The following is a 113906-nucleotide window of genomic DNA, read 5'->3' as shown; positions in this document are numbered from 1 at the left end:
CAGCACCCTGCGCGTAACCCTGGCCGGCAGCCAGGCCGAAGCCTGGCGTGAGGCGCTGATCGAGCAGCGCGTGCGCGAAGCGCGCCTGGAGTTGGGTGAGGGTGCCGAGGAGGCACTGAGCGTGCGTCTGTTGCGTTAAGCTAGCATCCGCAATTGCCCGTAGCAGAGCGCCCGCAAGGGCGCTCTGTCGTTTCGTCGAAGGGAGTTTCGCTCGATGGCCACCAATGATCGTCTGCTGGTACAGATTCTCCTGCTCGGCTTGCTGGCAGCCAGCCTCTGGGTGCTGGCGCCATTCTGGTCGGCGCTGTTCTGGGCTGCCGTGCTGGCCTTCGCCAGCTGGCCGCTGATGCGCCTGCTGACGCATTTACTCAATGGTCGCCTGTCGCTGGCGGCGGGCATCCTGACCGGCGTCTGGGTGGTCATGGTGGCGGTGCCGCTGGTGTGGCTGGGTTTCAACCTGGCCGATCACATCAAGGACGCCAATGCCCTGATCAGAGACCTGCAGGTGGAAGGCCTGCCGCCACCGCCCAGCTGGTTGGCCAGCATTCCGCTGATTGGCGATCGCCTGGTGGAGCTGTGGCGCACCATCGACCAGCAGGGCGCGGCCTTCTTCGATACCCTGCGTCCCTATCTGGGGCAGGTTGGCAACTGGCTGGTGGCGCGCAGCGCGAAGATCGGTGCGGGCATGGTCGAGCTGGCCCTGAGCCTGGTGCTGGTGTTCTTCTTCTACCGTGACGGACCGCGCCTGGCGGTGTTCGTGCACAGCCTGCTGGAACGGCTGATCGGCGAGCGTGCCGATCATTATCTGGAACTGGTCGCCGGCACCGTGCAGCGTGTGGTCAACGGTGTGATCGGAACCGCCGCAGCGCAAGCCGTGCTGGCTTACATCGGCTTCGTCATCGCCGGCGTGCCGGGCGCGCTGGTGCTCGGCCTGCTGACCTTCGCCTTCAGCTTCATCATGATTCCGCCGCTGATCTGGGGCCCGGCGGTCGCCTGGCTGGTGTGGCAGGGGGAGATCGGCATGGCGATCTTCCTGGGCATCTGGGGCTTCTTCATCATCAGTGGCGTGGACAACATCCTCAAACCCTACCTGATCAGCCGTGGCGGCAACCTGCCGCTGGTGGTGGTGCTGCTGGGCGTGTTCGGCGGCATCCTGGCCTTCGGCTTCATGGGCCTGTTTCTCGGCCCGACCTTGCTGGCGGTGGCCTACAGCCTGCTCAGCGACTGGGTCGCGAACAAGACGCCACCGTCCGAGGCCGTGGTGGACAAACCCCTGCCAGGCGAGGAACCACGCGGCTGATCAGCCGCGTTCATTTTCGTACTTGTCGAGGGTATCGCGGGCGATCTGCCTACCCAGCATGATCAACTCCGGCGCCTTGTAGAACTCGAAGAAGCGGCAGGCGCGCTTGGGCACGTTGATCAGTATGTCCGGTGGGTAGCCGGCGATCTTGTATTGCGCCAGCGAGGTCTGCATCACCTCGAAGCTCTGGTTGACCAGCTCCAGCAATGACGCCGGCCCACTGAACTCGGCGACCCGCGAGCCGCTGGCAGACTTCGGCGTGGCTTCCTGATCGTCCTTGCGACTTGGCGCTGCGGCCGGGCTGACGTCATCGGCGAGTCGTTGCTCCTCGGCAAGCAGCAGGGCCTCGTCCTCGCTCTTGCGGCGAAAGCTCGGCAGGCGAGAGCCGAGCGAGGTCATCAACTGGTCGATGCGGCCCTTGAGCGCGGCTGGACGCTCGATCACCGGCAACTGGTAGTGGTTCTGGTTGGTGGCGTTGAGATTGACCGCGATGATCAGGTCGCAGTGGCTGGAAACCACCGGCACGATCGGCAGCGGATTGAGCAAGCCGCCGTCGACCAGCATGCGCTTGCCCTGAATGACTGGCGTGAACAGGCTGGGAATCGCCGCCGAAGCGCGCATCGCCTGATGCAGACAACCTTCCTGGAACCAGATTTCCTGCTGGTTGGTCAGGTCGGTGGCGACGGCGGTGAAGGGAATGTTCAGGTTTTCGATATCCACCTCGCCGACGATTTCCTGAATCCGCCCGAACACCCGCTCGCCACGGATGGCGCCGAGGCGGAAACTGACGTCGAGCAGGCGCAGCACATCGAGATAATCCAGGCTCTCCGTCCATTCACGGTATTCGCGCAACTTGCCGGCAGCGAAGATACCGCCGACCACCGCGCCCATCGAGCAGCCGGCGATGCAACCGATTTCGTAACCGCGTGCCTGCAACTCCTCGATCACGCCAATGTGCGCATAACCGCGCGCGCCGCCCGACCCCAGCACCAGTGCCACTTTCTTGCTCATTCGCGGTTCTCCCCCTGTCGAGCTTCGACCTTACTCGGGCAGCGAAGCGGAGCCAAGGCAGTCTTTGCTAGAATCCGCCGCCAGTCATCGCGGTGAGAGTGAAACCATGAGCGAACCCATTCGTTTGACCCAATACAGCCACGGCGCCGGTTGCGGCTGCAAGATTTCGCCGAAGGTGCTCGAAGTGATCCTCGCCGGCAGCGGCGCACAGAATCTCGATCCCAAACTCTGGGTCGGCAATGCCTCGCGCGATGACGCCGCGGTCTACGCCATCGATGAAGAGCGCGGCGTGGTTTCCACCACCGACTTCTTCATGCCGATCGTCGATGACCCCTACGATTTCGGCCGTATCGCCGCGACCAATGCCATCAGCGACATCTACGCCATGGGCGGCGATCCGCTGATGGCCATCGCCATCCTCGGCTGGCCGGTCAACGTACTGGCGCCGGAAGTGGCCCGCGAAGTGATCCGCGGCGGCCGCGCCGTGTGCGACGAAGCCGGCATCCCGCTGGCTGGGGGGCACTCGATCGATGCGCCGGAACCGATTTTCGGCCTGGCCGTGACCGGCCTGGTGAGCAAGGCCAATATGAAACGCAACGACACCGCCACGGCCGGCTGCAGGCTTTACCTGACCAAACCGCTGGGCATCGGCATCCTCACCACGGCGGAAAAGAAGGCCAAGCTGCGCAGTGCGGATATCGGCCTGGCGCGTGACTGGATGTGCACCCTGAACAAGCCCGGCAGCCGCTTCGGCAAGCTCGCCGGCGTGCGCGCGATGACCGACGTGACCGGCTTCGGCCTGCTCGGCCACCTGGTGGAAATGGCCGATGGCAGCGGCCTGAGCGCGCGTGTCGAGTTCGCTCGCGTGCCGCGTCTGGACAGCGTCGAGCATTACCTTGAGCAGGGCTGCGTGCCCGGCGGCACCTTGCGCAACTTCGACAGTTACGGTGACAGGATCGCGCCAGTGCCGGAGCTGGCCAAGCTGCTGCTATGCGACCCGCAGACCAGCGGTGGCCTGCTGATTGCCGTGGCGCCGGAAGGCGAGACCGAGTTTCTATCCGTGGCCGCCGAGCTGGGGCTGCAGCTGGCGCCTATCGGCGAGATGGTCGAGCGACAGCGTTACGCGGTCGAGGTGCTCTGATGCGGGACAACTGCACCGACTACCGCGATCTGTTTCTGCACGACCGGCCGATGATGGATGCCCGGGCGCCCGTCGAGTTCATCAAGGGCGCCTTCCCGGGGGTGGTCAATCTGCCTCTGATGAACGATATCGAGCGGCAGAAGGTGGGGACGTGCTACAAGCAGCACGGCCAACAGGCGGCCATCGAACTCGGACATCAGTTGGTCAGCGGCCGTACCAAGGCCGAGCGCATCGAGGCCTGGGCGGCCTTTGCCAGGGCCAATCCCGACGGTTATCTGTACTGCTTCCGCGGCGGTCTGCGTTCGCAGATCGTCCAGCAGTGGCTGAAAAGCGAGGCGGGTATCGACTATCCGCGCGTGGTCGGCGGTTACAAGGCGATGCGCAACTTCCTTCTGCATACCGCCGAACAGGCGGTGCAGGAGTGCGATTTCGTGCTGGTAGGTGGCATGACCGGCACCGGCAAGACCGAGGTCCTGGGGCAGCTCGACAATGCCGTGGATCTGGAAGCTCATGCCAATCATCGCGGCTCCAGTTTCGGCAAACGCGCCAGCGCCCAGCCGGCGCAGATCGATTTCGAGAACGTTCTGTCCATCGACCTGCTCAAACGCCGCGCCAAGGGGCAGCAGCAGTTCGTACTGGAGGACGAGGCGCGCCTGATCGGCCGTTGTTCCTTGCCGTTGCCGCTGTTCCAGGCCATGCAGCACTACCCGCTGGTGTGGCTGGAAGACAGCGTGGCCAATCGCGTGGAGCGTATTCTCCAGGCCTATGTGGTAGAGCTGTGCGCCGAGTTCGTCGCGGTTCAGGGTGAGGCGCAGGGGTTCAGCGCCTTCGCCGCGCGCCTTCGCGAGAGTCTGGCCAACATCACCCGTCGTCTGGGCGGCGAGCGTTACCAGCGCCTGGCCGCGATCATGGATCAGGCGCTTGAGGAGCAAGCGCGCGATGGTCAGGTGGATACCCACCGAGGCTGGATCGAAGCCTTGCTGGTGGAGTACTACGATCCCATGTACGTATTCCAGCGCGAGAGCAAATCCGGGCGTATCGAATTCGCTGGCGAGCAGCAGGCTGTGGTGGAATATTTGCGTAAGCGAAACGGCGGTTGAGTCAGGCACTTTCGCTCTGTCGAAGCGTCATAGTCTGGGCCAACCCGTAGTCCTATCCCTCCGAGGAGTGTGGTCGATGAAACACTGGATCTGTTTGCCGCTGCTTGCGGTGGCGCTCACCGGCTGTGCCGGCAAGACCGTTTACCGCGAGACCTGCGCCAATCAGCTGGACGCTGCCTGGAAAGAGCTGAGCATCGCCGAAGCCGAAGGCTTCGCCGGTACCGTCAGCTATTCCAAGGCATTCTCGCTGCTGACCGCCGCCAAGACCCAGCAGCAGTTCGAAGCCTATGAAGGCTGCGTGAGCAAAGCCGAACGTGCGCGTTTTTATATCCGCGAATCGCGAGCGGGGCGTTGATGCAGCTGGATTTCACCGATCTGAGTCCGCTCGAGGCTTATCGCTGGCTGGCAGCCAGCGTCACCCCGCGTCCCATCGCCTGGGTTTCGACCCGTTCAGCCGACGGGGTGGCCAACCTGGCGCCGTTCAGTTTCTTTCAGGTGATCAGTGACAACCCGCCGACCCTGCTGATCAACGTCAGCACTCGCGACGATGGCAGCCTCAAGGACAGCCTGCGCAATGCCCAGGCCAGCGGCGAACTGGCGATTCAGCTGGTCAGCTTCGCCCAGGCCGAAGCGATGAACGCCAGCGCCGCGATCCTGCCTCATGAGGTCAGCGAGTTCGCCCACTGCGCCATCGCCAGTCAGCCGTGCGAGCGCATCGACGTGCCGCGTGTCGTCGGTGCCCCGGTGATGTTCGAATGCCGGGTGGCGCAGATTCAGCCTTATCCTGCCCAGCAGCCCAACTGCCACCTGATCTTTGCCGAGGTACTGCTGGCACATATCGACGATGCCGTGCTCAACGAGCAGGGGCGTCTCGACCCGTTCAAGCTCGATCTGATCGGACGTCTGGGCGGCAGCGCCTATTGCCGTACGCGGGACCTGTTTCAGATGCAACGTCCCTGAATCCGTTCTGAAAGCGACACCTATTTAGCTGTTCCGGCCATCTTGCTGCTTGCTGGCTTGTCGCCAGTAGCATTGCGCTCCTATGTTCCAGAACTGGGGCTGGCTGCGGTAGGCAGGGGGATGTCATGGGTGGCTCATTGGGCAAGCGCTTGGCCAGTCTGGGTACGGCCAGCAAGCTGATGCTGGGGTTTGCTCTGGTGTTGATTCTGACCGCTCTGGTGGCCGCAACCGGTCTGCTGGCGTTGCGCGAGGTCAGCGCCGGCGCCGAATTGCAGCAGCGCATGAGCGCCCTTGGCGAGCAGGTACTGCGCATGCGCCAGAGCGAACAGGCGTTTGCCCTGAGTGGCGACAAGCAGCATGCCGAGCGCCTGGCGCAGCAGGCCGAGGCGATTCTGCAGGCCGGCCAGGCCCTGCAGGCCGAGCTGGATAGCGACACGGCCGCGGTCATGGCGCAGGTCGAACCTGCTCTGGCCGACTATCGCAGCGCCTTCGCCCGCTACGTCGAACTCACCGACAACATGCAGCTGTCGCTGCAGGCCGCCGACTGGCTGGTGGTCAGCGCCGCCAATAGCCTGGATCTGCTGCAGGAAGGACTGTCCGAAGACGGCGTCGACCTGCTCAAGAGTTCCCAGGGCGAGCAGGGCGGCGATTCGGTATTGCAGGCCGGCAAGGTCGGCAAGATTCACCAGTTGCTGCTGCAGGCGCTGGATCAGGCCCGCCAGCGTCTGGAGGCCAGCCGACGCGGCGATGGCGAAGAACAGAGCGAAATTGCCCAGGCTGGCGAGGCACAGGCCCTGGCTGCCGAGTTACGCGATGAGTTGAATGATCCCGGTTATGCCGCCGTGCTCGGCGAGGTGGTGGTCAACGTCGACTCCTTCAACGAGCGACTCAAGGAATACGCCGGCCAGTTGCAGCAGCAAAAGCAGGTCTATGGGCAACTGGTCGCTCAGATCGAACAGCTGTTGCAGCGTGTCGATCTGGCTCTGGACACCCAGCGCCAGGCCATGCATGCCGAGCGCCAGGCCAGCAGCGGCCTGATCATCGCGGCCGCGGCCCTGGCGCTGCTGTTCGGCCTTGGCGCGGCGATCCTGATCAGCCTGGCCATCGTGCGCCCGCTCAAGCGGGTGATCGGCCTGGCCGAATCCGTCGCTGCCGGCGACCTCAGTGTGCACATCGAACAGGATCGGCGCGACGAGATCGGCCAGCTGCTCTCGGCCATGCAGCGCATGGCCGGCAACCTGCGGGAGATGGTCGGCCGCCTGCAGGGCGGTGTGGCGCAGATATCCAGTTCTGCCCAGACGCTTTCGGCAACGGCCGAGCAGACGCGCCAGGGAGTAAACGGTCAGAAGCTGGAGACCGATCAGGTCGCCACCGCCATGAGCCAGATGACTGCCACCGTGCATGAGGTCGCGCGTAATGCCGAAGCAGCAGCTGCTTCCACCGAGCAGGCCGACCAGCGTGTCGACGCCGGCAGTCAGGTGGTGCGTCAGACCCTGCAACGCATCGAGCAGTTGGCCAGTGCGATGGAGGCCACCACGCAGAGCATCCAGCGCCTGAGCCAGGATACCCAGCGCATCGATGCGGTGCTCGATGTGATCAAGAGCGTCGCCGAACAGACCAACCTGCTCGCGCTCAACGCGGCCATCGAGGCCGCGCGCGCCGGTGAACAGGGGCGCGGTTTCGCGGTGGTCGCCGATGAGGTGCGTGCGCTGGCCAAACGTACCCAGCAATCCACCGCGGAAATCGAGTCGCTGATCGCGGCCCTGCGAGAAGGCAGCCGCCGCGCCGTGACCGATATGGAGCAGAGCGCCAGCCTGGTGAGCCTGACCGTTGGCGATGCCAATCAGACCGAGGGTGCCTTGGCGGCCATTGCGGAGGCGGTGAACCTGATCTCGGAGATGAACCAGCAGATCGCTGCTGCGGCCGAGCAGCAGACCGCCGTAGCCGAGGAAATCAACCGCAGCGTTACCTCGATCCGCGATATCGCCGATCAGTCGGCCACGGCGATGGACGAAACCGCCGCGTCGAGTATCCAGCTGGCCGAACTGGGGCGCGAGCTGCAGGGCATGGCGGGGCAATTCCGACTGGCATAGCGGTCAGTCTCACAGTTTCGTGAGCAAAGATTACTTGGCGCTATGCCGCATGCCGGCGCCCCAGTAGCATCGACGTTCTGCATAAGGAGCGAACGATGCGAAGCAAACTCGATGCCTGTCTCGACTCGGTCAATCAGGTGCTGCTGGGTAAAGAGACACAGGTGCGTCTGGCGCTGACTTGCCTGCTGGCGCGGGGTCACCTGCTGATCGAAGACCTGCCCGGCATGGGCAAGACCACTCTCAGCCATGCCCTGGCGCGCGTGCTGGGACTGAGCTTCCAGCGTATCCAATTCACCTCCGACCTGTTGCCTGGCGATGTCCTCGGCACCTCGGTGTTCGACAAGGACAGCGGCCAGTTCGTCTTTCATCCCGGGCCGATCTTCGCCGAGCTGGTGCTGGCGGACGAGATCAATCGCGCCACACCGAAGAGCCAGAGCGCGTTGCTCGAAGCCATGGAGGAAGGGCAGGTGACCATCGAGGGCGCAACCCGCCCGCTGCCCGAGCCGTTCTTCGTCATCGCCACGCAGAACCCGGTCAGCAGCGGTGGCACCTTCGCCTTGCCCGAGTCTCAGCTCGACCGCTTTCTCATGCGTCTGTCGCTCGGGTATCCGGCCCAGGCCGCCGAGCGCGCCTTGCTGCTCGGCGACGCCCGGCGCGACCTGCTGCCGCGCATCGAGCCGATTCTCGACCATGCCGAACTGGCGCGCCTGCAGGCGGCGGTGCCCCAGGTGCGCGCCAGCGATGCGCTGGTTGATTACGTACTGCGTCTGGTCGAGGCGACGCGCAGCCAGCCGCAGTTCGCCTGGGGTCTGTCGCCACGTGCCAGCCTGGCGCTGCTGGCCGCGGCCCGGGCCTGGGCGCTGCTGGCAGAGCGCGATTACGTGATTCCCGAGGACGTACAGGCAGTGCTGCCCTCGGTAGTCGGCCACCGCTTGCGCGAGCGCGCCGATCCCACCGGCCATGGCGGGGGCAGTCTGGTGCAATGGCTGCTGCGCGAAGTGCCGGCACTCTGATGCGCGCAGCGCTGAAACCGCTCTGGCGCCGTTGGCTGGCCAGGCGCATTCCGCCGGCAGCCAGCGTGCGCCTGAATCAGCGGCGCATCTTCATTCTGCCCAGCCGGGTGGGCGCGGCCTTCGCCGTGGCGCTGCTGCTGATGTTGCTGGTGGGCATCAATTACCAGAACAGTCTGGCCTATGGTCTGACCTTTCTGCTGATGTCGGTATTCGTCGTGACCATCCTGCATACCTACCGCAACCTGGCCGGGCTGGTGCTCAAGGCGGGTGGCGGCGGGGCGGTATTCGTCGGTGAGCAGGCGCGTTTTCGCGTACGTCTGGAAAGCCGCGAGCGCGAGCATCAGGCCATCGCGCTTGGCTGGCCGCCGGCAGAGCTGGTGATGCGCGATGTACCGCGTGAAGGCCAGACCGAAGTGGATCTGAATCTTCCCGCCGCCCGGCGGGGCTGGCTACGGCCCGAGCGTATGCGGGTGGAAAGTCGCTTTCCCCTGGGTTTGCTGGTGGCCTGGAGCTGGGTCGACCTGGACCAGGCAGTGCTGGTTTATCCGCGGCCGCTGGAAGGCGATCTGCCGTTGTCGGCGGGCCTGGGTGACGAGGAGGAGGAAGAGGGCATGCGGGCCCGTGGTCAGGGCGCCGACGATTTTCAGGGGCTGCGCGAATATCAGCCGGGTGACTCGAAGCGGCGCCTGGACTGGAAGGCCTACTCGCGTGGTCAGGGCCTGTTGGTCAAGGATTTCGCCATGCTAAGCGGGCGTGATCTGTGGCTGGACTTCGACAGCCTGGGTGGCGACAGCGAAATGCGCCTGTCGCTGCTCTGCCACTGGGTGCTGCAGTTTTCCGAGCGGCAGCAGGCATTCGGTCTGCAACTGCCGGGACAGGTGATCGCCCCGGATTACGGCGACGGCCATCGTGAGGCCTGTCTGCGTGCCCTGGCGCTGTTCGGAGGGCACTCATGAGCAGTCTGCCGGGGATTCCGCGCGTCGCCCTGATCTGGCTACTGGTCGCGCAGGTGCTGGTGATCCTGCCGCACCTGGTTCATCTGCCGCTGTGGATGATCGCGCTGTGGCTCGGCGCTGCAGGTTGGCGCGTGCAGATCTTCCGCATGCGTGCGCGCTATCCCAATGGCTGGGCCAAGGGTGGCCTGGTGCTGTTGGTGTTGGCCGGTATCCTGCTGTCGCGCGGCACCTTGGTGGGGCTGGATGCGGCGACGGTGCTGCTGATCGCCACCTTCACCCTCAAATTGCTGGAGATGCGCACACGGCGTGACGCGCTGGTGGTGATCTTCCTCGGCTTCTTCTGCGTGGTGACCGCCTACCTGTTCGAGGATGGCATCCTGGCCGCGCTCTACAGCCTGTTACCGGTGACTGCGCTACTGGCTGCGCTGGTCGGTCTGCAGCACAGCGGCTTCGCCGAGCGCCCCTGGCCGACCCTGCGCCTGGCCGCAAGCCTGATGCTCCAGGCCATACCGCTGATGGTGCTGCTGTTCGTGTTCTTCCCGCGCATGGGGCCGCTGTGGTCGCTGCCGCTACCGAGCGACAAGGGCGTCACCGGTCTGTCGGACAGCATGGAGCCAGGCGATATCGCCGAACTTAGCCGCTCTTCGGCGTTGGCCTTTCGTGCCAGCTTCGAGGGCGAAGTACCGCCGCGCGTGCAGCTGTACTGGCGGGCACTGACGCTGGAGCGCTTCGATGGCCGGCGCTGGTCGCAGTCCACTTACGCTGATGTGCCAGTAGCGCCGCAGTGGAGCAAGGCCGGCGAACCGCTGGATTACAGCATCATCATGCAGCCCAGTGGCAAGCGCTGGCTGTTCGCCCTGGATGTGGGCGAGATGGCTCAGGAAAACGGGCGCATGATGAGTGACTTCCGTTGGCAGCGGCTGCGCCCGGTGGATCGGCCTCTGCTTTACCAGGTGCGCTCCTGGCCAAATGCCGCGCGTGAGGCTCAGGCCGAGCCGCCTGGCCTGCGCCAGGCGCTGCAGCTGCCCGAGCGGGGTGACCCGCGTAGCCGTGCCTGGGCGGCCGAGTTGAAGGCGCAGTACCCGCAGAGCGATGCATTGGTGGCGGCAGTGCTGCGGCATTTCAATCGCGAGCCCTATGTTTATACGTTGCGTCCGCAGCCGCTGGGGCGTGACAGCATCGATGAGTTTCTGTTCGACACACGGCGCGGTTTCTGCGCCCACTACGCCGGCGCGATGACCTTCGTCTTGCGTGCGGCGGGCATCCCTGCGCGGGTCGTCGCCGGGTACCAGGGCGGTGAGCTCAATCCCAACGGCAATTACATCCAAGTGCGCCAGTTCGACGCCCATGCCTGGGTCGAGTACTGGCAACCCGGGAAGGGCTGGCGCAGCGTCGATCCCACCTTCCAGGTCGCTCCCGAGCGCATCGAGCAGGGTTTGGAAGAGGCCCTGACCGAGGAAGATGGCTTTCTCGACGACCAGCCGTTCTCGCCTTTGCGTTACCGCGAACTGGCCTGGCTCAACCAGTTGCGCATGAGCTGGGAGAATCTCAATTACGGTTGGCAGCGCTGGGTGCTGGGTTATCAGGGCGAGCAACAGTTGAAACTGCTGCAGAACTGGTTCGGCAGCCTTGACTGGCAGCGGCTGGCCTTGGCCCTGGTGGGCACGGGTGGATTGTTGCTGGGGCTGCTGGCCCTGTGGTTGCTCAAGCCCTGGCAGCAGCGCGCCGACCCGCAGCGTCAGGCCTTTCGCAAGTTCGAGCGCCTGCTGGCGCGCCATGACATACGACGGGAAGCGGGCGAGGGCGTGCGCTCCTTCGCCTCGCGTGCGTCGCGGCGGTTGCCGGAGCAGGCGGCGCAGATCGAGGCATTCGCGCGCTGCTTCGAGCAACAGCGTTATGCCGGCAAGCCTGCGTCGCGTGCCGCCTTGCTGCGAGCATTGAGCGATTTGCGCAAGGCGTTGCCCTGGCGCTTGTCGCGTTAGTGACCATTGGTCACTTGTATGAAGGGATGGTCTGGCTGTTAGTTTGGCGTATCGACTTCGAGGGGAGCGAGCATGAGCGATTTCATCGAGCATTGCCTGGAGCGCGTCCTGGCCCTGCAGGTACGTCTTTACGCCTGCCAGGCGCGGCTGACTGACTGCACCGACGCCGAGGCGCTGCACGATCTGCGCATCGCCCTGCGCCAGCTGCGCAGTCTTTTGCGGCCGTTGCGCGGCCTGGCGACCGTCGATGCTCTGGAGCAGGGCGCGGCGGTATTGGGACGACTCAGCGGGCCACTGCGTGATCGTGAAGTACTGGCAGCCGAACTGCCGCGTCTCGGCTTGGCGCATCTGGCGCCGAGCGATGAGACCCAGCGCGCCCTGGGATATGTGGCGATTGCACGCAGCGGTGAGTTTGCAGATCTGATGCTGTTGCTCGACGCCTGGCCAATGAGTTGGCGTGAAGCTGCCAGGCAAGGCCAGCTGCGCGATCTGGACAGGCGTATTCGTCGCCGTCTGAGGCGCCAACAACGCAAGCTGGCCCACGCATTGCGCGATCCTGCGCATGACCGCCATCGCCTGCGGTTGTTGATCAAGCGCGTGCGCTATGGCGCTGAGACCTATCCGGCGCAGAGTCGTCTGAGCAAGGCGGCGCAACAGCGGCTCAAGCGTGCGCAAAGCGCCCTGGGTGATTGGCACGACCACCTGCAATGGCTGGCGCAGGCCGAAGCGCTGATGTCGCTGAGTCCCTGTCGGGACGCCTGGCTGCAGGCGCAGCACGCTGCCGAAAAGCGTGCCGACGATGCCTTGCTGGCGCTGTATGGCGATTTTCCCTGCAAGGACAGTACGCGATTCTAGCCGGCCATATGGCCGAATCGGCGTGCCCGCGGGCTATCGTACAGTCGCCGCCATCCCCTAAGATCGTTGCCATCGTTGAGTCCTGAGGTGCGTATGATCTTTTCCGAAATGCTCGAAGCGGTGCGCCGCGATCCCGATACCGTGGTGATTCCGGCCGAGTGGGGGCAGGGGCGCGCCAGCTTCGGTGGTCTGGTGGCCGCGCTGGCGTTCGAGGCGATGCGTGCCAAGGTGCCCGACGGGCGCCCGGTGCGCTCGCTGGCGATCACCTTCGTCGGTCCGGTGGCGTCGGATGTGCCGGTCAGCTTCCAGGCTGAAGTGCTGCGTGAAGGTAAAGCGGTCAGCCAGATGCTGCTACGCGCGGTGCAGGATGGTCAGGTGGTGACTGTGGTGCAGGGCAGCTTCGGTGCGTCGCGCTCTTCGTCAATTACCGTGGAGGCACTGGCTGCGCCGCAGATCGCGCCGGTCGAACAGTGCCAGGAACTGCCCTACGTGCGTAACGTGACACCTGAGTTCACTCGCTTTCTGGCCATGCGCTGGGCAATTGGCGGCATGCCATTTACCAACAATCGGTCACGGCAGATGGGCGGGTGGGTGCGCCTGCGCGGGGAGAGCGAGGCGCAGACGCTCAGTGAGGCGCATTTACTGGCTCTGGTCGACGCCTGGCCACCGGCGGTGCTCCCGCATCTGAAGAGCCCGGCGCCGGGCAGTTCGCTGACCTGGACCATCGAGTTCGTTCAGCCCCTGCAAAGCCTCAGCAGCGAGGACTGGTGCCTGTATCGCGCGGATATCGAGCATGCTCGCGATGGCTACGGCCACGTAGCGGCGGCAATGTGGAGCCCGGCAGGCAAGTTGATCGCGCTGAGCCGGCAGACCGTGACGGTGTTTGGCTGACTCGGAGCCCTGACGGCCCGCAGGGCTGCTATTCGACAGCCATCGCCGGTTACTTGCGCTTGCGCCAGGCCTGCCACCAGCCACCGCTGAACAGAAACCTCGGGAAGGTCACGCACTGCTCCAGCAGCAGGCGTTTCACTGCGTCGCGTTTGCCGCTGAAGGGCTCGGGTGACTGCTGCTCCAGGCGGTGGCCATGCGCCTGCAGCGCCAGGGCGGCTATCAGGCCGATGATGCCCAGTACCAGAGGCACGAACCTCAGTTGCCACAGCCCGATCAGCAGCAGCCCCAGCGACAGCAGAAACAGCGGTACGGCTATCAGGTGCAGCAGCAGATTGGCGGGATGCTTGTGCTGGTCGGCGTAGTGGCGCCATTGCCAGGCCAGCAGGTTGGGATGACGTTTGCTCATGATGCGGTCCTCGACTCGATGGATCGAGTCTAGGACCCTCATCGCCGCGCGGCGAATTGCCCCTGACTATGGGGCAGATAGCTTCATCCGGGGCCGTGCCGATTACAGGCGCAGTTGACCGATCGCCTTGTTCAGTTCGCCTGCCAGCTGCGCCAGTTGCTGGCTGGTAGCGGCCGATTCCAGGGTCTGACCGACCGTTTGCTCGGTCACGTCGCGGATGCCGACCACCGAGCGGCTCATCTCCTCGGCGACCTGGCTCTGCTGAGTGGCGGCCACGGCGATCTGCGTATTGCTGTCGCGCATCAGCGCCACGGCGGCGGTGATCGCCGCCAGCGACTCGCCGGCTTCCTGTGCCAGTTGCACGCAGTGGTTGGCACTCTCCGAGCTTTCGCGCATGAATTCAACGGCGTCACGGGTACCGCCCTGCAGGTTGCCGATCATTTGGGTGATTTCGTCGGTGGAGTCCTGCACGCGCTTGGCCAGATTGCGCACTTCGTCGGCGACCACGGCGAAACCGCGGCCCATTTCACCCGCGCGGGCGGCCTCGATGGCGGCATTGAGGGCGAGCAGATTGGTCTGTTCGGCGATGCCGTGGATCACACCGACCACGCGGCTGATGTGCTGGCTGTCTTCAGCCAGACGCTCGATGCTGCCGGCACTTTGTTGCACGCCGCGTGACAGCGCTGCGATGGACTGTTCGACACGTTCGACCACCTGCTGACCCGCGCGCGCCAGCTGATCGGCGTTGCGTGACTGGTCGCGGGTGGTGCCGGCGTGATCGGCGATATGCTGAACCGTTGCCGACATCTCGTTGATCGCGGTGGCAGCCTGATCGGTTTCGCTCTGCTGGCTGAGCATGCCCTGGCGCACGGCACCCATGCGCTCGGCCATGTCGCGGGTACCGCTGTTCAGTTCACTGGCGACCTGGCCGACAGTACCGACCACGCGCTGATAGCCGGCCTGCATGGCGTTGAACGCGGCAGCCATCTGGCCGACCTCGTCGCGGCTGTCCAGCGGCACGCGCAGAGACAGGTCGCCGCTGCGTTCGGCCTGCAGCATGACGTCCTTGAGCGTGTTGAGATGGCTGAGCAGAAAGCGGATCAACAGCTGCGAGGCGGCCAGCAGCAAGAGCATGAGTACGGCGACTGCGACGGCGTAGGTGAGCGCGTGTTGGGTGAACAGATCGAACAGGCTGGGCGCGCGGGCGATGACTGCCAGGCGGCGGCCATCACTGAGGGTGGTGAGCTGTGCACCGATCACCGGCGAGTCGCCGAACCAGGCGTCGTGCTGCATGGCTTGCCAGCCGCTGGCATCTGGCGCGCCCTGGGCGCCGGGCAAGCTGCTGCCCTGCAGCACCTGGACATTGGCTGCGCTGGGTAGCGCCGCCCGCTGCGGCCACTGTTGCAGCACGCGCGACTGCTCGGCCGCGGCCCTTATGGCATCAGCGCTGCGAGCTTGCTGCTCGGTGTTAAGAGCGAACAGCACCAGCATCAGACTGATGACGAAGGCAACGGCATTGACCGCCCAGAATTTGTACTTGAGAGAAAGATCGCTGATCCAGGCGCCCATGCTGTTGTATCCGTCTCGCTGCGTTCACTATTGGCTATTTGCCAGCAGTATGCCGTGGAAAACAGCCGGAGTCTTGACGTCAATCAAGACTCCGGTGCTGCTTCCTCTAGTATGGCCGGCATCTTGAAGAACGCCCGGGCGCAGGCCGTGGTTTGCGCTGCCAGTGCCTGTTCGCTCTGGGCACGATGTAGCGCCACCTCGCGCAGTACCTCACCGAGATAAGCCGGCTCGTTACGCCCGTTCCTGGGCTTTGGCCGCAAGCTGCGCGGTAGCAGGAAGGGCGCATCGGTCTCCAGCATCAGACGCTCGCCCGGGATGTCCTTGAGCAGCGGGTGCAGGTGCGTGCCGCGGCGTTCGTCACAAACCCAGCCGGTGATGCCGATATGCAGGTCGAGATCGAGATAGGCGTAGAGCGCACGGCGCTCGCCAGTGAAGCAGTGCACCACCGCCGCAGGCAGCTGGTCGCGATAGTTACGCAGAATCTCCAGCATGCGCTGGCTGGCTTCGCGCTCGTGGAGAAACACCGGCATCTGCAGCTCGACGGCCAGCGCCAGCTGCTCTTCCAACGCTTTTTCCTGTGCGGGGCGTGGAGAAAAGTCACGATCGAAATCCAGCCCGCACTCTCCGACGGCGCGCACTTGCGGCTGCGCCAGCAGCGACTTGAGGGATGCGCTGCTTGCGTTGTTCCAGGTGCTGGCGTCGTGAGGATGGACGCCAGCGGTGCAGAACAGGCGCTCGCCGCTGGCGTCCAGCTGTCGGCAAAGTGCCAGGCTGGCCTCGCTTTCGTTCAGACTGGTGCCGGTCAGCACCATCTGGCACACGCCGGCTGCGTAGGCGCGCTCGAGTAGAGCCTCGGCTTGCACGGCGAGACTGGGGTGAGTGAGATTGACGGCAATATCGATGAGCTGCATGGTGCCACCTGTTGAACGCGAAGCAGCAGGATAGCAGATGCCGTCCGTTCGTCAGGAAGTCGATCTAAAACAATAAGTTGGTGGCTGTTTTTAAGGTTGATGCAAGTTTGTGGGGTGGCGCTCTGGCGCTCCGCTGTGCCAATCTCCGCGCCCCTGCCAGCCTTGGGCCGTGTCCGCGGTCAAGCCGTCTGTCGCGCATCGGCGAGCAGTAGGTCATCAAGGGTTCGGCGGCCAACCGCCTTTTCTGGAGAATCGATGTCGCGATTGCTGCTGATCCTGTGTCTGCTGGCCATGCTGCCGCTGCCGGTCAGTGCGCGCCTGGCCGGTCCGCCCGAGGTCGGTGCCCAGACTCGCAGCACTCGTGACCTGCCGGCGATCCGCAGCAGTGGTGAATTACGCGTACTGGTCAATCAGAGTCGCAACAGCTCCGGCTCGGTCAAGGGGCAAAGCATCGGCGTCGAGTACCACCGCCTGCGTGCTTTCGAGCAGTACCTCAATCGCAACGCCCGGGATGGCCGCAACCTCACGCTGAAGATCATTCCCAAGGCCAAGGATCAATTGCTCGGCGCATTGCAGCGCGGTGAAGGCGATCTGGTCGCTCCCGGTGAGCTGCTCAACGTGCGCACCGGGCACGATGTCAGTGCCAGCACGGCGATTCGCCGGGAGGTGCCACTGGTGCTGGTTTCCAAGCAGGGCAACCGGCAATACCGCAGTCTCGAGCAGCTGGCCGGGCGCAGTCTGTCGCTGCCGGCAGGCAGCGCCGTAGGCGAAGCGCTACGGCGCATCAACCAGCAACTCGCCGACCGCAAGCTGCCACCGATAGTGGTCGAGTGGGTCGACCCCACGCTGGCGGTCGAAGATGTGCTGGAAATGGTTCAGGCCGGTATCTTCGAACGCACCGCGGTGGAGCTGCCGATAGCCGAGCGCTGGGCCAAGGTGATGCCCAAATTGCGCGTCGACAAGCATCTGGTCCTGGCGCGTGAGGGCGATATGAAATGGTTCGTGCGCCCAGACGCGCCGATGCTGCGCGCCAGCATCGACCGTTTTTTCAGCGGCTATCAGTCTCCTGCCGATCAGGATGCGGCATTCCAACGCGTCTATCGCCGTCTGTACAAAGTGCATTCGCCGTTGGGGCGCGCCGAGCGACAGCGCCTGGAGAAGGTACGCCCGGTTCTGCAGCAACATGCCGAGCAACAGGGCTTCGACTGGCTGATGCTGGCAGCACTGGCATTCAAGGAATCGACCTTGAACCCATCGGCGCGAGGCGCGAGCGGAGCGACCGGGCTGATGCAGATCACCCCGGCGGCGGCGCGCACTGTCGGAGTGAGCAACATTCAGAACATCGATGGCAATGTGCAGGCGAGCAGCAAGTACCTGGCGATGATCCGACGCAACTATTTCAACAGCCCGCAGCTCAACGAGCGAGAGCGCATGGCCTTCGTCCTGGCCGGTTACAACCTGGGCCCGCAACGGGTGCAGAGTTTGCGGGCCGAAGCGCGCAGGCGGGGCTTAAATCCCAATCAGTGGTTCTTCCAGGTCGAGCGTGTGGCCATGGAGCAGATGGGCATGGGTGTGGTGAGCTATGTGAATGCGGTGAATAAGTACTACCTTGCTTATGACCGTGAGCGTTATTTGCTCGAGCCGCAGGGGCGGCGGCTGACGGCCAATTAGGTATCTATTTTTTCGATTTGTATAAGCGGTATTTTCCTGTTCTTTAATCGAATAAATTGGATATTCTGTGCGCCATCCAACCCACACACCAAAGGAAGCCTTGCAATGTCTAATCTGATCAAAAACATCACTGCCAGCCAGGCAGGTTTCGGCATCACCATTTTGCGCATCGTCGCCGGTATCACCTTCGCTGCCCACGGCGCGCAGAAGCTGTTCGGCTGGTTTGGCGGTTATGGTCTGGAAGGTGTCGCGCAGTGGATGGAAAGCATCGGCCTGGCCCCGGGGTACCTGATGGCGTTGATGGCCGGGAGTGCCGAGTTCTTCGGTGGTGTGGCGCTGATCATCGGTCTGCTGGTACGCCCGGCGGCTGCGGTGCTGGCGGTGACCATGTTGGTGGCGATCTTCACCGTGCACCTGGCTAACGGCTTCTTCATGAGCAACAACGGCTACGAGTTCGCCCTGGCGCTGCTGGCCATCAGCGTAGCGCTGGTGTTCGAAGGTGCCGGCAAGCTGTCGGTCGATGGCAAGCTCGCTCGCTGAGTGATCAAGCCATGACAAGAAGGCCCGCAGATGCGGGCCTTCTTGCGTTAAGCAGCGAACGATCAGGCGGTAGCTGCTTGCTCGGCTTTCTTCTCCTGCAGGGTGACCTGCTGCGCCAGTTCGATCATCTGCTCGCGCATCCAGCGGTTGGCTGGGTCCTGGTCGGTGCTTTCGTGCCAGTACAGGTGGGTTTCCAGCGCCGGTACATCGCCGACCGGTAGCGCCACGTGGTGCAGATTGTGGCGCCGGGCGAAGCGCGCCGGCACGGTCATCACCATGTCGGTCTGCTGCATCACGCTGCTGGCCATCAGGTAATGCTGCGAGCGCAGGGCAATCTTGCGCTGGATGCCCATCTTGCCCAACGCCAGGTCGACGTAACCGAGACCGCTGCGGCGGCTGGAAATATGGATATGAGAGAACGACAGGTACTCGTCGAGGCTGATCTTTTCCTTGGCCAGCGGATGGCCGGGGCGCATGGCGCAGACGTAGTGATCATCCAACAGCTTGACGTGCCGGACCTGAGGATCGGTGTTGAGCGGCGCATCGACGGCAAAATCGAGGCGGCCGGCGGCCAGCTCCTTGGTCGTTTCGCGGCGCTTGGCCAGGAAACTTTCGATGCACACGTTCGGCGCCAGTCGACGCAGGCGTTGGAACAAGGGCGGCAGGAGAATCTGCTCGGAAAGGTCGGTCATGCTGATGCGATAGGTCTTGCCGGCCTGCTGCGGATTGAAGGTGCGGCTTTCCTGTACGGAAACGCGCAATAGCTGCAGGGCGTTGCGCACCGGGCCGATGATGTTCTGCGCCATGGGCGTCGGCACCATGCCCTGGGCGGTACGCACGAACAGCGGGTCGTTGAAGGTTTCGCGCAGGCGGGCGAGGGCGTTGGATACCGCCGGCTGGGTAATGCCGACGATCTGTCCGGCGCGGGTCAGGTTGGCCTCGGTGTAGATGGCGTCGAAGACGATGAAGAGGTTCAGGTCCACCTTGGTCAGGTTCATGCCGGCAGTGCTCCAGGGGCGTCGATATCAATCGATCATATATCGGTTATGAATGTTCATACATACTGAAAATAGGTTCGATAAATCTTAAGCGCTGTTCTAGCATCATTTCCACAACGTCACACCCTTTGTCACAAACCGACCCGTCAGAAGGTATCTCCATGGATTTCGCCTATTCCTCGAAGGTTCAAGAGCTGCGTGAGCGCGTCACCGCGTTCATGGAAGCGCACGTCTATCCGGCCGAAGCGGTGTTCGAGCAGCAGGTGGCCGAGGGCGACCGCTGGCAGCCGACCGCGATCATGGAAGAACTGAAGCGCAAGGCCAAAGCCGAGGGACTGTGGAACCTGTTCCTGCCCGAATCGGACTACGGTGCGGGCCTGACCAACACCGAGTACGCACCGCTGGCCGAGATCATGGGCCGCTCGCTGATCGGGCCGGAACCTTTCAACTGCGCCGCGCCGGACACTGGCAACATGGAAGTGCTGGTGCGCTACGGCAACGAGGCGCAGAAGCAGCAGTGGCTGGAGCCGCTGCTCTGCGGCGAGATTCGCTCCGCCTTCGCCATGACCGAGCCAGGCGTAGCATCGTCGGATGCCACCAACATGCAGGCCAATGCCCGTCGCGAAGGCGATGAGTGGGTCATCAACGGTCGCAAGTGGTGGACTTCCGGGGCCTGCGACCCGCGTTGCAAGGTGATGATCTTCATGGGCCTGACCAATCCCGACGCGCCGCGCCACCAGCAACACTCGATGATTCTGGTGCCGATGGATGCGCCAGGAGTCACCGTGCTGCGCCCGCTGCCGGTGTTCGGCTACGACGATGCCCCGCATGGCCATGCCGAAGTGCTGTTCGAGAACGTGCGCGTGCCCTACGAGAATGTGCTGCTCGGCGAAGGGCGCGGCTTCGAGATTGCCCAGGGGCGCCTTGGCCCGGGTCGTATCCACCATTGCATGCGCTCGATCGGCATGGCCGAACGCGCCCTGGAACTGATGTGCAAACGCGCCGTTTCGCGCACTGCCTTCGGCAAGCCGCTGGCGCGCCTGGGCGGCAACATCGACCACATCGCCGATTCGCGTATGGAGATCAACCAGGCTCGCCTGCTGACCCTGAACGCGGCTTACATGATGGACACCGTCGGCAACAAGATCGCTGCCAGCGAGATCGCCCAGATCAAGGTGGTCGCGCCCAACGTCGCACTGAAGGTGATCGACCGGGCGATCCAGATGCACGGCGGGGCCGGTGTTTCCAATGACTTCCCGCTGGCCTACTGGTACGCCATGCAGCGCACATTGCGCCTGGCCGATGGCCCGGACGAGGTGCACCGCGCCGCCATCGGCAAGTATGAAATCGGCAAGTACGTGCCGCGGGACGTGATGAAAGCCAGTCGCTGATGCGGTGGCTCCATATAAAGAAGAGGCCCGCTTGTGCGGGCCTCTTCTTTTCGGTTCTTCGCACAGTTCGGAGGAAAGTGCAGGTTGAGACCGGACTGGCAATTAAGTGTTAGCTGCCGGTGCTGGCACCATCCGTTAGCGCGTCGTCTGATCTGAAGGGTTTCGCCCCTTACGGGCGAGTCACTTTCTCTTGCTTGCCCAAGAGAAAGTAACCAAAGAGAAGGGCACCCCGCCATCCGGCCCCGGCTGCGCCGGGGTTCCCTCGTTCCATCAACGCTCCAGGGGCACGCCACGAAGGGCCATCCCTGGCCCATCGTGGCTCTCGCGACATCCATGTCGCTCAACCCCTTCCACGGTGATTCCACTCGGCCTCCTGAAGGGGACTTGGGCGTCGCCTGCGTGATCGCTACCTAAAAACAGACGCCGCCGAGCTTAAGCCTGTGGAAATATTGCAAGCTCGCGTCCCGGTCCCCTTCAGAAGGCCGAGCAGAGGTGTTGCGTAGGGGAGTGAGCCGCATGGATGCGGCGAAAGGCTTAATGGGCCATGGATGGCCCATTAAGCCGCCCCCCGGAGCAGCGCCGGAGCGAGGGAAGTTTCGCGCAGCGAAACCCGAATGTCGGGGTGCCCTTCTTTGGCACACCTTTCTTGGGCAAGCAAGAAAGGTGTGGCGCCCGTAAGGGGCGCAACCCAAGCGCTCAGCGCACGCGGTAACGAATAGTGCTAAGCCAGTAAGCGACACGCACACAAACTTGCCAGTCCGGTGTCAAGCGCATCCTCCCCGCGAGAATACGAAGAGTCTTCTTTTATGCCTGCAAGATCAGGGCAGTCTGTCGTCCGAGCGCTGCTCCTGGCCCAGCCAGCCGAGGCGCATATGCAGTTGCGCAGCGAAGGTGCGTGCCGCCAGTTCTTCCTGAAAGGTCAGTGCGCGTCGCCCGAATCGTACCTGCCAGAGCCGCTGGCCCTGGCGTTCGATGAGTTCTATGCAGACTTCGCGCATTGCCTCTCCTCAGATGGAGCTGGCCCTGTCTCGCGTTTTCAACAGCGACAGCAGCACGCCACCGGCCAGCAGACCCAAGGTTACGCCAAGCGAGAGCAGGGCGGGGACCTTGATCAGATCATGCAGGAAAATCTTGCCGCCGATGTACATCAGCACCAGGGCCAGGGCGTATTTCAGGTAGATGAAACGGTGCATCAGCGCAGCCAGGGCGAAGTACAGCGCACGCAGGCCGAGAATGGCGAAGATGTTCGAGGTGTAGACGATGAACGGATCCTGCGAAATGGCCAGCACGGCCGGCACGCTGTCCACGGCGAAGACCAGGTCGGCCAGCTCGATCAGCACCAGCGCCAGCAGCAGCGGGGTAGCGTACAGCAGTGGCTTGCCGCTGACCTTGTCCTGCAGGCGTACCAGGAACTTGCCTTCGTGCAGGTCGTCGGTCACGCGAATGTGCTTGCGCACGAAACGGATCACCGGATTCTGCGCCAGGTCCGGGTGAGCTTCTTCGTCGTTGCTGCGCAGCATCTTGATGCCGCTGAACAAAAGGAAGGCACCGAAAAGGTAGAGGATCCAGTCGAACTGCTGCACCAGTGCCGTGCCCAGACCGATCATGATGGCGCGCAGCACGATCACCCCGAGGATGCCCCAGAACAGCACGCGGTGCTGGTACTTACGCGGGATGTTGAAGTAGCCGAGGATCATCGCCATGACGAAGACGTTGTCCATCGACAGCGATTGCTCCACCAGAAAGCCGGTGTAGTACTCCATCGCCTTGGTGCCGCCGAGCTGCCACCAGATCCAGCCGCCGAAGGCGACGCCGACGCTGAAATAACCGGAATACAGCAGCAGGCTTTCGCGCATCTCGATCTCATGTTGATCGCGATGCAGCACGCCGAGATCGAGTACCAGCAGGAAGATGATCAGTACCAGAAAGGCCAGCCAGAACCAGCCGGGCGTACCGAATATGGGGGATGAAAAATAGGCAAGTAGAGCGTCCATGAGCCCTCCTGATGTCTGCCTGAGTTGAAAGAAATCGACTCAGTGACTCCGACATCACGGTGAGGAACTCACCGCCAGAGGGGCCCGGCGTCACGCGAAGCAAAGGCTAACGCCGCGCCGAGAAACTGCCAAGCCCCCTGGCAAGGAATATTTTTGTCGTCAGTAGACCCAGACTTCGACGCGTCGGTTACGAATACGGCCGCTGTCCTGATCATTGGCGGCCACTGGCAGCTCGCTCCCGAGACCGGTGATCTCACGGAACATCACACCCTGCTTGGCCAGTTCCCGGCGCACCGCCATCGCCCGCAGCTTGGACAGTAGCTCGGCGCGCTCCGGGTCGCTCTTGGCATCGCCGAAGCCGACCAGCACGACTTTGTCTTTCAGCTTGTCATGTTGCTTGAGGTAGTCCAGCACGCGCTGCAGGTCGCGGTAGGCCTTGTTGTCCAGAGTGGCGCTGCCTTCCTGAAAGCGGAAGTTCACCGACAGGCGTTGCGCCTGTTCGGCAAGCTGGCGGTAATTCGCAGGCATCTGAGCTTCCGGGGTGACCTTCACGGCCTGAACGGTTTGCGCGATGAAACCGCTGCCGTCCACGATCGCCTGGCCTCGGGGGCTTTGCGCGAAGTCGATGAGAGCACGCGCCCAGGGGTTTACCAGCTGTGGGTCGTTGTAGATGAACAGTCGGCGCGCCAACGGGTAATCCTCGGTGGCGATCAGGGTGGTGCTCGGCGCCATCGGCTGAGAGTTGCCCGCTGCAACCGCGACCGCCTTGGCCTGGCGAATGTAGGGCAGACCAATGAAGCCGATACCGTTGGGGTCGCTGCTGACCAGATCGGAAAGTTCGGAGCTGGACTCGAAGCGCCGTGCGTTTGCAGCCAATGTCCGCCCACCCGCAGCCAGCACCAGTTCCTTGAAGGTGTCGTAGGTGCCGGAATTGTCGTCGCGTGCATACGGCTGCACCTTGCCGGGCTTACCGCCCAGGGCGGCCCAGTCGCTGATTTCGCCGGAGAACAGTTGAGCGATCTGATCCACGCTGAGGGCGCTGATCGGGTTGCCGGGGTGGACGATGATCGCCAGACCGTCGATGGCGATGATCTGCTCGCTTTGCGGGCTGCGCAGATCGCCGAGGTTGGCCAGACTGCTGGCTTCGCCGTCCTTGATCGGGCGCGAGGAGGCAGCCAGGTCGGTGCTGCCATTTTGCAGTGAGGCGAAGCCGGTGCCGGAACCATGGGCGGCCACTTCGACGATCACATTACGGCCATCGGCCTGACGACCGATGATGCGCTGCTCGTTTTCCCGGGCGCCAGCCTCGCTACGGATATCGCGCAGGCCCTGGGCTTCGAACAGGCCCTTGATCAGCTCCGGGCCAAGTTTCGCGCCAATGGTGTTGGAGCCCTGGATGCGCAACACGGGCTGATTGCCTTGAAAGGCCGGTAGTGCGGCGAAAACCGACAGCGGAAGGGCGTAGCAGATGAAACCGATGACCAGCAAAGACAGCGTGCGACCCCAGAGGTCGCAATCGAGTTGGGGCAGGGCGCGCGGCATGCGGCAGGCACCTTCTAGTGGGTGGGACAGGGTGCCGCGCAGATTAAGTCGGTCAGGTTGCGGTTATATGACAGACAGGTTGTGCCTGGGCGCAAGTGAGGACCGGGCCGGCTCTGCCTTGCGCGACGCCGCGCTTGAGGCGTCGCACAGGGTGATGCCGATCAGGTCAGGGTCGGTCCCTGAGCCGTCTTTCCTGGAAGAGCGCCCGGGGGCGTAGCTTTTCGAATCGGCAGCGCCCGGGGGTCGCAGCGGGGCGCCGCTGCTACAGGTTCGGCGTATCGACGGGTTTTTCAACGGACTGTCAGCCCAGCTCCAGCCAGACCGGCGCGTGATCCGAGGGCTTGTCCATGCTGCGCAGGTCATAGTCGATGCCGGCGTCCTTGAAGCGTTTCTGCAGTGGCTGGCTGGCAAGGATCACGTCGATGCGCAGGCCGCGCTTGGGCTCGTCCTCGAAGCCACGGCTGCGGTAGTCGAACCAGCTGAAGCGATCATTCACCTCGGGGTTAAGGTGGCGGAAGCTGTCCACCAGGCCCCAGTTCTTCAGGGTCGTCAACCATTCACGCTCTTCCGGCAGGAAGCTGCACTTGCCGGTTTTCAGCCAGCGCAGACGGTTGGGCTCGCCGATGCCGATATCGCAATCTTCGGGACTGATATTGATATCGCCCATCACCACAAGCGCCTGCTGCGGGTCGAAGCGCTCCACCAGCAATTGTTGCAGATCGGCATAGAAGCGTTGCTTGGCCGGGAACTTCACCGGATGGTCGCGGCTCTCCCCCTGCGGAAAGTAGCCGTTCATCACGGTGATGGGGTTGCCATCGGCGTCGGCGAAGGTGCCGTAGATGAAGCGCCGCTGGGAGTCCTCGCCATCACCGGGGAAACCCTTGTGCAGGCTCAATGGCGCCTGGCGCGAAAGCAGGGCGACACCATAGTGGCCTTTCTGGCCGTGGTAATGCACGTGGTAACCGAGCTGGCGGATCTCCGCCTCAGGGAACTGGTCATCGGCCACCTTGGTTTCCTGCAGGCCGATCACATCCGGCTGGTGCTTTTCGATCAACGCCTGCAATTGATGAGGGCGCGCACGCAGGCCATTGATATTGAAGGAGACGATTTTCATGGGCAGCGGGTCCTGGGCTGGCGGGCATGCCACGCAAGGCACCCCGGATGATAAGAGCCTACGCGGCACGCTTTCCCTCGTCCGGCGTTTCGCGCCGCGTTCTCCGGAAGGAGAAGGGTACAAGGAAGGCGTCGCGGTGCGACTCTTGGATTAGGTGGCGATGCTAGCCGATCCTCGGCGCCGGCGGCCAGCGCCTGGCAGGTGCCTGGCAGGTGCCTGGCGGTGGTGCTAAGTTGGCTATACCGCATCTGACCCACACACAACCTATAACAACAGAGGTCCGCCATGCCCCATAACACCCCAGCAGAAGTGCGCATGCTCGATGGTGGTTACGCGCGTGAGGTTCGTTCGCTGCTCTACCATGCCTACCGCCACGAGCCGACCTTTGCCTATCTGTTCGAGGCCGAGCGCCCCGGCTTCGACCAGCGTGTGCGCGCAACGATTCGCGAGCTGGTGCAGCAGCATTTCGCCGAGGAGCTGCCAGCTATCGGTCTGCTGATCGACGACCGTCTGATCGGCGCGGCGCTGATCGCACCGCCGCAGCGGCGCCTGGACATCACCGAGAGCTGGGGCTGGCGCTTGCGCATGCTGCTGAGCACCGGCTTCGGCTGCACCAAACGCTATCTGGAGTACCACGATGCGGTGCTCGCCTGCCTGCCACCGGGTCCCTATCACGTGTTGCCGCTACTGGGCATTCATCCGGAGTTTCAGGGCCAGCACCGTGGCGAACAACTGCTCGAGGCGCTGCATGAATGGTGCGCGCAAGACAGCGGGTCGCAAGGTGTGGTGCTGGACACAGGCAATGCCCGCTACCTGGACTTCTACCGGCGTCAGGGCTATGAGGAAGTCGGTGAGCTGGCCATCGGCCCGGTGGTCGAGCACGTGTTCTTTCATCCGAACCCGCAACCCGTGGTGCGAGCCAGCGCCTGAACTCCGGCTGTCTGGCATGAACGCAGCGGCTCTGGCGTAGGCTCCGCTCCGTGGTAGCATCCTTCGCCATGAGCGTATATGGATATTTTCAGCGCAGCCTGGCGCTGCTGCTGATCAGTACGGGCGCCTTGGCCGCCAGCGAGCTGGACGTACGGATCACCCCAAACAATTCGGCTCTCAAGGCCAATATCGAAGGTTACGTCGGCAGCCTCGATGGCCGTGATGCGCAGTCGTTACGGCGTTTGCGGCGTATCGCCGAAAACGAGGCGGACAAGGCGGCTCAGGCCCTGGGGTATTACCAGGCGCGCATTCGCAGCCGTATCGAAGAGGGCGAAACACCGCGTCTGGTACTCGAAGTCGAGCCGGGCGAGCGTGTTCGCCTGCGCAACGTGGACATTCGCATCGAAGGGCCGGCCAGTGAGCTATCGGCCTTTCGTGTCCCCCAGGCCAGTCGCCTGCAGCCAGGCTCGGTGCTCAACCACGGGCGCTACGAGGATGCCAAGCGGCTGATTCAGAACCAGGCCTCGCGCTATGGCTTCTTCGATGGCCGCTTCACCCGCCAGCGTCTGCAGATCGATCCGGCAGCCGGGGTGGCTGACATCGAGCTGGTGTTCAGCAGTGGCCCGCGCTACAGCCTGGGGGATATCGCCTTCAGCGGTGATTTCCCGTTCGATGAAGAACTGCTGCTGCGCATGGTGCCGTTCGATCCCGACACACCTTACGACTCCGAGCTGATCGCCGAGCTGTACCAGGCGCTACAGTCCAGCGGCTATTTCGAATCCGTAAGGGTCGATGCCATTCCCACCCAGGCCGATCAGCTGCGCATTCCGATTGCGGTGGCGCTGCAGGTGCGCGAGCCGCGCACCATGGGGCTGGGGCTGGGCTTTTCCACCGACGTCGGGCCGCGCCTGCGCGCCAACTGGACACGTCACTGGCGCAACCCGCAGGGGCACAGCTATGGGGTGGAAACCGAGCTGTCCGCGCCGCGGCAAAACGTCGGACTGTGGTACGACATTCCCGGTGATCCACCTTTGACCGACAAGCTGCGTCTGGCCGGTGGCTATCAATATGAAGAGCTGGCCAGCAAGGACAGCCTGAGTCGTCTGCTCACCCTTGGCCCGGAATGGCACAGCCAGCGTCCCGGTGGCTGGCAGCGCGTGCTGTCGGTCAAGTGGCAGCGCGAGGAATACCGGCTGGGCGACGATTCCGGACTGAGCACCTTGCTGATGCCGGGCGTCAGCTATTCGCTGCTGCGCAGTGACAATCGTCTCGATCCGAACCAGGGCTACCGCGTGCAGTTCGATCTGCGTGGCGCCGTCGACGGCGTGCTTTCCGATGCCAATGTGTTGCACGGCAACGTCATGCTCAAGGGGCTGACTACGGTGTTCGACAATCACCGTCTGCTCGGCCGCGTGCAGTTCGGCGGCACCGAAACCAACGGTTTTTCGGCGGTGCCGCCATCGCTGCGTTTCTTCGCCGGCGGCGATCAGAGCGTGCGCGGCTACGACTACCAGAGCCTGTCGCCGGAAAACAATCGCGGCGACAAGATCGGCGGCCGCTACCTGTTCGCCGCCAGTGCCGAGTATCAGTACAGCCTTACCGACAAGTGGCGCCTGGCGACCTTCATCGACCAGGGCAATTCCTTCAACTCGCTGGAGTTCCCCACCCTCAAGACCGGGGTCGGCTTCGGCGTACGCTGGGTTTCGCCGGTCGGTCCGCTGCGCCTGGATCTGGCCCATGCGCTGGATGATGACGGCGGCGTGCGTCTGCATTTCTCGATGGGGCCTGAATTATGATCCGGCGCCTGCTGAAATGGTTGGCTGCCGGTGTGCTCGGCCTGATGCTGATGATTGGCGCCGCGCTATGGGCGATTCTCGGTACCCAGACGGGTAGCCGCTGGTTGCTGGCCCATGTGCCTGGCCTGCAGGTCGACAACTTCACGGGACGCCTGGGCGGTGCCTGGCAGGCCGATGCGCTGACCTGGCAGCAGGACGAGACGCATGTGGAGCTGCAGCAACTGGACATGGCCTGGTCGCCGTCCTGCCTGTTACGCCTGACGTTGTGCATTGACCGCCTGCATCTGCAACAGGCAGCGCTCGGTCTGCCGCCAAGCACTGAGGCCAGTGGTGAGCCGCTCAGCCTGCCGAGCCTGAACCTGCCGCTGCGCCTGCAACTGGGTGACATTCAGCTGGGTGAGTTGCGCGTGGATGGCCAGGCGCAGTTGAGCGATCTGCAGCTGATAGCAAGCTGGAACGAGCAGGGCGTCGGGCTGCAGCGCCTGGCCCTGCAACGTGATGACCTGCGCCTGGATGTCAGCGGCAGCCTGACTCCGCAAGGCGACTGGCCGCTGGCATTGAGTGGGCGCCTGCAATTACCGGAAGTCGACGGCAAACCCTGGCAGGTGGCGCTGCAGATCGGCGGCGAGCTGCAGCGCAGCCTGGAAATCGAAGCGGATAGCAGTGGTTATCTCGACGCACGCCTGCAAGGCAAGGTGCAGGCCCTGGCCGAGAATCTGCCGGCCGAGCTGCGCCTGACCAGCCGCGACTTCCAGGCCAGCAGCGCCTTGCCAGCGACCCTGCGCCTGCAGGATGTACAACTGCAGGCCAAAGGCGACCTGGCGGCCGGCTATCGCGTCGACGGCACAGCGAGCCTGCCCGCCGAGCAGGCGCCGATGCCGTTGCAACTCAAAGGGCGGGTCGATGCTGCCGGCGCGGATGTAGAACTGCTGCGTATCCAGGCCGAAACGCAGCATGTGCAGGTCGAGGGCAAGCTCGCCTGGAGCGAAGCGCTCACCATCGATGCGCAGCTGGACTGGCTGGATTTTCCCTGGCAGCGCCTCTACCCGATGGACGAGCCGCCACCGGTGGCGCTGCATACCTTGCAGGCCGAAATCAGCTACAGCGAAGGCGACTACCTGGGTAACTTCGCCGCGCAACTGCAGGGGCCTGCGGGTGACTTCAGCCTGAGCAGCCCGATCAGTGGCGATCTTGGCCAGGTCAGCCTGCCGCAACTGCAGCTGATAGCCGGCCAGGGCCGGGCCGAAGGGGTGCTCAAGCTGGGGTTTGCCGAGGGCATCGAGTGGCAGGCCATGTTGCAGCTCAGCGCTCTGGACCCCGGTTACTGGCTGGCGGAAATGCCGGGCAATCTGGCCGGCCCGCTGAACACATCGGGTAGCTTCGACGCCGGTGCGCTGCAGGCGCAAGCCGATATCGACCTCAATGGCCGCCTGCGTGGCCAGCCGGCGCAGTTGCAGGTGCAGGGCGCAGGCAACGGAGAGCGGTGGCAGCTGGAGCGGTTGCTGGTACGCCTTGGCGACAATCGGGTCAGCGGCCAGGGTGCGCTGGATCAGCGCCTGCGCGGCCAGCTTGAGCTGGCCCTGCCGCGCCTGGGACAGCTCTGGCCCGGTTTGCAGGGCCAGGTGCAGGGGCAGCTTTCCCTGGCCGGGACCTTGCAGGCGCCGCAAGGCCAACTGGCGCTGACGGGCGAGCGCCTCGCGTTCGGCGACCCCAGCCTGCGTCGCCTGAAGCTGGACGCGATACTGGATGCTCGGCAGCAGGCGCGTATCGACCTGAATCTGCGCGGTATCCGTATCGGCGATACCTATCTCGGACGCCTGCAGGCCGAGGGGCGTGGCGACCAGCGGCGCCAGGCGCTGGATATCGACCTGCAAGGTCCGCTGCTGCAACTGGCGCTGGCCCTGGACGGTAACTTGAGCGAGCAGGGCGACTGGCGCGGGCGCATCGCCAGCGGCCGGGTGCAGAGTGGCGGGCAGGATTGGCAGCTGCAGCAGGCCGCGAGCCTGGAGCGCCTGGCCAGTGGCCGGCTCAACCTGGGTGCACATTGCTGGCAGTCCGGCGATGCCAGCCTGTGCGGCGGCCAGCAGCGGCTGATGCCGCAGCCCAGCCTGGACTGGCGCCTGGAGAACTTCCCGCTGGCCAGCCTGCAGCCCTGGCTGCCCGAGGATTTCGCCTGGCAGGGGCGCCTGAGTGGTCAGCTCAAGGTCGAGCTGCCCGACAGCGGCCCCAACGGCCAGGTCACGCTCGACGCCAGCGGCGGCAACCTGCGTATTCGCCAGCCGGATGACGAGCAGTGGCTGGATTTCCCCTACGACAGCCTGCGTCTGGACAGTACGCTGCGCCCGCAGCGTGTGGACAGTGAATTGCGCTTCGTCAGTGGGCGTCTGGGGGAGCTGGTGTTGCAGGCGCAGATCGACCCGCGTCCGGCGAACAAGCCGGTTAACGGCCAGTTTCGCCTGAGCGGCTTCGATCTTGCTGTGCTGCGACCCTTCGTGCCAATGGCGGAGAAGCTCGAGGGCACGCTGTTGGGCAGCGGCAGCATAAGCGGCCATCTCCTGGCACCGCAGATCAACGGTCAGCTGCGTTTGGAAGGCGGCGAGCTGTCCGGCAGCGAACTGCCGGTGAGCGTGGAGGGCTTGCAGCTGCAGGCGCTGATCGCGGGGGAGCAGGTGCAGCTTTCCGGGGACTGGCGCAGCGGCGAGCAGGGGCGAGGCAACCTGCGTGGCGAATTCAACTGGGCCGAAGGCCTTACCGGCGACCTGTCGGTGCAGGGGCAGCGCCTGCCGGTGAAGGTCGAGCCTTATGCCGAGCTGGAAGTCGAGCCTGATCTGCAGTTGCAACTGCGTGCCCGGAGTCTGGCGGTCAGTGGCAAGGTGGGCGTGCCGCGCGGACTGATCAGCGTACGTGAGCTGCCGCCATCGACAGTGAAGGTCTCGGGCGACGCGCGAGTGGTCGGTCGCGAAGTGCCCGAAGCCGAGCAGGGCCTGGGCATCGCCATGGATGTCGATGTCGAGGTGGGGCAGGACAAGCTGGCCTTCAGCGGCTTCGGTCTGACTGCGGATCTGCGCGGGCGTGTGCATATCGGCGATAACCTCGATACGCGCGGCGAACTGGAACTGGCCAACGGTCGCTATCGCGCCTACGGCCAGCGCCTGACCATTCGCCGCGCGCGCCTGTTGTTCACCGGGCCCATCGATCAGCCGTTCCTTGATGTGGAGGCTATTCGCCGGGTCGACACGGTCGTCGCCGGGATTCGTCTGTCCGGCAATGCCGAGCAACCCACGACCACGGTGTTCGCCGAACCGGCCATGAGCCAGGAGCAGGCATTGTCCTATCTGGTACTGGGTCGACCCTTGGGGCAAAGCTCGGGCGATAACAACATGCTCGGCCAGGCTGCGCTGGCGCTCGGTCTGGCGGGCAGCAGTTCGCTCACCACCGGTTTGGCCAACAGCCTGGGCATTCAGGATTTCCAGCTCGACACCGAAGGCAGCGGCGTGACCACCAGCGTAGTGGCCAGCGGTAACATCACCGAGCGTCTTAGCCTGCGTTATGGCGTTGGGGTATTCGAGCCGGCCAATACCATTGCCCTGCGTTACGAACTGAGCCGGCGCCTGTATCTGGAAGCGGCCAGCGGGCTGGCCAGTTCGCTCGACCTGTTCTACCGGCGGGATTTCTGATGGCCGCCCGATCGTTCGCTAAATCCCTACTTGGCCCCGGGTGTATCGGCGCCGCTTCTGCGCTAGGCTGCACCCGTGGTCGGGCCGTGACCTGCCATTCTACGGGCCGTTGGCCCCTTCAACTCCCTGAACGATAAGGAAACTCCCATGGCGCAAGTCACTCTCAAAGGCAATCCGGTGCAGGTCGACGGTCAACTGCCGCAGGCCGGTCAACAGGCGCCTGCTTTCAGCCTGGTCGCCGGCGACCTGAGCGACGTCACCCTGGCCAGCCTGGCCGGCAAGCGCAAGGTGCTTAACATCTTCCCGAGCGTCGATACCCCGACCTGCGCCAGTTCCGTGCGCAAGTTCAATGCCGAAGCCAGCCAGTTGGACAACACCGTGGTGCTGTGCATTTCCGCCGATCTGCCGTTCGCCCAGGCACGTTTCTGTGGAGCCGAAGGTCTGGACAGCGTGGTCAACCTGTCCACCCTGCGTGGTGCCGACTTCCTCAAGAACTACGGCGTTGCCATCGCCAGCGGCCCGCTGACCGGCCTGGCTGCACGCGCCGTGGTGGTGTTGGACGAGCAGGACAAGGTACTGCACAGCGAGCTGGTTGGTGAAATCGCCCACGAACCGGACTACGCTGCGGCCCTGGCAGTACTCAAGTAAGTCGCCTGTCACACTCGAAACGGCCTGCCTTGCGCAGGCCGTTTTCGTTTGTGCGGGTCATTTGTTCAGCGCTGCGGTGACCAGCCGGCGCAAGCGATTGGCCACTGGCGACAGTTCACGCCCTTTGACCAGCAACAGGTAGTAGGGCGACATCTCGATGACCACGTTCAGCGGCAGCACCTTGAGCTTGGCGCCGACCTGATCGCCGAGCAGCAGGTCCGACACTTCGCTGGCGAGCGGCGCGATGGCCGACGACGACACCAGGATGGCGATCATCGCCAGCAGTGAAGTGGTGTTGGTGATGTTGGTCGGCAATGGTGCGCCAACGCTGAGAAAGGCGGTTTCCATCGCCTCGCGAATCGGCGTCCGGTGGCTCTGCATTACCCATTCGTAGGGTGATAGATCGTGCAGCGTCACCTGGTCGACGTTGGCCAACGGGTGATCCTGACGCACGATCAGTTTCAGGGTTTCGGTGCGCGCCGGGTAGATCTCGAAATCTGCCGGGTTGACGCCGCGGGGCAGGCGGGCCAGCACGAAGTCGTTCTTGCCAGCCGCCAGGTCGTGCACCAGTTCGTCGCTAGCGGCCACGTTGACATGCACGTCGGCGCGCGGCGACATCGCCTTGAGCTGGCGGATGGCGGGAATCACGAAGCCCACCGCCGCACCGGTCACGGCACCGACCGTGGTCATGCCGCCTTCGCCGCGCTTGAGCTCCTCGACGTCCTGGGCCAGGTCGCGCAGTTCCACCAGCATGTTGTGCGCGCGGCGGGCCAGGGCGCGGCCGATCAGCGTCGGTACCATACCCTTGGCATGACGTTCGAACAGACGCGCGCCGAGGGTGTGTTCGATCTCAGCCAGCATGCGCGAGGCGGCAGGCTGGCTGACGGTCAGCTCGTCTGCGGCCAGGCCGAGCTGGCCGTGTTCGGCGATGGCAGCGATCAAGCGTAGTTGGGGAATCTTCAGGTGGCGGGCGATGCCGATGTCCATGGTGGCGCTCGTTATCGGGGTGCAGGCGGCGTGGAAGCGCCTGTTTGACTAACAACAACATACCAGTATTGGTATGAAGCTGCGCAAAATACGAATTTGCTTGATATGGGGTGCGCTTCTATCGTCAGGGCTGCTTTGAGCTCTTCGTTGAACCAACAACAATAATCGCGAAGTCGCGCGCTCCTGAGTGCGCCAGGCGTCGCCAGGAGAAGCTGAATGAACGCAATCCGTAAACTTGTGGCCGCCATGGCCATGGGCGCCACCCTGATCAGTGCCGCTTCCGTCGGCGCGGCCGAAAAGGGCTTCGTCGGAATCGCCATGCCGACCAAGTCATCCTCTCGCTGGATCAATGATGGCGACAACATGGTCAAGCAGCTGGAAAAAGCCGGCTACAAGGCCGACCTGCAGTACGCCGAAGACGACATTCCCACACAGGTCTCGCAGATCGAGAACATGATGGTCAAGGGTGTCAACGTTCTGGTCATCGCCGCCATCGACGGCACCACCCTGACCAATGCCCTGGAAAACGCCAACGCCGCGGACATCAAGGTGATCGCCTATGACCGCCTGATCCGCGACAGCGAGTATGTCGACTACTACGCCACCTTCGACAACACCAAGGTCGGCGTGCTGCAGGCCGAATCCCTGCTCAAGGGCATGCAGGCGCGCGGCCCTGGCCCCTACAACGTCGAGCTGTTCGGCGGCTCGCCGGACGACAACAACGCCTACTTCTTCTATGACGGCGCCATGTCGGTGCTGCAGCCTTTGATCGACAAGGGCGAGATCAAGATCCTCTCCGGGCAGACCGGCATGGGCAAGGTCGGCACCCTGCGCTGGGACGGCGCCACCGCCCAGGCACGCATGGATAACCTGCTGTCCGCCAACTACACCAAGGAGCGCCTCGACGGCGTGCTGTCGCCCTACGACGGCATCTCCATAGGTGTGCTGTCGTCCCTGAAGGGCGTCGGTTACGGCTCCGGCGACATGCCGATGCCGATCGTCACTGGCCAGGATTCGGAAGTGCCGTCGGTGAAATCGATCCTCGCTGGCGAGCAGTATTCGACGATATTCAAGGACACCCGCCAGCTTGCCGAGGTGACCGTCGGCATGGTCAGGGCGCTGCTTGAGGGCAGCGAGCCGCAGATCAACGACACCAAGACCTACGACAACGGCAAGAAAGTGGTGCCGGCCTACCTGCTGCAGCCGGTCACGGTCGACAAGAGCAACTGGGAAAAGGTGCTGATCGACAGCGGTTATTACACCAAGGACCAGATCCAGTAAACGTCCCTGCCGGCAGCGCGGCCCGCTGCCGGTCCCTTACCCCTTGTTTACCTGAGCATGGCGCGCGCGCTGCGGTTGGCGCGTGCCTAGCGGACGGATAAAACCATGCAGCAAGACATCATTCTGGAAATGCGCGGTATCACCAAGACGTTTCCGGGCGTGAAGGCGCTCGACAACGTCAACCTCAAGGTGCGTCGTGGCGAGATTCACGCGCTGTGCGGCGAGAATGGCGCCGGCAAGTCGACTCTTATGAAGGTGCTCAGCGGCGTCTATCCGCACGGCAGCTACGACGGCGAGATCATTTACGAAGGTAAGCCGCTGGCGTTCACCGGCATTCGTGACAGCGAGCGTGAAGGCATCATCATCATCCACCAGGAGCTGGCGCTCGTGCCGCTGCTGTCCATCGCCGAAAACCTGTTTCTCGGTAACGAAATTACCAGTGGCGGCGTGATCGACTGGCCCGAGGTATACCGGCGCACCGAGGTGCTGCTGGGCAAGGTCGGCCTCGACGAGATCGCCACCACGCCGGTGGAGAAGCTCGGCGTGGGCAAGCAGCAACTGGTGGAAATCGCCAAGGCGCTGGCCAAGGACGTCAAGCTCCTGATCCTCGATGAGCCCACCGCGGCGCTGCAGGAAAACGACAGCCAGAAGCTCCTCGACCTGCTGCTGGAGTTCCGCGCCCAGGGCATTTCCTCGATCCTGATTTCCCACAAGCTCAATGAAGTCAGCCGCGTTGCTGACAGCATCACTGTGCTGCGCGACGGCGCCTCGGTGAGCAGCATGGACTGCCACACCGAAGCGGTCAGTGAAGAAACCATCATCCGCGGCATGGTCGGTCGCGATATGGAGAACCGCTACCCGGAGCGCACGCCGCAGATCGGCGAGACGCTGCTGGAAATCCGCGACTGGAACGTCTGGCACCCGGAGTCGGCTTCGCGGCAGATGATCCGCAACGTCAACCTGCGCGTTGCCGCCGGTGAAGTGGTCGGCATCGCCGGGCTGATGGGGGCAGGGCGCACCGAGCTGGCCATGAGCGTGTTCGGCAGGAGCTACGGGCGCAATATTTCCGGTTCCGTGCACCTGCGCGGCAAAGAGATCGACGTGTCGACCGTGCGCCGCGCGGTGGACAACGGCATCGCCTACGTCACCGAAGACCGCAAGTCCCTGGGACTGGTGCTCGACGAAAGCATCCAGTGCAACACCACCCTGGCCAACCTGCCGGGTGTCTCCAGCCACGGCGTGATCGACGAGCACGAAGAGCGCCGGGTTGCCGAGCAGTACCGCGAGGCCATGCACATCCGCACGCCGGGGGTATTCCAGAAGGTGCTCAACCTCTCGGGCGGTAATCAGCAGAAGGTGGTGCTCAGCAAATGGCTGTTCGCCAAGCCCGAAGTGCTGATTCTCGACGAGCCCACCCGCGGCATCGACGTGGGCGCCAAGTTCGAGATCTACAGCCTGATCAACCAGCTCGCCGCTGACGGCAAGGGCGTGATCATCATCTCGTCGGAGATGCCCGAGCTTTTGGGCATGTGCGACCGCATCTACGTAATGAACGAAGGCGCCTTCCTGGGCGAACTGGCACGTGAAGAGGCGAGCCAGGAAAAGATCATGTCGATGATCGTCAAGGCGTGAGCGAGGACAACGCAATGGAAACCAACACTCAAACCGCTCAAACCCAACACCTGGCGCGACCCTCGCTGTTGGGCCACATGAAGAGCCATATCCGCGACTACGGCATGCTGTTGACCCTGGTGGTCATCATGGGGCTGTTCGAGGTGCTCACCGATGGCACGCTGATGCGCCCGATCAACCTTACCAACCTGCTGCTGCAGAACAGCTACATCATCATCATGGCTCTGGGCATGTTGCTGGTGATCGTCTCCGGGCACATCGACCTGTCGGTGGGCTCGGTGGTCGGCTTCGTCGGCGCTGCGGCGGCAGTGATGATGGTGCAGTGGGGCTGGTCGACCTCGGTGGTGGTGCCGGTTTGCCTGTTGATGGGCTGCCTGATCGGCGCAGCCCAGGGCTACTGGATCGCCTACTGGCAGATCCCCTCGTTCATCGTCACCCTGGCCGGCATGCTGGTGTTTCGCGGCCTGACCCTGGCGGTACTGGACGGTCAGTCCATCGGCCCTTTCTCCAGCAGTTTCCAGCTGATGAGCAACGGCTTCATCCCGGACATCTTCGGCGTCAAGCGGCCCAACGTGACCGCCATAGTGCTCGGTGTGTTCGCCGCTGCGATGATCATCTACCTGGCGCTGCGCGGACGTAGGCGCGCCAAACGCTACGGCATCGTCGACGAGCCAGGTGTGTTCTTCGCGGTCAAGAACCTGCTGATCGCCGGCGCCATCGTCTACATTGCCTACCTGCTGGCCACCTACCGCGGTCTGCCGAACGTGCTGATCATCATGGCCCTGCTGATCAGCGCCTACACCTTCCTGACCAACCGCACCACGCTGGGCCGGCGCATCTACGCCATCGGCGGCAACGTCAAGGCGGCCAAGCTGTCGGGTATCAACACCGAGCGCCTGACCTTCTTCGCCTTCGTCAACATGGGCATGCTCGCGGCCCTGGCCGGCATGATCTTCGCCGCGCGGCTCAACACCGCGACGCCCAAGGCCGGCGTGTCGTTCGAGCTGGACGTGATCGCAGCGGTGTTCATCGGCGGCGCGTCGATGTCCGGCGGCGTCGGCAAGATCATCGGCGCGGTGATCGGTGCCCTGATCATGGGGGTAATGAATAACGGCATGTCGATTCTCGGCATCGGCATCGAATGGCAGCAGGTAATCAAGGGCCTGGTGCTGCTGGCCGCGGTGATCTTCGACGTTGTCAACAAGAGCAAGTCCCGTTAGCGGACGCTGAGTCGCCATAGCCAACCATTTCCGCAGTACCGCTGGCGCCGGGCACAGCCGGGCGCCGCAGGATGAACATGAGGTAGCAGGCCATGAACAGCCACAATCAACCTTCGGGCAAGGCGGTTTACGCCGACCTGGCCGGGCGCACCGTGCTGATTTCCGGTGGCGCCACCGGCATCGGCCGCGCGCTGGTCACGGCGTTCGCGCGGCAGGGCGCGCGTACCGCCTTCGTCGACATCGACGACAAGCATGGCATGGCCCTGGCCAGTGAGCTGACAGAAGCTGGGCATCAGGTACTTTTCCTGCGCTGCGACATCACCGACGTCAAGGCCTACCAGGCTGCCATTCACAAGGTCGCCGAGCAGTTCGGGCCAATTACCGTGCTGCTCAACAACGCCGCCAATGATGTACGCCACGCGCTGGATTCGATCAGCATGGAACGCTTCGACAATCTGATTGCCGTGAACCTGCGCCACGCCACCTTCGCCGCCCAGGCCGTGGTGCCGATGATGCGCCAGGCCGGCGGGGGCTCGATCATCAACTTCGGCTCGGTGGGCTGGATGATGGCCTCGGCCGGCTACCCGGTGTACGCGGCGAGCAAGGCCGCCACCCACGGGCTGACCCGTGGCCTGGCGCGGGATCTGGGTAAGGATCGCATCCGCGTCAACACCCTGGTGCCGGGCTGGGTGATGACCGAGAAGCAGTTGGCCATGTGGGTCGACGAAACGGCCAAGGAGCAGATTCGCCAGAACCAGTGCATGCCCGGCCAGCTCCTGCCCGAGCATATCGCCGACATGGCGCTGTTTTTGGCATCCGACGCGGCGGCCATGTGCACCGCGCAGAATTTCATCGTCGACGGAGGTTGGGTATGAGCACCTTCAAACCGGCAGCCTGGCCCCGCAAGCTGCGCTCCACCGAATGGTACGGTGGCGACTCGCGTGATCACATTTACCATCGCAGCTGGATGAAGAACCAGGGCCTGCCGGCCGACCTGTTCGACGGCCGCCCGGTGATCGGCATCTGCAACACCTGGTCGCAGCTCACGCCCTGCAATGCGCACCTGCGTGACCTGGCCGAGCGGGTCAAGCATGGCATCTACGAGGCCGGCGGCCTGCCGCTGGAATTTCCGGTGTTCTCGGCCGGCGAAAGTTCGCTGCGCCCGACCGCGATGATGTACCGCAATATGGCGGCGATGGACGTGGAGGAAGCGCTGCGCGCCAACCCGCTGGATGGTGTGGTGCTGCTGGCCGGTTGCGACAAGACCACCCCGGCGCTGCTGATGGGCGCCGCCAGCGTCGACATTCCGGCCATCGTGGTGTCCGGCGGGCCGATGCTCAACGGCTGGTTTCGTGGCGAGCGTGTCGGTTCCGGCACCGCGTTGTGGCAGATGTCCGAAGACATCAAGGCCGGCAAGATGAGCCGCGAAGACTTCCTCGAGGCCGAGCAGTCGATGTCGCGTTCGCCGGGCTCGTGCAACACCATGGGCACCGCCAGCACCATGGCCAGCATGGCCGAAGCGCTGGGCATGGCGCTGTCCGGCAACGCGGCGATCCCCGCGGTGGACAGTCGCCGCCGGGTGATGGCTCACCTGACCGGGAGACGCATCGTACAGATGGTCAAGGACGACCTGAAACCCTCCGACATCATGACCCGCCAGGCTTTCGAAAACGCCATCCGCGTCAACGGCAGCATCGGCGGCTCGACCAACGCGGTGATCCACCTCTTGGCCATTGCCGGTCGCGTCGGCGTCGACCTGACCCTGGACGACTGGGACCGCCTCGGCCGGGACATCCCGACCATCGTCAACCTGATGCCCTCGGGCAAATATCTGATGGAAGAGTTCTTCTACGCCGGTGGCCTTCCGGTGGTGATCCGCATGCTCGGCGAAGGTGACAAGCTGCACAAGGATGCGCTGACCGTGTCCGGAGAGACCATCTGGGAGGAGGTAAAGGGCGTGCGCAACTGGAACGAAGACGTCATCCGCCCGGTCGATAAGGCACTGACCGCAAAGGGCGGGATCGCCGTGCTGCGCGGCAACCTGGCGCCGCGCGGTGCGGTGCTCAAGCCGTCGGCCGCATCAAAGCACCTGATGCAGCACCGGGGCCGCGCCGTGGTGTTCGAGGACATCGACGACTACAAGGCGAGGATCAACGACGAGAGCCTGGATATCGACGAAAACTGTGTGATGGTGCTGAAGAATTGCGGCCCGCGTGGTTACCCGGGCATGGCTGAAGTGGGCAACATGGGCCTGCCGCCCAAGGTACTGCGCAAGGGCATCACCGACATGGTGCGTATTTCCGATGCGCGCATGTCCGGCACCGCCTATGGCACCGTGGTGCTGCACACCACGCCGGAAGCGGCGGCTGGCGGGCCGCTGGCGGTGGTGCGCAATGGCGACATGATAGAACTCGACGTGGAGGCGCGGCGCATTCACCTGGATATTCCCGAGGCCGAGCTGCGCCAGCGCCTGGCTGAGTGGCAGCCGAGCGTCAAACCGCCGGCCAGCGGTTACATCAAGCTGTTCCATGACCACGTGCAGGGCGCCGACAGCGGGGCGGACTTCGATTTTCTCAAGGGTTGCCGTGGCGCCGGTGTTCCCAAGGACAGCCATTAAGCAGGAGTTGGCCTGCCTGGCGGCTGCGCACCAGCACATTTGAGGAGGCACCTGGACATGACCGCTAATCCCCACGGCAGTAGCGCCGCGCGCATCGCCGATTCACGGGCCTGCACCCTGGGCGAGGGCGTGTTCTGGCACCCGCTGCGGGAGCAGTTGTTCTGGTTCGATATCCTTGGCAGGCGTCTGTTGAGCCGGCGCGATGGCCAGTCGCTGGAGTGGTCGCTGGATGAGCGTGCCTCCGCGGCTGGCTGGATCGACAACGACCGCCTGCTGATGGCCAGCGAAACGGCACTATCGATCTTCGATTTGCGCAGCGGCGCGCGCGCGCCGATCTGCGCCCTGGAGGCGGACAACCCGCTGACCCGCTCCAACGATGGACGCGCCGATCCCTGGGGCGGTTTCTGGATCGGCACCATGGGCCTCGAAGCCCAGCCCCAGGCTGGTGCCATCTATCGCTATTATCGGGGTGAGCTGCGTCGGCTGTTCGCCGATATCACCATCAGCAACGCCATCTGTTTCTCGCCGGATCGCCGCTTCGCCTACTTCGCCGATACCCATCGCCAGCAGATCTGGCGTCAGGCGCTGGACGAGCAGGATGGCTGGCCGAGCGGCGAGCAGCAGCCGTTCGTCGATTGTCGCGCGGCCGGTTTGAATCCCGATGGCGCCGTGGTCGACGCACAGGGACGGCTGTGGAACGCGCAGTGGGGCGCTTCGCGGGTGGCCTGTTACGACAGCAATGGTCAGTTCCTGCAGGCCCTGGCGTTTCCCGCCTCACAGATATCCTGCCCGGCATTGGCAGGGCCCAACCTGTCGACGCTGTTCGTCACCTCCGCACGCGAAGGCCTGGATAACGACCAGCTCGCCGCTGAACCCCACGCCGGCAAACTGTTTGCTGTGGAAGTATCAATCCGGGGGCAGGCCGAGCATCAGGTGATTCTCTAGGCCTTGGAAATACAAGGTAATACCTACATAGTCGTCCCGAAACACTCGAGGTAGAGACGTTGTCAGCGTTCGCTTGGGTTTTTTTTCGTCTTGAATCACCTGTGGAGGTAAATAGCCGGTAAAGAGGCTTTGCTTCGTGCTGAGCAGTGCTTATCGTTCACGCTCCTTACACGAAGCGATTGGCTCATGTCCGAAGTAAAAACAACGCCCAGCACCCCATCTTCCAAACGTCAGTGGTTTATCGGTCTCCTTCTGCTGGCGTTGATCATCGTCCTGATCTGGTGGTTCTGGCCGAGCGAACCGCAGTCCCAACAGATGGGCCGTGGCCGCTTCGGTGACATGGGACCGGTGCCGGTTCGTGTGGCTGAAGTCGAGCAGGGCGAGTTCGCCATCGAGCTCAAGGCGCTCGGCACCGTGACCGCCTACAACACGGTCAATGTCCGCTCGCGGGTCGACGGCGAGCTGGTCAAGGTGCTGTTCGAGGAGGGGCAGCAGGTCAAGGCTGGCGATTTGCTCGCGGTGATCGACCCGCGCTCCTATCAGGTCGCGTTGCAGCAGGCGCAGGGCGCGCTGCAGGAGAATCAGGCGCAACTGAAGAACGCCGAGCTGGATCTGCAGCGCTACAAGGGGCTTTACGCTGAAGACAGCATCGCCAAGCAGACCCTCGACACCCAGCAGGCACTGGTCAATCAGTACCGCGGCAGCCTGCAGAGCAATCAGGCGGACGTCGCCACGGCCAAGCTGAACCTCGACTTCACCCAGATTCGCGCGCCCATCGCCGGTCGCCTCGGCCTGCGCCAGCTGGATATCGGTAACCTGGTCAGCAGCGGCGACACCACGCCGCTGGTGGTGATTACCCAGACCGATCCGATTTCGGTGGTGTTCACCATTCCCGAGGGCGATCTGCCTGCCGTGCTGCAGCGCCGCCGCGACGGCGCTACGCTGGCAGTCGAGGCCTGGGATCGTGGCGAACGCCTGAAACTGGCCGAGGGCGTGCTGGAAAGCCTGGATAACCAGATCGACACCACCACCGGCACGGTCAAGCTCAAGGCGCGCTTCGATAATGCCGAGCAGATGCTCTTCCCCAATCAGTTCGTCAACGTGCGCCTGCGTGTGAAAACCCATGAGGCGGCCACCATCATCCCCTCCGCTGCGGTGCAGTTCGGTACCCGCGGCACCTTCGTCTATGTGGTCGACGGTGATAACAAGGTGAACATCCGCCCGGTCACCGTCGTGGCCAGTGATGCCGAGCGCAGCATGGTTGACGAGGGCGTGCAACCTGGCCAGCGGCTGGTCACGGAAGGCACCGACCGTCTGCGCGACGGCAGCGAGGTGCAGGTAGTCGACCCGCAGGCCGCACAGAAGACCGGTGAGCAGGGCGACCAGACCGCACCGCGGAACGACGCATGAATATCTCCCGCCCCTTTATCCTGCGGCCGGTCGCCACCACGCTGTTGATGGTGGCGATCTTCCTCAGCGGTCTGATCGCCTACCGGCTGCTACCGGTATCGGCGCTGCCGGAGGTGGATTATCCGACTATCCGCGTGCTGACTCTCTATCCAGGCGCCAGCCCGGATGTGATGACCAGTGCGGTGACGGCGCCGCTGGAGCGCCAGTTCGGGCAGATGGCCGGGCTCAAGCAGATGTCCTCGACCAGCTCCGGTGGCGCCTCGGTGATCACCCTGCGCTTCAATCTGGATGTTTCCCTGGCAGTGGCCGAGCAGGAAGTGCAGGCGGCGATCAACGCGGCGAGCAACCTGCTACCGGGCGACCTGCCGGCACCGCCGGTGTACAACAAGGTCAATCCGGCCGATACGCCGGTGCTGACCCTGGCGGTGAGCTCGAAGACGCTGCCGCTGCCGCAGGTCAACGATCTGGTCGATACCCGCCTGGCGCAGAAGCTCGCGCAAACCAGCGGTGTCGGCCTGGTGACCCTGGCAGGTGGGCAACGTCCTGCCGTGCGTATCCGCGTCAACCCCGAGGCGCTGGCGTCCTATGGTCTGAGCCTGGCCGACGTGCGCAACCTGATCACCGCCAGCAACGTCAATCAGCCCAAGGGCAATTTCGATGGCCCCACGCGGGTTGCCCAGCTCGATGCCAACGACCAGCTGAAATCGGTCGATGAATACCGTGAGCTGATCTTGAGCTATCAGAACGGCGCGGCACTGCGCCTGAAGGATGTCGCCGAGATCATCGACGGCGCCGAGAACGAGCGGCTGGCGGCCTGGGCCAACCGCAACCAGGCGGTGCTGGTCAACGTGCAGCGCCAGCCGGGTGCCAACGTCATCGATGTGGTCGACCGTATCCAGACTCTGCTGCCGCACCTGACCGAAGGCCTGCCGGCCAGCGTCGAGGTCAAGGTGCTCACCGACCGTACGCAGACCATTCGTGCTGCCGTGCGCGATGTACAGCACGAGCTGCTGCTGGCCATCGCTCTGGTGGTGATGGTGACCTTCCTGTTCCTGCGCAAACTGTCGGCGACCATCATCCCGTCGATCGTCGTGCCGCTGTCGCTGATCGGCACCTTTGGCGTGATGTACCTGGCCGGCTTCACCATCAACAACCTGACGCTGATGGCGCTGACCATTGCCACCGGCTTCGTGGTCGACGACGCGATCGTCATGCTGGAGAACATTGCCCGTCATCTGGAAGAGGGCGAGACGCCGCTCAACGCCGCACTCAAGGGGGCGCGGCAGATTGGCTTCACCCTGGTCTCGCTGACCCTGTCGCTGATCGCGGTACTGATTCCGCTGCTGTTCATGGCCGATGTAGTCGGCCGCTTGTTCCGCGAGTTCGCCATCACCCTGGCGGTGGCCATCCTGATTTCCCTGGTGGTGTCGCTGACCCTGACGCCGATGATGTGCGCGCGCCTGCTCAAGGCGGAAAAACCCGAGAGCGAAGGGCGGTTCTACAAAGCTGCCGGCGGCTTCATCGATGCCATGATCGAGCGCTACGGTGTCGCTCTGCAATGGGTGCTCAGGCATCAGCCGCTGACGCTGCTGGTCGCCGTAGCCACGCTGGGCCTGACCGTGTTGTTGTACCTGGCGGTGCCCAAGGGTTTCTTTCCGGTGCAGGACACCGGCGTGATCCAGGGTATTTCCGAGGCGCCACAGTCGATTTCCTTCGCCGCCATGAGCGAACGTCAGCAGCGCCTGGCCGATGTGATCCTGCGTGATCCGGCGGTGGCCAGCCTGTCCTCGTCGATTGGCGTGGATGGCGACAACCCGACGCTCAACAGCGGCCGCCTGCTGATCAATCTGAAGACTCACGCCGAGCGCGACGTGACCGCCAGCGAGGTGATCGATCGCCTGCGCCCGGAGCTGGCGAAGATTCCCGGTATCGAACTGTACATGCAGCCGGTGCAGGACCTGACCATCGAGGATCGCATCAGCCGCACCCAGTTCCAGTTCACTCTGGAGTCGCCTGACAGTCAGTTGCTGGAAACCTGGACGCCGCGCCTGGTCGAAGCGCTGCGTGAGCAACCGGAGCTGACCGATGTGGCCAGCGACCTGCAGAACCGTGGCCTGCAGGTGTACCTGGATATCGACCGCGACGCTGCAGCGCGCCTTGGCATCAATGTCGGCAACATCGACGATGCGCTATATGACGCCTTTGGCCAGCGCCAGATCAGCACCATCTACACCCAGGCCAGCCAGTACCGCGTGGTGCTGGAAAGCCGCGATGGCGGGCGCATCGGGCTGGCCGCGCTGCGCCAGATCCATGTGGCCACCGGGGACGGCCAGCAGGTGCCGCTGTCATCCCTGGCGCACATCGAGGAGCGTCCGGCCAGCCTGCTGGTCAACCATATCGGCCAGTTCCCGGCAGTGACCCTGTCGTTCAACCTGGCACCGGGCGTGTCGTTGGGCGAGGCGGTCGAGGTCATTGAGCGGGTCGAGCAGGAAATCGGCTTGCCGTTGTCCATCAACACCCAGTTCCAGGGCGCTGCCGAGGCGTTCCGCGCCTCGCTGAGCTCCACGTTGCTGCTGATCCTGGCCGCCATCGTCACCATGTATATCGTGCTCGGCGTGCTCTACGAGAGTTACATCCACCCGATCACCATCCTCTCCACGCTGCCTTCGGCGGGCGTCGGTGCCTTGCTCGCGTTGCTGCTGACGGGGAATGATCTGGGGTTGATCGCCATCATCGGCATCATCCTGCTGATCGGTATCGTCAAGAAGAACGCGATCATGATGATCGACTTCGCCCTGGAGGCCGAGCGCAACCAGGGCATGGCACCGGAGGCGGCGATCTACCAGGCGGCGCTGCTGCGCTTCCGGCCAATCCTGATGACCACCCTGGCGGCATTGTTCGGCGCCATCCCGTTGATGCTCGCCTCGGGCTCGGGTGCCGAGCTGCGTCAGCCGCTGGGGCTGGTGATGGTCGGCGGCCTGCTGGTCAGCCAGGTGCTGACGCTGTTCACCACACCGGTGATCTACCTGTACTTCGATCGCCTGTCGCGGCGCTTTAGTGGTCGCAGTGCCGCGGGGGTGGCGGTATGACTCCGGCCCGTAGGAGCGGCCTTGGCCGCGAACGGGCCGGTGCAGAGGATTCGCGGCTGAATCCGCCCGTACAAGATTGGCGGAGCCTTGGCGGGACCAATCGTTCATGAACCTCTCCGCGCCCTTTATCCGCCGCCCGGTGGCCACGCTGCTGCTGAGCCTGGCGATCATGTTGCTCGGCGGCGTCAGCTTCGGCCTGCTGCCGGTATCGCCATTGCCGAACATGGACTTTCCGGTGATCACCGTGCAGGCCAACCTGCCTGGCGCCAGCCCGCAGATCATGGCCTCTACGGTGGCCACGCCGCTGGAGCGCTCGCTGGGCAGCATCGCCGGTGTCAACCAGATGAACAGCAGCAGCAGCCAGGGCAGCACGCGGATCATGGTCGAGTTCGATCTCGACAAGGACATCAACACCGCGGCCCGTGAAGTGCAGGCGGCGATCAATGCGGCGCGCGAGCTGCTGCCCAGCGGTATGCGCACCATGCCCAGCTACCGCAAGATCAACCCTTCGCAAGCCCCGATCATGGTCATCTCCTTGACCAGCGATACCCTGAACAAGGGCCAGCTGTACGACGTTGCCTCGACCATCCTGGCGCAGAAACTGTCGCAGGTCACCGGCGTTGGCGAGGTGCAGGTGGGCGGCAGCTCGCTGCCTGCTGTGCGGGTGGCGCTGGAGCCGCGCTTGCTCGACCAGTACGGCATCGCCCTGGACGAAGTGCGCCAGGCCATCGCTGCCAGTAATGCCTTGAAACCCAAAGGCGCGGTGGAAGACCCGCAGCGCCGCTGGCAGGTGCAGGCCAGCGATCAGTTGGCCAGGGCCGCCGATTACATGCCGATGATCATTCGCTACCAGAATGGCGCGGCGGTGCGTCTGGGCGATGTGGCGACCGTCACCGATGGCGTCGAAGATCGCTACAACAGCGGCTTCTACAACGACCAGGAAGCGGTGCTGCTGGTGATCAACCGGCAGAGCGGGGCGAACATTCTGCAGACCATCAGCGATATTCGCGCCGAGCTGCCGGCCTTGCGCGAGGTGATGCCGGCCAGCGTCAAGCTGGAAGTGGCCATGGATCGTTCGCCGGTGATCCGCGCCACCCTGCACGAGGCCGAGCAGACCCTGCTGATCGCCGTGGGCCTGGTCATCCTGGTGGTGCTGGCCTTCCTCGGCCGCTGGCGGGCGGCGCTGATTCCGGCGCTGGCGGTGCCGGTGTCGCTGATCGGTAGTTTCGCCGCCATGTACCTGCTGGGTTTCTCGCTGAACAACCTGTCGCTGATGGCGCTGATCATCGCCACCGGGCTGGTGGTGGACGACGCCATCGTGGTGCTGGAGAACATCGCCCGGCACATCCGCAATGGCGAGAATCCGCTGGAGGCGGCGCTCAAAGGCACGCGTGAAGTGGGTTTCACCCTGCTGTCGATGAACCTGTCGCTGGTCGCGGTGTTCATCTCCATCCTGTTCATGGGGGGCATCGTCGAGCGTCTGTTCCGGGAGTTCTCGCTGACCCTGGCGGTGGCAGTGGTGATTTCCCTGCTGGTGTCGCTGACCCTGACGCCGATGCTCTGCGCGCGCTGGCTCAAGGCCGAGGAAGAACAGTCGCGCAGCCGCCTGCAGCAGTGGGGCGACCGCGTGCAGGTGCGGGTGCTGGCCTTCTACGCGCGCAGCCTGGATTGGGCGCTGCGTCATTCGTTGCTGATGCTGTTGAGCTTCCTCGCCACCATCGCGCTGAACGTCTACCTGTTCGTCAGCGTGCCGAAAACCTTCATGCCGCAGCAGGATACCGGCCAGTTGATCGGCTTCATCCGCGGTGACGATGGTCTGTCGTTCCAGGTCATGCAGCCGAAGATGGAGATCTTCCGCAACGCGGTGCTGGCCGATCCGGCGGTGGAGAGTGTGGCCGGTTTCATCGGTGGCAGCGGAGGCATCAACAACGCCTTCATGATCGTACGTCTGAAGCCCATCGCCCAGCGTAGCGACTCGGCGCAGGACGTGATCAACCGTTTGCGCAACACGGTGCCCAAGGTGCCCGGTGGACGCATGTTCCTCATGCCGGATCAGGACCTGCAGATGGGCGGGCGCCAGGGCCGTAGTTCGGAAAACGAATACATGCTGCTGTCCGATGACCTCGACGCGCTGCGTACCTGGTTGCCGAGGGTACGCGAGGCGTTGCGCGCGCTGCCCGAGCTGACCGGTATCGATGCGCGGGAAACCGAGGGCGCGCAGCAGATTCGCCTGGTGGTGGATCGCGAGACGGCGCGCCGCCTGGGCGTGGACATGGACATGATCACGGCGGTGCTGAACAACGCCTTCAGCCAGCGTCAGGTGTCGACCATCTATCAGGCCCTGAATCAGTACAGGGTGGTGATGGAAATCAATCCCAAGTACGCCCAGCACCCTGAGGCGCTGGATCAGATCCAGCTGATCACCGACGATGGCGCGCGTGTACCGCTGTCGGCCTTTGCCCGCTGGGAGCGCAGCCTGGAGAACGATCGGATCAGCCACCAGGGCCAGTTCGCGGTGGAGAACATCGGTTTCTCCCTGGCCGAGGGCGTCAGCCTGGATCAGGCGACCCGCGCCATCGACGTGGCCATCGCCCAGCTCAACCTGCCGACCGAGGTGCAGGGTACGCTGGGTGGCACCGGCGCAGCCTTCCGCACCGCTCAGGACAACCAGCCGCTGATGATCCTGCTGGCGCTGGTGGTGGTGTACCTGGTATTGGGTGTGCTCTACGAAAGCTACGTGCACCCGCTGACCATTCTTTCGACCTTGCCGTCTGCCGGGGTTGGTGCCTTGCTCGCTTTGCAGCTGGTGGGCATGGAGTTCAGTCTGATCTCGCTGCTTGGCCTGTTCCTGCTGATCGGCATCGTCAAGAAGAACGCCATTCTTATGGTCGATCTCGCCCTGCAACTGGAGCGCGGCGAGCGCCTGAGCCCGCAGGAATCCATCCGTCAGGCCTGCCTGCTGCGTTTCCGCCCCATCATGATGACCACCCTGGCCGCGATTCTTGGCGCCTTGCCGCTGGTGCTGGGCAGCGCCGAGGGGTCGGAGATGCGCCAGCCGCTGGGTATCACCATCGTCGGCGGCCTGGTACTGAGCCAGATGCTGACGCTCTACACCACGCCTGTGGTCTATCTCTACTTCGACCGCCTGCGCCATCGCGTCAACCGCTGGCGCGGCGTACGTACCGATGCTTCATTGGAAAATCCGTTATGACCCGAGCTCCCTTCGCCCGAACACTCGTCTCCCTGCTGCTGGTTGGCGCACTGGGCGGCTGCGCCCTGGGGCCTGACTATCAGCGCCCCCAGCTGGTTGCGCCTGCGCAGTTCAAGCAGGTCGAGGGCTGGAAGAGTGCCGCACCGGCAGATGCCCTCGAGCGCGGCAACTGGTGGTCGCTGTATGGCGATGCCGAGCTCGATGCGCTGGTCGAGCGTCTGCAGGTTTCCAATCAGAACCTGGCCGCTGCCGAGGCCCAGTACCGCCAGGCACGCGCGCTGGTGCGCAGTGCACGGGCCAGCTTCTACCCGACGCTGTCCGGCAGCGCCGGGGTGACCCGGTCCGGGCAGGGCGGCGGTGACAGTACCATCCGTACCGCCGATGGCGTTACCGTCAGCGGTTCGGGGGCCTCGCGAATATCCAAGAGCTACGATCTGAGCCTGAATGCGGCCTGGGAGCTGGATATCTGGGGCAAGCTGCGCCGCGGCCTGGAGGCCAGTCGCGCCGAGTTCCAGGCCAGCGCCGCCGACCTGGCTGCGGTGCGCCTGAGCCTGCAGAGCGAACTGGTGCAGAACTACCTGCAACTGCGCATTCTCGATGAGCAGAGGCGGCTGCTGGATGCTACGGTCGACGCTTATGCACGCTCGCTGCGCCTGACCGAGAACCAGTACCGCGCCGGCATCGTGCCCAGGTCCGATGTGTCCCAGGCCACCACGCAGCTCAAGAGCACCCAGGCCCAGGCCATCGACCTGCAGTGGCAGCGCGCGCAGCTCGAACATGCCATTGCCGTGCTGGTGGGCGTGAGCCCGGCCGAACTGTCCATCGCGCCGCGCGAGAGCCTGCCGGCGCTGCCCGAGGTGCCGGTGGCGCTGCCTTCGCAGTTGCTCGAACGCCGCCCTGACGTTGCTGCCGCCGAGCGCCGGGTGATGGCGGCCAACGCGCAGATCGGTGTCGCCGAGGCAGCCTGGTTCCCCGATCTGACGATCTCGGCCAGCGGTGGTTACCGCGGCAGCAGCTTCGCCGACTGGATCGAAGTACCGAATCGTTTCTGGTCGCTGGGCCCGCAACTGGCCTTGACCCTGTTCGATGGTGGCGCACGGCGTGCGGAGCTGGAACGCAGCGAAGCCGCCTACGACCAGACGGTGGCGCAATACCGCCAGGCGGTGCTGGACAGCTTCCGTGAAGTGGAGGACTACCTGGTGCAGTTGCGCGTGCTGGAGCAGGAAAGTGACGTGCAGCAGGAAGCGCTGGACGCGGCGCGCGAATCGTTACGCCTGATCGAGAACCAGTACCGCGCCGGTACCGTCGATTTCAACAGTGTGGTCAACGTACAAGCGACCGCACTGAATAATGAGCGCAGCAATCTTACCTTGCTGGGCAGCCGTCTGACTGCCAGCGTCCAGTTGATCGCTGCGCTAGGCGGGGGCTGGCAGGTGGAGCAATTGCTCCAGCCAGAGCCGCAGCAGGCGACAGAGTGAAACAGTCGGCGTGGCGGTTTTCCGCCATGCCGGCTTCCGGTCAATTGCGCTGCTTGCGATTGACGGTTTGTGCTGCCTTGACCACGTCGCTGCCGATCACCGATTCGAATTGTTGCCACACCGGGCGCATGGCGTCACGCCAGGCTTCGCGCTCTTCGCTGCTGAGGGTGATCAACTGGCTGCGGCCCGAATCGATGATGCGCTGGCGGTCGGCCTGGTTGGCGGCTTCGGCCTGCTTGTTCACTGCGTAGGTGACTTCATCGATGATGGCTTCCAGCTCCACGCGCATCTGATGCGGAATGCCGTACCAGAAGCGTGAGTTGCTCACCAGCATGTAGTCCAGCACGCCATGGTTGGTTTCGCTGATGAAGGGCTGCACTTCATGCAGTTTCTGGCTGTAGATGTTCGACCAGGGGTTTTCCGCGCCCTGCACCTGGCCACTCTGCAGCGCCTTGAAAACCTCCGCGAACGGCAGTTTCTGAGTGCTGGCGCCAACCTGGGCGAATTGCGCCTCCAGCACCGCCGACGGCTGGATGCGGAAACTCAGGCCGTTGGCATCGCCGGGGGTATGCAGGGCACGGGTAGCCGACAGCTGCTTCATGCCGTTGTGCCAATAGGCCAGGCCGACGATATTGTGATCCTCCATCGAGCGCAGCAGCTGGCGGCCCTTGGAGCGCTTCTGAAAGCGGTTGACCGCCTCGATGTCATCGAACAGGAAGGGCAGGTCGAACACCTGCAATTGCTTGGTGTATTGCTCGAACTTGGCCAGCGAAGGCGCCAGCAGCTGTACCTCGTTGTTGCGCAGCGCTTCCAGCTCGTTGGCGTCGCCGTAGAGGCTGGAGTTCGGATACACCTCGACCTTCACCTTGCCGCCCAGACGCTCCTCCACCAGTTGCTTGAACATCAGCGCCCCCTGACCCTTGGGGGTACCATCGGCGACTACGTGGGAGAACTTGATCAGGATAGGTTCATCGGCCAGTGCCGTGGCGGCACCGAAAGAGGCTAACGCCAGGGCGCAGGCGGCCAGGGCGCGGACTGGATTGAACATACTGCTTCCTTTTCTTCTTGTCGGTTGCGGTGCCTTGGCAGGCGCCTCGTGTTGGTCGCTCCGCTGTTCTGTTGGGGATAGGCAGCACCCCGGACAGCTCCGAGCTGGGTCTTGCATGGCAAGGGTTATGCCATTGTGGCGATTTTCCGCCAGCCTGCTTGGGTCGTTAAAAAGCATGTGATCTGGCGCACAGTGGGTGGCGGATAACCGCCATGTGCCAATTCTTGGACGGCGGAAAATTGCCGGCGTGCTGGCTGCTCGTAGTCGCCTGTTATTCTGTGCCGATCATCTGAACCCAGGAGTGCCCAATGAGTTGGTCTGCGCAGCAGTATTCCCGCTTCGAACGCCAGCGTACCCGTCCGGTGCATGACTTGCTGGCGGCGGTGCCTCGCGACGGTATCGAGCTGGCCGTCGATCTGGGTTGCGGCCCCGGAAATTCGACTGCCGTATTGCAGGCGCATGCGCCACAGGCGCAAGTGACCGGTATCGACAGCAGCGAAGACATGTTGCTTGCTGCGCGTGAGCGCCTGCCACAGGTCAGCTTCCGGTTGGCGGATATCCGGCACTGGCAGGCCGAACGCGCGCCGCAGCTGATCCTGGCCAACGCCTCGCTGCAATGGTTGCCCGATCACGCGCAGCTCTATCCGCGCTTGCTCGCGCAGTTGTCGCCCGGTGGCTGGTTGGCGATCCAGACGCCGGATAACCTGCAGGAGCCGGCGCATCGTCTGGCCCGTGAAGTGGCGGCCGATGGGCCCTGGGCTGCACGTATCGGTCAGGTGCGTCATGCCGAGCGGCACAGTGCGCAGACCTATTACGACATCCTCGGCGCGCATGCCAGCGCGCTGGACATCTGGCGCACCACCTATTTCCATGTGCTGGACGATGCGGCAGCGGTGGTGGAGTGGTTCAAGTCGACTGCGCTGCTGCCGTTCCTGCAGCCGCTGGAGGCTGAGCAGCAGCTGGCATTCCTGGCGCGTTACCAAGCGGCGGTAGCCGAGGCCTATCCGGCGCAAGCTGATGGTCGGGTACTGTTGCCGTTTCCACGGCTGTTCCTGGTTGCTCGGCGCTAGCGCAGCAAGCTGTCGCGGCTAAAGCCCCTCCCACAGGTTTGTGGCAACCGGTGGGAGGGGCTTTAGCCGCGATCCTTAAACGAAAAACCCCGCATCTGCGGGGCTTTTCGTTCAGTACGCCAGGGCAACCAGTCCGGCGTGTTGCACCAGCTCCAGCAACGGCTGTGGGTACACGCCGATGATGAAGGCGAGCAGGGCGACCACCAGCAGCATGATGCCGCCGGCGCGCTGACCCCAGTCGAAGGGGGCGTCGTGGCGATGCATGTTGGGTTCGCGCATGAACAGGGTGACCATCACCCGCAGGTAATAGAACACGCCGATGGCGCTACCCAGCACCATGGCTCCGAGCAGCCACCAGAGTTGCGCCTCGACACCGGCGGCGATCACGTAGAACTTGCCGATGAAGCCTGCGGTGAGGGGAATGCCGGCCAGCGACAGCATCATCACCGTGAGCACCGCGGTCAGGTACGGACGGCGCCAGAACAGGCCACGGTACTCGTACAGCGCATCGGCATCGCGGCCGCTGTAGGGCGTGGACATCAGGGTGATCACGCCGAAGGCGCCGAGGCTGGTCAGCACGTAGGTGGCCAGGTACACGCCCACTGCTTCGACCGCCAGGCCCTTGCTGGCGATCAGCGCCACCAGCAGGTAGCCGAAGTGGGCGATGGAGGAGTAACCCAGCAGGCGCTTGAGGTTGTTCTGCAGCAGGGCCAGCAGGTTGCCGAACAGGATCGACGCGATGGCGATCAGGGTCAGCAGGTCGCTCAGCCAGCCGCCGGTCATGGCCGGAGATATCTGGTACAGGCGCAGCAGCACGGCGAATACCGCCACCTTGCTGGCGGTAGCCAGGAAGGCCGCCACCGGCGCCGGAGCGCCTTCGTAGACGTCCGGTGTCCACAGGTGGAAGGGCACCAGCGACAGCTTGAAGGCCAGGCCGATCAGCATCATGCCGATGCCGATCTGCACCAGTTGGCTGCTTTCGCGCATCAGGCTGGCGCCGATATCGGCGAAGGCCAGGTTGCCCGACTCGGCGTACAGCAGCGCCATGCCGAACAGCAGGAAGGCGCTGCCAGCGGCCGACAGCACCATGTACTTGATGCCGGCTTCCAGCGAGCGCTTGTTGAAGAAGGCGTAGGCGATCATCCCGTAAGTGGGCACCGACAGCAGTTCCAGGCCGATGAACAGGCCGGCCAGATGCTGCGCGCTGACCAAGACCAGACCGCCGGCAGCCGACAGCAGCACCAGCAGGTAGAGCTCCTCGCGGTTGCGTGGGTAACCCTTGCCCGACTCACCTCCCAGGTAGGCATGGATGAGCGTGATGCAGGCCAGGCTGGCGGCCAGCACCAGCGCCATGTAGTAGCAGGCGAAGTTGTCGATCAGCAGCAGCGGGGTGACTTCCAGTGGTGCCACGTCCAGCGTTGGAATGAGCGACAGCAGCGCGAGGTTCAGGCCCGCGACCGAGAGGATGAAGGTCACCGTGTGATTACGCTTGGCGGCGATCGCCAGCATCACCACGACAGCGGTGAGGCTGGTCACCAGCAGCGGCAGCAGGGCGATCAGGTGTTGCAGGGTGAATTCGACAGCGTGATGTTCCATGAGTCTCTAATCCTTACCCTTACCGGCCCGAGGCGAGTTGATCGAGGGCGCCAGCCATCCACTGTTGCACGCCATGCATGCTGGCAGCGGAAGTGTCGAGCACCGGTTGCGGGTAAACGCCAAGCAGAATCAGCAGCACGCCAAGCCCGAGCACCATGGCCAATTCGCGGGCTTTCAGCCCGGGCAACGGCGCTTCCTGCTGCACCGGGCCGAAGTAGGCGCGGTGGATCATCGCCAAGGCGTACACCGAGCCGAGCACCAGGCCGCTGGCCGCGATCACCACGACCCAGGGCGCGCCGGGGAAGCTGCCGATCAGGATGAGGAATTCACCGACGAAGTTGCCGGTGCCCGGCAGGCCCAGCGCGGCAGCGGCGAAGAACAGGCTGATGGCCGGCAACCAGGGCATGCGCGCCCAGATCCCGCCCATTTGACGCAGGTCACGGGTGTGCAGGCGCTCGTAGAGCTGGCCGCAGAGGATGAACAGCGCGGCGGCGGACAGGCCGTGGGCGACCATCTGCACCACCGCGCCCTGCAGGGCGATCTGGCTGCCCGAATAGATGGCGATCAGCACGAAGCCCATGTGCGACACGCTGGAATAGGCCACCAGGCGCTTGATATCGGTCTGCGCGAAGGACAACAGCGCGCCGTAGACGATGGCGAACACGCCGAGCCACTGGGCGATGGGCGCGAACTCCGCCGAGGCATTGGGGAACAGCGGCAGGGCGAAGCGCAGCAGGCCGTAGGCGGCGGTCTTCAGCAGGATACCGGCCAGGTCCACCGAGCCGGCGGTGGGCGCCTGGGCGTGGGCGTCCGGCAGCCAGGAGTGCACCGGCACCACCGGGAACTTCACCGCGAAGGCGACGAAGAAACCGAGCATCAGCAGGTATTCGGTGCCCGGCGCCAGCTCGGTCTTCAGCAGGTCCGCGTAGTTGAAGCTGAGCACGCCGGTCTGGTTGAAGTGCACGAACACCAGGGCCAGGATCGCCAGCAGCATGATCAGACCGCTGGCCTGGGTGAAGATGAAGAACTTGGTGGCGGCGGTGATGCGCGTGCGTCCGTCGCTGCCGCTGTGCCCCCAGAGCGCGATGAGGAAATACATCGGCACCAGCATCATTTCCCAGAAGAAGAAGAACAGGAACAGATCGACGGCGAGGAACACGCCGACCACGCCACCGAGAATCCACATCAGGTTGAGGTGAAAGAAGCCGACGCGGTTCTGGATCTCGTTCCACGAGCACAGCACCGAGAGCACACCGAGCAGGCCGGTAAGCACCACCATCAGCACGGACAGGCCGTCCATCGCCAGGTGGATGGTGATCCCCATGCGCGGGATCCAGTCGATGACGAACTCGTGGGCCCAGCGCGGGCCGCCGTCCGGGGCCGGCGCCAGGGTGAAATCACCGCTGACCCACAGCCACAGGCTCAGGCCGAACAGCAGGCCCATGGTGAGCAGGGCGATCCAGCGCGGCAGGACGTGGCCAAAGCGCTCGCCTTGCCAGCACAGCAGGCCGCCGATGAAGGGAATCAGGATTAGCCAGGGCAGAATCATGACAGGCTGTTTTCCTTGGGGTCTATTGACGTTTCGACACGAGCCGCGTTGCTGCGCGAAATAGCGCCAGGCAAGGCGTAGGACGCCGGTAATGGTGTTCCCTTGCCAAGTCCTGCAACGCAGCGTGGCGCTATTTGGCGCGCAACCCGAAGGGCCGGGCCCGTTTTTGCGCGCTGCTGCGTTACTCGTCGTTCATTTGGAGCGACCAAACTTCTCTCCTCGTGCCTTGCCCCGCGCAAAAACGGGCTCCGGCGCGGCCGTGTGCGAAACATCAATAGACCCCACCAAGAAAGAGGATGGCGGCGAGCACCAGCACGGCGCCCCCGGCGATCGAAGCGGCGTACCAGCGCACCTGGCCGGTTTCGCTGCGCACCAGTGCGGCGTTGCCACCGCGCGCAAGCAGCGGAATCAGGCCGATGCTGCGGTCGATGGGGTCGCGGCGCAGCAGGTGGCAGAGCGCAAGGTAGGGGCGCACGAACAGCTTGTCGTAGAGCCAGTCGAAACCCCAGGCGGCGAACCACAGCGCGCTCAGCAAACGACCCGGCGCGCTCTGCGCCACGGTGCTGGCAACGCGTCGCTGGCCGAGGAAGAGCAGGGCGGCGATGACGATGCCGCTCACCGCGATCAGCCCCGACAGCAGTTCCAGGCTGTGCTTGGCCTCGCCACCGGCATGGCCGGCGCTCTCCGGTAGTACGCCGGCCAGTGGCGGGGTGATCCAGGCGCCGATGAAGGTCGACAGCACGATCAGCACCAGTAGCGGCAGGTTGTGGGCAATGCCATGGCCGGCGTGTGCCTCGGTCTTCTGCTCGCCGTGGAAGGCGATGAAGATCAGGCGGAAGGTGTAGATCGAGGTCAGGAAGGCGCCAACCAGACCCGCGTAGAGCAGCTCGCTGTGACCGCTGGCGAAGGCTTCCCAGAGGATCTCGTCCTTGGAGTAGAAGCCGGCGGTCAGCAGCGGCAGGGCGGCCAAGGCAGCGCCGCCGACGACGAAGCTGGCGTAGGCCAGTGGCAGCTTCTTCCACAGCCCGCCCATTCTGAAGATGTTCTGCTCGTGGTGGCAGGCGTGGATCACCGCACCGGAGGCGAGGAACAGCAGGGCCTTGAAGAAGGCGTGGGTCATCAGGTGGAAGATCGCCGCATCCCAGGCGCCGACACCCAGGGCCAGGAACATGTAGCCGATCTGGCTCATGGTCGAATAGGCGAGGATGCGCTTGATGTCGGTCTGCACCAGCGCCGCGAAGCCGGCCAGCACCAGGGTCACGCCGCCGACGATGCCGACCAGTTCGAGAATCTCCGGGGTCAGCAGGAACAGGCCGTGGGTACGGGCGATCAGGTAGACGCCGGCGGTGACCATGGTCGCCGCGTGGATTAGCGCCGACACCGGGGTCGGGCCGGCCATGGCGTCGGCCAGCCAGGTCTGCAGCGGCAACTGGGCGGACTTGCCCACCGCACCGCCCAGTAGCATCAGGGTGGCCAGCCACAGCCAGGCGTCGCCGGCCGCGTACTGCTGCGGCGCCAGCACCATCAGCTTCTGGATGTTCAGTGTGCCGAGGTTGATGAACAGCAGGAACATGCCGATCATCAGGAACACGTCGCCGACGCGGGTGACGATGAAGGCCTTGAGCGCCGCGTTACCGTTGGGCACGTGCTTGTAGTAGAAGCCGATCAGGAGGTACGAGCACAGGCCCACGCCTTCCCAGCCGAAGAACAGCACCAGCAGGTTGTCGCCGAGCACCAGCAGCAACATGCTGAAGATGAACAGGTTGGTGTAGGCGAAGAAGCGCGAATAGCCTTCCTCGCCGCGCATGTACCAGCTGGCGAACAGGTGGATCAGAAAACCCACGCCGGTGACCACGCCGAGCATGGTCACCGACAGGCCGTCCAGATGCAGGGTGAAGCTCGGCGCCAGGCCTTCGACGCTCATCCATTGCCACAGGGTCAGGCTGTAGGCGCCGCCGGGCGGCGGATTGCCGAGAAAGGCGGCGATGACCCAGGCTGCGCTGGCCGCCGCCAGGCCAATGGAGCCGACACCGATCACTGCGCTGGTGTTTTCCGAGAAGCGCCCGCGCGAGAAGGCCAGCAGCAGCCAGCCGAGCAGCGGGAAGAATAGAGTCAGGGCTAGAAGGTTCATCCGCGCATCTCGCTGGCAGCGTCGATATCCAGAGTGTTGAAGCGGCGATACAGCTGCAACAGGATCGCCAGGCCGATGCTGGCCTCGGCGGCTGCCAGGGTGATCACCAGAATGAACATCACCTGGCCGTCAGCCGCGCCCCAACGGGCGCCGGCGACGACGAAGGCCAGCGCAGCGGCGTTCATCATCACTTCCAGGCTCATCAGGATGAACAGGATGTTGCGCCGCACCATCAGGCCGACCAGGCCGATGCAGAACAGCACGCCGGCCAGGGCCAGGCCGTGTTCGAGTGGGATGCCGGTCATAGGGTGGGCTCCTTGGCGTCATGGCGGCCCAGGTGGTAGGCAGCGACCAGTGCGGCGAGCAGCAGCATGGAAGCCAGCTCCACCGCCAGCAGGTAGGGGCCGAACAGGCTGATGCCGACAGCCTTGGCCTCGACCGTGGTGTGGCCGATATGGGCGTCGCTGACGTGGTTCAGCAGCACATAAAGCAACTGGCCCAGCAGCAAAGCGCTGAGAATCGCCGGGCCGACCCAGATGCCGGGCGTCAGCCACTTGCGCTCCTGCTCGGCGGCAGCCGGGCCGAGGTTGAGCATCATCACCACGAAGACGAACAGCACCATGATGGCGCCGGCGTAGACGATGATTTCCAGCGCGCCGGCAAAGGGCGCGCCGAGGGCGAAGAACACCATCGACACCGCCAAGAGCGAGACGATGAGATAGAGCAGGGCATGCACCGGGTTGGTGTTGGTGACCACCCCAACCGTCGATGCCACCGCCACACCGGCGGCGAAGTAGAACGCGAATTCCATCAGAAGCTCCTCATTGCTCCCCTCTCCCGCTTGCGGGAGAGGGGCTGGGGGAGAGGGTAAGAACGGGTCATGGCAGCAGGCTCTTGACGTTGATCGGCTCGGCCTCGTTCTGCGCGGCGCCCTTGGGCTTGCCGGCGATGGCCATACCGGCAACGCGGTAGAAGTTGTAGTCCGGGTTCTTGCCGGGGCCGCTGATCAGCAGGTCTTCCTTCTCGTACACCAGATCCTGACGCTTGAACTCGCCCATCTCGAAATCGGGAGTGAGCTGGATCGCGGTGGTCGGGCAGGCTTCCTCGCACAGGCCGCAGAAGATGCAGCGCGAGAAGTTGATGCGGAAGAACTCCGGGTACCAGCGCCCGTCGTCGGTCTCGGCCTTCTGCAGCGAGATGCAGCCCACCGGGCAGGCCACGGCGCACAGGTTGCAGGCTACGCAACGCTCCTCGCCGTCGGGGTCGCGGGTCAGGACGATGCGGCCACGGTAGCGCGGCGGCAGGTAGACCGGTTCTTCCGGGTATTGCAGGGTGTCGCGCTTGCGAAAGCCATGGCTGAAGACCATGGCCAGGCTGCGCAGTTGGGTGCCGGTACCGACCAGCACGTCCCAGATGTACTTGAACATTGCTTTTCTCCTTACTGGGCCGTGGCCAGCACGACGGCGCCGGTCACCAGCAGGTTGATCAGGGTCAGCGGCAGGCAGAACTTCCAGCTGAAGGCCATGACCTGGTCATAGCGCGGGCGTGGGATCGACGCGCGCAGCAGGATGAAGATCATGATGAAGAAGGCCGTTTTCAGCGCGAACCAGAAGAACGGAATCTGCGGCAGGATGCCGAACGGGCCGTGCCAGCCACCGAAGAACAGGGTTACCAGCAGCGCCGACACGGTGACGATGGCCACGTATTCGCCAACGAAGAACATGCCCCATTTCATCCCGGCGTATTCGATGTGGTAACCGTCGGCCAGCTCCTGCTCGGCTTCCGGCTGGTCGAACGGGTGACGGTGGGTCACGGCGACGGCGGCGATGAAGAAGGTACAGAAGCCGAAGAACTGCGGAATGATGAACCACAGGTTCTGCGCCTGGTAGTCGACGATGTCGCGCATGTTGAACGAGCCGACCTGCGCCACCACGCCCATCAGCGCCAGGGCCAGGAACACCTCGTAGGAGATGGTCTGGGCCGAGGCACGCAGGCTACCGAGCAGGGCGAACTTGTTGTTGCTCGACCAGCCGGCGAACAGCACGGCATAGACCGACAAGCCCGCCATGGCGAAGAAGAACAGGATGCCGATGTTCAGATCCGCCACGCCCCAGGTCGGGGTGATGGGGATGATGGCGAAGGCCATCAGCATCGCCGAGAAGGCGATCATCGGCGCCAGGATGAAGATGAACCTGTCGGCGAACGGCGGCGTCCAGTCTTCCTTGAAGAACATCTTGATCATGTCGGCGGCGATCTGGAACATGCCGAACGGCCCCACGCGGTTGGGCCCGTAGCGATCCTGCCACCAGCCGAGCAGACGGCGCTCAATGAAGCTCAGCAGCGCGCCGCAAACCACCACCACCAGCAGGATGACGATGGCCTTGAGTACCGCGATGACGATCTCGATCAGTTCGGGCGTCAGCCAGCTCATTGCGCGACCTCCTGCAGCAGGGTCACGCTGGCACCGGCGATGACCGCCGGAATCCCAGGCAGGCCAAGCGGCAAGCCGACCAGGCCGATGGCCAGGTCATCGCGCACCTTGAGCGGCAGGCGCAGGGCCTGGCCATTGACGCGCAGGGCCAGCAGCGCACCGTCGTTCACCCCCAGGCGTGCCGCTTCATCGCGGGCCAGGGCCACGTAAGGTTCGGGCATACGCTCCTGAATCGGTTTGGCGCGCGCGGAGTTTTCCTCGCTGCCGAACAGGTGGTGCAGCGGCGCCACCTGCCAGGTGCCGGCTGCCGGGTTGAACGCGGAGTTCACGTCGAACCAGGGCAGGGCGTTGCCGGCAGCTTCGAGCAGGCGTACGCCGGGGTCGCCGGCGCGCAGGTGCCCGCCGACCTCGTCCTGGAACTTGTTCCAGGCCTGTGGCGAGTTCCAGCCCGGCGACCAGGCGAACGGAATCTGCTGACGGTCTTCCTTGCTGCCGCCGTAGCCTTCCATGGAGAAGGCGAAGGCAGTGTCCTGATCCTGCGGCTGACGTGGCTCGTGCACGCTGATATTGGCGCGCATGGCGGTGCGGCCGCTGTAGCGGTGCGGCTCGCGGGCGAGCTTGAGGCCCTTGATGCGGAACGAGGCGCTCGGCGCGGCATCCTTGATGCCGGACAAATGCGGGGTGCTGGCGGCGCAGGCTGCGGTGACCTGATCCAGTTGCGTCCAGTCCACGGCCTTGCCTTGCAGGGTGCTGTGCAGCGCGTGCAGCCAGCGCCAGCCTTCGCGGATCAGAATATTGCTGTCGTAGTAGCTCGGCTCATAGACCTGGAAGAAGCGCTGGGCGCGGCCTTCGAGGCTGACCAGGGTGCCGTCGCCTTCGGCGAAGCTGGCCGCCGGCAGCAGCAGATGGGCGCGTTCGCTGGTGGCGGTGCGCTGGTGATCGGCGACGATCACCGTCTGTGCGGCGCTGAGTGCGGCATCGACCTTGGCGGTATCCGCGCGGCGGTACAGGTCGTTTTCCAGTACCACCACGGCATCGGCCTGGCCGTTGCTCAGAGCATCGAGTGCGGCATCGACGGAGTCGCCACCGAGCAGTGCCAGGCCCAGGCTGTTGGCTTCTGGTACCACCAGGCTCAGCGAGCCGTTCTTCTCACGATTCTTCAGCGCGTTGGCGATATTGGCGGCGGCTTCGATCAGGGCCTTGTCGCCCAGGGAGGCGCCGGAGACGATCAGCGGGCGCTTGGCATTGATCAGGGCATCGGCGATGCGCTGCACCAGTTCGCCGGCTTCGGCGTCCAGGCCGTCGACGGCCGGGGCGTTCGGGTCGATGGCGTGGGCCACGGCGAAACCGATACGGGCCAGGTCGGCCGGCGCGGCGTGCACGCACTGCTCGGCGATATCGTCGAGGCGGGTTTCAGCGACGCTGGCGATGAACAGCGGGTGCAGGGCGTGCTGGGCAACGTTCTGCACCGCCGCCATGTGCCAGTCCTGAATGCGCGCACCGGCAGCGATTTCGGTGGCCTTGCCCTTGACTGCCTGGCGCAGGGCCAGGGCCAGGCGCGCGGCGGTCTGGGTCAGGTCTTCGCCGAGGACGAAAATCGCGTCGTGCAACTCCACGTCGCGCAGGGTCGGGGTCGGCAGCGGGCCGTTTTGCAGGATGTCGCGGATCAGGCGGATGTTGGCCAGTTCGCTGGCGGCGATGCCGCTGTAGAAGTTGCTGGCGCCGACTAGCTCGCGCAGGGCGAAGTTGGATTCCAGGCTGGCGCGCGGCGAGCCAATGCCGATCACGCGCTTGCCCTTGAGCAGCTCGGCGGCCTTGTCCAGCGCGGCATCGATGCCGATGGCCTGGCCGGCCAGCAGTGGCTGACGCGGGCGGTCTTCGCGGTTGACGTAGCCATAGCCGAAGCGGCCACGGTCGCAGAGGAAGTACTGGTTCACCGAGCCGTTGAAGCGGTTCTCGATACGGCGCAGCTCACCGTAGCGCTCACCCGGGCTGATGTTGCAGCCGCTGGAGCAGCCGTGGCAGATGCTCGGGGCGAACTGCATGTCCCACTTGCGGTTGTAGCGCTCGGAGTGGGTCTTGTCGGTGAACACGCCGGTCGGGCAGACCTCCACCAGGTTGCCGGAGAACTCGCTTTCCAGCGTGCCGTCCTCGACGCGGCCGAAGTACACGTTGTCATGCGCGCCATAGACGCCCAGGTCGGTGCCGCCAGCGTAATCCTTGTAGTAGCGCACGCAGCGGTAGCAGGCGATGCAGCGGTTCATCTCGTGGGCGATGAAGGGGCCGAGCTCCTGGTTCTGGTGGGTACGCTTGGTGAAACGGTAGCGACGGGCGTTGTGCCCGGTCATCACCGTCATGTCCTGCAGGTGGCAGTGGCCGCCTTCCTCGCACACCGGGCAGTCGTGCGGGTGGTTGGTCATCAGCCATTCGACGACGCTGGCGCGGAACGCCTTGGATTCCTCGTCGTCGATGCTGATCCAGGTGTTGTCGGTGGCAGGCGTCATGCAGGACATGACGATGCGACCACGGGTGTCGTTCTCGTCGTTGTACTGCTTGACCGCGCACTGGCGGCAGGCGCCGACGCTGCCTAGCGCCGGGTGCCAGCAGAAGTAGGGGATATCGAGTCCGAGGGACAGGCAGGCCTGCAGGAGGTTGTCTGCACCATCGACTTCGAAATCTTTGCCGTCTACGTGGATAGTGGCCATTTCTTTGAGTCTTCGTTTACCCGCTTCATAAAAGCGGCTGGCTAAGGGAATTCGTCTGTTCAGCTCGCACTTGCCGGCATGCGGGGCGTGGTCGCCACCTTGGCCACACCGGCCTGGGCCATTCCGGCCTCGAACTCTTCACGGAAATATTTGATCGCGCTGCCCAACGGCTCCACGGCACCCGGTGCGTGAGCACAGAAGGTCTTGCCCGGGCCGAGGAAGTTGACCAGGCCGAGCAGGGTGGCGATGTCCTCGCGGGTGCCTTCGCCACGCTCCAGGGCGCGGAGGATCTTCACGCTCCACGGCAGGCCGTCGCGGCATGGCGTACACCAGCCGCAGGACTCGCGGGCGAAGAACTCTTCCATGTTGCGCAGCAGAGAGACCATGTTTATCGAGTCGTCCACCGCCAGCGCCAGGCCGGTGCCCATGCGTGTGCCTACCTTGGCGATGCCGCCGGCGTACATCTGCGCCTCGAGGTGCTCGGGCAAGAGGAAGCCGGTGCCGGCGCCGCCGGGCTGCCAGCACTTGAGCTGGTAACCATCGCGCATGCCGCCGGCGTAGTCCTCGAACAGCTCGCGGGCGGTGATGCCGAACGGCAGCTCCCACAGGCCGGGGTTCTTCACCTTGCCGGAGAACCCCATCAGCTTGGTGCCGTGGTCGTCGCTACCCGGGCGGGCGAGGCCCTTGTACCACTCCACGCCCTGGCCGACGATGGCCGGCACGTTGCACAGGGTCTCGACGTTGTTGACGCAGGTCGGTTTGCCCCACACGCCGACGGCAGCGGGGAAGGGCGGCTTGGCGCGCGGGTTGGCGCGGCGGCCTTCCAGCGAGTTGATCAGCGCGGTTTCCTCGCCGCAGATGTAGCGGCCGGCGCCGGTGTGCACGAACAGTTCGAAATCGAAGCCTGAGCCGAAGATGTTCTTGCCCAAGAGGCCTGCGGCCTTGGCTTCGTCGATGGCGCGGTTGAGGTTGGCGGCGGCGTCGACGTATTCGCCGCGCAGGAAGATGTAGCCGCGGTAGGCCTTGAGCGCGCGCGCGGAGATCAGCATGCCTTCCACCAACAGGTGCGGCAGCTGCTCCATCAGCATGCGGTCTTTCCAGGTGTTGGGCTCCATTTCGTCCGCATTGCACAGCAGGTAGCGGATGTTCATGGATTCGTCGGCCGGCATCAGGCCCCACTTCACGCCCGTGGGGAAGCCTGCACCGCCACGGCCTTTTAGGCCGGATTCCTTGACGGTCTGCACGATGTCGGCCTGGGCCATCTCGGTCAGCGCCTTGCGTGCGGCCGTGTAGCCGTTCTTCTGCTGGTATTCCTCCAGCCACACCGGCTGGGCGTCGTCACGCAGGCGCCAGGTCAGCGGGTGGGTTTCTTCGCTGCGGGCGATGCGGTTGGCCGGGCCGATGGAGGTCAGGGTTTTCATAGCGGTGCGCCGACTCATGGATAATCCTCCAGCAGCTTGGCGACGCCGCCTGGTTGAACATCGCCGAAGGTGTCGTCGTCGATCATCACCGCCGGCGCCTTGTCGCAGTTGCCCAGGCAGCACACCGGCAGCAGGGTGAAACGCTGGTCGGCGGTGGTCTGGCCGAGACCGATACCAAGTTGCTTCTGCATCTCACTGACCACCGACTCATGGCCGCCGATGTAGCAGGTCATGCTGTCGCACACGCGAATCACATGGCGGCCCACCGGCTGGCGGAAAATCTGGCTGTAGAAGGTGGCCACGCCCTCGACGTCGCTGGCCGGGATGCCGAGGACTTCGCCGATGGCGTCGGCCGCGCCGTCCGGCACCCAGCCGCGTTCTTTCTGCACGATCTTCAGCGCCTCGATGCTGGCGGCACGCGGGTCTTCGTAGTGATGCATCTCGTGCTCGATGGCCGAGCGCTCGCTTTCGCTGAGGGTGAAACGGTCGGTCTGAATTAGCGTGCTCATGATCAGCGGTCCACGTCGGCCATGACGAAGTCGATACTGCCCAGGTAGGCGATCAGATCCGCCACCATGCTGCCGCGGATCACCGAGGGGATCTGTTGCAGGTGGGCGAAGCTGGGGGTGCGAATCCGGGTGCGGTAGCTCATGGTGCTGCCGTCGCTCGTCAGGTAATAACTGTTGATGCCCTTGGTCGCCTCGATCATCTGGAAGGCTTCGTTGGCCGGCATGACCGGGCCCCAGGAAACCTGCAGGAAGTGGGTGATCAGGGTTTCGATGTGCTGCAGCGTGCGCTCTTTCGGCGGCGGCGTGGTCAGCGGGTGATCCGCCTTGTACGGGCCTTCCGGCATGTTCCTCAGGCACTGATCGATGATGCGGATGCTCTGGCGCATCTCTTCCACGCGCACCATGCAGCGGTCGTAGGCGTCGCCATTGGCCGCCAGCGGCACCTCGAAATCGAAGTGCTCGTAGCCGGAGTAGGGGCGCGCCTTGCGCAGGTCGAAGTCGCAACCGGTGGCGCGCAGGCCGGCGCCGGTGGTGCCCCACTCGAGCGCTTCCTTGGTGTTGTACTGCGCCACGCCTATGGTACGGGCCTTGAGAATGCTGTTCTTCAGCGCGGCCTTCTCGTATTCGTCGAGGCGCTTGGGCAGCCAGTCGACGAACTCCTTGACCAGCTTGTCCCAACCGCGCGGCAGGTCATGGGCGACGCCGCCGATGCGGTACCAGGCCGGGTGCAGGCGGAAGCCGGTAATGGCTTCGATCACCTTGTAGGCACGCTGGCGGTCGGTGAAGGTGAAGAACACCGGGGTCATGGCGCCGACGTCCTGGATGTAGGTGCCGAGGAACAGCAGGTGGCTGGTGATGCGGAAGAATTCGGCGAGCATCACGCGGATGAAGTCGACACGGGCCGGCACCTTGATGCCGGCGAGTTTCTCCACCGAAAGCACGTAGGGCAGGTTGTTCATCACCCCGCCGAGGTAGTCGATGCGGTCGGTGTAGGGGATGAAGCTGTGCCAGCTCTGGCGTTCGGCCATCTTCTCGGCGCCACGGTGGTGGTAGCCGATCTCCGGTACGCAATCGACGATCTCTTCGCCGTCGAGCTGCAGGATGATGCGGAAGGCACCGTGGGCAGACGGGTGGTTCGGGCCGAGGTTGAGGAACATGTAGTCCTCGTGCTCGCCGCCGCGTTTCATGCCCCAGTCTTCGGGGCGAAAGCGCGCGGCTTCTTCTTCCAGCTGCTGTTTGGCCAGGGTCAGGCTGAACGGGTCGAATTCGGTGGCGCGCGCCGGGTAGTCCTTGCGCAGCGGGTGACCTTCCCAGGTCGGCGGCATCATGATGCGGCTCAGGTGCGGGTGACCGGTGAAGGTGATGCCGTACAGGTCCCAGACTTCGCGCTCGTACCAGTTGGCGTTGGGCCAGATACCGGTGGCAGTGGGCAGGTTGAGGTCGCTCTCGGACAAGGCGACCTTGACCATTACGTCACTATTACGCTCCAGCGACATCAGGTGATAGAACACCGTGAAGTCGGCGTCCGGCAGGCCGCGACGCTGGGTACGCAGGCGCTCGTCAACGCCGTGAAGGTCGTAAAGCATCACGTAGGGGCGCGGCAGGTTGCGCAGGCAGGTGAGCACTTCGATGAGGCGCTCACGGGCGACCCAGAGAACCGGCATGCCGGTGCGGGTCGCCTGCAGGGTGAAACTGTCTTCGCCAAAGCGGGCTTGAAGTTCGGCGACGACGTCCTGGTCGTCAGCCTTGTAAGGCGGTATGGACACAACGGTGTCTGGAGTCATGGTCTCGGTCGCTGTCGATCAACGTAGAAAGTGGGCGTGACGCTTGCGCAGGCAAGCATCGGCTCAGACTTCGTCGGGGCTACGCAGGTTGGTAACGGCGATTCGCTGCTCGCGCCGCTGTTCCTTCTGCGAAGGCATTTCGGCACGGTAGATGCCTTGATCGCCAACGACCCAGGAAAGCGGGCGGCGCTCCTGGCCGATGGATTCCTGCAGCAGCATCAGGCCCTGCAGGAACGCCTCCGGACGGGGCGGGCAGCCAGGAATGTAGACGTCCACGGGGAGGAACTTGTCCACGCCCTGAACGACCGAGTAGATGTCGTACATGCCGCCGGAATTGGCGCATGAACCCATGGAGATGACCCACTTGGGCTCCAGCATCTGCTCATAGAGGCGCTGGATGACCGGCGCCATCTTGATGAAGCAGGTGCCGGCGATGACCATGAAGTCTGCCTGGCGGGGTGATGCGCGAATGACTTCCGCACCGAAACGCGCCACGTCGTGCGGGGCGGTGAAGGCGGTGGTCATTTCCACATAGCAGCAGGACAGGCCGAAGTTGTACGGCCACAAGGAATTCTTGCGCCCCCAGTTGACCGCGCCGTTGAGCACGTCCGAGAGCTTGCCCATGTAGATGTTCTTGTGAACCTGATCCTCTAGCAGCGGGTCGGAGACGACCTCCCGCTGGCCGATCGGATACGCCTCGTTGGGCGCATTCGGGTCGACCCGAGTAAGTTTGTATTGCATCGCCAAAGCCTCATTGTTTCAGCTTCGCCTGCCGTTCGCGACGTCCCTGCGGTGCCCAGTCGAGCGCGCCGATACGCCAAAGATAGACAAGACCTGCCAACAGAATTGCTATGAAAACTGTAGCTTCGATCAGGCCCGCCCAGCCGCTTTCGCGCACCGAGACTGCCCAAGCGAAGAGATAGAGGGCTTCAACGTCGAAGATCACGAAGAGCATCGCGACCAGATAGAACTTGGCTGACAGGCGCAGACGCGCGCTACCGGTGGGAAGCATGCCCGACTCGAAAGGCTCGTTCTTGCTGCGTCCCCAGGCCTTGCTGCCGAGCAGGCTGGAAAGGCCGAGCATGAAGGCGATCAGCCCGCAGACACCCAGCAGGAAAACAGCGAAAGCCCAGTTCTGGGACATGGTCGTTACCGCATCAGGCATGCCGGTACTCCTTGAACTAAGGAACGGCTTTTTAATTTGTTAGTGGCCAGGCGCCGGAAAGGGCGCTGACGCAAAGTGTGTACACAATACTATGTGCAAGGTAACTGTAAGTAAATTTTTCAGAGAAAAATTATTCCTGCCGCTTGATCGTTTCTGTCGGACTTCTGATTGACTTGTCGCTTCGCTGCAATTTCTCAGCGAGGCGTTTGGCACGGTGCTTCAGGACTATAGCTGAGGGTTTTGATCTGGCAATTACCTAGACATTCATCCGACTAATTTGCCTCATTTCACGGCGTGATTGGCCTCGGCTAAGTGAGCAATTCATTGCCACTTTGGTGTTAGGGCCAAAGCAGCAAGGCACCTCACCAAATTCCTTCATTGCATATCGCGCGCTGGTTATATAACCAATTGTTATCCGAACTATGGTGCCATTCAGCTGATCTTGTACTAGCGTGCATGAATCGCCGTAGAGCGATGCCTCGCTGATCGAGCAGTACCCACCATTCGCTGGGTCTGCGAAGTTGCCCTGCCTGGGTATGCCGACCCTTCAAACGCATAACACATGAGGGGGGTTGCCATGCCCGTCGTCCGTTCCTTGCCGCGCGCCGTTTCCGCTGTTCTCCTGCTGGCTCTGAGTGCGCCCGCTAGCGCCGAGCCGGGCGATTACAACTTCTGGCAAAGTCTGAGCAACCTGGTCTCGCCGCCAAAGGCCGACAACCCGGTCACACCCGCGCAGCGTGTCGGGCCATACCCGCTGCTGGCCAACCCGGCAGGTTTCAACAGTGGCTTCAATCCCGGCAACTACTACGGCTGGCAAACGATCCAGATGGCGCCGCAAACCGGTGCGGTGTGCGGCAATGGCTCGCCTTACAAGTTCTTCATCAACCGCGTGCCGAACACACGCAACACCATCGTTTATCTGGAGGGAGGCGGTGCCTGCTGGGACTACGCCAGCTGCAGTGGGCAAAGCGGCATCCGCGGCGCGCGCAATCCCGACGGCATAGCCGATGACTACATGTCGTTGCTGAACCCTGGGGCCAGTCTGGTGAGCCCCTTCGTCGTACGCCTGCACCCATGGACGCGGGTAAAGACGCAGAACTGGAACATGGTCTACGTGCCGTACTGCACGGGGGATATCTACTCCGGCGACAAGGTGGCGATCTACGAGGATCCACAAGGGGAAAATCCTCCGCTGGTGTGGCACCACAACGGCTTGCGCAACATGCGCGCAGTGGCCGGGTGGTTGAAGGACAATCTGCCGCGACCGACCCAGATGCTCACTACGGGCTGCAGTGCGGGCGGTGCCGGGAGCCTGACCAATTACGCCAATCTGCGTCAGGACATCGCCCCGGATCGCGGTTTCCTGATCAATGACTCCGGGCCGGTGTACACCGCCCTGGCCGGCGACAATCAGGCGTATCCGTCTTATCCATTGCAGGTCTTCATTCGCCAGGCCTGGGGGCTGGATGCCGCTCAAGGTCCGCTGCAGTATCTGCAGGCACGCCTGCCAGGCTTCAACCGCAACGACCTGGGCAGTCTGTACCCGGCGCTGTCGAGCAACCTGCCGGGCGACCGCATGGGGCACACGCACTTCTGGCAGGACCTGAACTATTCGTCCTATTCCTATGAGCGCTTCTATCCGGAGATCGTCAATGCGCCGAATCAGGCAGCCAAGGAGGCGCTGATCAGGCAGCGTTGGGCCACTGATACCACGCGTCTGCGCAGCCAGTTGGCCAGCCTGGGCAATGTCGGTGGCTATTTCCCGCAGTTCCGCAACGTCAACGAAAGCCACTGCACCAGCATCATCGAGTTCGCCAACTCCGATATCCAGGAGCAGAATCTGCAGCTGGATCACTTCGTCAGCAGCGTGCTCGATGGTAGCGGGCAGGTCCTGGATGCTTCGGAAAGCAGCGATGTGGCCGACCGCAACAAACCATTCAATCTGCTGTACTACCTGCTCGATCAACTGCTCTGAGCAGAGCCGGCGCTGCAGCGAGCGGTTTCGCTGCAGCGTTCAGCTGTCCGGATCTTGCCGATAATTGCGCTCGCGTGCCTCCTGCAGGCGTTGCCTGAGGTATTGGTCGCGAGTAAGCCCGTCGGGAATGTTCTGCAGGGCGAGTACTTGCTCGACGATGCGTTTTTCCTCGGCCTTGTAGCGTTCGAAGTTTGGGTCGGGCCGTTGCGCCAGTCTGGCTTCGCGCTCGGCGCTGATGGCCTGATAACGGCTGATCAACGCTTGGGCGCGTCTCTTCTGTTCATTTTCGTCAGTGCTGACGGCCTTGATCAGGGCGATCTGCAGCAGCAGTGCTTCGCTCAGTGCCAATTCGCCTCGGCTTTCCATGGTGTCGATGCCCTGACTCAATTCCTGCGCCTGGGCTTCGCGGTCGCTGCGGGCGAGCGTCCTGGCGTGCTCGATAAAGCCTCGGTAGCGCTGATGGAAATCCAGGCGGCGCGCTTGTTGTTCGACCTCCGGACTTGCCAGCAGTTGTCGTTGTTCGCGGCTGAGGTCGGTCGAGGCGGGCGGGGCGCGGCCTGGCTCTACGGAAGGCGTGGGCTGTTGTTCCGGTTGAGAACTGACGGGCTCATCTGCAACGGGGCGTTGCCAGTACCAGGTGAGTGCTGCACAGCCAGCCAGAACGCAGCAGCCGAACAGCAGGGCGGAGCGGGGCATGGGCGATCCTTGCGCGGGATGATGCCTTGCAGCATAGAAGTCGCCGCGGAGCCTTGCCTGTCCGCGCATCGAATGGGGCCCTCTCTCGCGCGCGAGAGAGGGCTGGCAGGTCAGAACAGCGGCTTGCCGTCTTCGCGGGTGACGATCACCGTGGCCGAGCGCGGGCGGCGGCCAGGGCCGTCCGGCCAGGTGCTGCGAAAATCGGTCGGGGTCGAGCCTTCACCCGGGTGCTGGATGTTGACGAACAGCGTGCGGAAGTCCGGCGTGGCGGTGATGCCGGTGACTTCGCAGCCCACGGGGCCGACCAGAAAACGTTTCATCTCGCCGGTGGTCGGTTCGGCTACCAGCATCTGGTTGTTGCCGAACGGCCCGCTGGCGAGCTGGCTGCCACTCATGTCGGTCTGGATCCACAGCCGGCCTTCATCGTCAAACCACAGGCCATCGGGGCTGGCCAGGCGATTGTCGGCGGTCAGGGGTTTGCCGTTGGGGTCGATGCTGTCGCTTTCCGGACCGGCCAGCAGGAACAGACTCCAGACGAACTCACGACCAGCATAGTCGCGGCTCTGCTCGCGCCAGCGGATGATGTGACCGTAGGCATTGGCCGGGCGCGGGTTGGCCGCGTCGACGACGGTGCGCGAGCTGTTGTTGGTGAGGGTGAAGTAGACATCACCGTTGTTCGGGTTCACCGCGCCCCATTCAGGGCGATCCATCTTGGTAGCGCCGACGATATCGGCAGCCAGGCGGGTGTTGATCAGCACCTCGCCCTGGTCGGCGAAGCTTACCCCGGCAGCCTTGCATGCCGTCTGGAAGGCCTTGTCTCTGATATCCAGGGCCAGCCATTCGCCCTTGCCGTTGGCCTTGAAGCGCGCCACATAGAGGGTGCCTTCGTCGAGCAGGCTGCCGTTGCTGCGACCCGGTACATACCTGCGGCGGCTGACGAACTTGTAGATGTACTCGTTCTGCGAATCGTCGCCGGAATAGCAAACCACCGGGCGGCCGGGCTTGACCGGGGCGAAGACCAGGCCCTCATGGGCGAAACGGCCCAGCGCGGTGCGCTTGATCGGGGTGGATTCCGGCGCGAAGGGATCGATCTCGACGATCCAGCCGAAGTGGTTGGGTTCGTTACGGTAATCGCCGCTGGCATTCGCAGCCAGGCGGGTGGCGTTGAAGCGCTGAAATTCGTCGCCGGCCAGGTGATCCCAGCCATAGCGGCTGGCGCTGCCGACACCGTAACGGGTCATTTCACGCGGGCGTTCGGCATCGCCGCTGGCGAAGTAGCCGGCCCAGTTCTCCTCGCAGGTCAGGTAGGTGCCCCAGGGCGTGAAGCCGTTGGCGCAGTTGTTCAGCGTGCCGCGGGTGGCGGTGCCGTCCGGGCTGTAACGGGTGCTGAGCAGGGTGTGACCACGTGCCGGGCCGCTGATCTGCATCGGTGTGGCGCCGGTGACACGGCGATTGCGCGCGCTGGGCAACACCTCCCATTGGCCGCGCACACGGCGCACTTCCACCACGGAAACACCGTGGGCGTTGATTTCCTTGCGAACCTCATCGGCGCTGCTGCGCTTGCCGTTCACCAGGGTCGGGCCGTTGGGGTGCAGCAGCGGCGCGTCGATGTACTCGTGGTTGAGTACCAGCAGGCCGTGGTCGCTCTTGCGGCCGCCGCCGCGCTGCCCGTCGATGGGGAAGAAGTGCATGCCGTCATGGTGCATGCCGATCTGGTCGGCCTGGTCGGCGGCACTGTTGCCGGCAGTCTCGAGAAAAGCCGGGAAGCTGCCGCGAATCGGCGTGCCCCAGGGGATGAAGGTGGTGGCCTTGTAGCCGGCCGGCACGGTGATGGTATCGGCACGGGTTACCGCCACCGGGTTGAATGGCAGACGCTTGCCGCGCTTTTTCAGGCGTTCGAGCAGGTCCTTGAGCGGGTTGCCGGCGGCTTCGGCCGTGCTGGGCATGGCCACGCCGAGGAAACCCATGACGCCCAGCGCAGCACCACCGGCAACGACCTGACGACGGCTCAGGCCGGCTTCGATAAGGTCATTGATATGGGGGTTGGCCGAGGTGTTGCTGAGCGGTTCATCGCCATTGCCGAATAGCACGTCTTGCTCTTGTTGGTTGCGCACGGGAGGCTCCTGATTAGGCGTAATCGACGGAGCTATGACGCTAACCAAGGGAAGCGACGGAATAGTGACAACGCCTGTGCGCTATTGCACAAAACAGCGTGGAGGATCGGCCAAAAAAAAGCCCCGGCAGAGCCGGGGCGGATTAGGCAAACAAACTGCTGCAGATGCGTGGTCCGCAGCAGGGAACCGTCCTTAGTGGAACTGGTTCATGGTGTTGTCTTTACCGCTTGCCTTCAGAGCAGCTTCACCAGCGAAGTACTCCTTGTGGTTGTCGCCGATGTCGGAGCCAGCCATGTTCTGGTGCTTGACGCAGGCGATGCCCTGACGGATTTCCTGACGCTGCACGCCCTTCACGTAGGCCAGCATGCCCTGGTCGGCGAAGTAGCCCTTGGCCAGGTTGTCGGTGGACAGGGCCGCGGTGTGGTAGGTCGGCAGGGTGATCAGGTGGTGGAAGATGCCGGCGTGGGCCGAACCGTCGCGCTGGAAGGTGCGAATCTTCTCGTCAGCCAGCTTGGCCAGTTCGGTCTCGTCGTACTCCACGCTCATCAGCTTGGCGCGGTCGTAGGCGGACACATCCTTGCCTTCGGCAGCCATGGCGTCGAACACCTGCTGACGGAAGTTCAGGGTCCAGTTGAAGGACGGGCTGTTGTTGTACACCAGCTTGGCATTCGGGATGACTTCGCGGATGCGGTCAACCATGCCCTTGATCTGGCCAACGTGCGGCTTCTCGGTCTCGATCCACAGCAGGTCGGCGCCGTTCTGCAGGCTGGTGATGCAGTCCAGTACGCAGCGGTCTTCGCCAGTGCCCTTGCGGAACTGGAACAGGTTGGACGGCAGGCGCTTCGGACGCAGCAGTTTGCCTTCGCGCTTGATCACGACGTCGCCGTTGCCCAGTTCGGCTTCGGAGATTTCTTCGCAATCGAGGAAGCTGTTGTACAGGTCGCCCAGGTCGCCCGGCTTGTTGGTGACGGCGATCTGCTTGGTCAGGCCGGCGCCCAGGGAGTCGGTACGGGCGACGATCACGCCGTTGTCGATGCCCAGCTCGAGGAAGGCGTAGCGAACGGCAGCGATCTTGGCGAGGAAGTCGGCGTGCGGAACGGTCACTTTACCATCCTGGTGGCCGCACTGCTTCTCGTCGGAAACCTGGTTCTCGATCTGGATGCAGCAGGCACCGGCTTCGATCATGCGCTTGGCCAGCAGGTAGGTGGCTTCCGGGTTACCGAAGCCAGCATCGATGTCGGCAATGATCGGGACGATGTGGGTCTCGAAGTTGTCGATCTGGTTCTGGATCTCGGCAGCCTTGGCCTGGTCGCCGGCTTCACGAGCAGCGTCCAGCGCGGTGAACAGCAGGTCCAGCTCGCGGCTGTCGGCTTGACGCAGGAAGGTGTACAGCTCTTCGATCAGGTCGGAAACGGCGGTCTTCTCGTGCATCGACTGGTCCGGCAGCGGGCCGAAGTCGGAGCGCAGGGCGGCAACCATCCAGCCGGACAGGTACAGGTACTTCTTGTTGGTGGTCTTCAGGTGCTTCTTGATCGAGATCAGCTTCTGCTGACCGATGAAGCCGTGCCAGCAGCCCAGGGACTGGGTGTAGAGGGAGGAGTCGGCGTCGTACTCTTCCATGTCCTTGCGCATGATGTCAGCAGTGTACTGAGCGATTTCCAGACCGGTTTTGAAGCGGTTCTGAGCGCGCATACGGGCGACGGACTCGGGGTTGATAGCGCTCCAGCTGCTGCCGAACTTCTCTTTCAGAGCGGCTACAGCCTTGATGTCGTTTTGATATGCGGACATGGTCAATCCTTCAAAAAATGTGTTGGTTGAGCACCGACTACCCTCGCAATGCGTGCACGGATGCAGTGGCTGCGGGAGGCTTCCGCATGACGGCGAGAAAACGGCTGGGGCGAGGATTGACCGCGAGGAGGAGGGATGTGGCGAACAGCTCGATAACGTCGCCTGGGCCGGTCGGCTCGTGGAAACCTTGGGCACCTGCTGCATCTTTCGATCTGTCTGACGCTAAACGCTTCCCCGTCCCTCAGGACAACTTCGTTCCAGTCGCAACCTCGTCGTACGGCCTTGTGGGCTGTTGGGACACGGACCGTTACGAAGTACTTCGTGAACGATCTGGAGATCCTTTTCAGGACCCCTGGCTAGCGGGAGCGAGGCCATCATGCCTCTGGGAAAATGCTTCGTCAAACGTTTTGTAGTGGTTTTTTAAAACTACTACATATTCATTTGTAGACCGCCTGGTCACGACTGGAAGCCCATGAGGCGGGCTTCTCAGGGCTTTCAGGGGTGGCGCGAGTTGTCCATGCTACTTGGGGCTTTTGAGTATTCGACTTTGGTCGTGGACCTTAGTCGAGGGCCTCGACCTTCAGGCGCAGCGACATGTCTTCACGCCCCTGGGTGGTGTGCCGACGCAGCACATCGCGCCCGCTGGAGCTGGTTTGCTCGCTGACACCGCCGAGTGTGATCCATTCACCCAGGCGTCCACTGACGCGCGTGTCGGTGCTCTGCACATCAACCACCCCGGGGCGATGGTCATTCATGCGGTCACGCTGGCTGCTGATGGAAACGTGCACCAACTCGCCAGTGAGGCTGGCCGTCACGTAAAAGCCGCGGGTCACGTCGCGGTACTGGGTGTCCTGATAAACCTGGCCGTAAGGGCCGGTACTGGTGGTGGTCAGCGGTACACTCTGGCCGACCTGGATCAGCGCCGGGTAGCCCTCGGTAGCCTGTACCTGCTGGGTGCCGCCGCCGCGACTGTCAGTGCTGCGACGAATGATGCGCACCTGGTCGCGGCCGTTCACTTCGCCACGGCCGACCTGTACCTCGCCATTGCCGGCGCTGAGGGTGCCATCGACGCGATAGCCGCGGTCGTTCTGATAATTGCTGTCGGCACTTTCCACTGTGATGAGCAGGCGACGCGGACGGGTGTCGAGTTGCTGCAAGAGCACGCGAACTTCGCCGATCTTGGCGGGTGAGGCATTGACGATCAGCTGGTTGCCGTAGGCGCTGACCTTACCCTCGCTACCGAGCATCGACTGCACAACACCCATCACTTCATCAGCGGTGCGGTAGTTCAGCGGAATTACCTCGGTAGCGGCCTGCAGCGGCAGGCAAAGGCCGAGGAGCAGGGCGGCGAACAGGGTGCGCAGGGTCATAGCAGAAAGCTCCGCAGATCGGGGTCGGTGATGCTGGTGTCCCAGGCCTGGTCGAACTGGGCCTGGCGCTGACGAACGCGCGCCGGGTCGTTGTAAAGGGTGTAGCCGGACTGCTGGTCGAGTTCCGGCCGCAGGAACAGCCCTCTGTCGTCCGCGATCAGGAAGGCCAGCTCATCACTGGCGTAATCCGGGTTGAGTTTGCGGATATGCAGATTCGACGACAAGCGGCGAGACAGGCTGAGTAGCCGGTGACCTTCCTTCACGGCGCGGGTCGGGTCGCGCACCAGGATGCGCAGGCGCGCCCGCGGGCTGCTCAACAGGAAGCGGGTGCAGGCCTGCTGCACGCTGCTGTGGTGATAGAGCCAGGGCTCCAGATCGTCGCTGTACAGACACAGGCTGCGTTGGGCCTGCTGGATCAATGCCAGAACGTGAGCGCGCGCCTCCTGCGGCTGGCTGAAACGCTCCAGGTCCTGATGCTGACCAAGGATGAAGGGCGCCGGCTCCCACTGCGCCGCATCCGGCGTGACGGACTGCGGGTTGTGCACGGCAAAACGCCCCGGCGACTCGAATTCGATGGCTGCCAGCTCGATGGATTCCGGCGTATCGATCGGTTCGACCGGGGCGTCTTTTTCGTTCATCTGGGTCTCTACTGGCTGGTGCGCACCATATCCACGTGCGGTATGCCGGCGTCGAGGTATTCTTCGCTGACAATCCTGAAGCCTAGCCTTTCATAGAACGGCGTGGCGTGCACCTGAGCGGTGAGCATTTGCTGATGCAGACCGCGTTTTTCCGCTTCTGCGATCACCGCCTGCATCAGTTTTTCGCCCACTTTTAGGCCGCGCCAGTCCTTGAGCACCGAAACGCGGCCGATATGGCCGTCCGGCAGCAGGCGCGCGGTGCCAACCGGGTAATCACCTTCCTCGGCGAGAAAGTGCACGGCCTCGGTATCTTCGGCGTCCCATTCCAGTTCCGGCGGCACCGATTGCTCGGCGACGAACACGCTGTCGCGGATACGACGAAGCTCGGCAATGTCCCTATGCCAGTCCGCGACACGGACGGTGATCTCACTCATCGGCAAATCCCAGGCTGCCCTGTTTGACCAGTTCCCATAGCAGGGTACGCCCCTCATCGTCGGCCAGCCAGGCGCCGAGGTTTTCCACATGTAACGCGTCAGCACTGCAGATCAGCTTCAGCAGCTCGCGCAGGCGCGCCGAAACCAGGCGGCTCTGACCGCTGGCGAACAGAACCAGGTCTTCACCGACTTCCGACCAGGCCATGCGCGCGCTGGGGTTGCGGATGAGGATCGCGCCATCTTCCAGGGCGCCGAGGAAATCTTCCTCCTCGATCTCGATGCCGGCGACCAGCTCCGGGTACTTGGGCTCGGTCATGAACTGGCCGAACCAGGTCATCAGCAGGCGCTCGTCGCTCATATGCTCGTTGAGCAGGGCCTTGAGGCGCTCCAGGGCGTCGCGCTGGATCTGATTGGGATCCTCGCTCGGCTGGATGTCGGCGTCGCTGTAACGCTCTTCATCGGGCAGGAACTGGCCGAGGAAGTCGGTGAAATGGGTCAGCACTTCGGCAGCGCTCGGCGCGCGGAAGCCCACGGAATAAGTCATGCAATCATCCTCGGCAATGCCGTTGTGGGCCAGGCGCGGCGGCAGATAGAGCATGTCGCCGGGCTCCAGTACCCACTCATCAGTTGGTTCGAATTCGGCCAGGATCTTCAGATCGGCGTGGGGGAGCAGCGGGCTGTCGGAATCGCACATCTGGCCGATCTGCCAGCGGCGATGACCGTGAGCCTGCAGCAGGAATACGTCGTAGTTGTCGAAATGCGGGCCGACGCCGCCGCCGGGCGCGGCGAAGCTGATCATCAGATCGTCGATGCGCCACTTGGGCAGGAACTTGAAGTCTTCCAGCAGTTCGGCCACTTCCGGGACGAACTGATCGACGGCCTGGACCAGCAGGGTCCAGTCGCGCTCGGGCAGGTCCTGGAAGGTGTCTTCATTGAACGGGCCACGCTGCAGTTCCCAGGGGCGCTCGCCATGCTCGATCACCAGGCGCGACTCGACTTCCTCTTCCAACGCCAGGCCAGCCAGTTCGTCCGGGCTGATCGGGCTCTCGAAGTCGGGAACGGCCTGACGCACCAGCAGCGGTTTCTTCTGCCAGTAGTCGCGCAGGAATTCACGGGCTGTGAGGCCACCCAGCAACTGCAGCGGAGTATCAGGATTCATCAGTAAGCCCTTGAAATGAATAAAAACCTTAAAACAAAAACGCCCGGCTCAGCCGGGCGTCCTCGAGGCTGGTGTTGCTCAGATGCGCTTCGCCTGGGCCACGGCGTTACCGATGTAGCGCGCCGGGGTCAGTTGCTTGAGCTCTTCCTTGGCGGCGGCCGGCATGTCCAGGCCGTCGATAAAGGCCAGCAGGGCCTCGGGGCTGATGCCCTTGCCGCGGGTCAGCTCCTTGAGCTTCTCGTACGGGTTCTCGATGGCGTAGCGGCGCATCACGGTCTGGATCGGCTCGGCGAGCACTTCCCAGCAGGCGTCCAGATCTTCAGCAATACGCTGAGCATTGAGCTCCAACTTGCTGATTCCCTTGAGGCTCGCCTCGTAAGCGATAACGCTGTGCGCGAAGCCGACACCCAGGTTGCGCAGCACGGTGGAGTCGGTCAGGTCGCGCTGCCAGCGGGAGATCGGCAGCTTGCTGGCCAGGTGCTGGAAGATCGCGTTGGCGATGCCCAGATTGCCTTCGGAGTTCTCGAAGTCGATCGGGTTGACCTTGTGCGGCATGGTCGAGGAGCCGATCTCGCCGGCCACGGTCTTCTGCTTGAAGTAGCCGAGGGAGATGTAGCCCCAGACGTCGCGGTCGAAGTCGATCAGGATGGTGTTGAAGCGGGCGATGGCGTCGAACAGCTCGGCGATGTAGTCGTGCGGCTCGATTTGGGTGGTGTAGGGGTTCCAGGTCAGGCCCAGGTCACCTTCGATGAACTGACGGGCGTTGGCTTCCCAGTCGATGCTCGGGTAGGCCGACAGGTGCGCGTTGTAGTTGCCCACGGCGCCGTTGATCTTGCCCAGCAGCGGCACGGCAGCGACCTGAGCGATCTGGCGCTCCAGGCGGTAGACGACGTTGGCCAGTTCCTTGCCCAGGGTGGTCGGTGAGGCCGGCTGGCCGTGGGTGCGCGACAGCATCGGCACGTCGGCGAACTTCACCGCCAGTTCGCGGATGGCGTCGGCCAGTTGCTTCATCAGCGGCAGCAGCACTTGGTCACGGCCTTCGCGCAGCATCAGGGCGTGGGACAGGTTGTTGATGTCCTCGCTGGTGCAGGCGAAGTGGATGAACTCGCTGACCTTGTCCAGCTCCGGCAGCTTGGCAGCCTGCTCCTTGAGCAGGTACTCCACGGCCTTGACGTCGTGGTTGGTGGTGCGCTCGATTTCCTTGACGCGCTCGGCGTGCTCGACGGCGAAGTTCTCGGCCAGCTCGTTGAGCAGGGCGTTGGCTTCGGCGGAGAAGGACGCGACTTCCGGAATGCCTTCGTGGGCCGCCAGGCGCTGCAGCCAGCGCACTTCGACCAGTACGCGGCTACGGATCAGGCCGTATTCACTGAAGATGGGGCGCAGGGCGCTGGTTTTGCCGGCGTAGCGGCCGTCGACGGGGGAAACCGCGGTGAGCGAGGAAAGCTGCATGTAGGCGTTCTCGGGCTGTCGGGCTGAAAAGCCATCCTGGATCGCTGCGCATCGCGCCGGCTTCGATGAAGCAGGCTCTAGCTCAGGCGCCGGGACGGCCTCTGACGAAAAGGGCGCATATCATACATGAAAACCGGCGCATGACCGCCTATGCCCTGCGTCTTGCCACCGATAACAGACTGGCGGCAAAGATCAGCGCCGCGCCAAGCAGCGAGAGCCTGTCCGGTGTCTCGCCCCAGAGCAACCAGGCGATGATGCCGGCGAAGACGATGGCCAGGTAGGCGACCGGGCCGATCAGCCCGGGCGGTGCCAGGCCGTAGGCGCGCGACATGATCACCTGGCTGGCGGTGGCCAGCAGGCCGATGCCCAGCAGCCAGCTCAGTTGCGTGGCATCGAGCGGTTGCCAGCTCCAGGTCAGCGGGATGGCGGAAAACAGCGCGCTGAATAGCGAGAAATAGAACACGATGCGTGTGGCCGGCTCGCTGTCGCTCATCTCGCGGATGGAGACGAAGGCGAAGGCCGCCAGCAGGCTGGCCGCCAGACCGATCAGGGCAGGGCCTTCGAATAACGCAGCACTGGGTTTGGCCACCAGCAGTACGCCACACAGGCCGATCAGGCTGCTGATCAGCATGCGTCGGGTCAGCGGTTCCTTGAGCCAGATATGTGCGATCAGCGGAGTGAAGACCGGCGCCGAATAGGTGAACAGCATGGCGTCGGCCAGGGGTAGATGGGCGATGGCATAGAAGAAGCAGTACATCGCCGCCAGGCCGTATGTGGTGCGCCACAGGTGGGATTTCAGGCGGGTCGTGCGCAGCGGACGGACGCCGCGCACCAGCAGCAGCGGCATAAAGAACAGCACGCCGACCAGGTTGCGGAAGAACACCACCGACTCGTTGTTGACGCTGACGGATATCTCGCGAATGCCGACCCCGGTGAAGGCGAACAGCAGCGCCGAGAGTGCCAGCAGCAGGGCACCCTGAAGGGGTTTGACGCTGCGGCTGGCGGGCTCCATGGTCAGTTTCGCGTCATGTCGTAGAGTGCGTTGAGCAGCTTGCCGCGGCTGAACACCAGCTGCCAGCGGTGGCCGCCGAGCTGACGCCACAGGCGCGCCGAGCGAATGCCGGCGAGCAGTAGCGCACGAATCTTCGCCGCGTTGTTCGGTTGCTGCAGGAAGCGCATGTCACCGTGTACCTGGATGCGCTGGCGGAAGGTGCTGATGGTGTCCTGGTACAGGCCGCCGCAGGCGGCGATGACGTTGTCATGAACCAGGCCGAAATGCTCGACCTGTTGCTGGATCTGGTCCAGGCGACTGCCCATCACCTGGAGCATGTCGCTGCGCTTGTCCAGCTGGCGCTCCAGGCCGATCATCGCCAGGGAGTAGCGCAGCGGCTCGCGCTGCAGGGCGGACGGGTTGCGCTCCAGCGAACTGATCAGGGCGCGATAGCCATCACGCAGATTGAGATCGTCGCCGCCGTAGACGTCCAGCGTGGTTTGCGGATCGCGCACCAGCAGGCTGCCGAGCATGCAGCTCATAGAGGCTTCGCTGACCTGGCCGGTGCGGGCGATCTTGTCGGCCAGCACGGCGGCTTCGAATACCGCGCCGAGCGCGACCAGCTGTTCCTGCATCGGAGTCATCGGGCGTCCTCGTACCAGGCTTGCGCAGTTTCGATGACGCCGCCGCCGAGGCACACCTCACCGTCGTAGAACACCACGGACTGACCTGGGGTAACGGCGCGCTGCGGCTCGTCGAACACGGCGCGATAGCCGTTCTCGGTCTTCTCCAGGGTGCAGGCCTGGTCGCTCTGACGGTAGCGCACCTTGGCCGTGAGGCGGCGCGGCGTGCTAAGGTCCACGGGGTTGACCCAGTAGATGTCCGAGGCGAGCAGGGCGCGGGAGAACAGCCAGGGGTGTTCATTGCCCTGGCCGACGATCAGCACGTTGCGCGTCAGGTCCTTGCGCAGCACATACCAGGGATCGTCGCTGGCATCCTTCAGGCCGCCGATGCCGAGGCCCTGACGCTGGCCGATGGTGTGGTACATCAGGCCGTGATGGCGGCCGATGATTTGCCCTTCGGTGGTTTCGATGTCACCCGGCTGCGCCGGCAGGTACTGCTTGAGGAAGTCGCTGAAGCGGCGTTCGCCAATGAAGCAGATGCCGGTGGAGTCCTTCTTCTTCGCCGTGGCCAGCTCGTACTTTTCGGCAATGGCGCGTACCTGCGGCTTTTCCAGCTCGCCGACCGGGAACAGGGTCTTGGCGATCTGCTCGCCGCCGACGGCATGCAGGAAGTAGCTCTGATCCTTGTTCGGGTCCAGGCCCTTGAGCAGTTCGGTGCGGCCGTCAATGTCGCGACGGCGCACGTAGTGGCCGGTGGCGATCAGGTCGGCGCCGAGGCTCAGGGCGTAGTCGAGGAAGGCTTTGAACTTGATCTCGCGGTTGCACAGGATGTCCGGGTTCGGCGTGCGTCCGGCCTTGTATTCGGCCAGGAAGTGCTCGAACACGTTGTCCCAGTACTCGGCGGCAAAGTTGGCGGTGTGCAGTTTGATGCCGATGCGGTCGCATACGGCCTGGGCGTCGGCCAGGTCATCCATGGCGGTGCAGTATTCGGTGCCGTCGTCTTCGTCCCAGTTCTTCATGAACAGGCCTTCGACCTCATAACCCTGCTCCATCAGCAGCAGGGCGGAAACGGACGAATCGACGCCGCCGGACATGCCGACGATCACGCGTTGGGTGCTAGGTGCTTGCATGGGAATCTGCGAGTGAAGCCTGAAAAGTTGTCGAGTCTACCAGAAAGCCTGTACCCGTAGCCCGGATGAAATCCGGGAAGAGCACGACAGGCCCGGATTTCATCCGGGCTGCACTCGGCCGTTCGATCAATCACGCACCAATTCCAGCGGTCCGCTGATGCCGGCCAGATAGTCATCTACGCACTGCAGGACCAGCTCGCTGCGCCAGCGCTTCGGCTGGGCGGCCAGCTCGTCGCGGGTCAGCCAGGTGATGCCGCTGATGTCGCTGTCCAGTTCGCGCTCGGGGTCGTGACGCACCGGGCGGGCGCTGAAGCACACGCGCTGGTAGGTGACGCCGTTGCTCGGCGCAGTATAGAGATAAATGCCGAGCAGGGCGGTCAGCTCCACGTCCCAGCCGGTTTCCTCGAGCGTTTCGCGCAGTGCGGCTTCACGCAGCGACTCGTTGGCTTCCAGGTGTCCGGCCGGCTGGTTGAGCACCATGCGACCAGCCTTGAACTCTTCGACGAAGAGGAAACGGCCATCATCTTCGATCACCGTGGCCACGGTGATATGGGGTTGCCACTCCATTTTCGGTGCTCCAAGTGCAGGATTCTGTAGGAGCGAGCTCTGCTCGCGAAAAATGGCTTCGCGAGCAGAGCTCGCTCCTACGGAGATTGTTCGCGTCTATAAATAAAGAACCCCGGCACAAGACCGGGGTTCTTTTGACACTCAAGCCCTATCAGGCATTCAGTGCAGCCAGAGCGGCGTTGAAGGTAGCGCTGGGGCGCATCACCTTGCTTGTCAGCTCCGGGTTGGAGCGGTAGTAGCCACCGATTTCGGCCGGATTGCCCTGTACGGCGGCCAGTTCGGCGACGATGGTCGCTTCCTGTTCGGTCAGCTGCTTGGCCAACGGGGCGAAGTGCGCCTTCAGCTCGGCGTCGTCGTTCTGCTCGGCCAGGGCTTGTGCCCAGTACAGCGCCAGGTAGAAGTGGCTGCCACGGTTGTCGATCTCGCCGACCTTGCGCGCCGGGGACTTGTTGTTGTCCAGCAGCTTGCCGGTGGCCTGGTCCAGAGTCTTGCCCAGCACCTTGGCCTTGGCGTTGTTGGTCTTGATGCCGGTTTCTTCCAGCGACACGGCCAGGGCCAGGAACTCGCCCAGGGAATCCCAGCGCAGGTAGTTCTCTTCGACCAGCTGCTGCACGTGCTTGGGCGCGGAGCCACCAGCGCCGGTTTCGTACATGCCGCCGCCCGCCATCAGCGGAACGATGGACAGCATCTTGGCCGAGGTGCCCAGTTCCATGATCGGGAACAGGTCGGTCAGGTAGTCACGCAGCACGTTGCCGGTCACCGAGATGGTGTCCAGGCCGCGGATCATGCGCTCCATGGATACGCGGATGGCTTCGTTGTAGCCCATCATGCGGATGTCCAGGCCGGTCAGGTCGTGATCCTTGAGGTACAGCTCGACCTTCTTCTGCAGCTCGCGATCGTGAGCACGCTCCGGGTCCAGCCAGAAGATCGCCGGGGTGTTGGACTGACGGGCGCGGGTAACGGCCAGCTTGACCCAGTCGCGGATCGGCGCGTCCTTGGTCTGGCAGGCGCGCCAGATGTCGCCGGCTTCCACTTCGTGCTGCATCAGTACGGTGCCATCGGCAGCCACGACGCGCATGGTGCCGTCGGCGGTCATTTCGAAGGTCTTGTCGTGGGAGCCGTACTCTTCGGCCTTCTGCGCCATCAGGCCGACGTTCGGCACGGTACCCATGGTGGTCGGGTCGAAGGCGCCGTTGGTTTTGCAGAAGTTGATCATTTCCTGATAGATGCGAGCGTAGGTGCTCTCAGGCATGACGGCCTTGGTGTCTTTCTGCTTGCCGTCCTTGCCCCACATCTGGCCGGAGTTGCGGATCATCGCAGGCATCGAGGCGTCGACGATCACGTCACTGGGGATGTGCAGGTTGGTAATGCCCTTGACCGAGTCGACCATGGCCATTTCCGGGCGATGACTGTAAACCTCGTGAATGTCGTGCAGGATTTCTTCCTGCTGCGAGGCCGGCAGCGACTTGATCTTGTCGTACACGCTGCTGATGCCGTTGTTCGGGTTGACGCCCAGTTCCTTGAACAGCTCGCCGTACTTGTCGAACACGTCCTTGTAGTAAACGCTGACGGCGTGGCCGAAGACGATCGGGTGGGAAACCTTCATCATGGTGGCCTTGACGTGCAGGGACCACATCACGCCGGTTTCCTTGCAGTCCTGCAGGGTCTTCTCGAAGAAGTCACGCAGTTTGCGGCAGCTCATGAACATGCTGTCGAACACTTCGCCTTCCTGCAGGGCGAGTTGCTTCTTGACCTCGACCTTGCCGTCCTTGCCGACGAATTCGATGCGCACGTCACCGGCCTTGGCCATGGTGATCGATTGCTCGCTGGAGAAGAAGTCGCCGCCACGCATGTAGTCGGCGTGGGACTGCGAAGCCATGCTCCACTTGCCCATGCTGTGCGGGTGCTTGCGGGCGTAGGCCTTGACCGCTGCCGGCGCGCGGCGGTCGGAGTTGCCTTCACGCAGAACCGGGTTCACGGCGCTGCCGAGAACCTTGGCATAGCGCGCGCGCACTTCCTTGTCTTCTTCGCTCTGCGGATCTTCCGGGAAATCGGGGATGTTGTAGCCCTGGGCCTGCAGCTCGGCGATGGCGGCCTTGAGCTGGGGTACGGAGGCGCTGATGTTCGGCAGCTTGATGATGTTCGCGTCCGGCTGCAGAGTCAGCTCTGCGAGCTTGGCCAGGTCGTCATCGACGCGCTTGTCGGCGTCCAGGCGGTCGGCAAAGCTTGCCAGGATCCGTCCAGCAAGAGAGATATCGCGGGTTTCAACGGAGATGTCAGCCGAGGCGGCAAAGGCTTCCACAATGGGCAGAAGCGAATAGGTGGCGAGGGCCGGGGCTTCGTCGGTGAAGGTGTAGATGATCTTCGAAGGGGTGGACATTTAGCGTTAACTCTCTTCTTTGCTGAGCGCGCACAGAAACTCGACCTGCGCGTGTGGCGCGAACTCCAGGATGGTGGAGCCGGGTCGAGGACTCGCCGCGGTGATGTTGGATGCACCCGTAGAGTGTCGAGCATTTCGAACCGATAGGCAGTGTTGCCGTCTACCAATTGCAAGAGGCTGCTGTCTGGTTCCAGTCAGGTCGCCCCTTATGACTCGTTAGTCACCTAAGAAGTATACCACTGCGGCACCTCGCCGCAGAATGCCCAACTGAATAAGACCTTCGCACATGTGCCTCGCCAAGCGGTTTGCGCTACTCTCGGGGATGCACACTGTCTAACCACAAGATGGAGTCCAGCATGGGATACCAAAAGATCCAGGTGCCAGCCAGCGGTGACAAAATCACCGTCAATGCCGATATGTCGCTGAACGTTCCGAACAACCCGATCATCCCGTTCATCGAGGGTGATGGGATCGGCGTCGATATTTCCCCGGTGATGATCAAGGTCGTCGACGCTGCCGTCGAAAAAGCCTATGGCGGCGCCCGCAAGATCTCCTGGATGGAAGTTTACGCCGGTGAGAAGGCCACCCAGGTTTACGATCAGGACACCTGGCTGCCGAAAGAAACCCTTGAGGCCGTGCGTGATTATGTGGTCTCGATCAAGGGTCCGCTGACTACGCCCGTTGGGGGTGGCATCCGTTCGTTGAACGTGGCCCTGCGTCAGGAGCTGGACCTCTATGTCTGCCTGCGTCCGGTGCGCTGGTTCGAGGGCGTGCCCAGCCCGGTGAAGAAGCCGGGTGACGTGGACATGGTGATCTTCCGCGAGAACTCCGAAGACATCTATGCCGGCGTCGAGTGGAAGGCCGGCAGCCCTGAGGCCGAGAAGGTCATCAAGTTCCTCACCGAGGAAATGGGCGTCAAGAAGATCCGCTTCACCGACATGTGCGGTATCGGCATCAAGCCGGTTTCCGAAGCCGGCACCAAGCGCCTGGTGCGCAAGGCCCTGCAGTACGCCGTCGATAACGACCGCAGCTCGGTGACCCTGGTGCACAAGGGCAACATCATGAAGTTCACCGAGGGCGCCTTCAAGGAATGGGGCTACGAGATCGCGCGCGAGGAGTTCGGCGCCGAGCTGCTCGATGGCGGCCCGTGGATGCAGTTCAAGAATCCGCGCACCGGCAAGAACATTGTGGTCAAGGATGTGATCGCCGACGCCATGCTCCAGCAGATCCTGCTTCGCCCGGCCGAGTATGACGTGATTGCCACGCTCAACCTCAATGGTGATTATCTGTCCGATGCGCTGGCAGCCGAGGTGGGTGGCATCGGTATCGCGCCCGGCGCGAACCTGTCCGACTCAGTGGCCATGTTCGAGGCGACTCACGGCACGGCGCCCAAATACGCCGGCCAGGACAAGGTCAATCCGGGCTCGGTCATCCTCTCCGCGGAAATGATGTTGCGTCACATGGGCTGGGCCGAAGCCGCCGACCTGATCATCAAGGGCACCAACGGCGCCATCGCCGCCAAGACCGTGACCTACGACTTCGAGCGACTGATGGAGGGGGCGAAGCTGATGTCCTGCTCCGAATTCGGCGATGCGATGATCAGCCATATGTGATTGAGCGTTTCACCGCGTGAAAAAAAGGCCGGTCATATGACCGGCCTTTTCGTGGCAATTTGCCAGGATGCTCAGACTTCGACAGTGCTCGCGATATTTTGCGCCTGGGGTGCGGCCACGGGGGCATCCTGGGTCGCGGTAACCGCGCTGATGTTGACCGCATGCAGTCCTTTGGGGCCTTGCACGATCTCGAAGCGGACCGGCTGCCCGGCCTTGAGCGTTTTATAACCGTCCATCTGGATGGCCGAGTAGTGGGCGAACAGGTCCTCATCTCGGCCGTCGGCCAGGATGAATCCATAGCCTTTGGCGTTGTTGAACCACTTGACCTTACCACTGAGCATGCTGATATCCCTCTGCAAAGGACTCCATCTCTGGAGTATCATCCACTTCGATTCCGCGCGATCACCAACCAGGCTGGGCGAAGGTGTGGAATCCCTGATACCCGCTAATGGGTATTCTTTCGTTGTAACACCCTTTTGCCGTTAGTCAAGGCTATACGGCGGATGGCTGCGAAGTCAGTCAAAATCCCTCTAGCATCCCCGTTCGCCCAGCCTTGAACCTCAGATTTCAGCATGCATGCAAGTAGCCAGATTCGACTAACATTCAATCAGGATCACCCGGCAGAGCATGAGGACGACTCCTCTGGTATCGCTGTTGAGGAATCCAAGCCAGCATTGCAGGCACCACCGATGTACAAGGTGGTCTTATTCAATGACGACTACACCCCGATGGATTTCGTCGTCGAAGTGCTTGAAACATTTTTCGGCATGAACCGGGAGCTGGCGACCAAGATCATGCTGACCGTCCATACAGAAGGGCGTGCAGTGTGTGGTGTTTACACCCGTGACATTGCAGAGACCAAGGCGATGCAGGTCAATCAGTACGCGCGGGAAAGTCAGCATCCGCTACTCTGTGAAATAGAGAAGGACGGTTAACGCCGGCCACTTGGGTATGAGGTGAAGCTATGTTGAATCGAGAGCTCGAAGTCACCCTCAATCTGGCTTTCAAGGAGGCCCGTGCCAAGCGTCATGAGTTCATGACGGTCGAGCATCTGCTGCTCGCCTTGCTGGACAACGAGGCGGCCGCCAGTGTGCTACGGGCTTGTGGGGCCAACCTCGACAAGCTGCGCCATGATCTGCAGGAGTTTATCGACTCCACCACACCATTGATTCCTCAGCACGACGAAGACCGCGAAACCCAGCCGACTCTGGGTTTCCAGCGTGTGCTGCAGCGTGCGGTCTTCCACGTGCAGAGCTCCGGCAAGCGTGAAGTGACCGGCGCCAACGTGCTGGTGGCGATCTTCAGCGAGCAGGAAAGCCAGGCGGTGTTCCTGCTCAAGCAGCAGAGCGTCGCCCGTATCGACGTGGTCAACTACATTGCCCATGGTATCTCCAAGGTGCCGGGGCATGGCGAACAGCACGAAAACGATCAGGACATGCAGGATGAGGAAGGCGGCGAGTCTTCCACTTCCGGCAATCCGCTGGACGCCTATGCCAGCAACCTCAACGATCTGGCCCGCCAGGGGCGTATCGACCCGCTGGTCGGGCGCGAGCACGAGGTCGAGCGCGTCGCGCAGATTCTCGCTCGCCGGCGCAAGAACAACCCATTGCTGGTAGGTGAGGCCGGGGTCGGCAAGACCGCTATCGCCGAAGGCCTGGCCAAGCGCATCGTCGACGAGCAGGTGCCTGATCTGCTCGCCGACAGTGTCGTGTACTCGCTGGATCTCGGCGCATTGCTGGCCGGCACCAAGTATCGCGGCGACTTCGAGAAGCGTCTCAAGGCGCTGCTCAACGAGTTGCGCAAGCGGCCGCATGCCATCCTTTTCATCGACGAGATTCACACCATCATCGGTGCGGGGGCGGCTTCGGGCGGAGTCATGGATGCCTCCAACCTGCTCAAGCCGATGCTGTCGTCTGGTGAGATTCGCTGCATCGGCTCCACCACCTTCCAGGAATTCCGTGGCATCTTCGAGAAGGACCGTGCGCTGGCACGGCGCTTCCAGAAGGTGGACGTGGTCGAGCCTTCGGTAGAGGACACTGTCGGCATTCTCAAGGGGCTCAAGGCGCGCTTCGAGCAGCACCACCACATCGAGTACAGCGACGAGGCCCTGCGTGCAGCGGCCGAGCTGGCTGCGCGTTACATCAACGACCGGCACATGCCGGACAAGGCCATCGATGTGATCGACGAGGCTGGCGCCTACCAGCGCCTGCAGCCGGAAGACAAGCGCGTGGCGCGTATCGATGTCGCGCAGGTCGAGGACATCGTTGCCAAGATCGCACGGATTCCCCCGAAACACGTTTCCAGCTCCGACAAGGAGTTGCTGCGCAATCTGGAGCGGGATCTGAAACTCACCGTATTCGGTCAGGACGCAGCCATCGATTCGCTTGCAACCGCGATCAAGCTGTCGCGTGCCGGCCTCAAGGCGCCGGACAAGCCGGTCGGTTCCTTCCTCTTCGCCGGCCCTACCGGTGTGGGCAAGACCGAGGCGGCGCGGCAGCTGGCCAAGGCCATGGGCATCGAGTTGGTGCGCTTCGATATGTCCGAGTACATGGAGCGCCATACCGTGTCGCGTCTGATCGGGGCGCCGCCCGGGTACGTCGGTTTCGATCAGGGCGGTTTGCTGACCGAGGCGATCACCAAGCAGCCGCATTGCGTGCTGCTGCTCGATGAGATCGAGAAGGCGCACCCGGAGGTCTTCAATCTGCTGCTGCAAGTGATGGACCACGGCACGCTGACCGACAACAACGGGCGCAAGGCAGACTTCCGCAACGTGATCCTGATCATGACCACCAACGCCGGTGCGGAAACCGCCTCGCGTGCATCGATCGGTTTCACTCAGCAGGATCACTCCACCGATGCCATGGAAGTCATCAAGAAGAGCTTCACGCCGGAGTTCCGTAACCGCCTGGATACCATCATCCAGTTCGGCCGCCTGAGTCATGAGGTTATCAAGAGCATCGTCGACAAGTTCCTCACGGAGCTGCAGGCGCAGCTTGAAGACAAGCGTGTCACGCTGGAAGTCAGCGACGCGGCGCGCGGCTGGCTGGCCGAGCGTGGCTACGACGTGATGATGGGCGCGCGACCGATGGCGCGTTTGATCCAGGACAAGATCAAACGTCCGCTGGCGGAGGAAATCCTCTTCGGCGAACTGGCCGAGCATGGTGGCGTCGTGCACGTCGACATCAAGGATGGCGAACCCAGCTTCGAGTTCGAGACGGCGGCGGAGGTCGCCTGATCGAATGGTCGCTCACTGAAAGCCGTGGCTTTCGGTGAGTCAACGAAAACGCCCGGCATAGGCCGGGCGTTTTCGTTTGGTGCTTGGCTTAACGGGCGCGGTAGGTAATGCGGCCCTTGCTCAAGTCATAAGGCGTCAGCTCAACGCGCACCTTGTCACCAGTGAGAATGCGGATGTAGTTCTTGCGCATCTTGCCGGAGATGTGCGCGGTAACGACGTGCCCGTTTTCCAACTCCACGCGGAACATGGTGTTGGGCAGGGTGTCGACGACAGTGCCTTCCATTTCGAAGCTGTCTTCTTTCGACATGCAGTAAAGCCCTCGGTATCCAGGAAATGGCCCGGTGCAACTGGCGCCAGGCAAAAGCGGCGTGCATTGTGCCCGAAAACAGGGGGCTGCGCCAAGGGGCTTGGATTGTTGAGCTGACCGGACGGTGTTGGCAGGGCTAGGTAAGGAGGGTCCAGCGCTGATTGACGAAGAGTTCGATCGGGCGATATTGAGTCTTGTAGTTCATCTTGCGGCAGTTCTTAATCCAGTAGCCGAGATACACCGCGCCCAGCCCCAGGCGCGCGGTCTCGCCAATCTGCCAGAGAATGGCGAAGCGGCCCAGGCTGCGGCGTTCTTCCGCCGGATCGTAGAAGGTATAGACCGCCGACAGGCCGTTCGGCAGAAGGTCGGTAACGGCAATCCCCACCAGGCGGTCCTGTAGACGGAATTCGTAGAAGCGCGAGAAGGGCAGGTCGCGCACCAGGAAAGTGGAAAACTGATCTCGGCTGGGTGGATACATGTCACCGTCGGCGTGGCGCTGCTCGATGTAGCGCATGTAGAGGTCGTAATACTCCTCAGTGAATGCCGGGCGTACGCAGCGAACGACGATGTCCTCATTGCGCTTGAGGATGCGTCGCTGTTGCCGGTTGGGCGTGAAACGCGCGGCCGGGATTCGCGCCGGGATACAGGCGGTGCAATGCTGGCAATGCGGGCGGTAGAGGTGATCGCCGCTGCGTCGAAAGCCCAGCTCCGACAGTTCTGCATAGACCAGCACATCCATGGGCTGACTGGGGTCGAGGAACAGGGTGGTGGCCTGTTCTTCCGGCAGATAGCTGCATGGATGAGGTTGAGTGGCGTAGAACTTCAGGCGGGCCAGCTCGGTCATGGCGAAATCTCGAAAAAGCCTGACTAAGAGTGTATGTCAGCCTTGGCCGCTCGACTAGGCGAGCCAGTCAGCTCGGCTGGGCAGGTCGAGATGGCGCTGCAGATACTCGGCAAAACGGGCGCGCGGTATGGCTCTGGCGCCGAAGCTGTGCAGGTGTTGGGTGGGCATCTGGCAGTCGATGAGCACGAAGCCCCATTGCTGCAGCTTGCCTACCAGAGTGGCGAAACCGACCTTCGACGCATTGTCGGCGCGGCTGAACATGGACTCGCCGAAGAACAGCTGGCCCATGGCCAGGCCGTAGAGTCCGCCAACCAGCTCGTCCTCCTGCCAGACTTCGACAGAATGAGCGATGCCGCGCTCGTGCAACTGCTGGTACGCGTCCCTCATTTCGCGAGTGATCCAGGTGCCGTCGGCGTAAGCGCGCGGCTCGGCGCATGCGCCTATGACGCCTGAGAAATCCTGGTCGAAGGTGACTCGGTAGCGTTGCTGTCGCAGCAGCTTGGCGAGGCTGCGGGAGACGTGCAGCTCATCGGGAAAGAGAACGGTTCGGGGATCTGGCGACCACCAGAGAATCGGCTGTCCGTCCTGAAACCAGGGAAAGCAGCCGTGGCGGTAAGCCTGTACCAGACGCGTTGCGCTGAGATCACCGCCGGCCGCGAGCAGGCCATTTGGCTCGCGCATGGCTTTGCTCAGGGATGGGAAATCCAGTGAATCGCGTTGCAGCCAGGTCAGCATTCGTCAGAGCCCGAAGAGGGGAGGGCGGACGTCGTCCGCCCCGGGTATCAATGGTCTTCGAGGAACTTCTCGACGTCCAGTGCGGCCATGCAGCCGGCACCAGCCGAGGTGATGGCCTGGCGGTAGACGTGATCGGCCACGTCGCCAGCGGCAAATACACCCTCGATGCTGGTGGCGGTGGCATTGCCTTCGCTGCCGCCCTTGATATTCAGGTAGCCGTCATGCATGTCCAGCTGACCGACGAACAGCTCGGTATTGGGCTTGTGACCGATGGCGATGAACACGCCGGCCAGGTCCAGTTCCTTGGTGCTGCCATCGAGGGTGCTCTTCAGGCGTACGCCGGTCACGCCGCTCTGGTCGCCCAGCACTTCGTCGAGGGTGTGATTCCAGTGCAGGCGCATGTTGCCGTTCTCGACCTTGTCGAACAGCTTGTCCTGGAGGATCTTTTCTGAGCGTAGCTTGTCGCGGCGGTGCACCAGGTGCACTTCCTTGGCGATGTTCGACAGATACAGCGCTTCTTCAACGGCGGTATTGCCGCCGCCGATCACGGCGACCACCTGGTTGCGATAGAAGAAACCGTCGCAAGTGGCGCAGGCCGAAACGCCCTTGCCGGAGAAGGCTTCTTCCGACGGCAGGCCGAGATACTGGGCACTGGCGCCGGTGGCGATGATCAGCGCGTCGCAGCTGTAGGTGCCGCTATCGCCCTTGAGCACGAAAGGGCGGCTTTGCAACTCGGCGGTATGAATGTGGTCGTAGATGATCTCGGTGTCGAAACGCTCTGCGTGCTTCTGCATGCGCTCCATCAGCGCCGGGCCGGTGAGGCCTTCGACGTCACCCGGCCAGTTGTCCACTTCGGTGGTGGTGGTGAGCTGGCCGCCAGGCTGGATGCCGGTGATCACGACGGGTTTGAGATTGGCGCGCGCGGCGTAAACCGCTGCGCTGTAACCGGCGGGGCCGGATCCCAGGATGATCAGGCGGGAATGCTTGACTTCGCTCATAAAAAAACCCCATAAGCCTTTGTCACAAAAGAGAATGCGTGCTCCAATTGAGCCGCATGGAAGCTGCTGGCGGCTATGCTACACCGAAGCAGGGTAGGTGCGGGAGCGCGCTGATTGGCCTACTCGTCAGGCTGACCCTACAATAGGCCGCTTGTGCGGTTAACCATCAGATGGACGCGCCAGGGGCGCAGGAAATGGCTGTTTTGAAGAATTCCACCACCCAGATCACCGATTGGCGCCAGAAACTTCAGTATCGACTGAAGGAAGGCGCATTGATCGCCCTGGGTGCGATGTGCCTGTACTTGCTGATGGCGCTGTTGACCTACAACATTGCCGATCCGGCCTGGGACAACAGCGTCCAGGTCGAGCGTATCATCAATGCCGGCGGCAGCATTGGCGCCTGGCTGTCCAGCGCGCTGTTCGGTGCTCTGGGTTACTTCGCCTATATCTTCCCGCTCTTGCTGGCTGCCAAGACGTGGCAGGTCTTCCGCACCCGCAATCAACCCTGGCACTGGAATGGCTGGCTGTTTTCCTGGCACAGCATCGGCCTGGTTTTCCTGATTCTTTCCGGCGCCGTATTGGCGCACATCCACTTCGATCCGGCTGCCGGAATGCAAGGCTCCGGCGGCGGCATGCTGGGCGCGAGCCTGGGTGAGCTGGCGAAGGATGCGCTCAATATCGAGGGCAGCACGCTGCTGTTCCTGGCGCTGTTCCTGTTCGGGCTGACCGTATTCACCGACCTGTCCTGGTTCCGTGTAATGGACCTGACGGGCAAGATCACCCTCGATCTGATCGAGCTGATTCACGGCGCCATCACCGGTTGGTGGAACGCCCGCAACGAGCGCAAGCAGATGAAAATCCAGCTGCGCGAGCTGGACGAACGGGTCACCGAGGTGGCTGCACCGGTGGTGTCCGACCGCCGTGAACAGGCCAAGGTCAAGGAACGCCTGATCGAACGCGAAGAGTCGCTGAGCAAGCACATGAGCGAGCGCGAGAAACGCCCGGCTCCAGTGATCACCCCACCGGCACCGCCCAAGGCGGCCGAGCCGAGCAAGCGTGTGCTCAAGGAAAAACAGGCGCCGCTGTTCGTCGATACTGCTGTCGAAGGCAGCCTGCCGCCGATCTCCATCCTCGACGTCGCGGAGAAAAAGCAGAAGCAGTTCTCGCCCGAGTCGCTGGAGGCCATGTCGCGCCTGCTGGAGATCAAGCTCAAGGAGTTCGGTGTCGACGTGGTGGTCGAGTCCGTGCATCCCGGCCCGGTGATTACCCGTTTCGAAATTCAGCCCGCTGCCGGGGTGAAGGTCAGCCGCATCTCCAACCTGGCCAAGGACCTGGCGCGTTCGATGGCCATGGTCAGCGTGCGCGTGGTCGAGGTGATTCCCGGCAAGACCACCGTGGGTATCGAAGTTCCCAACGAGGACCGGCAGATCGTGCGCTTCTCCGAGGTGCTGTCTTCGAGCGAGTATGACGATGCCAAGTCGCCGGTGACCCTGGCGCTGGGTCACGATATCGGCGGTCGCCCGGTCATCGCCGACCTGGCCAAGATGCCGCACCTGCTGGTAGCCGGTACCACCGGCTCCGGTAAGTCGGTGGGGGTCAACGCGATGATCCTGTCGGTCCTGTTCAAGTCCACGCCGGAAGAGGCGCGGATGATCATGATCGACCCGAAGATGCTCGAGCTGTCGATCTACGAAGGCATCCCGCATTTGCTGTGCCCGGTAGTCACCGACATGAAGGAGGCGGCCAACGCGCTGCGCTGGTCGGTTGCCGAGATGGAGCGCCGCTACAAGCTGATGGCGGCCATGGGCGTGCGTAACCTGGCGGGCTTCAACCGTAAGGTAAAGGACGCCATCGAGGCCGGCACGCCGTTGCATGACCCGCTCTACAAGCGCGAGTCCATGGACGACGAGCCACCGCACCTGAAAACGCTGCCTACCATCGTCGTGGTCGTCGACGAATTTGCCGACATGATGATGATCGTCGGCAAGAAGGTCGAAGAACTGATCGCACGTATCGCGCAGAAGGCCCGTGCCGCCGGTATCCACCTGATCCTCGCCACCCAGCGCCCATCGGTGGACGTGATCACCGGTCTGATCAAGGCCAACATCCCCACCCGTATGGCCTTCCAGGTATCGAGCAAGATCGACTCGCGCACCATCCTCGATCAGGGCGGCGCCGAGCAGCTACTTGGTCACGGTGACATGCTCTATTTGCCGCCCGGCACGGGCCTGCCGATTCGCGTGCATGGCGCCTTCGTCTCTGACGATGAGGTGCATCGCGTGGTCGAGGCGTGGAAGCAGCGCGGTGCGCCGGATTACATCGAGGACATCCTCGCCGGCGTGGAGGAGAGCGGCAGCGGCTTCGAAGGTGGCGGTGGCGAAGGCGGTGAGGGCAGCGAGGAAGACCCGCTGTACGACGAGGCGGTCAATTTCGTGCTCGAAAGCCGCCGCGCCTCCATTTCCGCGGTGCAGCGCAAGCTGAAGATCGGCTACAACCGCGCCGCGCGCATGATCGAAGCGATGGAAATGGCCGGCGTGGTCAGCTCGATGAATACCAACGGTTCGCGCGAGGTGCTCGCGCCCGGCTCATCGCGCGACTGATCGCGGATAAACCGCCCGATCGGCGGTCTACAGGATTCACGGCAGCTCAGACGCTGCCGAGCAGTGCGGGGTGCGGAGTCGCCCCGTCATTCTCATACGGACTCAAGGGGTTTATATGCGTGTTATTCGCCTGCTGTTGCTGGCTGCTCTGAGCTTTACCCTGCTAACCGCCCAGGCTGACGAAGAGGCGGCCACCAAACGCCTGACCGAACTGCTCAACCAGGCGCAAACGATCAACGCCCGTTTTTCCCAGCTGACCCTGGATGCCAGCGGCACCCAGCTGCAGGAAACCGCCGGCGAGCTGGTACTCAAGCGCCCTGGCCTGTTCCGCTGGCATACCGACCAGCCGATGGAGCAGTTGCTGGTGTCCAATGGCGAAAAGGTCTGGCTGTACGACCCGGATCTGGAGCAGGTGACCATCCAGACCCTCGATCAACGCCTGACCCACACCCCGGCCTTGTTGCTCTCCGGCGATGTGTCGCAGATCCGCGAGAACTTCGAGATCGACTACAAGGAAGGTGGCAGCGTGGTCGACTTCATCCTCAAGCCCAAGGCCAAGGACAGCCTGTTCGACAGCTTGCGCCTGTCTTTCCGTAACCGCGTGCTCAATGACATGCAGCTGATCGACAGCATTGGCCAGCGCACCAACATCCTGTTCCTCAATGTGAAGATGAACGAGCCGGTCGATGACGGCCAGTTCACCTTCGACATCCCGGAAGGCGCGGACGTCATCCAGGAGTAGCGCGTGGATCTGTTCGGTCGTCAACCCGTCGCGCAGCCCCTGGCTGCGCGTCTGCGTGCTACCAGTCTGGATGAATACGTCGGGCAGGAGCACGTGCTGGGGCCGGGCAAACCGCTGCGTGAGGCGCTGGAGCAGGGCGCCCTGCACTCGATGATCTTCTGGGGGCCGCCCGGTGTGGGCAAAACCACCCTGGCACGTCTGCTGGCCAAGGTCACCGATGCCCATTTCGAAACCATTTCCGCCGTTTTGTCCGGTGTGAAGGAAATCCGTCAGGCTGTCGAGGTGGCTCAGCAGCATGCAGCGCAGTACGGCCGTCGCACCATCCTCTTCGTTGACGAGGTGCATCGTTTCAATAAGAGCCAGCAGGACGCATTCCTGCCTTACGTTGAAGACGGCACGCTGATTTTCATCGGTGCCACCACCGAGAATCCCTCGTTCGAGTTGAACAACGCGCTGCTGTCGCGCGCCCGCGTCTACGTGCTCAAGAGCCTGGACGAGGCGGCGATGCGCAAGCTGATCAATCGCGCCTTGACCGATCCGAAAGGATTGGGCGATCGCCATCTCAACCTGCCGGACGAGGCTTTTCAGATCCTTCTGGCTGCCGCCGATGGCGATGGTCGCCGTCTGCTCAACTTTCTCGAGAATGCCGCCGACCTGGCGGAAGACGATGGCGAGATCGGCGTCGAACTGCTGCAGAATCTGCTCGGTGATAGCCGCCGTCGTTTCGACAAGGGCGGCGAGGCCTTTTATGACCAGATATCCGCGCTGCACAAATCGGTGCGTGGCTCCAGCCCGGACGGCGCGCTTTACTGGTACGCGCGCATGCTTGACGGCGGCTGCGACCCGCTCTATATCGCCCGGCGTGTGGTGCGCATGGCCAGCGAGGATATCGGCAACGCCGATCCGCGTGCCCTGACCCTGTGCCTCAATGCCTGGGACGTGCAGGAGCGCCTCGGCAGTCCGGAAGGCGAGCTGGCCGTCGCGCAAGCCATCGTCTACCTGGCCTGCGCGCCGAAAAGCAATGCGGTGTACACGGCCTTCAAGGCAGCGATGCGTGATGCTGCCGAGCAGGGCTCGCAGGAGGTGCCGCTGCACCTGCGCAATGCCCCGACCAAGCTGATGAAGCAGCTCGGCTATGGCGATGAGTACCGCTATGCCCATGACGAGCCGGATGCCTACGCTGCGGGCGAGGATTACTTCCCCGAGACTCTGCAGCCGCGTCAGTACTACGATCCAGTGCCACGCGGCCTGGAGCTGAAGATTCGCGACAAGCTGCAGCATTTGCGCAATCTGGATGCCGCAAGCGCCAGGCAGAGGCGGAAACCATGATCCGAGTGGCGCTTGCCGTAGCCGCAGGGGGTGCGGTTGGCTCGGTCATGCGGTTTCTGGTTTCCAGCTGGGTCGCCGGCAACTGGCCGCGGCACTTCTATCTTGGGACCCTTGCCGTCAATGTCCTGGGTTGCCTGTTGATCGGCCTGCTGTCCGGCTTGTTTCTGACGCGCAGCGACTTGCCCCTGGAGCTGCGCACCGGGCTGATCACCGGCGTGCTCGGCGGTTTCACCACCTTTTCATCCTTCAGCCTGGAAATCATGAAGCTGCTGGAGGGTGGTCGCGCCGCCGAAGCCCTCGGCTACCTGGCATTCAGCATCATCGGCGGCCTGCTGGCGGCCTGGGCAGGTTTGAGCCTGGCTCGTTTGGCTGCCTGACCTGCGGCAGGCTGTTGAAAAGAGCGCAGGTGGTTTTTCAACAGCCTGCTAAGGCTTTACACTCCACAACCCGCGCCACAGTGCTGGCCATCACCATTTCGCCGTTGTCTTGAGACCCGAACATGCTCGATTCCAAACTCGTCCGCACGCAACTCTCCGAAATCGCCGAACGCCTCGCTACCCGTGGCTTCGCCCTCGATGTCGCTCGCTTCGAGGCCCTGGAGAGTCAGCGCAAGTCGGTGCAGGTGCGCACCGAGCAACTGCAGGCCGAGCGCAACAGCCGTTCCAAGTCCATCGGCCAGGCCAAGGCGCGCGGTGAAGATATCGCGCCCTTGCTGGCGGAAGTCGACCAGATGGGCAGCGACCTGGAAGCCGGCAAGCGTGAGCTGGACGCCATCCAGAACGAGCTGGACAACCTGCTGCTGAACATCCCCAACCTGCCGCACGAGTCCGTGCCGGTCGGCGCGGATGAGGACGGCAACGTCGAGGTGGCGCGCTGGGGCACCCCGCGCAGCTTCGATTTCGAAATCAAGGACCACGTCGCCCTGGGCGAGCAACACGGCTGGCTGGACTTCGAAACCGCCGCCAAACTGTCCGGCGCCCGCTTCGCCTTGTTACGCGGCCCCATCGCCCGCCTGCATCGCGCCCTGGCGCAGTTCATGATCAACCTGCACACCGGCGAGCACGGCTACGAAGAGGCCTACACGCCTTATCTGGTGCAGGCCCCGGCACTGCAGGGCACCGGCCAGCTGCCGAAGTTCGAGGAAGACCTGTTCAAGATCCGTCGTGAAGACCAGGCCGATCTGTACCTGATCCCGACTGCCGAAGTCTCGCTGACCAATATCGTCGCCGGCGAAATTATCGATGCCAAGCAACTGCCGCTGAAGTTCGTCGCCCATACCCCGTGCTTCCGCAGCGAGGCGGGTGCCTCCGGCCGCGACACCCGCGGCATGATCCGCCAGCACCAGTTCGACAAGGTGGAGATGGTGCAGATCGTCGAGCCGTCCAAGTCCTTCGAGGCGCTGGAGGGTATGACTGCCAACGCCGAGCGCGTGCTGCAACTGCTTGAGCTGCCGTACCGCAAGCTGGCGCTGTGCACCGGCGACATGGGCTTTTCCGCAGTGAAGACCTACGACTTGGAAGTCTGGGTGCCGAGCCAGGACAAGTACCGCGAGATTTCCTCGTGCTCCAACTGTGGCGACTTCCAGGCGCGCCGCATGCAGGCGCGCTACCGCAACCCGGAAACCGGCAAGCCGGAACTGGTGCACACCCTCAACGGCTCCGGCCTGGCGGTGGGTCGTACCCTGGTGGCCGTGCTGGAGAACTACCAGCAGGCCGACGGCAGCATTCGCGTGCCCGAGGTGCTCAAGCCCTATATGGGCGGCATCGAAGTGATCGGCTAAGTCTGATCGTTTTGCACGATACGGGGCAGTAGCCGCCCCGTTTTTTGGGCGGCAGGTTGGCGATGGCGCAGTCATTACGGCGCGCCCAGGATCGGCGTCCATCAGTGGCGCGTATCGCACCTTGCGAGCCAGCCGCTCACATCCCGCTTACGAGGCACGACTCATGCAATTCCTTCCGCTGTTTCACAAGCTGCAGGATCGCCCGGTACTGGTGATCGGTGGTGGCGAGGTCGCGTTGCGCAAGGCACGCCTGCTGAGCGATGCCGGAGCACGTCTGCGCGTCGTGGCGCCCGAGATTCGTAGCGAACTACAGGAGCTGGCCGGGGACGAAGGTTGTTTCCTGCGTGGCTATGTGAGCGGTGATCTGCAGGGCGTCGCCCTGGTCATCGCTGCCACCGATGACGAGCCGCTCAACGCGCGTATTTCTGCCGAAGCTCAGGCGCAGGGTATTCCGGTCAACGTGGTGGACGCGCCGGCACTGTGCAGTGTGATCTTCCCGGCCATCGTCGATCGCTCGCCGCTGATCGTCGCAGTCAGCAGCGGCGGCGATGCGCCGGTGCTGGCCAGGTTGATTCGCGCCAAGATCGAAACCTGGATTCCGGCCACCTACGGTCAGCTGGCCAACCTGGGTAAGCGCTTCCGTGAGCGAGTCAAGCAGCTGTTTCCCGATGTACAGCAGCGCCGGGTGTTCTGGGAGGACGTCTTCCAGGGGCAGATCGCCGAGAGCGTGTTTGCCGGCAAGCCGGAAGAGGGCGAGCGCCTGCTGGAGGAACGTCTGGCCGGTGCGGCGCCACGTGCGCTGGGCGAGGTCTATCTGGTCGGCGCCGGCCCGGGCGATCCCGATCTGCTGACCTTTCGCGCCCTGCGCCTGATGCAGCAAGCCGATGTGGTGCTTTACGACCGCCTGGTGGCACCGGCCATCATCGAGCTGTGCCGGCGCGATGCCGAGCGCATCTACGTCGGCAAGCGCCGCGCCGATCATGCCGTACCGCAGGAGCAGATCAACCAGCTGCTGATCGACCTGGCGCGTCAGGGCAAGCGCGTGCTGCGCCTGAAAGGGGGCGATCCGTTCATCTTTGGCCGCGGTGGCGAAGAGATCGAGCAGCTGGCTGCCGAGGACATTCCGTTCCAGGTGGTGCCGGGTATTACCGCGGCCTCCGGTTGCGCGGCCTATGCCGGGATTCCGCTGACCCATCGCGACCATGCGCAGTCGGTGCGTTTCGTCGCCGGTCATCTCAAGGATGGCAGCAGCAACCTGCCCTGGAAGGATCTGGTGGCGCCTGGGCAGACGCTGGTGTTCTACATGGGCCTGGTCGGGTTATCCGGCATCTGCGAGCAATTGATCGCGCACGGCCGCTCGGGCGCAACGCCCGCGGCGCTGGTGCAGCAGGGCACTACGCAGAATCAGCGGGTCTTCACCGGCACGCTGGAAACCCTGCCGCAGCTGGTGGCGCAGCACGAAGTGCATGCGCCCACCCTGGTGATAGTCGGGGAAGTGGTCACCCTGCGTGACAAGCTGGCCTGGTTCGAGGGTGCGCAGGGCAGCGTCTGACGCAGGTAGGGTGGATCGCGCTTCATCGATCCACCGCGGCCGGGCATCGGTGGATGAAAAAGCGTCATCCAGCCTACGACCTAGCTCTCAGCTTTTTGCCACACCCTTGCCCGGCAGGCGCTGGCGGTCATGCGCGCGGGTGAAGTCCTGCTGCGGCCCCTTGGGAATGACCCCGGTCGGGTTGATGGTGGCGTGACTGGCGTAGTAATGCGATTTGATATGGGTGAAGTCCACCGTCTCGGCGATCCCCGGCCACTGATACAGCTCGCGCAGCCAGTTGGACAGATTAGGGTAGTCCTCGATACGCCGCAGGTTGCACTTGAAGTGCCCGTGGTAAACGGCATCGAAGCGGATCAGCGTGGTGAACAGGCGGATGTCGGCTTCGGTCAGGTATTCACCGGCCAGATAGCGATTGCTGTCCAGAAGTGCTTCCAGCTCATCGAGCATGGCGAACAGCTCGTCGAAGGCTTCTTCGTAGGCTTCCTGGGTGGTGGCGAAGCCGGCGCGGTAGACGCCGTTGTTCACCGCCGGGTAGATACGCTCGTTGAGCTGGTCGATACGTTCGCGTAGCGGCTCTGGGTAGAAGTCCAGGTCATTACCGGTCAGGCCATCGAAGGCGCTGTTGAACATGCGGATGATTTCCGCCGACTCGTTGCTGACGATGCCGCCGCTGTGTTTGTCCCAGAGTGTTGGCACGGTGACGCGGCCGCTGTAGTGGGGATCGTCGGCCGTGTAGCGCTGGTGCATGTAGCTGAGGTTGTCGAGACGGTCGCCGCTGGAACCGAAGTTGCGGTCGAAGGTCCAGCCATGCTCGCGCATCAGCCAACTGACCACGGATACGTCGATCAAGGATTCCAGACCCTTGAGCTTGCGCAGGATCAGGGTACGGTGAGCCCAGGGGCAGGCCAGCGAGACGTACAGGTGATAGCGCCCGGCTTCGGCCTTGAAGCCGCCGTCGCCACTCGGGCCGGCGCTGCCGTCGGCGGTTACCCAGTTGCGGCGTTGCGCGCTTTCGCGTTGGAAGCGGCCACTGTCGCCAGTGTCATACCACTGGTCATGCCAGCGTCCATCGATCAGCAAACCCATAACGCTTGCCTCCGTTCTTGAGTGAACTTGGAGTCTAGCGCCGCAGGGTCGATAGAAAGGTGGAAAAAATTGGCTTAACCAATCGACTGGATAGATTGGAGCCGTGCTTGCCAGCGTTGCCGGGCCTGTTCAAAAGCTTGCTCGCGCGGCATGCCCAGCCCTCGCAACGCGACCGCCATGGTGGCGACAACGGCGAGCTGGCCGTAGGCATCCTCGCGCTCGCCGCGCCAGAAAGCGTTCAGGGCCGTCGGGTCGAGCTGCTCCGGTTTGACGTGGCGCTGCGCCGAAAGGGCCGGCCATTCCTCATCCCAGTTCTCGCCGAGGCGGGTGCCGTACAGGTGGCAGGCTACGTCCGGGTTGACCTCGATCTCGCCGCCTTCACCCTTGATCACGATGGCAGTGTCACCGAGCAGGCGGCTGGCTTCGCGGTGCACGGCCTGGTAGCCGGGATGGAAAATACTCTGCAGCCCGCAGCCGGCCGCCAGCGGGTTGATGATGCGCGCCAGGGAGTGAATCGGCGAGCGCAGGCCCAGCGTGTTGCGCAGATCGATCATGCGTTGCAGCGCCGGCATCCAGTCGCCCAGGTAACTGTAGGCCAGGCCCTGTTGATCGAGCGCCGATGCCACGCTCTGCCAGTCGCGGCAGCAGGGGATATCCAGGGCTGCCAGCAGCTGCTCGCTATACAGGCGCCCTGCGGTGTGAGCGCCGCCGCCGTGCATGAAGATGCGCACGCCGCTGGCGGCCAGCGCCTTGGCCGCCAGCAGGTACCAGGGCAGGTGGCGCTTCTTGCCGGCGTAGCTGGGCCAGTCCAGATCGACCTGAATACGGGGAGCCGCCAGTCGTGGGCGGATGGCTTCGGTAAAACCGGCAAGTTCCTCCGCGCTTTCCTCCTTGTGCCGCAGCAGCATCAGGAAGGCGCCGAGCTGGGTGTCCTCGACTTTGCCGTCGAGCAGCATACCCATGGCCTCACGGGCCTCCTCGCGGGTCAGGCCGCGTGCACCGCGTTTGCCTTTGCCGAGAATGCGCACGAACTGGGCGAAAGGATGTTCTTCAGGCGTGATCAGGTTCATAGGCAGTTGGTCGGTTTCGGCAGGCCGGCGAGCTTGGCGGCGAGTTTGGCGGGCGTGCCCTTGAACAGACGGTTGAGGTGCAGGCTGTTGCCCTTGTCGGGGCCGAGCTTGAGCGCCACGTACTTGATCAGGGGGCGATTGGCCGGCGACAGCTGGAACTCATCGTAGAAGGCGCGCAGCAGGTCGAGAATTTCCCAGTGCTCGTCGCTCAGTTGCAGCTCCTCGGCGGCGGCCAGTGCTTCGGCAACCGGGTGCGACCAGTCCTGCAGGTCGACCAGGTAGCCATCCTTGTCCAGGGCGATTTCGCGGCCGGCGACGTCAAGAGTACTCATAGCCAGCTGTTGACCTTGGCGTAGCGGGTGCAGAGCTCGACGAATGCCGGGTAATCCACGGCCCTCACGCGCTCGGGCGCCTGCAGGCCGCGTGCGGCGAGGTCTTCGTCCAGGGCATAGACCGCAACGCTGGCGGGCATCAGCTGCAGCGCCTGCAGGTTGGCGGTATCGGGCTGCAGGGCATAGACCGCATCACCGCTGAGCAGCAGCGCGTCGTCGGCGCCCAGCAGGCGCAGGCAACTGGCCAGGCGGCTGTCGGCGAACGGCGAGTGGGAAAGGATATGCAGGGTGGCCATCAGAGGGTGATCACCTGGTCGTAACGATCGAGGAGGGCGGCCAGCGCGCTGTCGTCGAGGCGCTGTACCGAGATGTTCAGTTCGGCGGTATCGAGTCCGCGCTCGCCCAGGCTGCGCTGGCTGGCGTACAGATCCTCCACGCCGAACATCGGCAGGGCCTGCAGGTTGGCGCCGAGGTCCTTCTGTTGCAGAGCATTCGGCTGCTGGTGCGTGCTCAGCTGAAACACGCCATCGTCGAGAAACAGCATGCCGATGGGCAGGTCGAAGGCGCCGCCGGCCAGGGCGATGTCCAGTGCCTCGCGGGCGCCAGGGCCGCTCCAGGGCGCCTGGCGGCTGATGATCAACAGCGATTTGCTCATTCAGTGGCCTCCGAAGCAGATCAGGCGGTCGGCTTGTTGCGCCGCTTCATGCAATTGGCCGAGGCCGGAAAGCTCCCAAGGTGCCTGCAGATTGGCCGCCGGGCGCGCATAGCGCTGCGCCTCGTCGGCATTGAGTACGCCACGACGCAGGGCGGCAGCGATGCAGACTACGGCATCCAGCCCATTGGCCGTGACGAACTCGCGCCACTCTCGGGGCAGATCCAGCTCGTCCTGAGGGCTCACGACATTGCTGGCAGCGCTATGCACGCCGTCCTGGTAGAAGAACAGGCGAACGATTTCGTGGCCGCCCGCCAGCGCCGCCTGGGCGAAACGCAGGGCGCGTCGCGAGGCAGGCAGATGAGGAGCGGCGAACAGGGCGATGGCAAACTTCATGGAGCGTCCGGTGAGGCAAAACTGGGGCAATGATAAGGCCAGGGTGCCCGGCAAACAAAGAATCACTGCAGCGAGGCAAAACAGGCGCGCAAGAAAAAGCCCGCCGAAGCGGGCTCGAAGGGGGAGGAACCTTGATCAGTCGTCGCCGCCCATGATGCCGAAGATCTGCAGCAGGCTGACGAACAGGTTGTAGATCGACACGTACAGGCTGATGGTGGCCATGATGTAGTTGCGCTCACCGCCATGGATGATGGCGCTGGTCTGGAACAGGATGCAGACCGAGGAGAACAACACGAAGCCGGCGCTGATCGCCAGTTGCAGGCCGCTGATCTGGAAGAAGAAGCTGGCCAAAACGGCGGCGAGCAGGACGAAGAAGCCGGCAGTGATGAAACCGCTGAGGAAGCTCATGTCCTTGCGGGTGGTCAGCACGTAAGCGGACAGACCAAAGAACACCAGCGCGGTCATGGAGAACGCCGAGCTGATCACCTCGGCACCGTTGGCCATGCCCAGGTAGCGGTTGAGGATCGGACCGAGGGTGTAGCCCATGAAACCGGTCAGGGCGAGGGTGGAAACCAGGCCCCAGGCCGAGTCACGCAGCTTGTAGGTGAGGAAGAACAGGCCGTAGAAGCCGATCAGTACCACGAAGAAGTTCGGGTAGGGCACGTTGGCGCGTTGGCTGAGAAAAGCGACCAGGCCACTGAAGGCCAGGGTGATGGCCAGCAAACCGTAGGTGTTGCGCAAAACCTTGCTGACTTCCAGCTGATCGGCCTGCGAATGGTTTAGTACGTAGTCTCGCTCTTGCATGGCGACGCTCCTGTGGCACGAGGATCCGTTATTCGATTGGACCGGATCATAACAGAGCCAGTCGAAGTGCCAAGACAGAGAGTTTGACAGTGTGTTGCGTTCCGGTAAGATTGCCGCCCGCACTGCAGCGGAGGTTGAAGCCTCATCCTCCGCCTCCAGAGTTTGGAAGCGTGGCCGAGTGGTTTAAGGCAACGGTCTTGAAAACCGTCGATGGGCAACTATCCGTGAGTTCGAATCTCACCGCTTCCGCCAATTCCCCATATTGCCTTGATGCGTTATCTAACCTTAATCTGGCGTTGGATTTTTGACTGCCGTACGCCAAGCTAGGTCAGCCCCTGGCTTTTTGCTAAGGTGGCCGGCAGGTTCAATCTCACCGTCGTTGCACGGTGGCTGACACGGTGCAACGAGGTGGCGATTGATTAGGGTCCTGGTAGTCGACGATCACGATCTGGTTCGCACGGGCATCACCCGCATGCTGGCCGATATCGATGGTCTGCAAGTGGTGGGCGAAGCCTGCACCGGCGAAGAAGCCCTGCTCAAGGTCCGCGAACTCAAGCCCGATGTCGTCCTGATGGACGTCAAGATGCCCGGTATCGGCGGCCTGGAAGCCACCCGCAAACTGATGCGTAGCCATCCCGACATCAAGGTCGTTGCGGTCACCGTATGCGAAGAGGATCCGTTCCCGACTCGTCTGCTGCAGGCCGGCGCCGCTGGCTATCTGACCAAGGGTGCCGCGCTGGATGAGATGGTGCAGGCCATTCGCCTGGTGTTCGCCGGTCAGCGCTACATCGACCCGCAGATCGCGCAACAACTGGCGCTTAAGTCCTTCCAGCCGCAAACCAGCGGCTCGCCGTTCGATCTTTTGTCCGAGCGTGAAATCCAGATTGCCCTGATGATCGCCAACTGCCACAAGGTGCAGAACATCTCGGACAAGCTTTGCCTTTCGCCGAAGACGGTCAATACCTACCGTTACCGCATCTTCGAGAAACTCTCCATCAACAGCGACGTAGAGCTGGCCCTGCTTGCGGTACGCCACGGCATGGTCGACGCCGTCAGCTGAAGATGTCTGCCAACTTCGATTCGAGTGCCTTCCTGGCGACCTGCAGCGGTCGCCCTGGCGTTTATCGCATGTTCGACGCCGAGGCGCGTCTGCTTTATGTAGGCAAGGCAAAGAACCTCAAGAAGCGTCTCGCCAGTTATTTCCGCAAGACCGGCCAGGCGCCCAAGACCGCCGCTCTGGTTGCGCGCATCGCGCAGATCGAAACCACCATCACCGGCAACGAGACCGAGGCGCTGCTGCTGGAGCAGACGCTGATCAAGGAATGGCGACCGCCGTACAACATTCTGCTGCGCGACGATAAGTCCTATCCCTATGTGTTCCTCTCTGACGGCGAATTTCCACGGCTCGGCATCCACCGTGGCGCGAAGAAGGCCAAGGGGCGCTACTTCGGTCCTTACCCCAGCGCCCTGGCGATTCGCGAGAGCCTGAGCCTGCTGCAGAAGACCTTTCTGGTTCGTCAGTGCGAGGACAGTTATTACAAGAACCGCACGCGCCCCTGCCTGCAGTACCAGATCAAGCGCTGCAAGGGGCCCTGCGTCGGCCTGGTCAGCCCCGAGGAATACGCCGAAGACGTGCGCCACTCGGTGATGTTTCTCGACGGCCGCAGCAATGCGCTGAGCGAGGAACTTTCCACCAGCATGGAAAAAGCCTCCATGGCGCTGGAGTTCGAACGCGCCGCCGAACTGCGCGACCAGATTTCCATGCTGCGCCGTGTGCAGGATCAGCAGAGCATGGAAGGTGGCAGCGGCGACGTCGATGTGGTCGCCGTGATGCTCACGCCGGGCGGCGCCTGCGTGCACCTGATCAGCGTGCGTGGCGGCCGCGTGCTGGGCAGCAAGAATTTCTTCCCGCAGGTGGCGATCGAGGAGGAGGGCGGCGATGTGCTGATGGCCTTCCTCGCTCAGTACTACCTGGGCAATGCCGAACGCGATCTGCCCAGCGAGCTGATCGTCAATGTGCAGCATGAAGACTTCGCCACCCTGGTCGAGGCCATCGAATCATTGCGTGGCCGCAGCCTGACTATCAGTTTGCGTGTACGTGGCACCCGCGCCCGCTGGCAGCAACTGGCCGTCACCAATGCCGAACAGGCACTGGCCGCGCGCCTGGCCAATCGGCAGCACCTGGCCGAACGCTTCGAGGCGTTGGCCGCCGTGCTGGAGATGGACGAGCCGCCGCAGCGCATGGAGTGCTTCGACATCAGCCATTCCAGCGGCGAGGCGACGGTCGCTTCATGCGTGGTATTCGGCCCCGAAGGCCCGCTGAAATCCGATTACCGCCGTTTCAATATCGAGGGCGTGACTGCGGGTGACGACTACGCGGCCATGCACCAGGCCCTGACCCGTCGCTTCAGCAAGATCAAGGATGGCGAAGGCAAACTGCCTGACGTGCTATTAGTGGACGGTGGCAAAGGCCAACTGGCCATGGCCCGCGAGGTGCTGCAGGAGCTGGCGGTGCCGGATCTGATCCTGCTCGGCGTGGCCAAGGGCACGACGCGCAAGCCAGGTCTCGAAGTGCTCTACCTCAACGATGCCGAGCACGAGTTCACCTTGCCCGGCAATTCGCCGGCGTTGCACCTGATCCAGCAGATCCGTGACGAGTCGCACCGCTTCGCGATCACCGGGCACCGTGCGCGCCGCGGCAAGACGCGGCGTACTTCGACGCTGGAAGAAGTCGCCGGAATTGGCCCGAAGCGGCGGCGTGAACTGCTCAATCACTTCGGTGGCCTGCAGGAATTGTCCCGCGCCAGTGCCGAAGAAATCGCCAAAGCGCCCGGAATCAGTAAAAAGCTCGCCGAGTTGATTTATGACACTCTGCACAGTGAGTAGAATGCCTGTTCACTTCGCAGCCTAGTTGTGCCGATGAATATCCCCAACTTGCTTACCGTGCTCCGGGTCGCGCTGATTCCGGTCTTCATCTTGCTGTTCTATATGCCGTTCTCCTGGAGTTACTGGGCCGCCAGCGGCGTCTTCGCTGTTGCTGCCGCGACCGACTGGCTGGATGGCTACCTGGCGCGTCGCTGGGAGCAGGGCACACCGTTCGGCGCCTTCCTCGATCCGGTCGCCGACAAACTGATGGTGGCGGTAGCGCTGGTGCTGCTCGCTGCAGAGCATTCCAATCTCTGGCTGACCCTCGCGGCAGCGACCATCATCGGCCGAGAGATCGTCGTGTCTGCCTTGCGTGAGTGGATGGCCGAGCTTGGCGCTCGGGCGCATGTGGCGGTCTCCAACCTCGGCAAATGGAAAACCGCGGCGCAGATGCTGGCGCTGGTCATTCTGCTAGGCAATCCGCCTGTATTCACCTTCTGGGTGGTGGTCGGATACATCCTGCTGGTGATCGCAGCGGTGCTGACGTTGTGGTCGATGCTGCAGTACCTGCTGGCTGCCTGGCCGCACCTCAGCACCACCTCGGAAAAGAAATAAGTATTTTTGAATCAAAGGGTTGACGGCGCGATTCGATTCTATAGAATGGCGCCCGTCGACAAGACAAGCGGGAATAGCTCAGTTGGTAGAGCACGACCTTGCCAAGGTCGGGGTCGCGAGTTCGAGTCTCGTTTCCCGCTCCAGTTTTACACGAGTCGCCAAGGCGGCTCGTTTGCTTCATGGCTGAGTTGCAGAGTGGTTATGCACCGGATTGCAAATCCGTGAACGCCGGTTCGATTCCGACCTCAGCCTCCAATCAAAAGGCCTCGTAGATCAATGATTTACGAGGCCTTTTTCATTCTCGCTAGTGCGCTTTGCATGCCTTGCGAGGACGCGGAGGGCTGTATATAGTCCGCCCTTCGCACAGCGCTACCGCCCGAATGGCGAAATCGGTAGACGCAGGAGACTTAAAATCTCTCGCCAGCAATGGCGTGCCGGTTCGAGTCCGGCTTCGGGCACCATTTAAAATCAAGCACTTACGGTTTTTCGCGGCTGTATGGTTTGGTCCGCAATTTACACCTCGGTCCGCAATTTATCGTGTTGGCGTGATTTTTTTCCCTCGACGATCTCTGATGTAGTGCTCGGTCATAACCACTGTCGTATGGCCTAGCTGGTCTCTTGCTTGCAAGATATCGCCGCTGGATTCCGCTTTGTCGGTTCCTGCCTTAGCCCGAAGATCGCGTAGCTGGAACTCTGCTTTTTCAATGCCTGCGGCCTCTCTGGCCTTGTCGAAGCGAGAGCGCAGCATTGCTTGCGTCATTGGTGTGCCATCCTCGGCCACAACCAGTTTGGTTGAACGTACCTTGTAACTGGCTTTCCTAGCTTTGATTCTATCCAGCAGCGGTGACAACTCGCCTGCGACTTCGATACGGCGCTTTGCCCCTGTTTTCGATTGTCTGACATGCAGGTAGCCATCTTTGATATCTCGCTCGTCTAGTCGCAACGTGTCACCAGGGCGCTGACCTGTGAGATAGACGAGATCCATCGCATCTCGCAGGCCTAGGTCTGCTTTTGCGTAAACGGCCTGGTACAGGGAGTCTTCGATGTATACATCACGACCTTTCTCCTTGTTTCCTTTGACCCCGGAGCAAGGGTTGGCCATCGCCGTGTAGCCCATTTCTCGGGCATAGTTCCAAATCGCAGACAAAAGGGCTTTCTCTCTGTTGGCGCTTATGGGAGCAGATTGGCGCCAACGGAGGTACTGGCGAACGTGCTGGGGTTGGATCGCCTCTAGCGGCGCCGGGGGATCGTCAAAAAACTCCAGTAAGTTACGCAGTTCTTGTCGATTTTTGGTTTGAGTGCCAGGAGCCTTGGTTGGAATGATTTCGACTGAGTATTTCCCAGCGACGTACCCAAAGGTGATCACGCTATTGCGCAGGTCAGTTGCGGTGCGGTCGCGTTCAAGCTCGGCGTATTTCATGATGGCTTGGCCGTAGTCACTGCCGAGAGGGATCTCTTTTCTCGGTCGGCCGCCTAGATCGTAATAGTAATAAACCTTGCCACTCGGTTTGCGGCGCTCCCGCAGCCTTGGTATTGCTCCTGGTTTCGTCGGTTTACGTCCCATCTATCCTGCCTTCCTCGACCTCCAGGCCACTTCTTGCGCAACGCTAACCTTCGACACTGGCAATAGATTGGCCGCAATCACACACGGCCAGCCATTTGCCTTGATCGTATGGGGTATGCCGTTTCTACGTAGGACCTCGATTTGCTTCGCTCTTATCTTGGCGCCAGTCAGCTCACAGACTTGCTCGTGGCTCAAAAACTGTATTGCTTCCATGAGTAGCGATCCCGCCAATACCATAACGGTGATTGTGTGATAGGTGAAAGGTGTCTATTTGGCACCATATGGCACGTTCTGGTGTGCCTCAACCGGGAGGAGAGGATTGCAGAGTAGAGAAGGGCAGATTCGCTGGGTCAGTTGGCGTCACAGGCGTTGCAGCATCATCCGTGGACTGATTGGTCTCAGAGTTGGAGGGGGCTAAGCAACGCTCGCTACGTGGCCAGCTGGATGAGATCGTCCAGCAGCTCACGGACGTCGCGCCTGTAGTTGCCTGATTGGTAGAGAGGTCGAGGAGAGGGTATGGAGCAGATTCGCCGGCGTGAGGAGGGAGCGGATTCGACTGCAAAGCGAGGCAAGGGAGCGGGCGAGGGCTGACTTGCTGTGTGCCATCAAGCAGTGGGATGACATTAAGCGGATCCAGGCCTTTTTCAGTGATGCGGAGAGCTCCGCATCGAGTCTGCCCGAAGTAGAGCGATGCATTGCTATGGACAAGCTCGCCCAAGCGCGTGAGCTTGTTGGCGAGCTGGATCCGCTACAGGAATTGCTGGAATGGAAGCGGCCTCAAGAGCGCTGAGAATGATGCTGCCTGGGTTTACGAAATGCGGGAAATGCGCACTGATGGTGAGTATTTTTGATATTTCTTAAACCTGTTGCTCTGGGCGTTTCTTCCCAGTCCACCGGATTCAACCCTATAGACCTATCCGCAAGTGCTGGAAGCCAACCTCCAGCGCAATCTCGAATGGTGTGGGGCACATGGCAGGGTCGCGTCGATTCTAGGTTTGATAAGCCCATTCCCTTTGATTTCTCCGTTAGTTCGGTATACGTTACATATAACGTAAATTGTCTCGTATACATAACATGGACTATTCCCTCATCACACTTCGACTTGGCGAGCAGCTTCGGCAGCGCCGACTGAATCGCGGGCTGACGCAGGCCGCGCTCGCTTCCCTGGCAGGCATCACCCGCCAGAAGGTTATCGCCATCGAAAGGGGCGACCTCTCGGTTGGGATGAATGCCTATGCGCGAGTACTAGCCGCGCTCGACTCTGAGCTCAATGTGGTGCCGGCAGCCATGCCCACTCTGGACGAAATCCATGGAGTATTCGACTGATGACTGCCGTGCTGCAGGTTGCAACGCCTGAGGGTGCCAGTGGGAGGATTCTTACCAGTGGTACTGACTACCTGTTCCGCTACCACGAGGACGCCAAGGCTCAGGCAGCGATCAGCTTGCTCATGCCGGTGCGCTTGGACGAATACCGCCATCGGGAGCTGCACCCCATTTTCCAGATGAACCTGCCGGAAGGCTACGTTCTGGAACAACTGCGCAATCGTCTGGCCAAGGTGGCCAACGTTGACCCGATGTTGCTATTGGCACTGTCTGGGAGCAGTTCGCCTATCGGCAGGGTGGCGGTCAGTTCGCCTGAGGTCGATGCGCTGTTACGCAGGCAGCAGTTCCCCGGAGAAAAATTGGAAGAAATCCTCGCCTGGGACGGCGCGGAAGATATTTTTGCCGGCTTAGTCGATCGTTACATCCTGCGTGCCGGTATATCGGGCGTTCAGCCTAAGGTGCTGGTGCCGGAACATCAGGACTCAGTGCCACAACGCTTCACCTCGAAAACCTCCGATCTGATCATCAAGAGCGGTCGGGATGAGTTTCCGGGACTGGCGATCAACGAGTTCCTTTGCATGTCCGTGGCAAAGGAGGTTGGCATTGCCGTGCCAGAATTCTACCTCTCCGACAATGCCAAGCTGTTCGTCATGCGCCGCTTCGACCGGGATAAGCAGCTCAACCCCATCGGCTTCGAGGATATGGCGGCATTGATGGGGCTGGCTGCGGAGCAAAAATACAGCAAGAGCTATTCGGCCATTGCCAAAGCCATCCGCCTATTCTGCGCGCCTGAACAGGTGCAAGAATCGCTGGCACAGCTTTTCGCCATCGTGACCTTGAGCTGCATCGTTGGTAACGGTGACGCCCATCTGAAAAACTTCGGGCTGCTGTATTCCGACCCTACTCAGCGCGACGCGCGGCTCGCCCCAGCCTACGACATAGTCAACACCACTGCCTATATTCCTGAGGACGTATTAGCGCTGGATCTAGTGGGTAACAAATCGCTCTTTGCGTCGCGGCAAGGGCTGCTGGACTTCGCCCAGGTCTGTGATGTAATGCGGCCAGAAGAAGTAATCCGAGGGCAGTTGAGCGCGCTTGAGCGGGTACTGGCGCGCTCAATTGAACTGAGCGAGCAAGCACCGCATGTGGTCGCGGCAATCAGACATTGCGCTGAGCCGTTCATGAAAACCTTTGGCTAGAACGGCAGTTCAGGCCCCTATTTATGGCTGGTTTTTGACAAAGGGTTTTGAGCTCAATATCGGGAACCGCTCTAGGTCGGCCTCAAACCGGTTGAGCTGAGAGAGTCAGCTCTCTTATGCGTTTCGCTTCTTCGAGTACCTTGCGCTGACTTTCGATGGTGCGCTCAGCTGCTGCACCGTAAGCAGTGCGCTTGGCTGTATGAGAGCTGCTCCTGAAGAAAGTCGACAGCGGGCTTGAATTGCGCCCAAGAGCCTTTCCTTTCATCGAAGTGGCCTCCCTCGTTCTTCCATACGGAACTAAGCAATCGCAGCAAAGCGCTCGATGTGCGGCTGTTCGCGATGCCTGGCTTGCCAAAGGTCGTAGTCGGCTTGCACTCCGAGCCAGGTGCGAGCTTTGCCGATGCCGGCCAATTCTAGGCGAACAGCCAAATCCGGACTGACCGGCGCATGGCCGTGCAAGATGCGAGACAGGGATTCCCGCGCAAAACCAAGGCGGCGGGCAAGTTCGGCAATGCTGATGCCCAGTTCGGGGAGCACGTCCTCAAGCAGGGTTTCACCAGGATGCGGTGGGTTGAACATGGTCATGGATAACCCCCTCCTGTTTAGTGATAGTCAAGGTAGTCGACGAGCTCAATGTCGCTACCCACGAATCGAAAGATCACTCGCCAGTTTCCATTGACGGTGAGTGACCAGAACTCTTCCAGCTCCCCCTTGAGGGGATGTAGCCGCCAACCGGGGATGTCGAGGTCGGCGGGTTCATTGGCTCTATCCATAAAACTCAGCATTCGGCCCAGGCGCTTTGCGTGGTCGGCCCGGATGCCTTTGGTTGAGCCAGATTCAAAGAAAATGCGTAGACCTTTGTGCCGGAAGCTTACGATCATGGTGTTAAGTGTGATGTATTAGGTCACGGTTTTCAACCGTGTGTGTGGGTTTTCTGCCGTTGTCATCACGGCAGTTGGGAGGGGATGCAGGCTTATCAATTGCCTCTGCAAGATTGTGTATTTGTTCTCCTGAACACCCGATCCCTCGCCATGAAGGCCTCCAGCATGTGCGGAATGAGCGTCAGGGCGTCGACCTCTTCGCCATAGGTTTGCGAGTGAAGCGCCGCGTAGCGCTCGAGGTCAGCCTTCAGGCTGGCCGGGCAGGTGAAGGTCAGCTTCAGGTTCTCGGTTTTCGGCAGCGG

The 113906-nt window shown here is 63.0% G+C and carries 99 protein-coding genes, 4 tRNA genes and 1 pseudogene (1 of these 104 running past the window's edge); 50 read left to right on the top strand and 54 right to left on the bottom strand.

Going from position 1 to position 113906, the window contains the following annotated elements:
* Both DXK50_RS20590 and DXK50_RS20585 read left to right on the top strand, forming a co-directional pair.
* Positions 1-139: the 3' portion of a DUF4892 domain-containing protein gene (locus DXK50_RS20590; RefSeq protein WP_212631579.1), read on the top strand. 677 nt of this gene lie to the left of the window's left edge; the window shows 139 of its 816 coding nt (coding positions 678-816); its start codon lies off the left edge, out of view; its stop codon occupies positions 137-139.
* A gap of 75 nt (positions 140-214) precedes the next feature.
* Positions 215-1300 (top strand): AI-2E family transporter, encoded by a 1086-nt coding sequence (locus DXK50_RS20585; protein ID WP_212631578.1) that lies wholly within the window; start codon positions 215-217, stop codon positions 1298-1300.
* On the opposite strand, the gene DXK50_RS20580 is transcribed toward DXK50_RS20585, so the two are convergent.
* The gene (locus DXK50_RS20580) at positions 1301-2311 is read right to left on the bottom strand and encodes a patatin-like phospholipase family protein (protein ID WP_212631577.1); all 1011 of its coding nucleotides are present in this window, start codon (positions 2309-2311) and stop codon (positions 1301-1303) included.
* A gap of 106 nt (positions 2312-2417) precedes the next feature.
* Here DXK50_RS20580 and selD point away from each other — a divergent pair, with 106 nt between their 5' ends.
* From selD to DXK50_RS20530, 11 genes and pseudogenes are all read left to right on the top strand, one after another.
* On the top strand, positions 2418-3452 hold the full coding sequence (gene selD / locus DXK50_RS20575; protein ID WP_212631576.1) for a selenide, water dikinase SelD: 1035 nt from the start codon (positions 2418-2420) through the stop codon (positions 3450-3452).
* Positions 3452-4552 carry a tRNA 2-selenouridine(34) synthase MnmH gene (mnmH, locus tag DXK50_RS20570; RefSeq protein ID WP_212631575.1) on the top strand — a complete coding sequence of 367 codons (1101 nt, stop codon included), beginning with the start codon at positions 3452-3454 and terminating at the stop codon, positions 4550-4552. The genes selD and mnmH overlap by 1 nt, the downstream gene beginning before the upstream one ends.
* 76 nt (positions 4553-4628) lie before the next feature.
* Complete coding sequence (locus tag DXK50_RS20565) at positions 4629-4907, top strand: hypothetical protein (protein WP_161868011.1); 279 nt, start codon at positions 4629-4631, stop codon at positions 4905-4907.
* Positions 4907-5512, top strand: coding sequence for a flavin reductase family protein (locus tag DXK50_RS20560; protein ID WP_212631574.1), 606 nt, complete (start codon positions 4907-4909; stop codon positions 5510-5512). Before DXK50_RS20565 ends, DXK50_RS20560 begins: the two co-directional genes overlap by 1 nt.
* A gap of 125 nt (positions 5513-5637) precedes the next feature.
* Positions 5638-6747 (top strand): annotated as a pseudogene (locus DXK50_RS25580) (HAMP domain-containing protein); the annotation flags it as partial.
* Positions 6730-7605: a methyl-accepting chemotaxis protein gene (locus DXK50_RS25575; RefSeq protein ID WP_461818887.1), complete on the top strand. Its 876-nt coding sequence runs from the start codon at positions 6730-6732 to the stop codon at positions 7603-7605. The pseudogene DXK50_RS25580 and the gene DXK50_RS25575, both read left to right, overlap by 18 nt.
* Positions 7606-7700: 95 nt before the next feature.
* Positions 7701-8618: an AAA family ATPase gene (locus DXK50_RS20550; protein ID WP_212631572.1), complete on the top strand. Its 918-nt coding sequence runs from the start codon at positions 7701-7703 to the stop codon at positions 8616-8618.
* Entirely contained in the window at positions 8618-9574 is a 957-nt protein-coding gene (locus tag DXK50_RS20545; RefSeq protein ID WP_249186951.1) for a DUF58 domain-containing protein, read from the top strand. Before DXK50_RS20550 ends, DXK50_RS20545 begins: the two co-directional genes overlap by 1 nt.
* Positions 9571-11556 (top strand): transglutaminase TgpA family protein, encoded by a 1986-nt coding sequence (locus DXK50_RS20540; RefSeq protein ID WP_212631570.1) that lies wholly within the window; start codon positions 9571-9573, stop codon positions 11554-11556. The genes DXK50_RS20545 and DXK50_RS20540 overlap by 4 nt, the downstream gene beginning before the upstream one ends.
* Positions 11557-11628: 72 nt before the next feature.
* Complete coding sequence (locus DXK50_RS20535; RefSeq protein ID WP_212631569.1) at positions 11629-12411, top strand: CHAD domain-containing protein; 783 nt, start codon at positions 11629-11631, stop codon at positions 12409-12411.
* A gap of 93 nt (positions 12412-12504) precedes the next feature.
* The gene (locus DXK50_RS20530) at positions 12505-13302 is read left to right on the top strand and encodes an acyl-CoA thioesterase (protein WP_212631568.1); all 798 of its coding nucleotides are present in this window, start codon (positions 12505-12507) and stop codon (positions 13300-13302) included.
* Between the two features lie 49 nt (positions 13303-13351).
* Here DXK50_RS20530 and DXK50_RS20525 read toward each other — a convergent pair whose 3' ends face one another.
* The 3 genes from DXK50_RS20525 to DXK50_RS20515 form a co-directional block, all read right to left on the bottom strand.
* Positions 13352-13708 carry an Mpo1-like protein gene (locus DXK50_RS20525; RefSeq protein ID WP_212631567.1) on the bottom strand — a complete coding sequence of 119 codons (357 nt, stop codon included), beginning with the start codon at positions 13706-13708 and terminating at the stop codon, positions 13352-13354.
* A gap of 102 nt (positions 13709-13810) precedes the next feature.
* Positions 13811-15277 (bottom strand): methyl-accepting chemotaxis protein, encoded by a 1467-nt coding sequence (locus tag DXK50_RS20520; protein WP_212631566.1) that lies wholly within the window; start codon positions 15275-15277, stop codon positions 13811-13813.
* A gap of 83 nt (positions 15278-15360) precedes the next feature.
* Positions 15361-16188, bottom strand: coding sequence for a TatD family hydrolase (locus DXK50_RS20515; RefSeq protein WP_212631565.1), 828 nt, complete (start codon positions 16186-16188; stop codon positions 15361-15363).
* A gap of 255 nt (positions 16189-16443) precedes the next feature.
* Here DXK50_RS20515 and DXK50_RS20510 point away from each other — a divergent pair, with 255 nt between their 5' ends.
* The gene (locus tag DXK50_RS20510; protein WP_161867812.1) at positions 16444-17859 is read left to right on the top strand and encodes an MltF family protein; all 1416 of its coding nucleotides are present in this window, start codon (positions 16444-16446) and stop codon (positions 17857-17859) included.
* 105 nt (positions 17860-17964) lie between these two features.
* A complete protein-coding gene (locus tag DXK50_RS20505) occupies positions 17965-18399 on the top strand; it encodes a DoxX family protein (protein WP_161867813.1) in 435 nt (144 codons plus the stop codon).
* Between the two features lie 62 nt (positions 18400-18461).
* On the opposite strand, the gene DXK50_RS20500 is transcribed toward DXK50_RS20505, so the two are convergent.
* Complete coding sequence (locus DXK50_RS20500; protein WP_161867814.1) at positions 18462-19397, bottom strand: LysR family transcriptional regulator; 936 nt, start codon at positions 19395-19397, stop codon at positions 18462-18464.
* A gap of 161 nt (positions 19398-19558) precedes the next feature.
* On the opposite strand from DXK50_RS20500, the gene DXK50_RS20495 reads away from it, so the two are divergent.
* Positions 19559-20788 (top strand): acyl-CoA dehydrogenase, encoded by a 1230-nt coding sequence (locus tag DXK50_RS20495; protein ID WP_161867815.1) that lies wholly within the window; start codon positions 19559-19561, stop codon positions 20786-20788.
* Positions 20789-21606: 818 nt separating this feature from the next.
* Here the strand turns inward: DXK50_RS20495 and DXK50_RS20490 are convergent.
* The 4 genes from DXK50_RS20490 to xthA form a co-directional block, all read right to left on the bottom strand.
* Positions 21607-21786, bottom strand: a complete 180-nt coding sequence (locus DXK50_RS20490; protein WP_161867816.1) for a hypothetical protein — start codon at positions 21784-21786, stop codon at positions 21607-21609.
* A 9-nt stretch (positions 21787-21795) separates the two neighbouring features.
* Positions 21796-22782: a TerC family protein gene (locus tag DXK50_RS20485; protein WP_161867817.1), complete on the bottom strand. Its 987-nt coding sequence runs from the start codon at positions 22780-22782 to the stop codon at positions 21796-21798.
* Positions 22783-22941: 159 nt separating this feature from the next.
* Complete coding sequence (locus DXK50_RS20480; protein WP_212631564.1) at positions 22942-24324, bottom strand: substrate-binding domain-containing protein; 1383 nt, start codon at positions 24322-24324, stop codon at positions 22942-22944.
* A gap of 301 nt (positions 24325-24625) precedes the next feature.
* The gene (gene xthA / locus DXK50_RS20475) at positions 24626-25438 is read right to left on the bottom strand and encodes an exodeoxyribonuclease III (RefSeq protein WP_212631563.1); all 813 of its coding nucleotides are present in this window, start codon (positions 25436-25438) and stop codon (positions 24626-24628) included.
* 285 nt (positions 25439-25723) lie between these two features.
* Here xthA and DXK50_RS20470 point away from each other — a divergent pair, with 285 nt between their 5' ends.
* From DXK50_RS20470 to tpx, 4 genes are all read left to right on the top strand, one after another.
* Entirely contained in the window at positions 25724-26368 is a 645-nt protein-coding gene (locus DXK50_RS20470; protein WP_212631562.1) for a GNAT family N-acetyltransferase, read from the top strand.
* A gap of 68 nt (positions 26369-26436) precedes the next feature.
* Positions 26437-28164 carry an autotransporter assembly complex protein TamA gene (locus DXK50_RS20465; RefSeq protein WP_212631561.1) on the top strand — a complete coding sequence of 576 codons (1728 nt, stop codon included), beginning with the start codon at positions 26437-26439 and terminating at the stop codon, positions 28162-28164.
* Entirely contained in the window at positions 28161-31841 is a 3681-nt protein-coding gene (locus DXK50_RS20460) for a translocation/assembly module TamB domain-containing protein (RefSeq protein ID WP_212631560.1), read from the top strand. The genes DXK50_RS20465 and DXK50_RS20460 overlap by 4 nt, the downstream gene beginning before the upstream one ends.
* Before the next feature lie 147 nt (positions 31842-31988).
* Positions 31989-32489 carry a thiol peroxidase gene (gene tpx / locus DXK50_RS20455; RefSeq protein ID WP_161867823.1) on the top strand — a complete coding sequence of 167 codons (501 nt, stop codon included), beginning with the start codon at positions 31989-31991 and terminating at the stop codon, positions 32487-32489.
* A gap of 57 nt (positions 32490-32546) precedes the next feature.
* Here the strand turns inward: tpx and DXK50_RS20450 are convergent, their stop codons facing one another.
* On the bottom strand, positions 32547-33476 hold the full coding sequence (locus DXK50_RS20450) for a LysR family transcriptional regulator (RefSeq protein ID WP_161867824.1): 930 nt from the start codon (positions 33474-33476) through the stop codon (positions 32547-32549).
* Positions 33477-33692: 216 nt separating this feature from the next.
* On the opposite strand from DXK50_RS20450, the gene chvE reads away from it, so the two are divergent.
* The 10 genes from chvE to DXK50_RS20400 all read left to right on the top strand — a co-directional run bounded on the left by chvE (position 33693) and on the right by DXK50_RS20400 (position 50359).
* Positions 33693-34757: a multiple monosaccharide ABC transporter substrate-binding protein gene (chvE, locus tag DXK50_RS20445; protein ID WP_212631559.1), complete on the top strand. Its 1065-nt coding sequence runs from the start codon at positions 33693-33695 to the stop codon at positions 34755-34757.
* Positions 34758-34862: 105 nt separating this feature from the next.
* Entirely contained in the window at positions 34863-36389 is a 1527-nt protein-coding gene (gene mmsA, locus DXK50_RS20440) for a multiple monosaccharide ABC transporter ATP-binding protein (RefSeq protein ID WP_161867826.1), read from the top strand.
* A gap of 14 nt (positions 36390-36403) precedes the next feature.
* Positions 36404-37609 (top strand): multiple monosaccharide ABC transporter permease, encoded by a 1206-nt coding sequence (gene mmsB, locus DXK50_RS20435; protein WP_161867827.1) that lies wholly within the window; start codon positions 36404-36406, stop codon positions 37607-37609.
* A 92-nt stretch (positions 37610-37701) separates the two neighbouring features.
* Positions 37702-38484, top strand: coding sequence for an SDR family NAD(P)-dependent oxidoreductase (locus DXK50_RS20430; RefSeq protein ID WP_161867828.1), 783 nt, complete (start codon positions 37702-37704; stop codon positions 38482-38484).
* Positions 38481-40226, top strand: coding sequence for an L-arabinonate dehydratase (araD, locus tag DXK50_RS20425; RefSeq protein ID WP_212631558.1), 1746 nt, complete (start codon positions 38481-38483; stop codon positions 40224-40226). The genes DXK50_RS20430 and araD overlap by 4 nt, the downstream gene beginning before the upstream one ends.
* Before the next feature lie 57 nt (positions 40227-40283).
* On the top strand, positions 40284-41171 hold the full coding sequence (locus tag DXK50_RS20420) for an SMP-30/gluconolactonase/LRE family protein (protein ID WP_212631557.1): 888 nt from the start codon (positions 40284-40286) through the stop codon (positions 41169-41171).
* Positions 41172-41357: 186 nt separating this feature from the next.
* Positions 41358-42581 carry an MdtA/MuxA family multidrug efflux RND transporter periplasmic adaptor subunit gene (locus DXK50_RS20415; RefSeq protein WP_161867831.1) on the top strand — a complete coding sequence of 408 codons (1224 nt, stop codon included), beginning with the start codon at positions 41358-41360 and terminating at the stop codon, positions 42579-42581.
* Complete coding sequence (locus DXK50_RS20410; protein WP_212631556.1) at positions 42578-45670, top strand: MdtB/MuxB family multidrug efflux RND transporter permease subunit; 3093 nt, start codon at positions 42578-42580, stop codon at positions 45668-45670. Before DXK50_RS20415 ends, DXK50_RS20410 begins: the two co-directional genes overlap by 4 nt.
* A gap of 106 nt (positions 45671-45776) precedes the next feature.
* Positions 45777-48881: a multidrug efflux RND transporter permease subunit gene (locus DXK50_RS20405; protein ID WP_161867833.1), complete on the top strand. Its 3105-nt coding sequence runs from the start codon at positions 45777-45779 to the stop codon at positions 48879-48881.
* Positions 48878-50359, top strand: a complete 1482-nt coding sequence (locus tag DXK50_RS20400) for an efflux transporter outer membrane subunit (protein WP_161867834.1) — start codon at positions 48878-48880, stop codon at positions 50357-50359. Before DXK50_RS20405 ends, DXK50_RS20400 begins: the two co-directional genes overlap by 4 nt.
* Before the next feature lie 40 nt (positions 50360-50399).
* Here DXK50_RS20400 and DXK50_RS20395 read toward each other — a convergent pair whose 3' ends face one another.
* A complete protein-coding gene (locus DXK50_RS20395) occupies positions 50400-51407 on the bottom strand; it encodes a TRAP transporter substrate-binding protein (protein WP_161867835.1) in 1008 nt (335 codons plus the stop codon).
* 308 nt (positions 51408-51715) lie between these two features.
* Here DXK50_RS20395 and tam point away from each other — a divergent pair, with 308 nt between their 5' ends.
* A complete protein-coding gene (tam, locus tag DXK50_RS20390; RefSeq protein WP_212631555.1) occupies positions 51716-52477 on the top strand; it encodes a trans-aconitate 2-methyltransferase in 762 nt (253 codons plus the stop codon).
* A gap of 111 nt (positions 52478-52588) precedes the next feature.
* On the opposite strand, the gene nuoN is transcribed toward tam, so the two are convergent.
* The 13 genes from nuoN to DXK50_RS20325 all read right to left on the bottom strand — a co-directional run bounded on the left by nuoN (position 52589) and on the right by DXK50_RS20325 (position 67768).
* A complete protein-coding gene (nuoN, locus tag DXK50_RS20385; protein WP_161866764.1) occupies positions 52589-54073 on the bottom strand; it encodes an NADH-quinone oxidoreductase subunit NuoN in 1485 nt (494 codons plus the stop codon).
* Between the two features lie 19 nt (positions 54074-54092).
* Positions 54093-55622 carry an NADH-quinone oxidoreductase subunit M gene (gene nuoM, locus DXK50_RS20380; protein ID WP_212631554.1) on the bottom strand — a complete coding sequence of 510 codons (1530 nt, stop codon included), beginning with the start codon at positions 55620-55622 and terminating at the stop codon, positions 54093-54095.
* 271 nt (positions 55623-55893) lie between these two features.
* Positions 55894-57753 carry an NADH-quinone oxidoreductase subunit L gene (nuoL, locus tag DXK50_RS20375; protein ID WP_212631553.1) on the bottom strand — a complete coding sequence of 620 codons (1860 nt, stop codon included), beginning with the start codon at positions 57751-57753 and terminating at the stop codon, positions 55894-55896.
* Positions 57750-58058: an NADH-quinone oxidoreductase subunit NuoK gene (gene nuoK, locus DXK50_RS20370; protein WP_003460477.1), complete on the bottom strand. Its 309-nt coding sequence runs from the start codon at positions 58056-58058 to the stop codon at positions 57750-57752. Before nuoK ends, nuoL begins: the two co-directional genes overlap by 4 nt.
* Positions 58055-58564 (bottom strand): NADH-quinone oxidoreductase subunit J, encoded by a 510-nt coding sequence (gene nuoJ / locus DXK50_RS20365; protein WP_161866767.1) that lies wholly within the window; start codon positions 58562-58564, stop codon positions 58055-58057. The genes nuoK and nuoJ overlap by 4 nt, the downstream gene beginning before the upstream one ends.
* A gap of 67 nt (positions 58565-58631) precedes the next feature.
* A complete protein-coding gene (nuoI, locus tag DXK50_RS20360) occupies positions 58632-59180 on the bottom strand; it encodes an NADH-quinone oxidoreductase subunit NuoI (protein ID WP_013715472.1) in 549 nt (182 codons plus the stop codon).
* A gap of 11 nt (positions 59181-59191) precedes the next feature.
* Complete coding sequence (gene nuoH, locus DXK50_RS20355; RefSeq protein WP_212631552.1) at positions 59192-60184, bottom strand: NADH-quinone oxidoreductase subunit NuoH; 993 nt, start codon at positions 60182-60184, stop codon at positions 59192-59194.
* Positions 60181-62889: an NADH-quinone oxidoreductase subunit NuoG gene (gene nuoG, locus DXK50_RS20350; protein ID WP_212631551.1), complete on the bottom strand. Its 2709-nt coding sequence runs from the start codon at positions 62887-62889 to the stop codon at positions 60181-60183. Before nuoG ends, nuoH begins: the two co-directional genes overlap by 4 nt.
* Before the next feature lie 59 nt (positions 62890-62948).
* On the bottom strand, positions 62949-64310 hold the full coding sequence (nuoF, locus tag DXK50_RS20345; protein WP_212631668.1) for an NADH-quinone oxidoreductase subunit NuoF: 1362 nt from the start codon (positions 64308-64310) through the stop codon (positions 62949-62951).
* Between the two features lie 14 nt (positions 64311-64324).
* Positions 64325-64825, bottom strand: a complete 501-nt coding sequence (nuoE, locus tag DXK50_RS20340; RefSeq protein ID WP_212631667.1) for an NADH-quinone oxidoreductase subunit NuoE — start codon at positions 64823-64825, stop codon at positions 64325-64327.
* Positions 64822-66603 carry an NADH-quinone oxidoreductase subunit C/D gene (gene nuoC / locus DXK50_RS20335; RefSeq protein WP_212631550.1) on the bottom strand — a complete coding sequence of 594 codons (1782 nt, stop codon included), beginning with the start codon at positions 66601-66603 and terminating at the stop codon, positions 64822-64824. The genes nuoE and nuoC overlap by 4 nt, the downstream gene beginning before the upstream one ends.
* Positions 66604-66666: 63 nt before the next feature.
* On the bottom strand, positions 66667-67344 hold the full coding sequence (locus DXK50_RS20330; RefSeq protein ID WP_013715478.1) for a NuoB/complex I 20 kDa subunit family protein: 678 nt from the start codon (positions 67342-67344) through the stop codon (positions 66667-66669).
* A gap of 10 nt (positions 67345-67354) precedes the next feature.
* Positions 67355-67768: an NADH-quinone oxidoreductase subunit A gene (locus tag DXK50_RS20325; protein WP_024308132.1), complete on the bottom strand. Its 414-nt coding sequence runs from the start codon at positions 67766-67768 to the stop codon at positions 67355-67357.
* A 577-nt stretch (positions 67769-68345) separates the two neighbouring features.
* Here DXK50_RS20325 and DXK50_RS20320 point away from each other — a divergent pair.
* A complete protein-coding gene (locus DXK50_RS20320; protein WP_212631549.1) occupies positions 68346-69743 on the top strand; it encodes a pectin acetylesterase-family hydrolase in 1398 nt (465 codons plus the stop codon).
* A 39-nt stretch (positions 69744-69782) separates the two neighbouring features.
* Here DXK50_RS20320 and DXK50_RS20315 read toward each other — a convergent pair whose 3' ends face one another.
* The 13 genes from DXK50_RS20315 to DXK50_RS20255 form a co-directional block, all read right to left on the bottom strand.
* Positions 69783-70439: a hypothetical protein gene (locus DXK50_RS20315; protein ID WP_212631548.1), complete on the bottom strand. Its 657-nt coding sequence runs from the start codon at positions 70437-70439 to the stop codon at positions 69783-69785.
* Between the two features lie 110 nt (positions 70440-70549).
* Positions 70550-72553, bottom strand: coding sequence for a PhoX family protein (locus DXK50_RS20310; protein ID WP_212631547.1), 2004 nt, complete (start codon positions 72551-72553; stop codon positions 70550-70552).
* Positions 72554-72745: 192 nt separating this feature from the next.
* A complete protein-coding gene (locus DXK50_RS20305; protein ID WP_161866775.1) occupies positions 72746-74341 on the bottom strand; it encodes an isocitrate lyase in 1596 nt (531 codons plus the stop codon).
* Between the two features lie 560 nt (positions 74342-74901).
* On the bottom strand, positions 74902-75711 hold the full coding sequence (locus DXK50_RS20300) for a secretin N-terminal domain-containing protein (protein WP_212631546.1): 810 nt from the start codon (positions 75709-75711) through the stop codon (positions 74902-74904).
* Positions 75708-76349, bottom strand: coding sequence for a DUF7931 domain-containing protein (locus DXK50_RS20295; protein ID WP_212631545.1), 642 nt, complete (start codon positions 76347-76349; stop codon positions 75708-75710). The genes DXK50_RS20300 and DXK50_RS20295 overlap by 4 nt, the downstream gene beginning before the upstream one ends.
* Before the next feature lie 8 nt (positions 76350-76357).
* Positions 76358-76783, bottom strand: coding sequence for a GNAT family N-acetyltransferase (locus DXK50_RS20290; protein WP_161866778.1), 426 nt, complete (start codon positions 76781-76783; stop codon positions 76358-76360).
* Positions 76776-77942: a ribosomal protein uL16 3-hydroxylase gene (locus tag DXK50_RS20285; protein ID WP_161866779.1), complete on the bottom strand. Its 1167-nt coding sequence runs from the start codon at positions 77940-77942 to the stop codon at positions 76776-76778. Before DXK50_RS20285 ends, DXK50_RS20290 begins: the two co-directional genes overlap by 8 nt.
* Before the next feature lie 78 nt (positions 77943-78020).
* The gene (gene purB / locus DXK50_RS20280) at positions 78021-79391 is read right to left on the bottom strand and encodes an adenylosuccinate lyase (RefSeq protein WP_212631544.1); all 1371 of its coding nucleotides are present in this window, start codon (positions 79389-79391) and stop codon (positions 78021-78023) included.
* Between the two features lie 148 nt (positions 79392-79539).
* Positions 79540-80403 (bottom strand): DMT family transporter, encoded by an 864-nt coding sequence (locus DXK50_RS20275; RefSeq protein WP_161866781.1) that lies wholly within the window; start codon positions 80401-80403, stop codon positions 79540-79542.
* 2 nt (positions 80404-80405) lie between these two features.
* Positions 80406-81026, bottom strand: a complete 621-nt coding sequence (gene hflD / locus DXK50_RS20270; protein WP_212631543.1) for a high frequency lysogenization protein HflD — start codon at positions 81024-81026, stop codon at positions 80406-80408.
* Positions 81023-82135, bottom strand: a complete 1113-nt coding sequence (gene mnmA / locus DXK50_RS20265) for a tRNA 2-thiouridine(34) synthase MnmA (RefSeq protein WP_212631542.1) — start codon at positions 82133-82135, stop codon at positions 81023-81025. Before mnmA ends, hflD begins: the two co-directional genes overlap by 4 nt.
* Positions 82136-82261: 126 nt before the next feature.
* Positions 82262-82702 (bottom strand): NUDIX hydrolase, encoded by a 441-nt coding sequence (locus tag DXK50_RS20260; RefSeq protein WP_212631541.1) that lies wholly within the window; start codon positions 82700-82702, stop codon positions 82262-82264.
* Between the two features lie 151 nt (positions 82703-82853).
* Positions 82854-85082: an NADP-dependent isocitrate dehydrogenase gene (locus DXK50_RS20255; protein ID WP_212631540.1), complete on the bottom strand. Its 2229-nt coding sequence runs from the start codon at positions 85080-85082 to the stop codon at positions 82854-82856.
* Between the two features lie 356 nt (positions 85083-85438).
* Here DXK50_RS20255 and icd point away from each other — a divergent pair, with 356 nt between their 5' ends.
* A complete protein-coding gene (icd, locus tag DXK50_RS20250) occupies positions 85439-86695 on the top strand; it encodes an NADP-dependent isocitrate dehydrogenase (protein WP_017677068.1) in 1257 nt (418 codons plus the stop codon).
* Between the two features lie 71 nt (positions 86696-86766).
* Here icd and cspD read toward each other — a convergent pair whose 3' ends face one another.
* Positions 86767-87036, bottom strand: coding sequence for a cold shock domain-containing protein CspD (gene cspD, locus DXK50_RS20245; RefSeq protein ID WP_161866786.1), 270 nt, complete (start codon positions 87034-87036; stop codon positions 86767-86769).
* Between the two features lie 231 nt (positions 87037-87267).
* Between cspD and clpS the strand changes: the two genes are divergently transcribed.
* Together clpS and clpA are read left to right on the top strand one after the other, a co-directional pair.
* Complete coding sequence (clpS, locus tag DXK50_RS20240) at positions 87268-87630, top strand: ATP-dependent Clp protease adapter ClpS (protein WP_161866787.1); 363 nt, start codon at positions 87268-87270, stop codon at positions 87628-87630.
* 29 nt (positions 87631-87659) lie between these two features.
* The gene (gene clpA / locus DXK50_RS20235) at positions 87660-89930 is read left to right on the top strand and encodes an ATP-dependent Clp protease ATP-binding subunit ClpA (RefSeq protein ID WP_161897949.1); all 2271 of its coding nucleotides are present in this window, start codon (positions 87660-87662) and stop codon (positions 89928-89930) included.
* Between the two features lie 88 nt (positions 89931-90018).
* On the opposite strand, the gene infA is transcribed toward clpA, so the two are convergent.
* The 4 genes from infA to trxB all read right to left on the bottom strand — a co-directional run bounded on the left by infA (position 90019) and on the right by trxB (position 92814).
* Positions 90019-90237, bottom strand: a complete 219-nt coding sequence (gene infA / locus DXK50_RS20230) for a translation initiation factor IF-1 (protein ID WP_002553999.1) — start codon at positions 90235-90237, stop codon at positions 90019-90021.
* A 136-nt stretch (positions 90238-90373) separates the two neighbouring features.
* Entirely contained in the window at positions 90374-91081 is a 708-nt protein-coding gene (locus tag DXK50_RS20225) for an arginyltransferase (RefSeq protein WP_161866789.1), read from the bottom strand.
* 54 nt (positions 91082-91135) lie between these two features.
* Entirely contained in the window at positions 91136-91816 is a 681-nt protein-coding gene (gene aat / locus DXK50_RS20220) for a leucyl/phenylalanyl-tRNA--protein transferase (RefSeq protein ID WP_212631539.1), read from the bottom strand.
* 47 nt (positions 91817-91863) lie between these two features.
* On the bottom strand, positions 91864-92814 hold the full coding sequence (trxB, locus tag DXK50_RS20215) for a thioredoxin-disulfide reductase (protein ID WP_212631538.1): 951 nt from the start codon (positions 92812-92814) through the stop codon (positions 91864-91866).
* 194 nt (positions 92815-93008) lie between these two features.
* Between trxB and ftsK the strand changes: the two genes are divergently transcribed.
* From ftsK to cysG, 6 genes are all read left to right on the top strand, one after another.
* Positions 93009-95414: a DNA translocase FtsK gene (gene ftsK, locus DXK50_RS20210; protein WP_461818886.1), complete on the top strand. Its 2406-nt coding sequence runs from the start codon at positions 93009-93011 to the stop codon at positions 95412-95414.
* Positions 95415-95529: 115 nt separating this feature from the next.
* Positions 95530-96156, top strand: coding sequence for an outer membrane lipoprotein periplasmic chaperone LolA (gene lolA, locus DXK50_RS20205; RefSeq protein ID WP_212631536.1), 627 nt, complete (start codon positions 95530-95532; stop codon positions 96154-96156).
* A 3-nt stretch (positions 96157-96159) separates the two neighbouring features.
* The gene (locus tag DXK50_RS20200; RefSeq protein ID WP_212631535.1) at positions 96160-97485 is read left to right on the top strand and encodes a replication-associated recombination protein A; all 1326 of its coding nucleotides are present in this window, start codon (positions 96160-96162) and stop codon (positions 97483-97485) included.
* Positions 97482-97862, top strand: a complete 381-nt coding sequence (gene crcB / locus DXK50_RS20195; RefSeq protein ID WP_212631534.1) for a fluoride efflux transporter CrcB — start codon at positions 97482-97484, stop codon at positions 97860-97862. The genes DXK50_RS20200 and crcB overlap by 4 nt, the downstream gene beginning before the upstream one ends.
* 122 nt (positions 97863-97984) lie before the next feature.
* Positions 97985-99265: a serine--tRNA ligase gene (serS, locus tag DXK50_RS20190; RefSeq protein ID WP_212631533.1), complete on the top strand. Its 1281-nt coding sequence runs from the start codon at positions 97985-97987 to the stop codon at positions 99263-99265.
* A 163-nt stretch (positions 99266-99428) separates the two neighbouring features.
* On the top strand, positions 99429-100817 hold the full coding sequence (gene cysG / locus DXK50_RS20185; protein WP_212631532.1) for a siroheme synthase CysG: 1389 nt from the start codon (positions 99429-99431) through the stop codon (positions 100815-100817).
* 87 nt (positions 100818-100904) lie between these two features.
* Here the strand turns inward: cysG and DXK50_RS20180 are convergent, their stop codons facing one another.
* The 7 genes from DXK50_RS20180 to DXK50_RS20150 all read right to left on the bottom strand — a co-directional run bounded on the left by DXK50_RS20180 (position 100905) and on the right by DXK50_RS20150 (position 105157).
* Positions 100905-101903 (bottom strand): glutathione S-transferase family protein, encoded by a 999-nt coding sequence (locus DXK50_RS20180; RefSeq protein WP_212631531.1) that lies wholly within the window; start codon positions 101901-101903, stop codon positions 100905-100907.
* Between the two features lie 74 nt (positions 101904-101977).
* Entirely contained in the window at positions 101978-102973 is a 996-nt protein-coding gene (locus tag DXK50_RS20175; RefSeq protein ID WP_212631530.1) for a glycosyl transferase family protein, read from the bottom strand.
* The gene (locus tag DXK50_RS20170) at positions 102970-103305 is read right to left on the bottom strand and encodes a TusE/DsrC/DsvC family sulfur relay protein (protein WP_212631529.1); all 336 of its coding nucleotides are present in this window, start codon (positions 103303-103305) and stop codon (positions 102970-102972) included. Before DXK50_RS20170 ends, DXK50_RS20175 begins: the two co-directional genes overlap by 4 nt.
* Positions 103302-103601, bottom strand: coding sequence for a sulfurtransferase complex subunit TusB (gene tusB, locus DXK50_RS20165; RefSeq protein ID WP_212631528.1), 300 nt, complete (start codon positions 103599-103601; stop codon positions 103302-103304). Before tusB ends, DXK50_RS20170 begins: the two co-directional genes overlap by 4 nt.
* Positions 103601-103960 (bottom strand): sulfurtransferase complex subunit TusC, encoded by a 360-nt coding sequence (gene tusC / locus DXK50_RS20160; protein WP_212631527.1) that lies wholly within the window; start codon positions 103958-103960, stop codon positions 103601-103603. Before tusC ends, tusB begins: the two co-directional genes overlap by 1 nt.
* Positions 103961-104353, bottom strand: coding sequence for a sulfurtransferase complex subunit TusD (gene tusD, locus DXK50_RS20155; protein ID WP_161866802.1), 393 nt, complete (start codon positions 104351-104353; stop codon positions 103961-103963).
* 135 nt (positions 104354-104488) lie between these two features.
* Positions 104489-105157, bottom strand: coding sequence for a Bax inhibitor-1/YccA family protein (locus DXK50_RS20150; RefSeq protein WP_161866803.1), 669 nt, complete (start codon positions 105155-105157; stop codon positions 104489-104491).
* A gap of 164 nt (positions 105158-105321) precedes the next feature.
* On the opposite strand from DXK50_RS20150, the gene DXK50_RS20145 reads away from it, so the two are divergent.
* The 7 genes from DXK50_RS20145 to DXK50_RS20115 all read left to right on the top strand — a co-directional run bounded on the left by DXK50_RS20145 (position 105322) and on the right by DXK50_RS20115 (position 109098).
* A tRNA-Ser gene (locus DXK50_RS20145) sits at positions 105322-105409 on the top strand.
* Between the two features lie 163 nt (positions 105410-105572).
* A complete protein-coding gene (gacA, locus tag DXK50_RS20140) occupies positions 105573-106217 on the top strand; it encodes a response regulator transcription factor GacA (RefSeq protein ID WP_161866814.1) in 645 nt (214 codons plus the stop codon).
* Positions 106218-106219: 2 nt separating this feature from the next.
* Positions 106220-108043 (top strand): excinuclease ABC subunit UvrC, encoded by a 1824-nt coding sequence (gene uvrC / locus DXK50_RS20135; RefSeq protein WP_212631526.1) that lies wholly within the window; start codon positions 106220-106222, stop codon positions 108041-108043.
* A 33-nt stretch (positions 108044-108076) separates the two neighbouring features.
* A complete protein-coding gene (gene pgsA, locus DXK50_RS20130) occupies positions 108077-108637 on the top strand; it encodes a CDP-diacylglycerol--glycerol-3-phosphate 3-phosphatidyltransferase (RefSeq protein ID WP_161866816.1) in 561 nt (186 codons plus the stop codon).
* 67 nt (positions 108638-108704) lie between these two features.
* Positions 108705-108780: transfer RNA gene (locus tag DXK50_RS20125), tRNA-Gly, on the top strand.
* A gap of 38 nt (positions 108781-108818) precedes the next feature.
* Positions 108819-108892, top strand: a tRNA-Cys gene (locus DXK50_RS20120).
* Between the two features lie 119 nt (positions 108893-109011).
* Positions 109012-109098 (top strand) — tRNA-Leu (locus DXK50_RS20115).
* Between the two features lie 71 nt (positions 109099-109169).
* On the opposite strand, the gene DXK50_RS20110 is transcribed toward DXK50_RS20115, so the two are convergent.
* Positions 109170-110201, bottom strand: a complete 1032-nt coding sequence (locus DXK50_RS20110; protein WP_212631525.1) for a tyrosine-type recombinase/integrase — start codon at positions 110199-110201, stop codon at positions 109170-109172.
* Positions 110202-110414 (bottom strand): DUF4224 domain-containing protein, encoded by a 213-nt coding sequence (locus DXK50_RS20105; protein WP_175252906.1) that lies wholly within the window; start codon positions 110412-110414, stop codon positions 110202-110204.
* Between the two features lie 861 nt (positions 110415-111275).
* On the opposite strand from DXK50_RS20105, the gene DXK50_RS20100 reads away from it, so the two are divergent.
* Both DXK50_RS20100 and DXK50_RS20095 read left to right on the top strand, forming a co-directional pair.
* A complete protein-coding gene (locus tag DXK50_RS20100) occupies positions 111276-111527 on the top strand; it encodes a helix-turn-helix transcriptional regulator (RefSeq protein ID WP_179592435.1) in 252 nt (83 codons plus the stop codon).
* Positions 111527-112723 (top strand): type II toxin-antitoxin system HipA family toxin, encoded by a 1197-nt coding sequence (locus DXK50_RS20095; protein ID WP_212631524.1) that lies wholly within the window; start codon positions 111527-111529, stop codon positions 112721-112723. The genes DXK50_RS20100 and DXK50_RS20095 overlap by 1 nt, the downstream gene beginning before the upstream one ends.
* A 297-nt stretch (positions 112724-113020) precedes the next feature.
* On the opposite strand, the gene DXK50_RS20090 is transcribed toward DXK50_RS20095, so the two are convergent.
* The 3 genes from DXK50_RS20090 to DXK50_RS20080 all read right to left on the bottom strand — a co-directional run.
* On the bottom strand, positions 113021-113308 hold the full coding sequence (locus DXK50_RS20090) for a HigA family addiction module antitoxin (protein ID WP_003108490.1): 288 nt from the start codon (positions 113306-113308) through the stop codon (positions 113021-113023).
* A gap of 17 nt (positions 113309-113325) precedes the next feature.
* The gene (locus DXK50_RS20085; RefSeq protein ID WP_019339397.1) at positions 113326-113604 is read right to left on the bottom strand and encodes a type II toxin-antitoxin system RelE/ParE family toxin; all 279 of its coding nucleotides are present in this window, start codon (positions 113602-113604) and stop codon (positions 113326-113328) included.
* 95 nt (positions 113605-113699) lie between these two features.
* A partial coding sequence (locus DXK50_RS20080) for a DUF2274 domain-containing protein (protein WP_212631523.1) occupies positions 113700-113906 on the bottom strand: 207 nt, incomplete at its 5' end.

It is taken from the genome of Pseudomonas sp. KB-10 (assembly GCF_018221585.1).
Lineage (GTDB): Bacteria > Pseudomonadota > Gammaproteobacteria > Pseudomonadales > Pseudomonadaceae > Aquipseudomonas > Aquipseudomonas yangonensis.
This window is presented reverse-complemented; position numbering and strand designations above follow the sequence as displayed.

Excerpts from the sequence above, each read along its gene's own strand:
- DXK50_RS20585 (WP_212631578.1), top strand. The coding sequence starts at position 215 with ATGGCCACCAATGATCGTCTGCTGGTACAGATTCTCCTGCTCGGCTTG.
- DXK50_RS20580 (WP_212631577.1), bottom strand. The coding sequence starts at position 2,311 with ATGAGCAAGAAAGTGGCACTGGTGCTGGGGTCGGGCGGCGCGCGCGGT.
- selD (WP_212631576.1), top strand. The coding sequence starts at position 2,418 with ATGAGCGAACCCATTCGTTTGACCCAATACAGCCACGGCGCCGGTTGC.
- mnmH (WP_212631575.1), top strand. The coding sequence starts at position 3,452 with ATGCGGGACAACTGCACCGACTACCGCGATCTGTTTCTGCACGACCGG.
- DXK50_RS20565 (WP_161868011.1), top strand. The coding sequence starts at position 4,629 with ATGAAACACTGGATCTGTTTGCCGCTGCTTGCGGTGGCGCTCACCGGC.
- DXK50_RS20560 (WP_212631574.1), top strand. The coding sequence starts at position 4,907 with ATGCAGCTGGATTTCACCGATCTGAGTCCGCTCGAGGCTTATCGCTGG.
- DXK50_RS25575 (WP_461818887.1), top strand. The coding sequence starts at position 6,730 with ATGCAGCGCATGGCCGGCAACCTGCGGGAGATGGTCGGCCGCCTGCAG.
- DXK50_RS20550 (WP_212631572.1), top strand. The coding sequence starts at position 7,701 with ATGCGAAGCAAACTCGATGCCTGTCTCGACTCGGTCAATCAGGTGCTG.
- DXK50_RS20545 (WP_249186951.1), top strand. The coding sequence starts at position 8,618 with ATGCGCGCAGCGCTGAAACCGCTCTGGCGCCGTTGGCTGGCCAGGCGC.
- DXK50_RS20540 (WP_212631570.1), top strand. The coding sequence starts at position 9,571 with ATGAGCAGTCTGCCGGGGATTCCGCGCGTCGCCCTGATCTGGCTACTG.
- DXK50_RS20535 (WP_212631569.1), top strand. The coding sequence starts at position 11,629 with ATGAGCGATTTCATCGAGCATTGCCTGGAGCGCGTCCTGGCCCTGCAG.
- DXK50_RS20530 (WP_212631568.1), top strand. The coding sequence starts at position 12,505 with ATGATCTTTTCCGAAATGCTCGAAGCGGTGCGCCGCGATCCCGATACC.
- DXK50_RS20525 (WP_212631567.1), bottom strand. The coding sequence starts at position 13,708 with ATGAGCAAACGTCATCCCAACCTGCTGGCCTGGCAATGGCGCCACTAC.
- DXK50_RS20520 (WP_212631566.1), bottom strand. The coding sequence starts at position 15,277 with ATGGGCGCCTGGATCAGCGATCTTTCTCTCAAGTACAAATTCTGGGCG.
- DXK50_RS20515 (WP_212631565.1), bottom strand. The coding sequence starts at position 16,188 with ATGCAGCTCATCGATATTGCCGTCAATCTCACTCACCCCAGTCTCGCC.
- DXK50_RS20510 (WP_161867812.1), top strand. The coding sequence starts at position 16,444 with ATGTCGCGATTGCTGCTGATCCTGTGTCTGCTGGCCATGCTGCCGCTG.
- DXK50_RS20505 (WP_161867813.1), top strand. The coding sequence starts at position 17,965 with ATGTCTAATCTGATCAAAAACATCACTGCCAGCCAGGCAGGTTTCGGC.
- DXK50_RS20500 (WP_161867814.1), bottom strand. The coding sequence starts at position 19,397 with ATGAACCTGACCAAGGTGGACCTGAACCTCTTCATCGTCTTCGACGCC.
- DXK50_RS20495 (WP_161867815.1), top strand. The coding sequence starts at position 19,559 with ATGGATTTCGCCTATTCCTCGAAGGTTCAAGAGCTGCGTGAGCGCGTC.
- DXK50_RS20490 (WP_161867816.1), bottom strand. The coding sequence starts at position 21,786 with ATGCGCGAAGTCTGCATAGAACTCATCGAACGCCAGGGCCAGCGGCTC.
- DXK50_RS20485 (WP_161867817.1), bottom strand. The coding sequence starts at position 22,782 with ATGGACGCTCTACTTGCCTATTTTTCATCCCCCATATTCGGTACGCCC.
- DXK50_RS20480 (WP_212631564.1), bottom strand. The coding sequence starts at position 24,324 with ATGCCGCGCGCCCTGCCCCAACTCGATTGCGACCTCTGGGGTCGCACG.
- xthA (WP_212631563.1), bottom strand. The coding sequence starts at position 25,438 with ATGAAAATCGTCTCCTTCAATATCAATGGCCTGCGTGCGCGCCCTCAT.
- DXK50_RS20470 (WP_212631562.1), top strand. The coding sequence starts at position 25,724 with ATGCCCCATAACACCCCAGCAGAAGTGCGCATGCTCGATGGTGGTTAC.
- DXK50_RS20465 (WP_212631561.1), top strand. The coding sequence starts at position 26,437 with ATGAGCGTATATGGATATTTTCAGCGCAGCCTGGCGCTGCTGCTGATC.
- DXK50_RS20460 (WP_212631560.1), top strand. The coding sequence starts at position 28,161 with ATGATCCGGCGCCTGCTGAAATGGTTGGCTGCCGGTGTGCTCGGCCTG.
- tpx (WP_161867823.1), top strand. The coding sequence starts at position 31,989 with ATGGCGCAAGTCACTCTCAAAGGCAATCCGGTGCAGGTCGACGGTCAA.
- DXK50_RS20450 (WP_161867824.1), bottom strand. The coding sequence starts at position 33,476 with ATGGACATCGGCATCGCCCGCCACCTGAAGATTCCCCAACTACGCTTG.
- chvE (WP_212631559.1), top strand. The coding sequence starts at position 33,693 with ATGAACGCAATCCGTAAACTTGTGGCCGCCATGGCCATGGGCGCCACC.
- mmsA (WP_161867826.1), top strand. The coding sequence starts at position 34,863 with ATGCAGCAAGACATCATTCTGGAAATGCGCGGTATCACCAAGACGTTT.
- mmsB (WP_161867827.1), top strand. The coding sequence starts at position 36,404 with ATGGAAACCAACACTCAAACCGCTCAAACCCAACACCTGGCGCGACCC.
- DXK50_RS20430 (WP_161867828.1), top strand. The coding sequence starts at position 37,702 with ATGAACAGCCACAATCAACCTTCGGGCAAGGCGGTTTACGCCGACCTG.
- araD (WP_212631558.1), top strand. The coding sequence starts at position 38,481 with ATGAGCACCTTCAAACCGGCAGCCTGGCCCCGCAAGCTGCGCTCCACC.
- DXK50_RS20420 (WP_212631557.1), top strand. The coding sequence starts at position 40,284 with ATGACCGCTAATCCCCACGGCAGTAGCGCCGCGCGCATCGCCGATTCA.
- DXK50_RS20415 (WP_161867831.1), top strand. The coding sequence starts at position 41,358 with ATGTCCGAAGTAAAAACAACGCCCAGCACCCCATCTTCCAAACGTCAG.
- DXK50_RS20410 (WP_212631556.1), top strand. The coding sequence starts at position 42,578 with ATGAATATCTCCCGCCCCTTTATCCTGCGGCCGGTCGCCACCACGCTG.
- DXK50_RS20405 (WP_161867833.1), top strand. The coding sequence starts at position 45,777 with ATGAACCTCTCCGCGCCCTTTATCCGCCGCCCGGTGGCCACGCTGCTG.
- DXK50_RS20400 (WP_161867834.1), top strand. The coding sequence starts at position 48,878 with ATGACCCGAGCTCCCTTCGCCCGAACACTCGTCTCCCTGCTGCTGGTT.
- DXK50_RS20395 (WP_161867835.1), bottom strand. The coding sequence starts at position 51,407 with ATGTTCAATCCAGTCCGCGCCCTGGCCGCCTGCGCCCTGGCGTTAGCC.
- tam (WP_212631555.1), top strand. The coding sequence starts at position 51,716 with ATGAGTTGGTCTGCGCAGCAGTATTCCCGCTTCGAACGCCAGCGTACC.
- nuoN (WP_161866764.1), bottom strand. The coding sequence starts at position 54,073 with ATGGAACATCACGCTGTCGAATTCACCCTGCAACACCTGATCGCCCTG.
- nuoM (WP_212631554.1), bottom strand. The coding sequence starts at position 55,622 with ATGATTCTGCCCTGGCTAATCCTGATTCCCTTCATCGGCGGCCTGCTG.
- nuoL (WP_212631553.1), bottom strand. The coding sequence starts at position 57,753 with ATGAACCTTCTAGCCCTGACTCTATTCTTCCCGCTGCTCGGCTGGCTG.
- nuoK (WP_003460477.1), bottom strand. The coding sequence starts at position 58,058 with ATGACCGGCATCCCACTCGAACACGGCCTGGCCCTGGCCGGCGTGCTG.
- nuoJ (WP_161866767.1), bottom strand. The coding sequence starts at position 58,564 with ATGGAATTCGCGTTCTACTTCGCCGCCGGTGTGGCGGTGGCATCGACG.
- nuoI (WP_013715472.1), bottom strand. The coding sequence starts at position 59,180 with ATGTTCAAGTACATCTGGGACGTGCTGGTCGGTACCGGCACCCAACTG.
- nuoH (WP_212631552.1), bottom strand. The coding sequence starts at position 60,184 with ATGAGCTGGCTGACGCCCGAACTGATCGAGATCGTCATCGCGGTACTC.
- nuoG (WP_212631551.1), bottom strand. The coding sequence starts at position 62,889 with ATGGCCACTATCCACGTAGACGGCAAAGATTTCGAAGTCGATGGTGCA.
- nuoF (WP_212631668.1), bottom strand. The coding sequence starts at position 64,310 with ATGAAAACCCTGACCTCCATCGGCCCGGCCAACCGCATCGCCCGCAGC.
- nuoC (WP_212631550.1), bottom strand. The coding sequence starts at position 66,603 with ATGACTCCAGACACCGTTGTGTCCATACCGCCTTACAAGGCTGACGAC.
- DXK50_RS20330 (WP_013715478.1), bottom strand. The coding sequence starts at position 67,344 with ATGCAATACAAACTTACTCGGGTCGACCCGAATGCGCCCAACGAGGCG.
- DXK50_RS20325 (WP_024308132.1), bottom strand. The coding sequence starts at position 67,768 with ATGCCTGATGCGGTAACGACCATGTCCCAGAACTGGGCTTTCGCTGTT.
- DXK50_RS20320 (WP_212631549.1), top strand. The coding sequence starts at position 68,346 with ATGCCCGTCGTCCGTTCCTTGCCGCGCGCCGTTTCCGCTGTTCTCCTG.
- DXK50_RS20315 (WP_212631548.1), bottom strand. The coding sequence starts at position 70,439 with ATGCCCCGCTCCGCCCTGCTGTTCGGCTGCTGCGTTCTGGCTGGCTGT.
- DXK50_RS20305 (WP_161866775.1), bottom strand. The coding sequence starts at position 74,341 with ATGTCCGCATATCAAAACGACATCAAGGCTGTAGCCGCTCTGAAAGAG.
- DXK50_RS20300 (WP_212631546.1), bottom strand. The coding sequence starts at position 75,711 with ATGACCCTGCGCACCCTGTTCGCCGCCCTGCTCCTCGGCCTTTGCCTG.
- DXK50_RS20295 (WP_212631545.1), bottom strand. The coding sequence starts at position 76,349 with ATGAACGAAAAAGACGCCCCGGTCGAACCGATCGATACGCCGGAATCC.
- DXK50_RS20290 (WP_161866778.1), bottom strand. The coding sequence starts at position 76,783 with ATGAGTGAGATCACCGTCCGTGTCGCGGACTGGCATAGGGACATTGCC.
- DXK50_RS20285 (WP_161866779.1), bottom strand. The coding sequence starts at position 77,942 with ATGAATCCTGATACTCCGCTGCAGTTGCTGGGTGGCCTCACAGCCCGT.
- purB (WP_212631544.1), bottom strand. The coding sequence starts at position 79,391 with ATGCAGCTTTCCTCGCTCACCGCGGTTTCCCCCGTCGACGGCCGCTAC.
- DXK50_RS20275 (WP_161866781.1), bottom strand. The coding sequence starts at position 80,403 with ATGGAGCCCGCCAGCCGCAGCGTCAAACCCCTTCAGGGTGCCCTGCTG.
- hflD (WP_212631543.1), bottom strand. The coding sequence starts at position 81,026 with ATGACTCCGATGCAGGAACAGCTGGTCGCGCTCGGCGCGGTATTCGAA.
- mnmA (WP_212631542.1), bottom strand. The coding sequence starts at position 82,135 with ATGCAAGCACCTAGCACCCAACGCGTGATCGTCGGCATGTCCGGCGGC.
- DXK50_RS20260 (WP_212631541.1), bottom strand. The coding sequence starts at position 82,702 with ATGGAGTGGCAACCCCATATCACCGTGGCCACGGTGATCGAAGATGAT.
- DXK50_RS20255 (WP_212631540.1), bottom strand. The coding sequence starts at position 85,082 with ATGTCCACCCCTTCGAAGATCATCTACACCTTCACCGACGAAGCCCCG.
- icd (WP_017677068.1), top strand. The coding sequence starts at position 85,439 with ATGGGATACCAAAAGATCCAGGTGCCAGCCAGCGGTGACAAAATCACC.
- cspD (WP_161866786.1), bottom strand. The coding sequence starts at position 87,036 with ATGCTCAGTGGTAAGGTCAAGTGGTTCAACAACGCCAAAGGCTATGGA.
- clpS (WP_161866787.1), top strand. The coding sequence starts at position 87,268 with ATGCATGCAAGTAGCCAGATTCGACTAACATTCAATCAGGATCACCCG.
- clpA (WP_161897949.1), top strand. The coding sequence starts at position 87,660 with ATGTTGAATCGAGAGCTCGAAGTCACCCTCAATCTGGCTTTCAAGGAG.
- infA (WP_002553999.1), bottom strand. The coding sequence starts at position 90,237 with ATGTCGAAAGAAGACAGCTTCGAAATGGAAGGCACTGTCGTCGACACC.
- DXK50_RS20225 (WP_161866789.1), bottom strand. The coding sequence starts at position 91,081 with ATGACCGAGCTGGCCCGCCTGAAGTTCTACGCCACTCAACCTCATCCA.
- aat (WP_212631539.1), bottom strand. The coding sequence starts at position 91,816 with ATGCTGACCTGGCTGCAACGCGATTCACTGGATTTCCCATCCCTGAGC.
- trxB (WP_212631538.1), bottom strand. The coding sequence starts at position 92,814 with ATGAGCGAAGTCAAGCATTCCCGCCTGATCATCCTGGGATCCGGCCCC.
- ftsK (WP_461818886.1), top strand. The coding sequence starts at position 93,009 with ATGGCTGTTTTGAAGAATTCCACCACCCAGATCACCGATTGGCGCCAG.
- lolA (WP_212631536.1), top strand. The coding sequence starts at position 95,530 with ATGCGTGTTATTCGCCTGCTGTTGCTGGCTGCTCTGAGCTTTACCCTG.
- crcB (WP_212631534.1), top strand. The coding sequence starts at position 97,482 with ATGATCCGAGTGGCGCTTGCCGTAGCCGCAGGGGGTGCGGTTGGCTCG.
- serS (WP_212631533.1), top strand. The coding sequence starts at position 97,985 with ATGCTCGATTCCAAACTCGTCCGCACGCAACTCTCCGAAATCGCCGAA.
- cysG (WP_212631532.1), top strand. The coding sequence starts at position 99,429 with ATGCAATTCCTTCCGCTGTTTCACAAGCTGCAGGATCGCCCGGTACTG.
- DXK50_RS20180 (WP_212631531.1), bottom strand. The coding sequence starts at position 101,903 with ATGGGTTTGCTGATCGATGGACGCTGGCATGACCAGTGGTATGACACT.
- DXK50_RS20175 (WP_212631530.1), bottom strand. The coding sequence starts at position 102,973 with ATGAACCTGATCACGCCTGAAGAACATCCTTTCGCCCAGTTCGTGCGC.
- DXK50_RS20170 (WP_212631529.1), bottom strand. The coding sequence starts at position 103,305 with ATGAGTACTCTTGACGTCGCCGGCCGCGAAATCGCCCTGGACAAGGAT.
- tusB (WP_212631528.1), bottom strand. The coding sequence starts at position 103,601 with ATGGCCACCCTGCATATCCTTTCCCACTCGCCGTTCGCCGACAGCCGC.
- tusC (WP_212631527.1), bottom strand. The coding sequence starts at position 103,960 with ATGAGCAAATCGCTGTTGATCATCAGCCGCCAGGCGCCCTGGAGCGGC.
- tusD (WP_161866802.1), bottom strand. The coding sequence starts at position 104,353 with ATGAAGTTTGCCATCGCCCTGTTCGCCGCTCCTCATCTGCCTGCCTCG.
- DXK50_RS20150 (WP_161866803.1), bottom strand. The coding sequence starts at position 105,157 with ATGCAAGAGCGAGACTACGTACTAAACCATTCGCAGGCCGATCAGCTG.
- uvrC (WP_212631526.1), top strand. The coding sequence starts at position 106,220 with ATGTCTGCCAACTTCGATTCGAGTGCCTTCCTGGCGACCTGCAGCGGT.
- pgsA (WP_161866816.1), top strand. The coding sequence starts at position 108,077 with ATGAATATCCCCAACTTGCTTACCGTGCTCCGGGTCGCGCTGATTCCG.
- DXK50_RS20110 (WP_212631525.1), bottom strand. The coding sequence starts at position 110,201 with ATGGGACGTAAACCGACGAAACCAGGAGCAATACCAAGGCTGCGGGAG.
- DXK50_RS20105 (WP_175252906.1), bottom strand. The coding sequence starts at position 110,414 with ATGGAAGCAATACAGTTTTTGAGCCACGAGCAAGTCTGTGAGCTGACT.
- DXK50_RS20100 (WP_179592435.1), top strand. The coding sequence starts at position 111,276 with ATGGACTATTCCCTCATCACACTTCGACTTGGCGAGCAGCTTCGGCAG.
- DXK50_RS20095 (WP_212631524.1), top strand. The coding sequence starts at position 111,527 with ATGACTGCCGTGCTGCAGGTTGCAACGCCTGAGGGTGCCAGTGGGAGG.
- DXK50_RS20090 (WP_003108490.1), bottom strand. The coding sequence starts at position 113,308 with ATGACCATGTTCAACCCACCGCATCCTGGTGAAACCCTGCTTGAGGAC.
- DXK50_RS20085 (WP_019339397.1), bottom strand. The coding sequence starts at position 113,604 with ATGATCGTAAGCTTCCGGCACAAAGGTCTACGCATTTTCTTTGAATCT.